The 112413-nt window shown below is 64.5% G+C and carries 109 protein-coding genes, 1 tRNA gene and 1 pseudogene (1 of these 111 only partly in view); 48 read left to right on the forward strand and 63 right to left on the reverse strand.

Annotated elements, in window-relative coordinates:
• Window positions 1-321: 321 nt before the first annotated feature.
• Complete coding sequence (msrQ, locus tag BW970_RS15215) at window positions 322-951, reverse strand: protein-methionine-sulfoxide reductase heme-binding subunit MsrQ (protein ID WP_229740537.1); 630 nt, start codon at window positions 949-951, stop codon at window positions 322-324.
• A complete protein-coding gene (msrP, locus tag BW970_RS15220) occupies window positions 951-1850 on the reverse strand; it encodes a protein-methionine-sulfoxide reductase catalytic subunit MsrP (protein ID WP_076533003.1) in 900 nt (299 codons plus the stop codon). Before msrP ends, msrQ begins: the two co-directional genes overlap by 1 nt.
• Window positions 1851-2014: 164 nt before the next feature.
• Between msrP and BW970_RS15225 the strand changes: the two genes are divergently transcribed.
• Window positions 2015-2449, forward strand: a complete 435-nt coding sequence (locus BW970_RS15225; protein ID WP_076533004.1) for a DUF302 domain-containing protein — start codon at window positions 2015-2017, stop codon at window positions 2447-2449.
• Between the two features lie 175 nt (window positions 2450-2624).
• Window positions 2625-3107 (forward strand): fasciclin domain-containing protein, encoded by a 483-nt coding sequence (locus tag BW970_RS15230; protein WP_076533006.1) that lies wholly within the window; start codon window positions 2625-2627, stop codon window positions 3105-3107.
• A 36-nt stretch (window positions 3108-3143) separates the two neighbouring features.
• On the opposite strand, the gene BW970_RS15235 is transcribed toward BW970_RS15230, so the two are convergent.
• Both BW970_RS15235 and dapB read right to left on the reverse strand, forming a co-directional pair.
• The gene (locus tag BW970_RS15235; protein ID WP_229740538.1) at window positions 3144-3365 is read right to left on the reverse strand and encodes a WGR domain-containing protein; all 222 of its coding nucleotides are present in this window, start codon (window positions 3363-3365) and stop codon (window positions 3144-3146) included.
• A 1-nt stretch (window position 3366) separates the two neighbouring features.
• On the reverse strand, window positions 3367-4176 hold the full coding sequence (gene dapB, locus BW970_RS15240; protein ID WP_076533010.1) for a 4-hydroxy-tetrahydrodipicolinate reductase: 810 nt from the start codon (window positions 4174-4176) through the stop codon (window positions 3367-3369).
• Between the two features lie 163 nt (window positions 4177-4339).
• Between dapB and rbfA the strand changes: the two genes are divergently transcribed.
• Together rbfA and BW970_RS15250 are read left to right on the forward strand one after the other, a co-directional pair.
• Window positions 4340-4759, forward strand: a complete 420-nt coding sequence (rbfA, locus tag BW970_RS15245; RefSeq protein ID WP_144038970.1) for a 30S ribosome-binding factor RbfA — start codon at window positions 4340-4342, stop codon at window positions 4757-4759.
• Window positions 4749-5471: a phosphodiester glycosidase family protein gene (locus BW970_RS15250; RefSeq protein ID WP_076533012.1), complete on the forward strand. Its 723-nt coding sequence runs from the start codon at window positions 4749-4751 to the stop codon at window positions 5469-5471. Before rbfA ends, BW970_RS15250 begins: the two co-directional genes overlap by 11 nt.
• A gap of 5 nt (window positions 5472-5476) precedes the next feature.
• Here the strand turns inward: BW970_RS15250 and dalA are convergent, their stop codons facing one another.
• A complete protein-coding gene (dalA, locus tag BW970_RS15255) occupies window positions 5477-5989 on the reverse strand; it encodes a divisome-associated lipoprotein DalA (protein ID WP_371870139.1) in 513 nt (170 codons plus the stop codon).
• A 235-nt stretch (window positions 5990-6224) separates the two neighbouring features.
• Between dalA and BW970_RS15260 the strand changes: the two genes are divergently transcribed.
• Together BW970_RS15260 and BW970_RS20940 are read left to right on the forward strand one after the other, a co-directional pair.
• Entirely contained in the window at window positions 6225-6830 is a 606-nt protein-coding gene (locus tag BW970_RS15260) for a L,D-transpeptidase (RefSeq protein ID WP_076533016.1), read from the forward strand.
• Between the two features lie 144 nt (window positions 6831-6974).
• Window positions 6975-7151: a hypothetical protein gene (locus BW970_RS20940; protein ID WP_188475570.1), complete on the forward strand. Its 177-nt coding sequence runs from the start codon at window positions 6975-6977 to the stop codon at window positions 7149-7151.
• A gap of 98 nt (window positions 7152-7249) precedes the next feature.
• On the opposite strand, the gene hemH is transcribed toward BW970_RS20940, so the two are convergent.
• Together hemH and BW970_RS15270 are read right to left on the reverse strand one after the other, a co-directional pair.
• Complete coding sequence (gene hemH / locus BW970_RS15265) at window positions 7250-8296, reverse strand: ferrochelatase (protein WP_076533018.1); 1047 nt, start codon at window positions 8294-8296, stop codon at window positions 7250-7252.
• A 63-nt stretch (window positions 8297-8359) separates the two neighbouring features.
• Window positions 8360-9184: a methyltransferase domain-containing protein gene (locus tag BW970_RS15270; protein WP_083701331.1), complete on the reverse strand. Its 825-nt coding sequence runs from the start codon at window positions 9182-9184 to the stop codon at window positions 8360-8362.
• Between the two features lie 25 nt (window positions 9185-9209).
• Here BW970_RS15270 and BW970_RS15275 point away from each other — a divergent pair, with 25 nt between their 5' ends.
• On the forward strand, window positions 9210-9932 hold the full coding sequence (locus BW970_RS15275) for a ComF family protein (protein ID WP_076533022.1): 723 nt from the start codon (window positions 9210-9212) through the stop codon (window positions 9930-9932).
• 10 nt (window positions 9933-9942) lie between these two features.
• On the opposite strand, the gene fmt is transcribed toward BW970_RS15275, so the two are convergent.
• The 4 genes from fmt to def (BW970_RS15295) form a co-directional block, all read right to left on the reverse strand.
• Window positions 9943-10845 carry a methionyl-tRNA formyltransferase gene (gene fmt, locus BW970_RS15280; protein ID WP_076533023.1) on the reverse strand — a complete coding sequence of 301 codons (903 nt, stop codon included), beginning with the start codon at window positions 10843-10845 and terminating at the stop codon, window positions 9943-9945.
• Window positions 10845-11342 carry a peptide deformylase gene (gene def / locus BW970_RS15285; RefSeq protein WP_076533025.1) on the reverse strand — a complete coding sequence of 166 codons (498 nt, stop codon included), beginning with the start codon at window positions 11340-11342 and terminating at the stop codon, window positions 10845-10847. Before def (BW970_RS15285) ends, fmt begins: the two co-directional genes overlap by 1 nt.
• Before the next feature lie 35 nt (window positions 11343-11377).
• Complete coding sequence (gene def, locus BW970_RS15290; RefSeq protein ID WP_076533027.1) at window positions 11378-11887, reverse strand: peptide deformylase; 510 nt, start codon at window positions 11885-11887, stop codon at window positions 11378-11380.
• A gap of 122 nt (window positions 11888-12009) precedes the next feature.
• A complete protein-coding gene (def, locus tag BW970_RS15295; RefSeq protein WP_076533029.1) occupies window positions 12010-12528 on the reverse strand; it encodes a peptide deformylase in 519 nt (172 codons plus the stop codon).
• Window positions 12529-12733: 205 nt separating this feature from the next.
• Between def (BW970_RS15295) and BW970_RS15300 the strand changes: the two genes are divergently transcribed.
• Window positions 12734-13906, forward strand: coding sequence for a MalY/PatB family protein (locus BW970_RS15300; protein WP_076533032.1), 1173 nt, complete (start codon window positions 12734-12736; stop codon window positions 13904-13906).
• 75 nt (window positions 13907-13981) lie between these two features.
• Here the strand turns inward: BW970_RS15300 and BW970_RS15305 are convergent, their stop codons facing one another.
• The 4 genes from BW970_RS15305 to BW970_RS15320 form a co-directional block, all read right to left on the reverse strand.
• Entirely contained in the window at window positions 13982-14899 is a 918-nt protein-coding gene (locus BW970_RS15305; RefSeq protein WP_076533035.1) for a glucokinase, read from the reverse strand.
• Window positions 14900-15032: 133 nt separating this feature from the next.
• Window positions 15033-16139: a site-specific DNA-methyltransferase gene (locus BW970_RS15310; protein WP_076533037.1), complete on the reverse strand. Its 1107-nt coding sequence runs from the start codon at window positions 16137-16139 to the stop codon at window positions 15033-15035.
• An 88-nt stretch (window positions 16140-16227) separates the two neighbouring features.
• Window positions 16228-16854, reverse strand: a complete 627-nt coding sequence (locus BW970_RS15315) for a ribonuclease HII (protein ID WP_076533040.1) — start codon at window positions 16852-16854, stop codon at window positions 16228-16230.
• Window positions 16855-16983: 129 nt separating this feature from the next.
• Window positions 16984-17394 carry a hypothetical protein gene (locus BW970_RS15320; RefSeq protein WP_076533042.1) on the reverse strand — a complete coding sequence of 137 codons (411 nt, stop codon included), beginning with the start codon at window positions 17392-17394 and terminating at the stop codon, window positions 16984-16986.
• A gap of 223 nt (window positions 17395-17617) precedes the next feature.
• Between BW970_RS15320 and BW970_RS15325 the strand changes: the two genes are divergently transcribed.
• From BW970_RS15325 to BW970_RS15335, 3 genes are read left to right on the forward strand one after another with little or no spacing between them, the layout of a single operon-like run.
• A complete protein-coding gene (locus BW970_RS15325; protein WP_076533052.1) occupies window positions 17618-17905 on the forward strand; it encodes a hypothetical protein in 288 nt (95 codons plus the stop codon).
• Window positions 17877-18581, forward strand: a complete 705-nt coding sequence (locus BW970_RS15330) for a winged helix-turn-helix domain-containing protein (RefSeq protein WP_076533054.1) — start codon at window positions 17877-17879, stop codon at window positions 18579-18581. Before BW970_RS15325 ends, BW970_RS15330 begins: the two co-directional genes overlap by 29 nt.
• Before the next feature lie 60 nt (window positions 18582-18641).
• Entirely contained in the window at window positions 18642-19700 is a 1059-nt protein-coding gene (locus BW970_RS15335) for a pyridoxal phosphate-dependent aminotransferase (RefSeq protein WP_076533056.1), read from the forward strand.
• Window positions 19701-19752: 52 nt separating this feature from the next.
• Here BW970_RS15335 and BW970_RS15340 read toward each other — a convergent pair whose 3' ends face one another.
• From BW970_RS15340 to BW970_RS15350, 3 genes are all read right to left on the reverse strand, one after another.
• Window positions 19753-20436, reverse strand: coding sequence for a fumarylacetoacetate hydrolase family protein (locus BW970_RS15340; RefSeq protein ID WP_076533059.1), 684 nt, complete (start codon window positions 20434-20436; stop codon window positions 19753-19755).
• A 10-nt stretch (window positions 20437-20446) separates the two neighbouring features.
• The gene (locus tag BW970_RS15345) at window positions 20447-22225 is read right to left on the reverse strand and encodes a D-alanyl-D-alanine carboxypeptidase family protein (protein WP_076533387.1); all 1779 of its coding nucleotides are present in this window, start codon (window positions 22223-22225) and stop codon (window positions 20447-20449) included.
• 283 nt (window positions 22226-22508) lie between these two features.
• The gene (locus tag BW970_RS15350) at window positions 22509-23204 is read right to left on the reverse strand and encodes an HAD family hydrolase (RefSeq protein WP_076533061.1); all 696 of its coding nucleotides are present in this window, start codon (window positions 23202-23204) and stop codon (window positions 22509-22511) included.
• A 113-nt stretch (window positions 23205-23317) separates the two neighbouring features.
• Here BW970_RS15350 and BW970_RS15355 point away from each other — a divergent pair, with 113 nt between their 5' ends.
• The 3 genes from BW970_RS15355 (at window position 23318) to BW970_RS15365 (ending at window position 26313) form a co-directional block, all read left to right on the forward strand.
• Window positions 23318-23758: a type 2 periplasmic-binding domain-containing protein gene (locus BW970_RS15355; RefSeq protein WP_076533063.1), complete on the forward strand. Its 441-nt coding sequence runs from the start codon at window positions 23318-23320 to the stop codon at window positions 23756-23758.
• A gap of 76 nt (window positions 23759-23834) precedes the next feature.
• A complete protein-coding gene (ttcA, locus tag BW970_RS15360) occupies window positions 23835-24719 on the forward strand; it encodes a tRNA 2-thiocytidine(32) synthetase TtcA (protein WP_076533065.1) in 885 nt (294 codons plus the stop codon).
• Window positions 24720-24786: 67 nt separating this feature from the next.
• Window positions 24787-26313 (forward strand): putative bifunctional diguanylate cyclase/phosphodiesterase, encoded by a 1527-nt coding sequence (locus BW970_RS15365; protein ID WP_076533067.1) that lies wholly within the window; start codon window positions 24787-24789, stop codon window positions 26311-26313.
• Between the two features lie 18 nt (window positions 26314-26331).
• Here BW970_RS15365 and BW970_RS15370 read toward each other — a convergent pair whose 3' ends face one another.
• Window positions 26332-27117: a tyrosine-protein phosphatase gene (locus BW970_RS15370; RefSeq protein ID WP_083701309.1), complete on the reverse strand. Its 786-nt coding sequence runs from the start codon at window positions 27115-27117 to the stop codon at window positions 26332-26334.
• 218 nt (window positions 27118-27335) lie between these two features.
• Between BW970_RS15370 and map the strand changes: the two genes are divergently transcribed.
• A complete protein-coding gene (gene map, locus BW970_RS15375) occupies window positions 27336-28175 on the forward strand; it encodes a type I methionyl aminopeptidase (RefSeq protein ID WP_076533069.1) in 840 nt (279 codons plus the stop codon).
• Here map and BW970_RS15380 read toward each other — a convergent pair.
• A complete protein-coding gene (locus BW970_RS15380) occupies window positions 28117-29049 on the reverse strand; it encodes a DMT family transporter (protein WP_076533070.1) in 933 nt (310 codons plus the stop codon). The genes map and BW970_RS15380 overlap by 59 nt on opposite strands.
• Entirely contained in the window at window positions 29046-29954 is a 909-nt protein-coding gene (locus BW970_RS15385; RefSeq protein ID WP_076533071.1) for a LysR family transcriptional regulator, read from the reverse strand. Before BW970_RS15385 ends, BW970_RS15380 begins: the two co-directional genes overlap by 4 nt.
• Before the next feature lie 125 nt (window positions 29955-30079).
• Here BW970_RS15385 and deoD point away from each other — a divergent pair, with 125 nt between their 5' ends.
• Together deoD and BW970_RS15395 are read left to right on the forward strand one after the other, a co-directional pair.
• Entirely contained in the window at window positions 30080-30784 is a 705-nt protein-coding gene (gene deoD, locus BW970_RS15390) for a purine-nucleoside phosphorylase (protein ID WP_076533072.1), read from the forward strand.
• A 236-nt stretch (window positions 30785-31020) separates the two neighbouring features.
• Window positions 31021-31096, forward strand: a tRNA-Thr gene (locus BW970_RS15395).
• Window positions 31097-31311: 215 nt separating this feature from the next.
• Here the strand turns inward: BW970_RS15395 and coaBC are convergent.
• On the reverse strand, window positions 31312-32514 hold the full coding sequence (gene coaBC / locus BW970_RS15400) for a bifunctional phosphopantothenoylcysteine decarboxylase/phosphopantothenate--cysteine ligase CoaBC (RefSeq protein ID WP_076533074.1): 1203 nt from the start codon (window positions 32512-32514) through the stop codon (window positions 31312-31314).
• Between the two features lie 89 nt (window positions 32515-32603).
• On the reverse strand, window positions 32604-33323 hold the full coding sequence (locus BW970_RS15405; RefSeq protein WP_371870138.1) for a lipase family alpha/beta hydrolase: 720 nt from the start codon (window positions 33321-33323) through the stop codon (window positions 32604-32606).
• Window positions 33324-33408: 85 nt separating this feature from the next.
• Here BW970_RS15405 and BW970_RS15410 point away from each other — a divergent pair, with 85 nt between their 5' ends.
• Window positions 33409-33855: an NUDIX domain-containing protein gene (locus BW970_RS15410; RefSeq protein ID WP_076533077.1), complete on the forward strand. Its 447-nt coding sequence runs from the start codon at window positions 33409-33411 to the stop codon at window positions 33853-33855.
• Window positions 33856-33940: 85 nt separating this feature from the next.
• Here the strand turns inward: BW970_RS15410 and truB are convergent, their stop codons facing one another.
• Entirely contained in the window at window positions 33941-34843 is a 903-nt protein-coding gene (gene truB, locus BW970_RS15415; RefSeq protein ID WP_076533078.1) for a tRNA pseudouridine(55) synthase TruB, read from the reverse strand.
• 304 nt (window positions 34844-35147) lie between these two features.
• Between truB and rplS the strand changes: the two genes are divergently transcribed.
• The gene (rplS, locus tag BW970_RS15420; RefSeq protein WP_076533080.1) at window positions 35148-35522 is read left to right on the forward strand and encodes a 50S ribosomal protein L19; all 375 of its coding nucleotides are present in this window, start codon (window positions 35148-35150) and stop codon (window positions 35520-35522) included.
• An 11-nt stretch (window positions 35523-35533) separates the two neighbouring features.
• Complete coding sequence (rpmE, locus tag BW970_RS15425; RefSeq protein WP_076533082.1) at window positions 35534-35755, forward strand: 50S ribosomal protein L31; 222 nt, start codon at window positions 35534-35536, stop codon at window positions 35753-35755.
• 156 nt (window positions 35756-35911) lie between these two features.
• On the opposite strand, the gene plsY is transcribed toward rpmE, so the two are convergent.
• The 5 genes from plsY to BW970_RS15450 form a co-directional block, all read right to left on the reverse strand.
• Window positions 35912-36517: a glycerol-3-phosphate 1-O-acyltransferase PlsY gene (gene plsY, locus BW970_RS15430; protein WP_076533084.1), complete on the reverse strand. Its 606-nt coding sequence runs from the start codon at window positions 36515-36517 to the stop codon at window positions 35912-35914.
• A complete protein-coding gene (gene pyrC, locus BW970_RS15435) occupies window positions 36510-37787 on the reverse strand; it encodes a dihydroorotase (RefSeq protein WP_076533086.1) in 1278 nt (425 codons plus the stop codon). The genes plsY and pyrC overlap by 8 nt, the downstream gene beginning before the upstream one ends.
• Window positions 37784-38314 (reverse strand): hypothetical protein, encoded by a 531-nt coding sequence (locus BW970_RS15440; protein ID WP_076533088.1) that lies wholly within the window; start codon window positions 38312-38314, stop codon window positions 37784-37786. The genes pyrC and BW970_RS15440 overlap by 4 nt, the downstream gene beginning before the upstream one ends.
• Complete coding sequence (locus tag BW970_RS15445; protein ID WP_076533090.1) at window positions 38311-38748, reverse strand: hypothetical protein; 438 nt, start codon at window positions 38746-38748, stop codon at window positions 38311-38313. Before BW970_RS15445 ends, BW970_RS15440 begins: the two co-directional genes overlap by 4 nt.
• A 105-nt stretch (window positions 38749-38853) precedes the next feature.
• A complete protein-coding gene (locus BW970_RS15450; protein ID WP_076533092.1) occupies window positions 38854-39819 on the reverse strand; it encodes an aspartate carbamoyltransferase catalytic subunit in 966 nt (321 codons plus the stop codon).
• A gap of 160 nt (window positions 39820-39979) precedes the next feature.
• Here BW970_RS15450 and BW970_RS15455 point away from each other — a divergent pair, with 160 nt between their 5' ends.
• From BW970_RS15455 to BW970_RS15470, 4 genes are all read left to right on the forward strand, one after another.
• On the forward strand, window positions 39980-40768 hold the full coding sequence (locus BW970_RS15455; RefSeq protein ID WP_076533391.1) for a uracil-DNA glycosylase: 789 nt from the start codon (window positions 39980-39982) through the stop codon (window positions 40766-40768).
• Complete coding sequence (gene moaB / locus BW970_RS15460; protein WP_076533094.1) at window positions 40765-41307, forward strand: molybdenum cofactor biosynthesis protein B; 543 nt, start codon at window positions 40765-40767, stop codon at window positions 41305-41307. Before BW970_RS15455 ends, moaB begins: the two co-directional genes overlap by 4 nt.
• A gap of 108 nt (window positions 41308-41415) precedes the next feature.
• A complete protein-coding gene (locus BW970_RS15465; protein WP_076533096.1) occupies window positions 41416-42906 on the forward strand; it encodes an efflux RND transporter periplasmic adaptor subunit in 1491 nt (496 codons plus the stop codon).
• A gap of 1 nt (window position 42907) precedes the next feature.
• Window positions 42908-46306 carry an efflux RND transporter permease subunit gene (locus BW970_RS15470; RefSeq protein ID WP_076533098.1) on the forward strand — a complete coding sequence of 1133 codons (3399 nt, stop codon included), beginning with the start codon at window positions 42908-42910 and terminating at the stop codon, window positions 46304-46306.
• Window positions 46307-46664: 358 nt separating this feature from the next.
• Here BW970_RS15470 and BW970_RS21250 read toward each other — a convergent pair.
• Window positions 46665-47129: pseudogene (locus tag BW970_RS21250) on the reverse strand (protein-disulfide reductase DsbD domain-containing protein); the annotation flags it as partial.
• 98 nt (window positions 47130-47227) lie between these two features.
• On the opposite strand from BW970_RS21250, the gene BW970_RS15480 reads away from it, so the two are divergent.
• Complete coding sequence (locus tag BW970_RS15480; RefSeq protein ID WP_076533102.1) at window positions 47228-47782, forward strand: YqgE/AlgH family protein; 555 nt, start codon at window positions 47228-47230, stop codon at window positions 47780-47782.
• A gap of 15 nt (window positions 47783-47797) precedes the next feature.
• Here the strand turns inward: BW970_RS15480 and BW970_RS15485 are convergent, their stop codons facing one another.
• The gene (locus tag BW970_RS15485) at window positions 47798-49198 is read right to left on the reverse strand and encodes an aldehyde dehydrogenase family protein (protein WP_076533103.1); all 1401 of its coding nucleotides are present in this window, start codon (window positions 49196-49198) and stop codon (window positions 47798-47800) included.
• Between the two features lie 111 nt (window positions 49199-49309).
• On the opposite strand from BW970_RS15485, the gene BW970_RS15490 reads away from it, so the two are divergent.
• Together BW970_RS15490 and BW970_RS15495 are read left to right on the forward strand one after the other, a co-directional pair.
• Window positions 49310-50557 (forward strand): aminopeptidase, encoded by a 1248-nt coding sequence (locus tag BW970_RS15490; RefSeq protein ID WP_076533104.1) that lies wholly within the window; start codon window positions 49310-49312, stop codon window positions 50555-50557.
• A 96-nt stretch (window positions 50558-50653) separates the two neighbouring features.
• The gene (locus BW970_RS15495; RefSeq protein WP_076533105.1) at window positions 50654-51892 is read left to right on the forward strand and encodes a Tm-1-like ATP-binding domain-containing protein; all 1239 of its coding nucleotides are present in this window, start codon (window positions 50654-50656) and stop codon (window positions 51890-51892) included.
• Between the two features lie 36 nt (window positions 51893-51928).
• On the opposite strand, the gene BW970_RS15500 is transcribed toward BW970_RS15495, so the two are convergent.
• The 13 genes from BW970_RS15500 to BW970_RS15560 all read right to left on the reverse strand — a co-directional run bounded on the left by BW970_RS15500 (window position 51929) and on the right by BW970_RS15560 (window position 66010).
• Complete coding sequence (locus BW970_RS15500; RefSeq protein ID WP_076533106.1) at window positions 51929-52675, reverse strand: HpcH/HpaI aldolase family protein; 747 nt, start codon at window positions 52673-52675, stop codon at window positions 51929-51931.
• A complete protein-coding gene (locus tag BW970_RS15505; protein ID WP_076533108.1) occupies window positions 52672-54051 on the reverse strand; it encodes an FAD-binding oxidoreductase in 1380 nt (459 codons plus the stop codon). The genes BW970_RS15500 and BW970_RS15505 overlap by 4 nt, the downstream gene beginning before the upstream one ends.
• Complete coding sequence (locus tag BW970_RS15510) at window positions 54048-55136, reverse strand: LLM class flavin-dependent oxidoreductase (protein ID WP_076533110.1); 1089 nt, start codon at window positions 55134-55136, stop codon at window positions 54048-54050. The genes BW970_RS15505 and BW970_RS15510 overlap by 4 nt, the downstream gene beginning before the upstream one ends.
• Window positions 55133-55828: a GntR family transcriptional regulator gene (locus tag BW970_RS15515; RefSeq protein WP_076533112.1), complete on the reverse strand. Its 696-nt coding sequence runs from the start codon at window positions 55826-55828 to the stop codon at window positions 55133-55135. Before BW970_RS15515 ends, BW970_RS15510 begins: the two co-directional genes overlap by 4 nt.
• A 27-nt stretch (window positions 55829-55855) precedes the next feature.
• A complete protein-coding gene (locus BW970_RS15520; protein WP_076533114.1) occupies window positions 55856-56554 on the reverse strand; it encodes a hypothetical protein in 699 nt (232 codons plus the stop codon).
• A gap of 2 nt (window positions 56555-56556) precedes the next feature.
• Window positions 56557-57873, reverse strand: a complete 1317-nt coding sequence (locus BW970_RS15525; protein WP_076533116.1) for a TRAP transporter large permease — start codon at window positions 57871-57873, stop codon at window positions 56557-56559.
• 3 nt (window positions 57874-57876) lie between these two features.
• Entirely contained in the window at window positions 57877-58389 is a 513-nt protein-coding gene (locus tag BW970_RS15530; RefSeq protein WP_076533118.1) for a TRAP transporter small permease, read from the reverse strand.
• 85 nt (window positions 58390-58474) lie between these two features.
• Complete coding sequence (dctP, locus tag BW970_RS15535) at window positions 58475-59449, reverse strand: TRAP transporter substrate-binding protein DctP (RefSeq protein ID WP_076533120.1); 975 nt, start codon at window positions 59447-59449, stop codon at window positions 58475-58477.
• 111 nt (window positions 59450-59560) lie between these two features.
• Entirely contained in the window at window positions 59561-61189 is a 1629-nt protein-coding gene (locus BW970_RS15540; protein WP_076533122.1) for an AMP-binding protein, read from the reverse strand.
• 40 nt (window positions 61190-61229) lie between these two features.
• Window positions 61230-62006: a cyclase family protein gene (locus BW970_RS15545; protein WP_076533124.1), complete on the reverse strand. Its 777-nt coding sequence runs from the start codon at window positions 62004-62006 to the stop codon at window positions 61230-61232.
• The gene (locus BW970_RS15550) at window positions 62006-63229 is read right to left on the reverse strand and encodes an SDR family oxidoreductase (RefSeq protein WP_076533127.1); all 1224 of its coding nucleotides are present in this window, start codon (window positions 63227-63229) and stop codon (window positions 62006-62008) included. Before BW970_RS15550 ends, BW970_RS15545 begins: the two co-directional genes overlap by 1 nt.
• Complete coding sequence (locus BW970_RS15555; RefSeq protein ID WP_076533129.1) at window positions 63229-64392, reverse strand: thiolase family protein; 1164 nt, start codon at window positions 64390-64392, stop codon at window positions 63229-63231. Before BW970_RS15555 ends, BW970_RS15550 begins: the two co-directional genes overlap by 1 nt.
• A 16-nt stretch (window positions 64393-64408) precedes the next feature.
• Complete coding sequence (locus BW970_RS15560; RefSeq protein ID WP_076533130.1) at window positions 64409-66010, reverse strand: AMP-binding protein; 1602 nt, start codon at window positions 66008-66010, stop codon at window positions 64409-64411.
• A 105-nt stretch (window positions 66011-66115) separates the two neighbouring features.
• Here BW970_RS15560 and BW970_RS15565 point away from each other — a divergent pair, with 105 nt between their 5' ends.
• Together BW970_RS15565 and BW970_RS15570 are read left to right on the forward strand one after the other, a co-directional pair.
• Window positions 66116-67018, forward strand: coding sequence for a LysR family transcriptional regulator (locus tag BW970_RS15565; RefSeq protein WP_076533131.1), 903 nt, complete (start codon window positions 66116-66118; stop codon window positions 67016-67018).
• Window positions 67019-67067: 49 nt separating this feature from the next.
• Window positions 67068-68009 (forward strand): NADP-dependent oxidoreductase, encoded by a 942-nt coding sequence (locus BW970_RS15570; protein ID WP_200799300.1) that lies wholly within the window; start codon window positions 67068-67070, stop codon window positions 68007-68009.
• Here the strand turns inward: BW970_RS15570 and BW970_RS15575 are convergent.
• The 5 genes from BW970_RS15575 to BW970_RS15595 all read right to left on the reverse strand — a co-directional run bounded on the left by BW970_RS15575 (window position 67978) and on the right by BW970_RS15595 (window position 72939).
• Window positions 67978-68691, reverse strand: a complete 714-nt coding sequence (locus BW970_RS15575; RefSeq protein ID WP_076533132.1) for a GntR family transcriptional regulator — start codon at window positions 68689-68691, stop codon at window positions 67978-67980. The two genes, BW970_RS15570 and BW970_RS15575, sit on opposite strands and share 32 nt — an antisense overlap.
• A 139-nt stretch (window positions 68692-68830) precedes the next feature.
• A complete protein-coding gene (locus BW970_RS15580; protein WP_076533133.1) occupies window positions 68831-69751 on the reverse strand; it encodes a glycosyltransferase family 2 protein in 921 nt (306 codons plus the stop codon).
• The gene (locus BW970_RS15585; protein WP_076533134.1) at window positions 69751-70914 is read right to left on the reverse strand and encodes a lytic murein transglycosylase; all 1164 of its coding nucleotides are present in this window, start codon (window positions 70912-70914) and stop codon (window positions 69751-69753) included. Before BW970_RS15585 ends, BW970_RS15580 begins: the two co-directional genes overlap by 1 nt.
• 57 nt (window positions 70915-70971) lie before the next feature.
• Window positions 70972-71892: an adenosylcobinamide-phosphate synthase CbiB gene (gene cbiB / locus BW970_RS15590; protein WP_076533135.1), complete on the reverse strand. Its 921-nt coding sequence runs from the start codon at window positions 71890-71892 to the stop codon at window positions 70972-70974.
• Between the two features lie 60 nt (window positions 71893-71952).
• The gene (locus BW970_RS15595) at window positions 71953-72939 is read right to left on the reverse strand and encodes a glutathione S-transferase family protein (RefSeq protein WP_076533137.1); all 987 of its coding nucleotides are present in this window, start codon (window positions 72937-72939) and stop codon (window positions 71953-71955) included.
• Window positions 72940-73152: 213 nt separating this feature from the next.
• Between BW970_RS15595 and BW970_RS15600 the strand changes: the two genes are divergently transcribed.
• Window positions 73153-73503 carry a hypothetical protein gene (locus tag BW970_RS15600; RefSeq protein ID WP_076533139.1) on the forward strand — a complete coding sequence of 117 codons (351 nt, stop codon included), beginning with the start codon at window positions 73153-73155 and terminating at the stop codon, window positions 73501-73503.
• A 71-nt stretch (window positions 73504-73574) separates the two neighbouring features.
• Here the strand turns inward: BW970_RS15600 and BW970_RS15605 are convergent, their stop codons facing one another.
• The gene (locus BW970_RS15605) at window positions 73575-74747 is read right to left on the reverse strand and encodes an amidohydrolase (RefSeq protein ID WP_076533141.1); all 1173 of its coding nucleotides are present in this window, start codon (window positions 74745-74747) and stop codon (window positions 73575-73577) included.
• A gap of 123 nt (window positions 74748-74870) precedes the next feature.
• Between BW970_RS15605 and BW970_RS15610 the strand changes: the two genes are divergently transcribed.
• A complete protein-coding gene (locus BW970_RS15610; RefSeq protein ID WP_076533143.1) occupies window positions 74871-77186 on the forward strand; it encodes a Tex family protein in 2316 nt (771 codons plus the stop codon).
• Window positions 77187-77293: 107 nt separating this feature from the next.
• Window positions 77294-78052 carry a DeoR/GlpR family DNA-binding transcription regulator gene (locus BW970_RS15615; RefSeq protein ID WP_076533145.1) on the forward strand — a complete coding sequence of 253 codons (759 nt, stop codon included), beginning with the start codon at window positions 77294-77296 and terminating at the stop codon, window positions 78050-78052.
• On the opposite strand, the gene BW970_RS21115 is transcribed toward BW970_RS15615, so the two are convergent.
• Complete coding sequence (locus BW970_RS21115) at window positions 77979-78311, reverse strand: DUF6525 family protein (protein WP_076533147.1); 333 nt, start codon at window positions 78309-78311, stop codon at window positions 77979-77981. The genes BW970_RS15615 and BW970_RS21115 overlap by 74 nt on opposite strands.
• Window positions 78312-78558: 247 nt before the next feature.
• Here BW970_RS21115 and BW970_RS15625 point away from each other — a divergent pair, with 247 nt between their 5' ends.
• Complete coding sequence (locus BW970_RS15625) at window positions 78559-79533, forward strand: quinone oxidoreductase family protein (RefSeq protein ID WP_076533149.1); 975 nt, start codon at window positions 78559-78561, stop codon at window positions 79531-79533.
• A 73-nt stretch (window positions 79534-79606) separates the two neighbouring features.
• On the opposite strand, the gene smc is transcribed toward BW970_RS15625, so the two are convergent.
• The gene (gene smc, locus BW970_RS15630) at window positions 79607-83062 is read right to left on the reverse strand and encodes a chromosome segregation protein SMC (RefSeq protein WP_076533150.1); all 3456 of its coding nucleotides are present in this window, start codon (window positions 83060-83062) and stop codon (window positions 79607-79609) included.
• Between the two features lie 260 nt (window positions 83063-83322).
• Here smc and BW970_RS15635 point away from each other — a divergent pair, with 260 nt between their 5' ends.
• Both BW970_RS15635 and BW970_RS15640 read left to right on the forward strand, forming a co-directional pair.
• Window positions 83323-83538, forward strand: a complete 216-nt coding sequence (locus BW970_RS15635) for a hypothetical protein (RefSeq protein WP_076533152.1) — start codon at window positions 83323-83325, stop codon at window positions 83536-83538.
• A gap of 456 nt (window positions 83539-83994) precedes the next feature.
• Window positions 83995-84693, forward strand: a complete 699-nt coding sequence (locus tag BW970_RS15640; protein ID WP_076533154.1) for a sugar transferase — start codon at window positions 83995-83997, stop codon at window positions 84691-84693.
• A gap of 4 nt (window positions 84694-84697) precedes the next feature.
• On the opposite strand, the gene BW970_RS15645 is transcribed toward BW970_RS15640, so the two are convergent.
• The 8 genes from BW970_RS15645 to BW970_RS15680 form a co-directional block, all read right to left on the reverse strand.
• Window positions 84698-85393 (reverse strand): ABC transporter ATP-binding protein, encoded by a 696-nt coding sequence (locus tag BW970_RS15645; protein ID WP_076533156.1) that lies wholly within the window; start codon window positions 85391-85393, stop codon window positions 84698-84700.
• Complete coding sequence (locus BW970_RS15650; RefSeq protein ID WP_083701310.1) at window positions 85394-86098, reverse strand: ABC transporter ATP-binding protein; 705 nt, start codon at window positions 86096-86098, stop codon at window positions 85394-85396.
• Window positions 86086-87021, reverse strand: coding sequence for a branched-chain amino acid ABC transporter permease (locus tag BW970_RS15655; protein ID WP_076533158.1), 936 nt, complete (start codon window positions 87019-87021; stop codon window positions 86086-86088). Before BW970_RS15655 ends, BW970_RS15650 begins: the two co-directional genes overlap by 13 nt.
• Window positions 87018-87896, reverse strand: a complete 879-nt coding sequence (locus BW970_RS15660) for a branched-chain amino acid ABC transporter permease (RefSeq protein ID WP_076533160.1) — start codon at window positions 87894-87896, stop codon at window positions 87018-87020. Before BW970_RS15660 ends, BW970_RS15655 begins: the two co-directional genes overlap by 4 nt.
• A 44-nt stretch (window positions 87897-87940) precedes the next feature.
• Window positions 87941-89230: an ABC transporter substrate-binding protein gene (locus BW970_RS15665; protein ID WP_076533161.1), complete on the reverse strand. Its 1290-nt coding sequence runs from the start codon at window positions 89228-89230 to the stop codon at window positions 87941-87943.
• 32 nt (window positions 89231-89262) lie between these two features.
• A complete protein-coding gene (locus tag BW970_RS15670) occupies window positions 89263-90651 on the reverse strand; it encodes a hypothetical protein (protein WP_083701311.1) in 1389 nt (462 codons plus the stop codon).
• Between the two features lie 77 nt (window positions 90652-90728).
• On the reverse strand, window positions 90729-94778 hold the full coding sequence (locus BW970_RS15675) for a PAS domain S-box protein (RefSeq protein WP_083701312.1): 4050 nt from the start codon (window positions 94776-94778) through the stop codon (window positions 90729-90731).
• Window positions 94779-94878: 100 nt separating this feature from the next.
• Window positions 94879-96237, reverse strand: a complete 1359-nt coding sequence (locus BW970_RS15680; protein ID WP_076533165.1) for an oligosaccharide flippase family protein — start codon at window positions 96235-96237, stop codon at window positions 94879-94881.
• Between the two features lie 495 nt (window positions 96238-96732).
• Here BW970_RS15680 and surE point away from each other — a divergent pair, with 495 nt between their 5' ends.
• The 3 genes from surE to BW970_RS15695 all read left to right on the forward strand — a co-directional run bounded on the left by surE (window position 96733) and on the right by BW970_RS15695 (window position 99539).
• Complete coding sequence (gene surE, locus BW970_RS15685; RefSeq protein ID WP_076533167.1) at window positions 96733-97521, forward strand: 5'/3'-nucleotidase SurE; 789 nt, start codon at window positions 96733-96735, stop codon at window positions 97519-97521.
• Entirely contained in the window at window positions 97518-98270 is a 753-nt protein-coding gene (locus BW970_RS15690) for a protein-L-isoaspartate O-methyltransferase family protein (protein ID WP_076533169.1), read from the forward strand. Before surE ends, BW970_RS15690 begins: the two co-directional genes overlap by 4 nt.
• Window positions 98271-98336: 66 nt before the next feature.
• Window positions 98337-99539 carry a M23 family metallopeptidase gene (locus tag BW970_RS15695; protein WP_083701313.1) on the forward strand — a complete coding sequence of 401 codons (1203 nt, stop codon included), beginning with the start codon at window positions 98337-98339 and terminating at the stop codon, window positions 99537-99539.
• An 18-nt stretch (window positions 99540-99557) separates the two neighbouring features.
• Here the strand turns inward: BW970_RS15695 and BW970_RS15700 are convergent, their stop codons facing one another.
• Complete coding sequence (locus tag BW970_RS15700) at window positions 99558-100349, reverse strand: glycerophosphodiester phosphodiesterase family protein (protein ID WP_308469330.1); 792 nt, start codon at window positions 100347-100349, stop codon at window positions 99558-99560.
• A 77-nt stretch (window positions 100350-100426) separates the two neighbouring features.
• Between BW970_RS15700 and BW970_RS15705 the strand changes: the two genes are divergently transcribed.
• Complete coding sequence (locus BW970_RS15705) at window positions 100427-101632, forward strand: glycosyltransferase (RefSeq protein WP_076533171.1); 1206 nt, start codon at window positions 100427-100429, stop codon at window positions 101630-101632.
• On the opposite strand, the gene BW970_RS15710 is transcribed toward BW970_RS15705, so the two are convergent.
• The gene (locus tag BW970_RS15710) at window positions 101629-102135 is read right to left on the reverse strand and encodes a helix-turn-helix domain-containing protein (protein ID WP_200799302.1); all 507 of its coding nucleotides are present in this window, start codon (window positions 102133-102135) and stop codon (window positions 101629-101631) included. The two genes, BW970_RS15705 and BW970_RS15710, sit on opposite strands and share 4 nt — an antisense overlap.
• 148 nt (window positions 102136-102283) lie before the next feature.
• Between BW970_RS15710 and BW970_RS15715 the strand changes: the two genes are divergently transcribed.
• Together BW970_RS15715 and BW970_RS15720 are read left to right on the forward strand one after the other, a co-directional pair.
• Window positions 102284-103447 (forward strand): acetyl-CoA acetyltransferase, encoded by a 1164-nt coding sequence (locus BW970_RS15715; protein WP_076533174.1) that lies wholly within the window; start codon window positions 102284-102286, stop codon window positions 103445-103447.
• Between the two features lie 9 nt (window positions 103448-103456).
• On the forward strand, window positions 103457-104941 hold the full coding sequence (locus BW970_RS15720) for a class I adenylate-forming enzyme family protein (protein WP_076533175.1): 1485 nt from the start codon (window positions 103457-103459) through the stop codon (window positions 104939-104941).
• A 5-nt stretch (window positions 104942-104946) separates the two neighbouring features.
• Here the strand turns inward: BW970_RS15720 and BW970_RS15725 are convergent, their stop codons facing one another.
• Window positions 104947-105732 (reverse strand): IclR family transcriptional regulator, encoded by a 786-nt coding sequence (locus BW970_RS15725; RefSeq protein WP_076533177.1) that lies wholly within the window; start codon window positions 105730-105732, stop codon window positions 104947-104949.
• Window positions 105733-106004: 272 nt separating this feature from the next.
• Between BW970_RS15725 and BW970_RS15730 the strand changes: the two genes are divergently transcribed.
• From BW970_RS15730 to BW970_RS15760, 7 genes are all read left to right on the forward strand, one after another.
• On the forward strand, window positions 106005-106571 hold the full coding sequence (locus tag BW970_RS15730; RefSeq protein ID WP_076533178.1) for a TRAP transporter small permease: 567 nt from the start codon (window positions 106005-106007) through the stop codon (window positions 106569-106571).
• The gene (locus BW970_RS15735) at window positions 106571-107857 is read left to right on the forward strand and encodes a TRAP transporter large permease (RefSeq protein WP_076533180.1); all 1287 of its coding nucleotides are present in this window, start codon (window positions 106571-106573) and stop codon (window positions 107855-107857) included. The genes BW970_RS15730 and BW970_RS15735 overlap by 1 nt, the downstream gene beginning before the upstream one ends.
• A 34-nt stretch (window positions 107858-107891) precedes the next feature.
• Window positions 107892-108905 (forward strand): TRAP transporter substrate-binding protein, encoded by a 1014-nt coding sequence (locus tag BW970_RS15740; RefSeq protein WP_076533403.1) that lies wholly within the window; start codon window positions 107892-107894, stop codon window positions 108903-108905.
• 50 nt (window positions 108906-108955) lie between these two features.
• A complete protein-coding gene (locus BW970_RS15745) occupies window positions 108956-109417 on the forward strand; it encodes a MaoC family dehydratase (protein WP_076533182.1) in 462 nt (153 codons plus the stop codon).
• A gap of 189 nt (window positions 109418-109606) precedes the next feature.
• Window positions 109607-110800 (forward strand): CaiB/BaiF CoA transferase family protein, encoded by a 1194-nt coding sequence (locus tag BW970_RS15750; protein WP_076533184.1) that lies wholly within the window; start codon window positions 109607-109609, stop codon window positions 110798-110800.
• A 22-nt stretch (window positions 110801-110822) separates the two neighbouring features.
• On the forward strand, window positions 110823-111989 hold the full coding sequence (locus tag BW970_RS15755) for an acyl-CoA dehydrogenase family protein (protein WP_076533186.1): 1167 nt from the start codon (window positions 110823-110825) through the stop codon (window positions 111987-111989).
• Window positions 111989-112413: the start of an acetyl-CoA hydrolase/transferase family protein gene (locus BW970_RS15760; RefSeq protein WP_076533188.1), read on the forward strand. The gene runs 829 nt beyond the window's last position; the window shows 425 of its 1254 coding nt (coding positions 1-425); its start codon is at window positions 111989-111991; its stop codon lies beyond the right edge, outside the window. Before BW970_RS15755 ends, BW970_RS15760 begins: the two co-directional genes overlap by 1 nt.

Below are 112413 nucleotides of genomic sequence, written 5' to 3' on the forward strand. Positions count from 1 at the left end.
CCATCAATGTCAAAGAGCACAACAATCCAGAACAAAAAACAACCGAACCGACCCAACTCTCACCGGGCCAACTCGACCATCCTTCCCAGATTGTCGACGTCCGCTTCCGCCTCAGCTTCCACTTCCGCCACCGTCGCTTCCCGTCTGGTCCGCTTCGGTGAGGCGGTATTTAGGGAGGTTCGCCGGGGGCTGCAAGAGGAAAATTTCGCAGAACCGTCGTTTTTCAAGAAAGACCGGGAAACACCCTCCCCGGCGGGCTGGTGGAGAAATTTCTGTTCAATTTGGCACCCTTGGAGCGCAAGGTTCGCAAAGGCCCGCAGATCAGGCCGGCGCTGAGCGGCGAATCCGTCCCAAACGCAGAACGACAAGGCCCAGGACAATACCCAGGTAGACGATGGGCTCCGGCGGCCAGGCCTTCACCACCATCAGGTAGTGCAAGGCCCCGGCGATTGTCGCCGGCCAGGCCAGCAGATGCAGTTGCCGCCAGGCGGCACCCCCCATCCGCCGGATGGCGCCATTGGTGCTGGTTGCCGCCAACGGCACCAGAAGCACGAACGCCAACATGCCGATGGTGATATAGGGGCGTTTTACCAGATCGCGCGCGATCTCGTCCCAGCGCAACTGGATGTCCAGCACCAGCCACACCATCAGATGCAGCGCGGCATACCCGAAACCCAGCACTCCGATGGCGCGGCGGAACCGGATCAGGTTCACCCCGGTGGCCCGCAAGAGTGGCGATACGCAGAGCGCCGCAATGAGGAAACGCAGCGACCAGATGCCCAACTCGTGCTCCAAGGGGCGCACAGGGTCGGGACCAAGACCGCCATTCGCAAGCAACCAGACCAACCAGAGTGCGGGAATCAGCCCGCCCAGCCAGACCGCTGCGGTCGGCACCCGGCGCAGCCCACGGTTCGCCCGGCTGGCAATCGGCATCAGGGCGACGGGTGGCATCAGTAGAAGCGCGCCAGATCCATGCCAGCGTATAATCCGGCGACTTCGTCTGCATACCCATTGAACATCAGCGTGTCGCGCCGCTTGGCAAACAACCCCTCACCGATCCGGCGTTCGCTGGCCTGGCTCCAGCGCGGATGATCGACCTGCGGGTTCACGTTCGCATAGAACCCGTACTCCTGCGGTTGCAGCATGTTCCAGGTGGTAGGCGGCTCGCGGTCCATCAGGCTGATGCGGACAATCGACTTGATCGACTTGAACCCATACTTCCACGGCACCACCAGCCGGATAGGTGCGCCATTCTGCTTCGGCATCGGCTCACCATAGAGGCCGGTGGCCATCAACGTCAGCGGATGCATCGCCTCATCAAGACGCAGACCTTCGACATAGGGATAGTCGAGGTTCATCTTGCGCACCCCCGGCATTTCTTCGGGTCGGGCAAGCGTCTCGAAGGCCACATATTTCGCCCCCGGCAGGACACCGACCCTGTTCAGCAGCCCCGACAGCTCGAACCCCATCCACGGCACAATCATCGACCATGCTTCCACGCAGCGAAAGCGATAGATGCGCTCCTCGATGGTCTGTCCCTTCGTGACATCGGCCAGATCATACGTTCCCGGCTTCTCGACCAGGCCGTCAATCTTTACCGACCACGGGTCTATTGTCATGGCACCGGCATGGCGCTTGGGGTCTTCCTTGCCAAAACCGAACTCGTAGAAATTGTTGTAGCTGGTGATGGCCTCAAGGCTGGTTGGCGCCTCGTCCACCGAATACCGCGCAAAGGCCGGACCGGCGACGGCGAACGCCCCGACCCCGGACAGCACGGCACGGCGCGACAGGAACAGGGATTTCGGCGTCACATCCGACCAGCGGGGATCATCGGAACGAAATCGGCGCATTGGAACCTCCAGCAGTGCTTTGACAGATTACGCAGCAATTCGCAGCACAGCGCAAAAGTAATACACCCCGTCACGCCATCGTGACACGTCAACGCCAGTAGACATATTCATATCTGCGCATCATTCTGTCGTCAGGCCAACCTGGCCAGACCGGAGGAGATCCCATGTTCCGCACGCTTGTCGCTGCCAGTTTGCTTGCAGCCGCCACTCCCGCCTCGGCAGAGTTCATCACCCGCACCGTGGAAGGCAGCTTCGACGACATCGCCTTTGCCGTTGAAAGCGCGATCGTCGGCAAGGGCCTTGTCATCGACTCCGTCAGCCATGTCGGGGAAATGCTCGAGCGGACGAAGGCAGATGTCGGCGGCGCGCGCACCGTGTTCGACCAGGCCGATGTCTACAGCTTCTGCTCGGCCAGCCTCTCGCGTAAAGTAATGGAAGCAGATCCTGAAAATATCCAGTTCTGCCCCTATGGAATCATCGTCTATGCCTTGCCGGATCAGCCTGGCAAAATATCCGTCGGCTATCGGAGCTTTCCCGACGGCCCCATGCAGGAGGTTCAAAACCTGCTGGAGGCGATCATCTCGGATGCGGTGGAGTGATCACGTGGATTCACGCCGCCTGACACCCGCGTGAGAAACGTCCGGTTTGCCGCGTCACGGTCCTTTCGATCCGATTTCAAGGGGGCCTGACGTGAATATGACAGTGATCTGTGGCCGCCCCCTTGCGTATTTCCTGCGATGCCAACGTCGGCATCGTCTGAATACGGAGTGACCGATGATCCGCAGAACTTTTCTGGCACTGACCGCATCGACGTTCCTGGCCGCACCGGCCCTTGCAGATGGGCATTCCAAGGACATCGTCGATACGGCGGTGGAGGCCGGCAGCTTTACCACACTCGTTGCCGCCGTACAGGCCGCCGGTCTGGTCGAGACGCTCAAGGGCGAAGGCCCGTTCACCGTCTTTGCGCCGACGGACGAAGCCTTTGCGAAACTTCCCGCAGGCACCGTCGACGACCTGTTGAAGCCCGAGAACAAGGACAAGCTGACGGCCGTCCTCACCTACCACGTTGTGCCGGGCAAGGTGATGTCCACCGACCTGTCGAACGGAATGACGGCCGCAACGGTCCAAGGGGCCGAAGTGACCATCATGACCGAAGGCGGAGTAAAGGTGAACGAGGCAAATGTCGTGACCGCAGACATCGCGGCCTCGAATGGCGTGATCCATGTCATCGACAGCGTGATCCTGCCGCCGATGTGAACCTTGTCGGGCCGGGGCAACCCGGCCCGCTTCATCTCAGGCGATACGAATCTTGCGGAACCCGCGTTTTTCTGCGCGACCGCACCATGACTCTGCGGCGACGACGGCGTCCCGAAGGTTGGAAAACCAGGAAACGATCGGACGCGACCGACACCCTGATGCGCCCCATTCCCGCAACACGGAATACTCGCCGAAGAGATTCTCCGTCACCTCGACGCGATAGAATCGGCCCGGCCGCGTGAACAGCAGCGCCAGCACCCTACAACCCCAGCACATCAAGCATGTCATATTCACCCGGCTTCTGGCCCTGCCCCCATAGCGCCGCCTTCAGCGCCCCACGGGCAAAGATGGCCCGGTCGGTGGCCAGATGGCGCAGAACAATACGCTCACCGTCGGCGGCGAAGATCACATCATGCTCGCCAACGACATCGCCGCCCCGAATCGCTGCAAAGCCGATCCGCCCGCGACCGCGCGCGCCGGTGATGCCATCGCGGCCCCGGTCCGCAACATCGTCCAGCACCACGCCGCGCCCCTCTGCGGCCGCCTCGCCCAGCATCAACGCGGTACCGGACGGCGCATCGACCTTCATACGGTGATGGGCCTCGACCACTTCGATATCCCAATCCGCGTCCAGCGCCGCTGCCACCTTGCGCGTCAACTGCACCAGCAGGTTGACGCCCAGACTCATGTTTCCGGCCCGCACAATCACCGCGTGGCGCGATGCCGCCGCAATCCTGCCCAGGTGCTCTGCCTCCAGCCCTGTGGTGCCGATGACATGCACCGCGCGCGCCTGCGCGGCGAGGGCGGCGAACTCCACCGTCGCGGCTGGCACGGTAAAGTCAATGACGGCCTGCGCGCGCGCAAAGGCCTCCAACGGATCGTCTGTCACCAGAACGCCGATATCGCCTCCGCCCATGCAGGCGCCGACATCGCGCCCGACCCAAGGATGACCTGTCCGTTCCACGCAGGCCACCAGCCGCGCCGCATCGCTGGCCATCACGGTATGGACCAGCATCTGCCCCATGCGGCCCGAAGCCCCAGTGATCACGATTCCCGGCAATTCGGCCATGCGCTTCCCCTGCTTTCGTCTTGCATCAGATATCCTCGGGGTGTCCGGGGCTCAGGCAACCCCCGGCGCCAGCCGCAGGGCATCCTTGCCTCCATACCGCACAGGAATCGCTCATGCAAAGCCGCCCGTTGCGGGAATGCGCCGAAACGCCTATCTGGGAGTGATGGCACAGAACAGTTTCTCCTCGGGCCCCGGCCCATCGCAACGTCAGCTTCGCGTCGGCGAACTCATCCGCCGCACGTTGTCCGACGTGTTGAACCGGGCCGACGTACATGACCCCGACCTCAACCGCATGTCGATCACGGTGGGCGAAGTCACCGTCTCGACCGACCTCAAGGTTGCAACTTGCTATGTCATGCCGCTTGGCGGCGCGGATCCGCAGGGGGCGATTGCGGCCCTGGCCCGCAACAAGGGCGAGCTGCGCCATCATATCGGCAAGGCGCTCACGTTGAAGTTCGCGCCGGATCTGCGGTTCCGCATCGACGAGACGTTTGATCGCCTGGACGAAACGCGGCGACTGTTCTCGGATGAACGCGTCCGCCGCGATATTTCGGGCCCCGACACCGAAGATGATGATCAGTAAGGCAATTATTGCCTTATTGGCCATGGCGGGCGCTGCCATGGCCTCGCCTTGCCGCCTCACCAGCTTCGAGGGCACCAGCTACACGCTTTGCGAGGTTCGGGCGGATCAGGATGTCCGGCTCTTCCTGAACGCACCTGATGGCAGCCTTCTGGGCAACTTTCCCGGAATCGATGCCATGCTTGCCCCCGGCAAACTGGGCTTTGCAATGAACGCCGGGATGTATCATCCGGATCGCACGCCGGTCGGGCTCTATATAGAGAATCACCGGGAGATCACCCCGCTCGTGACATCGCCGGGGCCGGGCAATTTCGGCCTGCTCCCGAATGGCGTGTTCTGCATCGCACCTGACGGCAGCTTCGCAATCACCGAATCGCGGGCATTCGGGCTATCAGGGCCGGACTGCCGGTTCGCCAGCCAATCGGGGCCGATGCTGGTGATTGATGGCGATCTGCACCCGCGATTCCTGCCCGACTCGACGTCGCGCTACGTGCGGAACGGTGTCGGTATCAGTCTCGACGGACAACAGGCGCTCTTTGCGATCTCGGGCAGCCGCGTGACGTTCCACGAATTTGCGCGCTTTTTCCGCGACGGACTTGGCCTGCGCAACGCGCTCTATTTCGACGGGAACATTTCGCGCATCTACGCGCCCAATCTCGGGCGCAGTGACTTTGGCTTCCCCATGGGGCCGGTGGTCGGGCTTGTGCGCGACTGACGGGCTCAGCTGCCCATCAACATCGTCCACCAGATCTTGCCATTCTTCTCCTGGAACAGCGAAAAGCCGAAATACCGCGCTTCCGGGTTGAGAACGATGGCGCGGGTGTCCGGGTCTTCCATCCAGGCGGCCAGAGTTTCCAGTTCCGTTTCATAGGTCTCGGAAATCAGCTCGCCCAGAACGGTTCCGGGATACCCCACCCGCTGCGCCCGCTGGATCGGCGACGAGCCGTCTGACCCGAAATGCCATGGCCGGTTCTGGACGGACATGTCGCGCGAATGAGTTGCCGCCGCCGCATTCAGTTCTGCGCTCATCTGCACCGGCACAAGACCGCGCGATTGGCGGATGGCGTTGACGGCATCAATCTGACGCAACTGGATGCGTCCGACATCGCCTTCGCGGATCTTGTAGACTTGCGGCAGGGGCTTGCCGTCGGGCCCCAGTTGACCGCCGATTCCCCCGGCACAGGCCGCCATGAACAGGGTCGCACCCAGCGCAAGCAGCACATTTCTACGCACCATAGGAAACCCACCTCGTTATCATCGTATTCTGCGCTGCCATACATGATAGACGGTCCGGGGGCAAACCCCGCCAATGACGCCTGCGTGATCGACGGCGATTGTGGCCATTCCCTGCCGATACCCGGCGCGGGGAACGGGGGTTTGAATTGCGCAGGCTTGGCTGGCCGCGTATGACACCCATATAACACTGTACATACTCTGATCAGAGCAGACCGACCGGAAGGACCGCCGCATGTCGCGCGACAGCCTGCACCGCATCAACCGCCGCCTCTTTCTTGGATCCGCCGCCATGGCGGCCACCGGCCTTTCGATGCCCGCCCTTGCCCAGACCACCGGCACAACCGAAATGGAATCTGCCGCAGGCGGGGCCGTTCGGCGCAACATCTCCAGCTTTCGCACGTTGCAATGGCAGCCCTATTTCGACAACCTCAGGAATGGGGCCATCCTGGTCGACCTGACCTCGCGCGCCTTGCACTACTGGTCCGAAGACCAGTCGGTCTACCGCCTCTATCCGACCTCGGTGCCATTGTCCGAAGATCTGACGCGGCGCGGCCGGACATCTGTTGTGCAAAAGGTCACAAATCCCCCATGGCGGCCGACGCCCTCGATGAAGGCGCGCAACCCCGAGTGGCCGGATATGGTTCCCGGTGGCTCGCCCGAAAACCCGCTTGGCGTGCGTGCGCTCTATCTATCGTGGACTTACTACCGAATCCACGGCACCCACGACACACGCAAGATCGGGCGGCGCTCATCCAACGGCTGTGTTGGTCTCTATAATGAACACATCCTCGAACTCTTTGATCTGTCCAAAGTGGGCACGCAGGTGTTGCTGATTTGACAACGTGGCCGTTGGGCCACATGACATCTGCTTTCCCCCGTTGCGTTTTCTCCGCGCCAGTGGTTAGGAATGGATTACGAGGCATCTTGTTCGCGCCTGTAGCTGCCCTCATTCCTTTGGCTACGGGTTTATCTGGAGGTTACCATGAAGAAAATCGCTCTCGCTGCCGCCCTGTCGCTGGCCGCTTCGACCGCGTTCGCCGGTGGCTTGGCCACCCCGATCGTCGAACCCCCGGTTGTCGAGGCCAAAACCTCGTCGTCCTCGGGCATCCTGATCCCGCTGCTGCTGCTGGTCATCGTTGCCGCTGCTGCATCGAAGTGATCTGACGCAAGTCAAACGAAAAGGGCGCCCCTTGCCGGGCGCCCTTTTTGTTTGGCTTGTGCTGCGGCAGACACGGACCACAGCCAAAGGGCTGGCTGTCAGACCCAGCCAGCCAGATTCTCCTCGATCACCGTGACCAGCGCGGAAATATGCGCAGCGTCGTCGTTCAGGCAGGGGATATAGGTGAATGTCTCCCCCCCCGCATGGACGAAGGCCTCCTGGATTTCGCCCTGAATCTCTTCGAGTGTCTCGATGCAATCGGCGGAAAACGCGGGTGCGATTACAGCGATGTTCTTCTTGCCCTGCCGCGCCAGGTCGGCCACATGCTCAACCGTGTAGGGGCGCAGCCATTCCTCACGTCCAAAGACGGATTGGAACGTGGTATCAATGCTGCCCTTTTCCCATCCCAGCCGTTCACGCAGCAGGCGAGAGGTTTTCTGGCATTTGCAGTGGTAGGGATCGCCCTCCATCAGGTAGCGCTTCGGCATCCCGTGATAGCTGGCCACCAGCACATCGGGCTTGCGCTCCAGCCCGGCATAGACCCGTTCCACCGACTGGGCCAGCGCCTCGATATAGGCAGGGTGCCCAAAGTACTCGGGCACGGTACGCGCCGCAGGCTGCGCCTTTTCCGCCATCAGCGCGCGAAAGAACTGGTCGTTGGCGGTCGCGGTGGTCGCACCTGCATATTGCGGATACAGCGGAAAGAACACGATCCTGTCGCAGCCCGCCTGCACCATCTCGCGCACCTTGGTGGCCGTGGCCGGGTTGCCGTATCGCATACAGAAATCGACCATGACCGCATCGCCATGACGCTCGCCGATCGCGGCGGCGATCTTTGCAGTCTGCACCTTGGTGATCGTCATCAGGGGGCTTTCGCCCTTGTCATGGTTCCAGATCAGCTTGTAGTTCGCGCCACTGGTGAACGGTCGCTTGGTCAGGATCACCAGTTGCAACAGCGGCTGCCACTTCCATGCCGGAAAGTCGATCACGCGCTTGTCTGACAGAAACTCGTTCAGATAGCGCCGCATCGACCAATAGTCATAATTGTCAGGCGTGCCGAGATTCGCCAGCAGAACCCCAACTTTGCGCGGCGGGACGGGCGGGTGGTCGGCGGGCAGCAGGGCGGTGGCCTTGGGTTCGGGCATCGGAGTTCCTCTGGCATCCGGGCTGGGACATGTCCCAGATAAGCGGATTTCTGGCAGGGTCAATCAGCCGCCCTGCGGCCAATCGCCATCTTCGGCATTCAGCGCATCGGCCAGCCGTTGTGCCGCCGATCCCGGCCGCAGGGGTTTTTGCTGGCTGTCGTGCGGCTTCCAGCCCGTCAGGAAGACAATCTCAAAGGTCGCACGCACCCGCGATTCGGCATCGGGATAGTGGTCGCCATACAAGGCCGCCGCTTGCAGGAAAACCTTGCGCCCGGTGAATCGCCGCAACCGCCCGGACAGCGCATTGCCTTCGCCCATCGCGCGCAGATCCTGCATCAGATGCAGCGCATCCCGGTAGCTGACAGTCTGTGTCAGGCTGTCTGCCACCGGCAGCGCCAGGCCAGCCCGTTGCAACAGGCCCCCAAGCTCCCGAATCTCGGCCATAGGTAGCACGCGGGGCGACAAGCCCCCCGTCACAGCCGCCTCGGCCTCGGCCAGGACGGTGCGCAATTCGGCCAGCGTCTGTCCTGCGAACAGGGCCGCGATGAACAGCCCGTCCGGGCGCAGGGCCCGTGCACACTGGATGATCTGCCCGACCGGATCGTTCGACCAATGCAGCGCCAGCGCATGAACCACCAGATCCTGCGATGCCGGGGCCAGATCCAGCACATCGGCCTCGGCCACCATCTGCGCGCCGTCCAGGCGCGACTGCCAGACCTGCGGAAAAGCGGTGACAACCGCCTTGTCCATAAACGCCCTGTTAACCTCGCTCAGGCGATCCTGAACTTCATCGGCCACGAGATGGTGCAGGAACAGCTCCGGCGCGGGTGCCGCGCGGGCGCGATTGCGCATAAGGGCGTCGGGGTCGGTCAACTGTGGCGCGGACATGCGCCGGACCATAGGGGGGGACAGAATGCAAATGCAAGCCCTGGTGCGGGCGCTGTACCCACCGCAATGCCTGTGCTGCGACACACCTGTTGAACAGGAGTTCGCCCTGTGTGGTTCCTGCTGGCGCGATACGCCGTTCCTCGCAGGCCTGGTCTGCGATTGTTGCGGCACACCCCTGCCAGGGACGGAGGACGAGGGGGCCCGCATATTGTGCGACGACTGCCTGCGACTGGACCGCCCCTGGAGTCGCGGCCGCGCGGCAGCCGCCTATGGCGGCAATGCCCGCCGCATGGTCTTGCAACTCAAACACGCCGATCGCCTTGATCTTGCGCGCCCGCTGGGCGACTGGATGGCCCGCGCCGCCGCGCCAATCCTGGAACCCGGCATGATCGTGGCGCCCGTCCCGCTGCATTGGATCCGCCTGCTGCGCCGCCGCGCAAATCAGTCGGCGCTGTTGTCAGCGCGTGTCGCCTGTGTCACCGGGTTGCGCCACATCCCCGACCTCTTGAGTCGCACCCGCCACACGCAAAGCCAGGAGGGCAAGGGACGAGACGCACGCTTTCGCAATCTTTCCGGCGCGTTGCGGCCAAATCCCCGGCAGATCCAACATGCTGCGGAGGGTCATGTGCTGCTGGTCGATGATGTGATGACTTCTGGCGCCACTCTTGCCGCAGCCACCGACGCCCTCAAGGCTGGCGGTGTGAAACAGGTTTCAATTCTGGTCCTTGCCCGTGTCACCCATCAGTGATCGCGCAACCTCAGCCCAGACGTTCGGGCAATGACAGGCCCCGCAACGCCTCGATCACCGGCAAGGCGCGCTTTCCCTCGCGCTGGACATGGGTAATGTCGACAGCTCCGGTGCCACAGGCCACACGCAGGCCCGAACCTGTCAGAATCTCGCCGGGCACGCCCGCACCATCGGCTGTCGTTGCGCGCAAAAGCTTCAGCCGCTCTTGTCCCATCTGGCACCAGGCTCCGGGGAATGGTGACAGGCCCCTGATCATCAGTGCAATCTGCGTTGCCGGCAATGTCCAGTCCACCCGCGCTTCGGCCTTGTCGATCTTCCTGGCGTATGTAACGCCAAGATCCGGCTGCGGTTCGGGAACAAGATCGGGCAGTCGCGCCAAGGCCCTGACAATCAGCCCGGCGCCTAGGACCGACAGCCGATCCTGCAAATCCGCCGTGGTTTCCGACTCGCTGATCGCAACAGCCTCGCGCAGCAAGACAGGGCCGGTGTCGAGCCCCGCCTCCATTTGCATGATGCAGACGCCCGTTTCGGAATCTCCCGCCATGATGGCCCGATGAATCGGCGCCGCCCCCCGCCAGCGTGGCAACAACGAGGCGTGGATGTTCAAACAACCGTGGCGCGGGGCATCAAGCACGACTTGGGGCAGGATCAGACCATACGCGACGACTACGGCGACATCTGCATTCAACGCCGCAAAATCCGCTTGCGCCTCTGGTGTCCGAAGCGATTTCGGATGGCGCACCGGAATACCAAGCGCCTCTGCCCGTGCCTGCACAGGCGAGGGGCGCAACTGCTGGCCGCGCCCGGCGGGGCGGGGGGGCTGGGTATAGGCCGCAACAACCTCGTGTTCTGCGGCCACGGCATTCAGCGCGGGCACAGAAAACTCCGGCGTCCCCATGAATACGACGCGCATCACCGCCCTCCCAGCTTGGCCGCACGCTTCAACAGCATCTGGCGCTTCAGCGGGCTGAGCCGGTCGAAATACATCCGGCCTTGCAGGTGATCAATCTGGTGCTGCACCGACGTCGCCCACAGATGAACAAAGTCACGGTCCTCCATCTGGCCATCCGCATTCAGGAATCGCACAGTCACCGCACGCGGGCGCGATATGGTGGCCGACACACCCGGAAGGTTTGGCGATGCCTCCTCGTGTTCGCGCATTTGCCCCGATGCATGGAGGATTTCGGGGTTTGCCATCAGCACGGCCTTGCCCCGGTCTTCCGAACAATCGACCACCGCAAGACACAGCATGACCCCGATCTGCGGCGCCGCCAGCCCATAGCCGGGCATCGCATCCATGGTTTCCACCATGTCGGCCCAGATCGCGCGGACATCGTCAGTGATGGCCGTCACCGGAGCGGCCGCCGTGCGAAGGCGCTTGTCAGGCCAGAAAACGAATGGGCGTTGCACGGGCGGCGGCTCCTATGGCTTGCAATCGCCCTGGATCAGGCGGGATTGCGCATGGCGGCAAGTACTGACGAGGCGGCGAAACGTACCGGCTCGTCCAGCAGATCAATGCACAGGCGCCCGTTCAGATGATCCAGTTCGTGCTGGGCGCAGGTCGCGGCGAAACCAGATAGCCGCTCTTGCAGCACCACACCATCAAGGGTGGTCCAACGCAGGGTGATTTCGGCGGGGCGAGCAACCGGACAGGCAACATCGGGAATCGACAGGCAGCCCTCTGTCCGCGTGACCACGTCCTCCGACGCATCGAGAACTTCGGGGTTGATGCAGACTTGGGGCGAGGGTGCGCCCTCTTTCCAGCCCACGTCCATGACGAACATGCGCAAAAGAACCCCGACTTGCGGACCGGCCAAACCACGGCCCTGCGCGGCGTACATGGTTTCCAGCATATCGGCGGCAAGCGCGCGCAGGCTGTCGTCTATACCTGTCACCGGCAGACAAAGGCGGCGCAGGCGCGAATCTGGAAACGTAAGGATCGGTAGAACAGCCATGTGTCTGCACCTAGCACCGGGGTTTTTCTGCGTCCATGGGGCCCTGGATCCACAGGTAAGGGAAGCACGAATTCCGTGGCCGCCCGCGACATGTGCAACAGCGGAATGGGCAATGGGACGGTTCAGCCCCGCGCGCGGTCGCGTTTGAGCTTCTCCATCTTCCGCGTGATCAGTTGGCGCTTGATTGGCCCGAGGTAGTCAATGAACAGCTTGCCGTCCAGATGGTCGATCTCGTGCTGGACACAGGTCGCCCACAGGCCATCAAACTGGTCTTCCTGCACCGCACCATCCAGATCATTCCAGCGAACCCTGACTTCGGCCGGACGGGTCACTTCGGCATATTGGTCGGGAATCGACAGGCACCCCTCCTCATAGGTGTTCTTTTCTTCCGACGACCAGAGGATCTCCGGGTTGATCAGCACCATCGGCCGCGGTGGTTCCGGCGCCTTCATGCAATCCATCACGATCACCCGCTTCATCACGCCGATCTGCGGCGCAGCAAGGCCGATACCGGGCGCCTCGTACATGGTCACCAGCATATCCTTGGCAAGCTCCTGAAGGTCACTGCCGAAATCGGTGACGGGGGTGCAGCGCTTCTTGAGCCGCGGGTCGGGATGGATGAGGATGGGGCACAGGGTCATGCCAGATGATCTAGAGAATGCCAGCCAATCGTGCAATGGTGCGGCAACGACCCGGAACACCACGATCGAATGAGGACAAAATCCGGGCGATCATCACAGGCATAGGTGCATTTTTCGTATAGCGCCGGATTATCGGGATGATTTCCCGATGATGGTGCAATATCTGGAACAATCAGACCCCGTACAGCACGCAGGACGACACAGTATGAACTTTGACGAGATCATCGAACGCCGTGGCACCCATTCGGCCAAATGGGACATGATGGACAAGCTCTACGCCGTACCCGGCGATACGGGCATCTCTATGTGGGTGGCCGACATGGATTTTCGTCCACCTGCCTGCGTACAGTCCGCCCTGCAAGGGATGCTGGATCACGGCATCTATGGCTATTTCGGTGACGACAGCGCCTATAAGGCCGCGATCCGCTGGTGGATGCAGACGAGGCACGACTGGGAGGTCGAGGATGATGCCATCCTGACGGCCCACGGTCTGGTGAACGGCACCGCGCTGTGTGTCCACACCTTCACCGCGCCGGGCGAGGGGGTGGCGGTGATGGCGCCGGTCTATCACGCATTTGGCAAGGTGGTGCGTGGTTCCGGGCGGCGGCTGGTCGAACTGCCGCTGACGTCAGAGAACGGGCGGCTTGAGATGGACCTGGCCACCTGGGACAGCATGATAGACCCCGGCACCAAAATGCTGATCCTGTGCTCCCCCCACAATCCGGGCGGGCGTGTCTGGTCCCAGGATGAGCTCAAGGAGGTGGCAGCCTTTTGCCAGCGGCATGACCTGATTCTGGTGTCGGATGAAATCCACCACGATCTGGTGTTCGCCGGATCGAAACACACCGTGATGGCCAAGGCCGCGCCCGACGCGCTGGACCGCATCGTCATGATGACCGCGACGACCAAGACCTTCAACATCGCGGGGGGACACACCGGCAATATCATCATCCCCGATCCGGCACTGCGCAAGCGGGTGGCGGATACGCTGTTCGGACTTGGCATCTCTGGCAACTCCTTTGGCTTGGTGATGGCGACGGCGGCCTATTCACCCGAAGGCGCGGCATGGGTCGATGCGCTGGTCGACTATCTGGATGGCAACCGCAAAGTGTTTGACGCTGGCGTGAACGCAATTCCCGGTGTGCAATCAATGGCGCTGGAGGCAACCTATCTGGCCTGGGTCGATTTTGCAGGGACCGGGATGGAGGTCGAGGAGTTCACCCGCCGCGTGGAACAGGAAGCAGGCATCGCGGCCAACCACGGCTCGACCTTCGGGGTCGGGGGGGAAAGCTGTCTGCGGTTCAATCTGGCAACGCCGCGTGCGCGGGTCATCGAGGCTGTGGAACGGCTGCAAAAAGCCTTCAGCGATTTGCAGTAGCGCATGTTCAGGGTGTGGCCTCATCGGGGCCCACCCTCCGCCACCCGGAATGTCTCGATCAGTCCCGCAAGCCGGTCACGCCTGACGAACAGCCGCGAGACATCCCGTCAGCGCGGCAAGGTCATCGGTGATCAGATGCATCGGAATGGCCCCTGTCGGCCCATTGTTGCTGTTGGGCGCGGCGAAAGCCTCGGCGATCACTGTAGCATACCCCGCACGGACCAGACCCTGCGCAACGCCGCCCGCAAGCCAGATTCCATTGCGCGGAAGGGTCAACAGGGCAATCTCCTGTAACCAGACCCCCAGAAGTTCGGCGTGAAGCGACAGCGTTTCCCCGGCCTCTGGCACCTCGGGATGCGATGTCAGCGCCAAAGATGGCACAGTGGCTCCGTGCAGGGCCGTGTGCAGCGCCGCAAGGCCCCTGCCGGAAAATATCGACTCGGCCGAATGGAACGCCGACATTCCGGCACCGATGCGGCCTTCCAAGCGGCGGGTGATCGAACCTGGCAAGCTCAGATGCCCGGCCTCTGCGGAAAGCACGGCGGGGGGCCGTTCGGCGCGGTGGATCACGGCGGCGATATTGGTCCCGGTCCCAAGACCAACGACAACGGACTGGCCGTTCGGATACCGCTGGGCCGGAGCATGAAGCGGAACTGTCGCAGCCGATGACAGATGCGGCAAGGCATGGCCCAATGCGACCAGATCGTTCACCAAGGTCACATCCACGCCAAGCCGCCCGGCCAGAACCGAAGCATCCAGCGACCAACCGCTGTTGGTAAGCTGGGCGCAGGCGCCAATGACCGGGCCCGCAACAGCAAGACAGGCGGATGTCAGAACCGGCTGCCCCTGACCCGCCAGATAGTGATCCAACGCCGCATCGAACCCGTGATGATCCTTCAGACGAAACCGTGCGACCGTATCAGGCAGCACAGTCTGCCGACCCAAGGCAAAGCGGCAGTTGGTGCCCCCGATATCAGCAATCAGGATGGTCATTCAGCCCCCGGAATCTGGCGCATCCTGCCTGCCCATCAAAGACCCGAAGGCCAAAAAGGCCGCGCCATTGCAGGCGCGGCAGGTGTGTTCCTGCGACGGGTGCCGCGGAACACCGGCGGAAGGCCGATTGTGCTTAGTGTTCGCCCAGTTCCGCGCGGATCTGCTGGCGCAGGAAGTCGATGGGAACCATCTTCCCTTCGCGCTTGAAATGCCAGTAGGTCCAGCCGTTGCAACTGGGGGCGCCCTCGTAATGCGCTCCGACCTGATGAATGGAGCCGGTCATCCGGTCCCCCACAAGCGTGCCGTCGGCGCGCACCTTGGCCGTAGACCCGCGCGGACCGACCAGAACCTCGCCCGGACGCAACATGCCCCGTTCGACCAACTGGCCAAAGGGCACGCGCGGCTCGGCACGCTTGGACCCGGAGGTCTCCAGCGCCGATGCGTCATAGGGCCGGACCCGCGCAATCCGCTGTGCTGCGGCCTCGCGGTAGGAGTCTTCCCGTTCGATACCGATGAACTGGCGACCCAGCATCTTGGCCACGGCGCCCGTCGTGCCGGTGCCGAAAAACGGATCAAGCACCACATCGCCCGGATTTGTCGAACCGACCAACACGCGGTGCAAGAGCGATTCAGGCTTCTGCGTCGGATGCGCCTTGTCGCCGTTCGCATCCTTCAGCCGCTCGTGCCCCGTACAGATCGGCAGCACCCAGTCGGACCGCATCTGAACACCTTCGTTCAGCGCCTTCAGCGCGTCATAGTTGAACGTGTATTTCGCAGCTTCGGACTTCGACGCCCAGATCATCGTTTCATGTGCGTTGGTCAGACGCTTGCCGCGAAAGTTCGGCATGGGATTCGACTTGCGCCAGACAACATCGTTCAGGATCCAGTAACCAGCATCCTGCAACGCCGACCCGACACGAAAGATGTTGTGATAGCTGCCGATCACCCAGATCGCCCCATTGGGCTTGAGCAGGCGTCGTGCCGCAGCAAGCCAGTCGCGGGTGAACTTGTCATAGGCCGCAAAGCTGGAAAACTGGTCCCAGTGATCGTCAACCGCATCTACACGCGAATTGTCAGGGCGATGCAATTCGCCCTTAAGCTGAAGATTGTAGGGCGGATCCGCAAAGATCAGATCCACCGATGCCTCGGGCAGCGACCGCATCACGTCGATGCAATCGCCGGCCAAAATCTGATTCAGCGGAAGCGCGGGCGCCTCCGGTAGCTTGGTTCTTACAGCCATCTTCTGCCTCTGGTACCCGCACGTTGGTCGCGCTGTTGTGAGGCTGAGTCTGATTCAAACCCGATTCGCGGTCAAATTGTTTTTTGAATCAAGAGGTTATGGTTTTGTCTTGATACAAGATATTGTGCACTGGCCGGAAGGAGCGTCTATGAACGGGCGTTACGCCTAAATCTAGGAGCGCCCGAAGGTGATCCTTGGTTGGATAGCCCGCGTTCCGCTCCCAACCATAGCCGGGATACTGTTGCGAAAGATCCACCATGATCGCGTCACGCGCGACTTTGGCCATGATCGAAGCGGCCGCGATGGACAGCGAAAGAGCATCGCCCTTCACCACAGTTTCGGCCGTACACGGCAGATCGGGCGGCAGGCGATTGCCGTCGATCAGGGCATGATCGGCGGCCAGCGACAATCCTTCCAGCGCGCGACGCATTGCCAGATGACTGGCCCGCAGGATGTTCAGGGCGTCTATTTCCTCGACCGTCGCATGGGCGACGCAAACCACGGCACTGGCGGCTATGTCTACGGCGATCTGAACACGGCGGCCCGGCGACAGGGTCTTGCTATCGGCCAGGCCTTGCGGGATGCGGGCGGGATCCAGGATCACCGCAGCGGCCGTGACCGGGCCGCAAAGCGGACCGCGCCCTACCTCGTCCACCCCGGCGATACGGGTGGCGCCACGGGCGATGGCCAAGGATTCGAAACTGAAATCAGGCATGGGTCAGGTGATGCCCCGCCCTAACGCCGCACGCAATGGAAAAGGCGGGGGGCCTTGCGCCCCCCAGCCGTCGGCAAACCGACGCCTTCCTGCCCGCTGGATCGTCGGACCAAGGCGAAGGGCTCCTGATCAGCGGCTGGGCCGGTAGGGGCGCGGGTCTTTCCAGCCATGCCGGGGCGGCTGCCCATGCCCGGCGCGCGCGCATCCATAGGGGCCACACGGATGGGGCCGGTACTGCACGACGGGCGGACGCGGCGGCTGCGGATGGTGCCAGCCATGGCGCGGCGGCGGCGCCGGACGCCAACCGGGATGGGGGCGCGGTGGTTCAGGCCGCATGACCGGCGCGGGCTGGCGATGGCGGTTGCTGTCGTTGAGCGCCGAGCCGATGATGGCGATGGCCGCGACACCGGCGATCACCTTCATGACATCGTCGGAATTCGCACGGGCCGGCAATGCCGTTGCAGTCATGGCCCCCATGGCAATCGCAGCCGCGCCAAGGGCGCTGACAATCTTGCGGGTGGCAGGGCGGAACAGGGTCATAGGTGTTTTCCTTTCGTCACGGCCCGCCGGGCGGAGTGCCCTGGCCGGGATAGGTCCACCCTGCGTCCGGTCGCATGGTCAGGCAAAATCACGGCGCGGTCATGGGATAACACGCACGCGGTTTATTGCTTGTCATGGGATAACAACCATCGTGTCGGGCAAGACATTGCATAACCGCGCACGGCTGCCCATCCTGACAGCATCGACCGGAAGGGAGACCCCGATGCACCGAACCTTTGCGCTTGCGGCCGTGTTGGCCGCCGGGTTTGCGCTGCCCGCGCAAGCCGCCTGCTATGCCGATTACAAGGCCAAGCAGGACAACCCCCTGCGCCTGCATTATGGCGTCATGCAGGTGTCTGACGGTGCCTGTTCGCCCGGCGCCGCCCGCGCGGAAATCGCGCCCCGCCTGAGCGCGCAGGGCTGGACACTGCTGAACGTGGTCAGCGTCTTCGGACCCGAAGGGCTGAACGAAAGGAAGGGCAATGCCGGCGCCTATTTCCTCCGCTATTGACGCGTTGCGGCGGGGCAGACGGACGGTTGCACTGGGTATGGCGACGGTGGTCGTCATTCTGCTGGCGGCGGCGGTGTTCTTGTTCCTGAACCTGCCCGATGCCAATGCCTTCAATGCACGGATCGAGCGGTTGTTCATGGAGAACGACCAACTGCGCGGCGCGACCGAAATCAAGCTGCTGGAAATCCTTGCGCAGTCGGGCACCACATTTTCCGAGGTGCTGATCAGCTATCGCATGGTGATCTTTGTCCTGCTGGTGTTTTCCACCGCATTGCTGGGGGCGGCCCTGGTGTTTCTGGTAACCATCGTCGCGCTGAACCGGCGTATCCGCGAGATGCGGCAGGCGGGCATCCAGGTTGCCTCGCTGAGTATCAGCCGGGCCGAGAATACCGTGACGCTGAACAGCATGGAGTTCCCGCTGACCGCCGCCGCCATCGAGACGCTGGCCGTGCTGGCCGAGGCGCGGATGGATGACGAGGTGCTGACCGGCGTGCAGATCGAGGCCATGATCTCCGGCAAATCCTCGGCTGATTGCGAGGAGGCGGCGGGCGCCACGCGAATCAAACGGTTGCGTGATGCGCTGGGAAACCAGTTGGTCAGCGAACTGTTGATCAAGACCATCGCGCGCAAGGGCTATGTGCTGGCCATCGACAAGGCGGCGATCCGCATGGATTAGGGCCTTGTCGGCCCGATGCCACCACGCTACCGGCAGTGCAGGCCAGCCCCGAGGTGTGACATGAGCCGATTCTGGAGCCCCCTTGTGCAGTCGCTCGTGCCCTATGTGCCCGGCGAGCAGCCAAAGGACCGTCCGTTCCTCAAGCTGAACACCAACGAGAATCCTCACGGCCCTTCGCCCCGCGCGCTGGAGGCGATCCGGGCGGCGACCGGCGACGGGCTGCGCCTGTATCCCGATCCGGTGGCGGGCGATCTGCGGGCGGCGGTGGCAGACAGGTTCGGACTGACCCCCGCGCATGTGTTTGCCGGGAATGGGTCAGACGAGGTGCTGGCACATGCATTCAACGCCTTTTTTGGCGGCGGTGGCGCGGTTCTGTTCGCCGATGTCACGTACAGCTTCTATCCCACCTATTGCAGGCTCTATGGCCTGGCACACCGGCTGATCCCGCTGAGCGAGGATTTCAGCTGTGATGTCACCATGTACCGCGGCCCATGTGCGGGAATCGTGATCGCCAATCCGAATGCCCCCACGGGGATTCCACTGAACCTTATGGCCATCGAGGCGGTTCTGCGCGCAAACCCCGATGTGGTCGTGATCGTGGACGAGGCCTATGTGGACTTTGGCGCCGAAACGGCCGCCAGTCTGATCCCGGCGCATGACAATCTGCTGGTGATCCATACTTTCTCGAAATCGCGCAGTCTGGCGGGGTTGCGGGTGGGGTTGGCCTTGGGCCAGCCACATCTGATCGAGGGGCTTGTGCGGGTAAAGGACAGTTTCAACTCCTATCCGCTGGGCCGCCTGGCGCTGGCTGGCGCATTGGCCGCCTGGCAGGACCGCGACTGGTTCGACAGCACCCGGAAACAGGTGATGGCGGATCGCGATGCCATGGCCAGCGGCCTGCGCGCGCAGGGCTTCGAGGTTCTGCCGTCGGCCGCAAACTTCCTGCTGGCCTCTCATCACCGTCTTCGCGCCGAAGCCATTCTGGCAGCTCTGCGCGAGCGCGGCATATTGGTGCGGCACTTCAGGCAGGACCGCATTCGGAACTGGCTTCGGATCTCGGTCGGAACAACCACGGAATGCGCCGCGCTTTTGGCTGCCACCGCAGAAATCCTGCGCTGATGCGACGCGCCTGGGATCGGACTTGCCCATCCCAGGCAGCTTTGCGGATGTATCAGCCGATACGGACCTCGACCGCGCCCAACCCCGCAATCTCGACCCGGCAGGATTCGCCGGGCAGCACCGGCCCCACCCCTGCGGGGGTTCCGGTGAAGATGAGATCGCCCTGCGCAAGTTCGACCAGACCGGACAGATGCGAAACGATATGCGGCACGTCCCATATCATATCGGCCACATCACCATCCTGCCGAATCTCTCCGGACACGGTACAGGTGATACGTCCCGAGACCATCGCACCGCTGACAGCCACGGGAACCAGCGTGCCGCAGGGGGCCGATTCGTCAAAACCCTTGGACATATCCCACGGACGGCGCATCGCCTTGGCCTCGGATTGCATGTCGCGGCGGGTGAGGTCGATGCCCGGCGCATACCCCCAGACCAGCGCAGCCGCCGCGTCGGGCGTCAGATCGCGGCCGGATTTGCCAATCGCCACGACAAGCTCGGCCTCGTGGTGTAGGTCCGACGTGGCCAGCGGCCAATCCAGAACCGCCCCATCCGCAACCAGCGCATCGGCGGGTTTGGTAAAAAAGAACGGCGGCTCGCGGGTGTCGGCCCCCATTTCCTTGGCGTGCTCGGCGTAGTTGCGCCCAACACAGAATATGCGACGCACAGGAAACCGCGCATCACTGCCCTGTACCGGCAAGGATGGAACCGGGGCGGGGGGGAAAACGTATTCCAAGTGAAGCTCCTCAGGGCCCGAGGGTGAAACAGCCGATGGCGCGGGCTTGCAGACGCCGACAGGCAAGATCCGCCTGATCCTGGGTCAAACCGGCAAATGTCGCTTCCCATGCGGCGCCGCGCTGTACAACCTTGCGCAAGGCTCCGTCAAGCGTGCGGGTTTCGGACAGGGCGGTTTGCAGCAACGCGCGTTCTGCCGTGCCGCGGTTGTTGAACTTGCCAAGCGTGATGGCCCAATGGCGCCCGCCCGACGTAGAGACACGGCTGACCACTTCGCCGGTTGCGGCCGCGACCGTACGCTCGATCTTTTGCGGGATCTCCGGGGTCTCGGCGACTGCTGCCATGGTCATCACAATCTCGCCAGGGCGCGCACGGGGGCGCCGCGTCGTGGTCGGGTCCAGCAAATCCGGGACAACCAACGCACCAGCGGTGCGGATGGTGCCGGGCAATGTGTCGACGTCTTCGGCCAAGGGCACATGCAGTTCGTCCGGCAGCTCTGCGTCCGCCAGATCCTCCGTCAACGGATCGCCCGGCAATGCCAGCGTTCCGCCAGCCGCATCGACAACCTGGAATGGCGTCACCTCTGGTGTCGGAGCGAGCGCGGCGAGTTCTACCTCCTCCGGCGCTTCAACCTCGACGGCTTCGGCCAGCAAGGCTTCGGGCCGGGGAGGCGGGGCCGCGATCAACGGCGCGGGGGTAGATTCTGGGGCAAGCGACTCGACGGCGGCTTCGGCAGCCGCCACCAAGGTTTCGGGCCGGGGCTGCGGCGGTGCGACACTGGCCAACACCGAACCTGCATCCGGTGAGGGCGCTGCCAGACCGGCCAGAACATCTGCCACACCGCTCGTCACCTGTGCCACCGCCTCGGGTGCGACCAGATCGGGGCGGCGCAATGGGCGCGGGGAACTGTCGCGCGCGGTCTTCAGCCGAATTGTCTTTCCCGCCCCGCCAGCCGTGGCCGGCGCCGCAACGGCCACCTGATCAAGCGCCACCGGAGGCGGCGGGCTGGTGCGAACCGTTGCCGGAGCATTACCAAACCCGATATCCAGAAGTTCCGCGACCCGCGCGTTGCGCTGTGCGGTGGATGTGCCTCCGAACACAGTGGCGATCAGGCGTTTGTTGCCGCGTTCGGCCGATGCGGTCAGGTTGAAGCCTGCCGCATTGGTGAAGCCGGTCTTGATCCCGTCGGCCCCGCGATACCCCTCCAGGAAACGGCGGTTGGTATTGGCAACCTTGGCGATTCCCGCATCTTCGGTCAGCCGCGAGAACAAGCCATAGTACTCGGGGAAATCGTAGAACAACCGCCGGCCAAGCAAGGTCATGTCCCGCGCCGTCGACAGATGGCCCTCTGCTGTCAGCCCGTTCGCATTGCGGAACGTCGATCGCGTCATACCCAGCGCCTTGGCGGTACGGTTCATCCGGGCGGCAAAGGCCGCCTCGGACCCCGAGATGTGATCACCGATAGCGCTCGCGGCGTCATTGCCGGATTTGATCGCCGCCGCCCGGATCAGATGTCGAAGGCTGATCTTCTGCCCGGTACGCAGTCCAAGTCGGGACGGGGGTTTTGCCGCTGCATTCGCAGAAACCGTGACCATGTCGTCCAGCGAAATCTCGCCACGCCGCACCGCATCAAAGGCGATATACAGCGTCAGCATCTTGGTCAGCGAGGCGGGATGCAGGCGCGTGTCGGCGTTCTGTTCCCATAACACCTTTCCGGTCCTGGCATCCATCACGATGCCAGCAAACGGCGCGGCCAAGGCCAGCGCAGGCGCCAGCAACATCACCATCATGAAGAATGCCGATACGGCAAGCCTGCGGGCGCGCTCGCCCGGACGCAAAGTCCCTGACCCGATCACGGTTCTTGTCCTTGTTCTGCCTCGACTCCGGTCTTTTTGCCGGATGACCTTCAAAAGGTAGCACAAGCGAATATTTCAGAAAACCCTCAAAGATCAGTGGCTTTTCCGCCAAAGCTACATTTCGCGCATCGCGGATTTCGTAGGCCGACAGCGGTGGACCACTAACACTGCCACACCGCCGCAGCATCGCCGCAAGAAGAACACATTTTCGCCGTAATCAACCCAATGCCGCAACCAGTGCGGGCAATCGGCCAAGGTCCGGCAATTCGCGGAACCGCGGATGGTCGGAAGGCGCCTCGGCATGTTCAAGCGCCCAGGTCTGGCCATGGGGCACATATACCCCCCAGCCCCCGGCCCGAATCGCGGGCACCACATCCGATTTCATGGAATTGCCCACCATCAGCGCCCGGTCTGATCCATCACCATGCCGCGCGAACACACGCGCATAGGTCTCGGGGGTCTTCTCCGAAACGATTTCCACCCCGTGAAACAGATCACCAAGCCCCGATTGCGCCAGCTTGCGCTCCTGGTGCAGCAAATCACCCTTGGTGATCAGCACGATGCAATGGCTGGACGAAAGCGCCTCGACCGCGTCGCGCGCGTGCGGAAGCAACTCCAGGGGGTGCGCCAGCAAATCGCGGCCCGCAGCCATGATCTCGGCGATCACCGACGCAGGCACCTGGCCATTGGTCACTTCGATCGCGGTTTCGATCAGCGAAAGTGTAAATCCTTTCACACCATAGCCATAATGGCCGATGTTCCGGCGTTCTGCGTCCAGCAGCCGGTCTTCAAGGTGATCGCGCGGCGCATGGTCGGCCAGCAGTCCCATCACATGGTCCTGTGTCAGACGATAGAAGGACTCGTTGTGCCAAAGCGTGTCGTCGGCATCAAAGCCGATGGTGGTGATCTGCATGGGCGCGCCTCCATCTCGGCTTGGTTTGGCTCAACTCTCCTGTATCCGCAAGGCACTGCTTGACCGCGCGACGCGGCTGGGTCAATTCGGGGAAGTTTGGGAAGGAGTGGCGCATGATCCGCTTGCTGGCTGTGCTGGGACTGGCTCTCGGACTTGTGACACAACAGGCCCAGGCCTCGGCCGCCACCGTGGCCGTGGATCCGGGATTTGCCCCGGTCGCATCGGCCTTGGCGCAGATGTTTTCTGCGCAAACCGGGCACGATCTGGTGCTGATGGTGGCGGCGGGCCCGGCCCTCGAAGGCACGGCAGCCGACGTTCTGCTCGCCCCCGACGCCGACCTGCCTGCCCGTCTGGCCGAAGATGGCCGGGCCGCGCCCGAATCCCTGATGACATATGCCATGGGCGCTGCGGGCGGCGACGGCGCGACCCGCCCGCGCGACGCGGTACTGCTGCGAGACGGCGCGCAAAACCCCGTGGCAAGATCCTTCATGGAATTCCTGATGACGCCCGAAGCCTGGGACGTGATCGTCTCGCATGGCTTCGGCGCACACTAGGCGACTGGCCGGATACGCCATCTAGGCACTGCCGCCGCTTTCTGGCATACCCCTCACGTTCCCCCACGAGGCTACGATGCTGGACCAAGCCGACGACATCCACCCCCTGTTCCACGGGGCACCCAAGTCCACCGAGTTCCGCAAGCTGCGCAAACGACTGGTGCAGGAGGTAAGGTTGGCGATCGAGACCTACGGCATGATCCAGCCCGGTGCGCGCTGGCTGGTCTGTTTGTCCGGCGGCAAGGACAGCTATACGATGCTGGCCGTTCTGCACGAGTTGAAATGGCGCGGCCTGCTGCCTGTCGATCTGCTGGCCTGCAATCTGGATCAGGGGCAACCGGGGTTTCCTGCAACTGTGCTGCCGGAATTCCTGACCCGCATGGGTGTGCCGCATCGCATCGAGTATCAGGACACCTATTCCATTGTCGTCGACAAGGTGCCGCAGGGCCGTACCTATTGCGCGCTGTGTTCACGCCTGCGGCGGGGCAACCTGTACCGAATCGCGCGCGAGGAGGGTTGCTCTGCCGTGGTGCTGGGCCATCACCGCGACGATATTCTGGAAACATTCTTCATGAACCTGTTTCACGGCGGTCGGCTGGCCACCATGCCACCCAAGCTGGTCAATGAAGAAGGCGACCTGTTCGTCTATCGTCCGCTGTCCTTTGTCGCCGAAGCGGATTGCGACCGCTTTGCCCGCGCGATGAACTACCCCGTCATTCCTTGCGATCTGTGCGGATCGCAGGACGGGTTGCAGCGTATGCAGGTCAAGGCGCTGCTTGATGAATGGGAACGGCGCACACCGGGCCGGCGCAACATCATGTTCCGTGCCCTGATGAACACGCGCCCGTCGCATCTTCCCGATCCAGGGCTGTTCGACTTTCTCGGGCTGGACCTGAACAGGGAACGGGCGGTGCAGCCGGATGAGGCCGTCGTGCCCCCGATCCTGAGGGATGCGCCTTAAGAAAGTGGTTAGGTTGTGGCGCTAGTCTGATCAGGCCGGATGGTCCGGCATCGACCGGAAAGCCGCCATGCCTCACCATCTGCGTGCCCATATCCGCCGCCTGCCCACGATGATGCGCTTTGCGCCCGGATTGATTCTGGCAGGGCCGCTGCTGTCGCTGGCCGCCTATCTGGTTGCAGGCGAACAAGGTCTGATCGTCGGCGTGCTGCTTCTGTCGCTGCTCGCCGTGGCGGCAAGTTCCGTCCTGATGCGACCAGCCGAGGGCACGGTCGCGGCCACATGTTCCCGTGCGCAGTTCCTTGCGGACCTTGATCGGTTTCTGATGGCCTCGGATGTCGGCGGGCAGGGTACCGGCTGCATCGTCCTGCAATTCGACGATACTGCGACCCTTCTGGATCGTCACGGCCGCGCGACGCAGACAGACGTGATCCGCCGCATCGCAGACCGGCTCTCGGGCGCGCTCCGGGCCGGGGATTCGATATTGCCGCTCGATGGCGGCGGCTATGCTGTGGCGCTGGCGCCCTCGCGGCGCATGGATCTGGAAACGGTGGTGCAGATCGCCTCGCGGCTACAGGCGAGCGCCGCAGAGCCCATCGCCATCGGCGAAAGACGGTTCCTTCTCAGCTGTTCTGCGGGGTTCTGCCTGGGGTCGCGCATCGGGCGCCCCACGGCGGCGGCGCTTCTGGATGCTGCGCAGGTCGCCGCGGATGAGGCGCGCCGCAACGGGCCGGGGGCGCTGCGCGCCTACGCCCCCGGAATGGCCAGAAAACACGCCGACCGGGATGCACACCGGGCCGAACTGGAAGTGGCGCTGGACGAAGGCCAGATCCGTGCCTGGTTCCAACCCCAGATTTCGGCAGACAGCGGCGAGATTACCGGGTTCGAAGCACTGGCCCGTTGGCATCACCCGGATCGCGGGCTCATGGCTCCTCAGGACTTCCTGCCCGGAATCGCCGAAGCGGGCCTCTCAGAGCGACTGTCAGAGGTGATGCTGTTCAACACCCTTGTGGCGATCGCACGCTGGGACAAGGCCGGGCTCAGGGTGCCGTCGGTCGGCGTGAACTTCTCGGCAGACGAATTGCGCAATCCCCGGCTGGCCGACAAGCTGAAATGGGAACTCGACCGCTTTGATCTGTCGCCTGATCGCTTGTCAATCGAAGTGCTGGAAACCGTCATGACGACAGGTGATGCCGATGTCGCCGTGCGCAACATAACTGCGCTGGCGCGGCTCGGGTGCCGAATCGACCTGGACGATTTCGGCACCGGCCACACGTCTATTGCGAACATCCGCCGCTTTACCGTGCATCGGCTGAAGATCGACCGTTCTTTCATCGCGCGCATCGACGAAGACCGCGAACAACAGCGCATCGTTGCGGCGGTTCTCTCGATGGCCGAACGGCTGGGCCTTGATACGCTGGCCGAAGGTGTGGAGACGAGCGGCGAATATGCCCTGTTGGCGCAGCTAGGCTGCGGCCATGTCCAAGGGTTTGGAATTGCCCGGCCGATGCCGTTCGAACAAACCATGGACTGGATCGTCGCCCACAACGCGCGGCAAAACGTACTCTGGCAGACAAGCGGTACTCACAAGGGGTGAAGCGCGCGGCCGATCTGGTCACGCCAGCCAGTTGGCGCGCAATTCGTCCACCGCGTCCTGCCCCAGGCCGAGTTCCGAGGTCAGATAGCCAACCTCCCCCCCGAAATCGACATCCAGCTGCGACCAGAACGCGCGCAGATAGTCGGGATCGGCCGCAAGCAGCGGGTCCAACAGCGCAGCCGGTGGCGCACCACGCCCAGGATTGCGCGCTGCCATGGCATCGAAGATGGCATCCCGCGCCGCATTGCTGACGACATAATCCGCCATGATCGTCTCGCGCGGGACACCCAGCGCGGCCAACAGCAGTGCAACAGCCACCCCGGTTCGATCCTTGCCGATCGCACATTGCACAAGCAGACCGCCGCGGCTGGCGAGGGCTGCCTCGAACACCCCGCGCAATGCGGTGGCAAAGCGATGCGGCATACCGGAATACACATCGAACATCGCAATGCGAACGTCCTGCGGCGTTGCCGAAGGATCCCCCACGACCCGCGTCGCCGCAGAGGGATCCGCCTCCGGTGGCTCCATCGCCAGCGGGATGCCAGCAGCGGGAAGCAGGGACGGGTGCCGTTGATGTTCGCCCGCACTGCGCAAATCGCAAACCGCGTTCAGCCCAAGAAGACGCAAGGTTTCCGCGCCAGCCGCGTCCAACTGGTGAAAATCCCCTGATCGGAACAAGCGCCCGGCCCGGATGCGGCGCCCGCCATCCCCCACAAGACCCGCGAGACTGCGAAAATTCAGGAACTGCGGCGCGACAACCGGCTGTGGCTGGATGGGACGCAGAATTTGTGCCGGGACGTTCATGGGGGGCTCCTGTCGCGGATCATCGGGATCAAGAACACAATCCCGCCATATTCTTAGCCCCTATTTCGCCATAATTCTATCCCGAATTGACCACAATTGACAGCGCGCACGCCTGACGTGCGGGCAGCAACAGGCATTTGAGGGGATGGGCGCTCGGGACTGGCCAACCCGGACAAGAGAGATTATCTAGGGCCAGCCAACATGAATGGAACCTGCATATGGACGACAAGCGCGGTCGGGTCACGCGCGACGGGATCCGAATCTACGATGCATCCGACTTTGCCGGCATGAGAGCGGCGGGACGGATTGCCGCCGAAATTCTGGATGAGGTCGGCCCGCTGGTGCAGCCGGGCGTGACAACCGAATCGCTTGACGCATTCATCGCGGATCGCGTCACAGCCAAAGGTGCAACCAGCGCAACCATCGGCTACACCCCGGCCGGACGCGATCCCTATCGTCATGCCTCGTGCATCTCGATCAACCATGTGGTGTGCCACGGCGTTCCAGGCCCGAAGGTTCTGGGCAATGGCGACATCCTGAATATCGACGTCACGGTGATCGTCGATGGCTGGTTCGGAGACAGCAGCCGCATGTATGTCGCTGGCAAGGTGCCGCTGAAGGCCCGCCGCCTGATCGAAGTAACCCACGACGGCCTGATGGCCGGCATTGCTGCTGTAAAACCCGGAAACACGTTCGGGGATATCGGGCACGCCATCCAAAGCCATGTCGAATCCCATCGCATGAGCGTGGTGCGCGATTTCTGTGGTCACGGGCTGGGCCGCGTTTTCCACGCCCCGCCGAATGTTCTGCACTATGGCCGTCCCGGCACCGGCCCCGAACTGCTTCCCGGCATGTTCTTCACGATCGAGCCCATGGTGAACCTGGGGCGTCCGGAAACCAAGGAACTCGCCGATGGCTGGACCGCTGTCACGCGCGACAAATCCCTGTCCGCCCAATACGAGCATTCGGTCGGCGTAACCGAAGACGGCGTCGAGATATTTACCCTTTCACCTGCCGGTCTGTTCCGCGCAGCGCTGGACCAGACGCTTCTTCCTTGAGCAGCAAGACCAGCGCCAGCACGGTCAGACCGACGCCAACCAACACCAGCGCAGGCGGCGGATCGCCGCCCAGCGCAAGCTCCCAGCCGATCACCCATGTGGGGACAAGGTAGGTGTAGGCCATCACCTTGGCGCCCGGTAGCCGCTGGCTGGCCCAGGCCAGCAGGAACGCCGTTGCCCCGGACGCGATCAGCGCAAGATAGGCCAATGTCACCCAGACCAGCGGTGGCAAGGCCAACCAATCGGTGGCAAGAACCGGGCCGACACCCCAGGGCAGCAATGCAACGAACCCGCCAACCAGCAACAGGGTGGTGGCGACCAGTTGCGGCTCGCCCCGGTTGGTCAGTTTCATCGCAGCGGGCAGGGCTGCATGAAAGATACACCCGACAAAATACACCGCCTCGCCGCGCCCGATATCGAACCGCAGCAAGGTGGCAAAGTCTGCACGAAAGATCACCCACAGCGCACCGGATGCCCCGACCGCAATCGCCAGCGCCATACGCGGCGTCGTGATCTGCCGCAACAACAGCCAGCCAAAGCCCGCAGAAAGCAGGGGCGACAGGGTAAAGACCGCTGCGGTTGCCACAGAGCTGGCGGTTTTCAATCCCTCCAGCATCAGAACGAAATAAATCGCGTAGATCCCGCCCAGCAGGGCCCAGCGCCAAGGCGCCCGGACATACGACCGACGGAAACCGGGGCCAAGCAGGGCCAGCGCCCCCATGCCCAGCGCCGCAAGCAGGAACCGCGCCTGAGTCAGCGCCGCAGGGTCAATCTGATTGGCCACCCGAGACCCAAGGCTGAACGATCCGGCGACCAATGCCGAGAAGGCCAGCATCGCCAGATGCCCCTGGACATGCGGCGCCAGTCCTTTCATGCCGAGGCGGCCAGAACCGAAGGGCCAGCCCCAGTCCAGCTACGGGCCTCCGCCTTCAGATGCGCCAGAAATGCCTGCACCTTGGGCGTGCGATGCAGATCGACATGCGTCACCAGCCACAATGGCGCGTTCCACTCGGACCGCGACGGCATCACCTGCACCAGATCGGTGCAGCCCGCCGCTTCGTGGAGGGACACAAACCCAATGCCCATTCCCGCCCGCACAGCCGCCAGCAAGGCCGCTGATTCCGTCCCGCGAAATGTCACTCTGTCGGGATCGACGTGCTGGGACATCCAGCGGTAGAACGGCGCGCGCGTGCCGTCACCTTCGATGCCGACAAAACGGTGGCGCGCAAAGCCCTCGGGCCCCTGAGGGAGCCCATGCGTTTCGGCATACTTGCGCGACGCGAACAAAGCGGCTTCGATCCCGCCGAAGGATTGCACCACATTGTCGGGATCCTCGGGGACCGAACCGGCGCGAATCGCCACATGCGCCTCGCCATATTCCAGACGAAAGACGCGGGCGTCGGTCAGAAACCGCACATTCACCTGGGCGTGACGCGCCTGAAAACTGGCCAGGACCGGCACAAGAAGATTTGACATGCCAACGATCGATGTCACGACCAGATCGCCCGCCACTTCGGCCCCCTGACCCCGGATCCGGCCGGCCAGTTGCCCGAACTGGTCCGCCGCCGACTCGGCAACCTTGAGCAGGTCGCGCCCCGCCTCGGTCGGGGTATATCCGCGGGAATGGCGCTGGAACAGCTTGGCGCCCAACCGTTTTTCCAAAGCGTCAATATGCCGGATCACTGTCGCATGGTGGACCCCAAGAACCTCTGCAGCCCCCGAGACCGTTCCCAGTCGCGCCACTTGCCACGCGGTACGCACTTCGTCCCAACTATCCAAATCGCTGCCCCCGTGACCCGAAACCTGAGGTCAAGCTTGGCGTGCTCTGGTGTCAGCCGCAAGGGGTGGGGTTTAACTCGGCAATCGCTTCGATTATTTTGACTGTTTGGTCAAGGAAAGACGCTATGACGATCCACATCGGGGCCCGGCCGGGCCAGATTGCAGAAACAGTACTTATGCCCGGCGATCCCTATCGGGCCCGCTGGGCGGCGCAAACCTATCTTCAGGATGCCGAACTGGTGAACGAGGTGCGCGGGATGCTGGGCTATACCGGCACTTGGCGCGGCCACAGGGTGACATTCCAGGCCCATGGCATGGGAATGCCGTCGATGTCGATTTATGCGAACGAACTGATCCGTGACTTCGGCGCCCAGCGCCTGATCCGCATTGGCAGCGCCGGCGCCCTGCAAGAAACGGTAGGGCTGCGCGATCTGGTTCTGGCGCAGGGATGCAGCACGCTGGGCAGCCCCTCGCGAAGCTTGTTCTGCGAGATGCAGTTTGCCCCGATCGCAGATTTCGGCCTGTTGTCTTCCGCCAATGCCGCCGCAGAGCGGCGGGGCCTGCCGGTACATGTCGGCGGCGTCTACTCCTCGGACACGTTCTATGACGAACGTCAGGATCTGTCGAACCAGCTGCGCCGCCACGGCACGCTCGCAATCGAGATGGAAACAGCAGAACTGTACACACTTGCCGCACGGCATGGGCGCAAGGCACTGGCGGTGCTGACAATCTCGGATCACATCCTCACGGGTCAGGAACTGTCCTCGGCAGAGCGGGAGAGCGGTTTTGGGGCGATGGTCGAGGTGGCCCTCGAGGCTGCCTTCGCATGACCCGTCTTTGCGTGCGACCCGCTGGGCCGCAACGCTCGCTCTCCCCGGAGCCCGCACATCAGAGTCAGGCCCTATCGGGTCGTGCGTGACAGTCTGCCAAGGCACTGCCCCATAGGGGCGCCTGCGGAACATCCGCGCGGCCGCCACTCGCAACGACCGATTCTCTTGCAACGTGCAATTCCTGCGACGGGGCACTGGACAAGACCAGCCGGCGCGTTTAAACGCTCCATCGGTCAGCCCCAATAGCTCAGCTGGTAGAGCATTTCATTCGTAATGAAGAGGTCGGCGGTTCGAGTCCGTCTTGGGGCACCATCATCACAGACCATAGAACCTCCGCGCTTTCGGATCGGCGGCAGAGTAGCGATTCCCTCCTGTCTGATAGATCCTTGGCATTTCAGCCCACGGTCGGCACGCCAGATCAGCGCATTTACCACAACCACCAGGCACGCGGCTCTGCTTCAGCCGAAGGGCCAAAGGAGATTGCGGCGTAGCCTACTTGCGTAGGCCACCGCCACGCTGCGGGCAGGTCATGCGCCGTCCAATGCCCCGGCAATCCGGTCTGCCAGGCGGCGGGCCACCTCGTCCTTGCCCATCATGGGCCAGCTTTCCTGTCCATCGGCCGAAATGATTGTGACCGCGTTGGACGAGCCACCCATGATTCCGGTATCGGGGCGGACGTCATTGGCGACGATCCAGTCGCATCCCTTGCGCAGCCTCTTGGCGGTGGCATGGGCAATCACCTCGTCCGTCTCGGCCGCAAATCCGACTACAAGGCCAGGACGGGCCGACGGATGCCTGGAAACGGTTGCCAGAATGTCCGGGTTCTCGGCGAATTCCAGCCCCGGCGCGCGGCCCGTGCCATCCTTCTTCATCTTGGACCCGGCGGCATTCGCCACGCGCCAGTCGGCGACCGCCGCCGCCATCACCGCCGCATCGGCGGGCAACGCGGCCTCTACGGCCTCCAGCATCTGGCGTGCCGTTTCCACCTTGATCACCTGCACCCCAGACGGCGGCGGCACACTGGCCGGCCCGGTAACAAAGATCACCTGCGCCCCCAGATCACGAAGCGCCGCCGCCAGGGCTGTGCCCTGCGCCCCCGAAGAGCGGTTTGCAATATAGCGCACCGGATCAATCGGTTCGTGCGTCGGGCCCGATGTGACCAGAACGCGCCGCCCGGCCAGGGGACCGGCAGCCAGTGCTGCCTCGATCCCGGCAAGGATGTCGGATGGCTCCACCATGCGGCCCGGCCCGAATTCGCCACAGGCCATGGGTCCGGCATCCGGTCCCAGAACCCGCACCCCATCTGCCACCAACGTGGCCAGGTTGCGGCGGGTCGCAGGGTGTTCCCACATCCGCACATTCATTGCAGGCGCGATCATCACCGGCTTGTCGGTCGCCAACAACAGGGTAGATGCCAGGTCATCGGCATGGCCACCCGCCATCTTGGCCATCAGATCCGCCGTCGCCGGCACCACGACCACCAGATCGGCGGCGCGCGACAACTGGATATGGCCCATCTCTGCCTCTTCGGTCAGATCGAACAGATCCTGATGCACCTTGTGCCCGGCCAGCGCGGACACCGTCAAAGGTGTCACGAACTGCGCGCCTGCGCGCGTCAGCACAGGCACGACCGATGCCCCTCGGTCCCGCAGGCGCCGAATCAAATCCAGCGCCTTGAACGCGGCGATGCCGCCTCCGATGATCAGAAGGATGCGCTTGCCCGCAATCATGCCGCCTCTCCCTGCCAGCCCGGCCCCTGCTTAGCACCCTTTCGCCTTTAACGGGAATGCCAAGCTGCATCGCAGCGCAAGAATCCCGCTCAGGGCGTCAGGCGCAACGCGGCATCGGGCAGGTCAAGCGAGGGATCGAACCGTCCATGCGCCAGAAATTCCAGCACCTGCGCGATCACCAGTGGCGAGTTCATCAGGAAGGTATGCGTCACCGGCAGAACGATATGGTCCGTCATTCCGGCCACCCGCGTGCTTTCGACCGACACCTTCCCATCGTCTGCGCCACGGATCATCGCCGAGGAAATCGGATTCATCGACCGATTCCCCGCAATGACGCCCAAGGGGAAATCCGCCTCCGGCAATCCGCGCGGCACCGATCTGCCATCCGTCCCGAGCTCCAGCCCCGCCGGGCCGTTCACCCATTCAAAGGCGCCAAGGCTCCCCAGCTTGTCCACCAGTTCCGACCCCTTGTTGGGCGGTGCCAGCATGACAACCCGCCCCATATGCGCAGGACGATGATGCGCCAGCCAGTCGCGCGCCAGTATGCCGCCCATGGAATGGGTCACGAAATGCACGGTCAGGTCAGGTCCGCATTCCGCAACCGACGCGCTGACATACTTTTCGGACAGATCATGCACCTTGCTTTCCGTCGAAGGATACCCCTGGTTGATCACCCGATAGCCCTTGGCCTCCAGGGCTGCCTGCATCAACAGGAACGAGGCCTCGGTGCGCGCCAGGCCATGCAGCAACACCACGCAATCGGCGCGGGCAAAAGCCGGTGTGACCAGCAGGACAAGGGCCAGCAACATTCGCATCCCCACAGGGTGGACCTCCTGCCACCGCGCGGCAAGAGCCCGCTGGACATTCCCCCACGTCGTGCCACAGGAATTGCACATGAAACACCGATCTCCCCGACTTGCGGCCCGTGCGCTGATCCTGCACGACGACCGTCTGCTAATGGTCAACGCCTACCCCGACGGGATGTCGGATCTCTGGTGCGCTCCGGGTGGCGGCGTCCATTCCGGCACCTCGCTGCCAGAGAACCTGCGACGCGAGGTGCATGAGGAATGCGGCCTTGACATCATGGTCGGGCCGCCCTGCCTGGTGAACGAATTCCATGATCCCGCCACCGGCTTTCACCAGGTCGATATCTATTTTCGCTGTCGTGTCGCAAGCGATCATCTGCCCGCTGGCTGGCGCGACCCTGCCGGGGTGGTCGCCCACCGCCGTTTCGTCACCCGACCCGAGCTTGCGACGTTGCGCCACAAGCCGGATAGCCTTGGTCAGGCCGCCTGGGGCCAGGGGATCCTTTACGATCCGCTCGAAATCATCCTGCGCTGAACCGGCCGCGCGCCCTGATCGACACATCCTCGGGGGGCAGACTGGCCGTCAGGCCAAGAGGGGGCAGACAGCCCCCCAGGCCCGCTCAGATGGCAAAGACCCGGCTCGGGTGCAACTCGCCGCCCATATAGCGCCCGACGGCAACCGCGCGCCCCTGATGGCTCGCCCAGCATTCGGTGCCATAGGGCAGGTTGCCGATCACCTGTCCGGGGTTGCCATTGCGCAACCGTACCGCGCCCTGATCGGTGGCCTGGACCTGCGGCAGATCCTGCAATCCCGCCTCGACCGGCAACAGGCGAGCCTCCAGATCCGGTGTGCGCGCCATCCGTTCGATCTCGTCCAGCGAAATCCCGGCATCGGCATGGAACGGGCCGGACCATTCGCGCCGCAGCCACGCCACATGGCCCAGGCACCCCAGGGCACGACCCAGATCGCGGGCGATGGACCGGACATACCCGCCCTTGCCGCAGACCATTTCCAGATCGGCATGGTCGGCGTCGGGGCGGCCCAGCAGTTCCAGCCGCTCGACCCACAGAGGGCGCGCGGCCAACTCCATCGCCTCGCCCTCCCGCGCGATGTCATAGGCGCGTTCACCGTCCACTTTCACAGCCGAAAACTGCGGCGGAACCTGCATGATGTCGCCGCGGAACGCCTCCAGTGCGGTCTCGATCTGTGCATCCGAAGGGCGGCCGTCACGGCTGTCGATGACATCGCCCTCAGCATCGTCGGTGGTGGTCGCTGCGCCGAATCTGATGCGGAACCGATAGCATTTCACCGCATCGGTGATGAAGGGCACCGTCTTGGTCGCCTCGCCCAGGGCAATGGCCAGAACGCCTGTTGCAGCCGGATCCAGCGTGCCCGCGTGACCCGCCTTCTGCGCATCCAGCGCCCAGCGCACCTTGCCCACCACCGAAGTCGAGGTCACGCCGGCCGGCTTGTCCACGACCAGCCAACCCGAAACCGCCTTGCCCTTGCGCCCGCGTGCCATATCTTCCCCGAATTGCTGTGAAGCCCCGCCCGATACCCGCGTGACCCGCCTGCGTCAACCGCCTGTGCTTGACCGGCCTGCCCCGACCCCCTATACCGCGCGAGTTCGTGGCCGGATTCGGCACCGGACCTTTGACTGTTGACCGCGTGTTCCGGGGGCTTCGCCGGAATTTGGTCACAGCAAGGCAAGCAACAACGCGGCCGTTCTCCGGCGGGCAGCAGGACTGACCCGATCGAAGACCAGGAGCTCTTGGCGCGGCAATCACTTCGCGGAAATACCGCGAGCAGGACAAGGACATTCGCGCATGAACCTCATCGCGCAGATCGAGGCGGAACAGATCGCCGCCCTGAACAAGAAGATCCCGGATTTCAAGGCTGGCGATACCGTTCGCGTCGGCTTCAAAGTGACCGAAGGCACCCGGTCGCGGATCCAGAACTACGAAGGCGTCTGCATCAGCCGCAAGGGCGGCAGCACCGTCGCCGCGTCGTTCACCGTGCGCAAGATCTCGTTCGGCGAAGGCGTCGAGCGTGTGTTCCCGCTGTACTCGACCAACATCGACTCGATCGAGGTTGTGCGTCGTGGCCGCGTGCGTCGCGCCAAACTGTACTACCTGCGGTCGCGCCGTGGCAAATCCGCCCGGATCGCCGAAGTCGTCAACACGAAACCCAAATCCGAATAAGGACCGGAGCCATGAAAGACGGAATCCACCCCGACTATCACATGATCACGGTCAAGATGACCGATGGCACCACCTATCAGGTCCGCAGCACCTGGGGCAAAGAGGGCGATACCTTGTCGCTCGACATCGACCCGCTGGCGCATCCGGCGTGGAACGGCGGTTCGTCCAAGCTGATGGATACCGGCGGTCGCGTGTCGAAGTTCAAGAACAAATACGCCGGTCTCGGCTTCTGAGCCCGTTGCGGCGGGGGCGCGTCATGCCCCCGCACAGATCAAGAATCAAAAGAGCCGCCAGCGCACTGGCGGCTCTTTCATTTTGCCAGGGCAGCCTGGCCTTGCAAACCGCTGCCCGCCCGGAACAGGGCCCGGCAGGTCAGGCGCGGTTCAGTATCATTTCTTGCCGATCCGGGGTTCCTGACCCGCCAGAATGCGCCCGATGTTCGCTCTGTGCCGTTCAAGGATGATCAGCGCCAGGGCAGCGGTCAGCACCAACAGGTCCGGGCGATCCATCCCCCAGGCAGCCAGCGGCGACAGCACCGCCGCGACAAGCGCGGAAAGCGACGAGATGCGCGTAGCCGCCGCCGTCAGCAACCACAGCCCGCAGGCGGCAATCCCGACCGGGAAAGACAGCGCCAGAAGCGTGCCCAGGAACGTCGCCACCCCCTTGCCCCCTTTGAAGCCCAGCCAGACCGGGAACAGATGGCCCAGAAACGCCGCCACCCCGGCCAGTTGCGCCGCATCCTCGGCCAGTGCCCAGCGGGCCAGCAGCACTGCGAGGCCGCCCTTGCCCGCGTCCAGGATCAGCGTCAGGAACGCCGCAAGTTTGTTCCCCGTGCGCAGCACGTTGGTGGCCCCGATGTTGCCGGACCCGATACGGCGCAGATCGCCCAGACCAAAAGCCCGCGCAATCACGATCCCGAACGGAATGGAGCCCAGCAGATACCCCAGCACCACCGTCAGGCCAAGCAAGGGCAGCGATGTGACGACCTCAGGCATCCGCGCCTCCGAAAACCTGCTGCCCGGCAACCCAGGTGCCCAATACCTTGCCCTGCATCCGGGCGCCGTCAAAGGGGGTGTTCTTGGATTTTGACCGCAGCTTGAAACGGTCGAGCACAAAGGGCGCATCCGGGTCGAACAGCACCAGATCTGCGGGGGCGCCGCTGGCCAGTCGTCCGCAGGGCAGGCCCAGCCGCCGCGCCGGGTTCAGCGCCATGGCGCGGAACAGGCCGGGCAAATCCATCGCGCCCGCATGGTACAACCGCAACGCGGCCGGCAGGAAGGTCTCCAGTGCAACCGCCCCGGCCGCCGCCTCCTCGAATGGCAGGCGCTTGGATTCCTCGTCGGCAGGGGTGTGCATGGAACACAGCACATCAATCAGCCCGCTGGCCAGCGCCTCGACCACGGCCAGCCGATCATCCTCTGACCGAAGGGGCGGGGTCAGCTTGAAGAAGGTCCGGTAATCTCCCACGTCGAATTCATTCAGGGTGACGTGATGCACGGAAACCCCGGCGGTCACGTCGAACCCGTTCGCCTTGGCCCGTTCCAGCGGCGGCAGGGCGCGGGCGGATGTGATCTGGTCCGCGTGATAGCGCACGCCTGTCATCTCGACCAGCGCCAGATCGCGGTCCAGCCCCATGCGTTCGGCCAGCGGCGATACGGCGGGCAACCCCCGCAAGGACGCAAACTTGCCGCTGGTTGCCGCCGCGCCTTTGGACAGCACGGGTTCCTGCGGATGGCTTACGACCAGCGCGCCCAGGCTGCGGGCATAGGTGAAGGCCCGCGACAGCACCTTGGCATCGGTCGTCACGTGATCGGCATCGGTAAAGGCGATGGCGCCCGCATCCATCAGAAAGCCGATCTCGGTCATCTCGCGCCCGTGCCGGCCCTTGGTCAGGGCGGCCATGTGGCGAATGTTCACCGGCGCGGACTCGCGTGCACGGCGGATGACGAATTCCAGCACCTCGGGCGTGTCGATGGGTGGCGCGGTATCGGGGCGGGCGATGATGGTCGTCACCCCACCCGCCGCCGCCGCAAGACCGGCAGAGCGAAAGGATTCGCGGTGCCGCTCGCCCGGCTCGCCAATCTTGACACCCCAGTCCACAATGCCGGGCGCAAGGCACTTGCCCCCGCAGTCTATGACCGTCGCCCCCACCGGCGCTGCGGCATCGCGCCCAAGGATGCGCCCCTCGGCCACAGTCAGCGTGCCGGGTTCATCGGTGCCGGATTCCGGGCAGATCAGCCGCGTATTGGTGAAATGAAGCGTCATTCCGCCCCCCTCTGGATGGCGCGCATCAGGCCGATGACCTTGCGCCCGTCGTGAATGCCCTCGAACCCGATCTTGCGGGTGGTGGTCCTGCCCTTGGCGGTGTGGTGCGTCTGGGCGGCGAACAGCACCGTCTGCGGATCGGTATCGACCAGTTCGACCGGCGAACCGGGGCCGATCTCCCAGGATTTCAGGGTGCGGCCCCGAAACGGAAAATCCGATGCGATGAAGGCCCGTTTGTTCGACAGCGAATAGAAGCTGTGCCGCCGCATCCACCACGATCCGATCGGCCGGGCCACCATGATACCGATACCGACCGAAAAATGGATCAGGCCGAACATCCAGAAAAACCCTCCCGCCGTGGACGCAAGCAGCATCCAGACGGCGGCGAACCCCGCAAAGATCAGGCCGAACACCCCGGCCACCAGATCGACCCACTCCAGCCGAAAGCCGGCATCGGGCTGGCCCTGCCAAAGGATATGCTCGTCCGCGTCAAGAATCCCGTGCCAACTGTTGGGCCGGTCTGTCATGCCGCACCCCTGGCCTGTTCGATGGCAGCGATCACGCGGGCGGGCTGGGGCTGATACTTGATCAGGTGCTTGTCGCCCTGGCGGGTGATCAGTTGCACATCCCCCAGAAAGGCGCGCACGGTCACGATGTCTTGCAGGCGAAAGGCGCGCGCGCCCGGCAGGATCAACCGCCGGTCGGTCAGTTGCCAACGAAGCGCCAGCACCTCGGACGCCAGATAGCTGCCCCGCACCGCCAGGGCCAGAACAGCCGCCACCGGCCCGACCCATGGCGCCGCATTGCCCAGCGCCAACAAGGCCACACCGGCCACCACCCCGCCCAGCGCCGCCATGATCAGATGCCCGCGCCAATACGCGGCACGGTCAGGGCGGAACTCGGCCAGCAGCCGTTCGCCCGGCTCGGGCTCCAGCCCGCCATGCAGGGCGGGGCCGGTCATCCGCCGACCCACACAAAGACGAAGGTCAGAACCGCAATCACCACCAGAACCGCCGTGGCAACCATGCCCGACATGGCAGCATCCGAGCGGCGTTTGCGGGGCGGTTCAGACATAGGTGCCTTCCACCGCCGCGCGGCCGCGTTCAGCACGCAGGTTGCGGGCCAGCAGATCCATGCAGGCCATGCGCACGGCAACGCCCATTTCCACCTGCTCCTGAATGACCGAACGGTTGATGTCATCGGCAATCTCGCCGTCGATCTCCACGCCGCGGTTCATCGGGCCGGGATGCATGACGATGGCATCGGGTTTGGCCACTGCCAGCTTTTCGGCATCCAGCCCATAGCGGTGATAATATTCACGCTCTGACGGGATGAAACCACCGTCCATGCGTTCCTTCTGCAAGCGCAACATCATCACGACGTCGGCACCTTCCAAGCCCTCGCGCATGTCGTCATAAACCTCGGCGCCCAGTTCGGCAAAGCCTGCGGGCATCAGCGTGGGCGGCCCGACCAGGCGCAGCCGGTTTTCCATCTTGCCCAGCAGGATCAGGTTCGACCGGGCCACGCGCGAATGGGCGACATCGCCGCAGATGGCGATGGTCAGGCGCTGAATCCGTCCCTTGGCCCTGCGGATCGTCAGCGCATCCAGCAGCGCCTGGGTCGGGTGTTCGTGCCGTCCGTCACCGGCATTCAGCACGGCGCAGTTGACCTTGGAGGCCAACAGGTTCACGGCGCCCGAATTCTGATGCCGCACGACCAGCAGATCGGGGTGCATGGCGTTCAGCGTCAGCGCCGTGTCGATCAGCGTTTCACCCTTTTTCACACTGGACTGGGCAACGGCCATGTTCATCACATCGGCGCCCAGCCGCTTGCCGGCCAGTTCGAAACTGGCCTGTGTGCGGGTCGAGTTTTCGAAGAACATGTTGATCTGCGTCAGGCCCGCCAACGCATCGGATTGCTTTACCGTGCGACGGTTCAGATCGACATAGCGGTCCGCCAGATCGAGGATCGTCACGATCTCCTGCGGGGACAGCGGCTCTATACCAAGAAGATGGCGCTGGCGGAACGACATCGGCAAGCCTCCGTGATCGGTCGCGCCGCTTATAGGCGGCTGCGCCGCAACGGGCAAGCCGCAGAGCGCCACGGCATCGCCGCATTGAATCGGCCGGGGCGGGGCGGCCAGGCGCTCTGCCCCGTTCCCCCCGGCCGCGGGTTGGCCTATGATCCGGGGCATGAGTCTTGGGACCGACCCCCGTGTGATCGCGGCAATGCTGGACTGGCAGGCCGAGCTTGGCGCCGATGAATGGATCGGCGACCAGCCTGTGGACCGATTCGCGGTGGCCCAGGCAGCGCGGGCCGCGCCGGCAATCGCGGCGCGACCGATGGCACCGGCACCCCCACCCGAACCGGCACGGGCCGATCCCGTGGCAGAGGCACGGCAGATGGCCGCGCAGGCCATGTCGCTGGAGCAACTGGCAGACCTGCAAGCGTCTTACGCCTATTGCGACCTGAAAAAAGGCGCGCGGAATTTCGTGTTCTGCGATGGGCGACCCGGCGCGCGCGTGATGCTGGTGGGCGAGGCGCCGGGCGCCGATGAGGACCGGCAGGGCAAGCCCTTTGTCGGGCGGGCGGGTCAGTTGCTGGACCGGATGCTGGGCGCCATCGGCCTGGACCGCCACGCGCAGGACATGTCCCGTGCGGTCTATATCACCAACGTCCTGCCGTGGCGCCCCCCCGGCAACCGCGACCCCGAGCCCGCCGAACTGGCCATGATGCTGCCGTTTGTGCGGCGCCATATCGAGCTGGCGGCGCCAGAGGTGCTGGTGCTGATCGGCAACCACTCTTGCCAGGCTTTGCTGGGTCAGCGCGGAATCACCAAGCTGCGCGGCAGGTGGACCGAAACCCTCGGTCGCCCGGTCCTGCCGATGCTGCACCCCGCCTATTTGCTGCGCAATCCCTATGCCAAACGTGACAGCTGGGCCGATCTGCTGATGTTGCAAGCCAGACTGAGGGGCCAATGAGCCGCATCGACGAAAACCGCGACTTCATCCCGGTCCGCATTGCGGTGCTGACGGTGTCCGACACGCGCACGCCGGAGGATGACAGGTCCGGCGACACGCTGGTCGAACGGCTGGAGGCCGCCGGTCACAGGCTGGCCGCGCGGGCGATCTGCCCGGATGATCGCGCGACCATTGCAGCGCAGTTGCGCGACTGGATCGCGGCGCCAGAGGTGGATGTGATCCTGTCCACGGGTGGAACGGGCCTGACAGGGCGCGACGTAACCGTCGAGGCCCACCGCGACGTCTACGAGAAAGAGATCGAGGCGTTCGGCACCGTCTTTACCATTGTCTCGATGCAAAAGATCGGCACCTCTGCGGTGCAAAGCCGCGCAACGGGCGGTGTCGCTGGCGGTACATATCTGTTTGCCCTGCCCGGCAGCCCTGGCGCCTGCCGTGATGCCTGGGATGAAATCCTGCGCTGGCAACTGGACTACCGGCACCGCCCCTGCAATTTTGTCGAGATTTTTCCCCGGCTTGACGAACACCGCCGCCGAAAATAGCGACGGAACATCGCGCCCCTTGCGTTGAACCCCCGACGCTCCGGCTTTCGGCTTGGAGCATGGTCCGGCGCGCGGTAGCCTTGGACCACGCAAGGAAAGGGCCACCCAATGCGCTTTGTCATGCGCTCCATGGTAGCGATGTGTCTTCTGGCGGTGACGCTGGCCGTGCTCGCATTGGCTGCGCACAGCATCTACAGCGGCTTGCAGGCCCGTTGGGCCGAGAAATCCGTGCCACGTGTTGCGCGCGAACGCATCTATGCAGCACCGGTTATCTCCGTGGCATCCGGCACGGTCGTGCCCGAGATGGAGGTCTATGGCGAAATCCGGTCCCGCCGGACACTTGAGGTGCGCGCGCCGCGCGCGGGCCGGATCATCTGGCTGGCAGACGGCTTCGAGGATGGCGCCGAAGTTTCCGAAGGGCAGACCTTGCTGCGGCTGGATCCCTCTGATGCGCAAGCGGCGTTGAACCTTGCGCTGTCCGACCGCAGGCGTGCCGAAGCCGATGCAAGGGATGCCGCACGCGGGCGCGATCTGGCGCTGGATGAACTGGCCTCGGCACAAGGCCAGGCAGAACTGCGCCGGGCGGCAGCCGACCGGCAACGTACGCTGCGCGACCGCGGCGTCGGATCGGACGCTGCCGTCGAAACCGCAGAACTGGCCGCACAGCAGGCCGAGCAGGCCGTCCTGTCCCGCCGTCAGGCCGTGGCCTCTGCCGAAGCGCAGGTTGATCAGGCCGCTGTCGCGCTGGGTCGCCTGGACATCACCATCGCCGAAGCCGAGCGGGCCTTGGCGGAAACCGAAGTGATGGCAAAGTTTACCGGGCGCCTGTCGGATGTGGCCGTTGTGCAGGGCGGGCTGGTCGGACAGAATGAAAAGCTGGGTCAGATCGTCGATCCCCACGCGCTTGAGGTTTCCGCCCGCATTTCCACCGCACAATTCGCACGGCTGGTCGGCCCGGATGGGACATTGCGCCCGACCACCATAGTGGCAGAGCTGGATTTGCCCGGTGTACAGATGACGGCACAGGGGCAACTTGCCCGCAGCGGTGCCGTTGTGGGAACTGGGCAGGCTGGCCGCGTGATCTATGCCACGCTGGATATTGCGCCAGGGTTTCAGCCCGGCGATTTCGTGACACTTCGCATCCCCGAACGCCCGTTGAATGACGTGGTGGCCTTGCCATCGACCGCGCTTGGCAATGACGGCACCGTTCTGGCGCTTGGCCCCGATGAGCGGCTGGAAAGCGTGGTGGTCGCACTGGAGCGGCGCCAGGGTGACACGGTCATCGTGCGCGCGCCCATTCTCGAAGGACGCGACGTCGTGGCCGAACGGACCGCCCTGCTTGGCGCCGGGGTGCGCGTGCGCCCGATCCGACAAGGGGATCAACGCGCGACCGCCACGCCCGAAGGTTCTGGCCCGGCCACGGCGCAAGCGGCTGAAACCGTCGAACTGACGCCAGAACGCCGGGCGGCGCTGATCTCGATCGTGGAAGAGAACGCCCGGATGCCCAAAGAAGCCAAGGCCCGGATCATCGCGCAGCTTTCGCAGGACAAGGTGCCTGTCCAGATGGTCGAGCGGCTTGAATCCCGGATTGGAGGATAGCATGGCACGGGCTGTTGCCTCTCGCGCACGGGGGATCCTGTCGCATTTCACCCGGCACCGGACCCTGGCCAACCTGTTGCTGGTGCTGATGGTGCTGGCCGGTGTCGTGGCCGGAACGCGGATCCGCAGCCAGTTCTTTCCGGACAATGTCGTCGGGACCGTCACGATCAGCGTGGCCTGGTCCGGCGCTGGCCCCGAAGAGGTGGACCGCGCCATCGTACAGGCGCTGGAACCTGCGCTTCTGGCGGTCGAAGGGGTGGAAAGCACCGCCTCGCGGTCACGCGAAGGATCGGCGAACATCACCGTCACCTTTGAACCCGGCTGGGAAATGGGCCGCGCCAGCGACGATGTGCAGGCGGCGGTTGACAGCATCCGCACCCTGCCCGCCGAGGCAGATCCCCCCACAGTGCGCCGCGGCAACTGGCGCGACAGGGTGACGGATGTGGTCATCTCCGGGCCGTTGCCCCCCGCGCAACTGGCCCAGTTGACCGATGAACTGACGGCGCGGCTGTTTGCCGCCGGAATTACCCGGACGACCATTCAGGGCATAGCGGCCCCGCGCACCATGGTGCGTGTCCCGACGGCTGCGCTGATGCGGCACGGGCTGACCATGCGCGAGATCGCCGACGCCATAGGGGCCGAGGTCCAGTCCTCTCCGGCCGGGGATGTGGCAGGGGGGGCGGCGCGCGTCCGCACAGGCACCGAGCGCCGCAGTGCCGACCAGATCGCCGGCATTGTCCTGCGCCGGGGCAGCGACGGCACCAGCCTGACCATCGGCGATGTCGCCGGGATCGAGGTGCTGGGGGCTGATCGCAACGTCGCCTTTCTGATCGGCGACGATCCTGCGATGCAAATCCGGGTGGACCGCACGGAAACCGGCGACGCCATCAAGATGCAGGCCCAGGTTCAGGCCGTGGCGGATGCGATGCAACTGACCGTACCGCAAGGGGTGACGGTAGAGCTGATCCGCACACGGGCCGAGGGTATCACCGACCGGCTGAACCTGTTGCTGGAAAACGGCCTGATGGGGCTTGGCCTCGTGCTGTTGCTGCTGTTCCTGTTCCTGAACGCACGGACAGCCATCTGGGTGGCTGCGGGAATTCCCGTGGCAATGGCGGCAGCTATCGCGGTGATGTACGGCTTTGGCCTGACGATCAACATGATGTCGCTGTTCGCGTTGATCATCACGCTTGGCGTAGTGGTGGATGATGCCATCGTTGTGGGCGAACACGCAGATCACCGCGCGCGCCATCTGGGTGAAAGCCCCTATGAGGCGGCCGAGAATGCGGCCATGCGGATGTCATCGCCGGTTTTCGCCTCGACCTTGACTACGGTGATCGCCTTTTCCGGGCTGTTCGTGATCCAGGGCACCTTTGGCAACATGATTGCTGACATCCCCTTTACCGTGGTTGCAGTGCTGATCGCGTCGCTGGTCGAATGCTTTCTGATCCTGCCCAACCATATGGCCCATGCGCTGGCCAGTCAGGCAAGGGATCGCTGGTACGACTGGCCCTCGCGCCAGTTCAACCGCGGCTTCGACCGGGTACGCGCGCGGCTGTTCCGCCCCTTCATGGCGCTGGTCGTGCGGGCGCGTTATCCCGTGCTCGCGCTGGTCATTCTTGCCCTGGCAAGCCAGGCGGCCCTGTTCCTGCGCGGTGACATCTCCTGGCGGTTCTTCAACTCGCCCGAACAAGGGTCGATCAGCGGCAACTTTTCCATGCTTCCGGGGGCGGCCCGGACCGATACCATGGCAATGGTCGCGGAACTGCAACGCGCCACCCGTGTGGTGGCCGAACGCTACGCGGATCAGCACGGAGCCAATCCGATCAGCCATGTCATGGGCCAGATCGGTGGAAACGCCGGGCGCGGATTGCCTGGGTCAGAGGTGAAGGACGCGGATCTGCTTGGCTCGATCTCGATCGAATTGATCGACCCCGATCTGCGCCCCTATTCCTCGTTCGAATTCCTCTCGGCGGTCGAACAGGAAGTGCGCCCGCAACCGAAGGTGGAGGAACTGAGCTTTCGCGGTGCCCGGTTCGGGCCAGGAGGGGATGCGCTGTCGGTGCAGTTGACAGGTGCGGATGCCCCAACGCTGAAGGCCGCAGCCGAGGCGCTGAAACGCGCGCTTGCCCCCTTCCCCGCCGTATCGGCACTGGAAGACAACCTGAGCTATGACAAGGACGAATTGATCCTGACCCTGACCCCACAGGGGGAGGCGCTGGGATTCACCGTCGATACGCTTGGCCGCCTGCTGCGCGAACGGCTGAACGGGATAGAGGCCGCGACCTTCCCCGACGGCCCGAGATCCGCAGAGATCCGCGTCGAACTGCCAGACGACGAACTGACCGCCGATTTTCTTGACCGGACGCGGTTGCGGGCGCCGGGTGGTGCCTGGTTGCCGCTGGCCGATGTCGTGCGGGTCGAGATGCGCAGCGGCTTTTCGACGGTGCGGCGGGAAAACGGGCTGCGGGTGGTCACTGTCACTGGCGACATTTCCGAAGATGACCCTGCCGCATCGGCAGAGGCCCGGCGCCAACTGACAACCGAAATCCTGCCACGCATCGCCGAAGACCACGGCATCGGCTGGAGCCAGACCGGCCTTGCCGAGCAGGAAAGCGACTTTCTGTCCGATGCCATGTTGGGACTGCTGCTGTGTCTGACCGGGATCTATCTGGTGCTGAGCTGGATCTTTGCCAGTTGGTCGCGCCCGGTCGTGGTGATGTCGGTCATTCCCTTCGGGCTGGTCGGTGCCATCTGGGGGCATTACGTCTGGGATATGCCGCTGTCGATGTTCTCGGTGGTTGGCCTTCTGGGCATGGCAGGGATCATCATCAACGACTCCATCGTGCTTGTGGATGCGGTTGATGAACACGCTGCCACCCGCCCCCTGCACAATGCGATCATCGACGGCGCGGCGGACCGCTTGCGCGCCGTGACCCTGACCACAACGACCACGGTCGCGGGGCTTGCGCCCCTTTTGTACGAATCCTCGTCGCAGGCACTGTTTCTGAAACCCACCGTCATCACGCTTGTCTATGGGTTGGGCTTCGGGATGGTTCTGGTGCTGGTCGTGGTGCCGTCGCTGATCGCGGTGCAGGCCGATGTAGGCCGGGCGTTCCGGTCGCTGCGCCGGTCGCTGCGCGCGCCGCGCCGCGCCCGTGGCGCAGGCCTCGCCATGGCGGGTGCGCTGCTGGCCATGCTGGCGCTGTTCGCGGCGACGCTTGGCTGGACCGTGATTACCGGCGCGCTTCCGACACCGCTGGCGCCGATACTGCCTGGGATATCCCCGGTCCTTGCGGCGAGCCTGCTGTTTCTGGCGGGGACGCTGGCACTTGCAGGGCTAGGGGCCGGGGTTGCAGCGCTGTCGACGCGGGCAAGGCGGGTGCCGGACACCCCCTGAGTTCTACCGCGCGATTGCCCGCCAGAATGGTGATCGTCAAGCCGGACCGATCCAGCGCAACGGGCCTGCGGTCGGCCGAGAACAGCCGGGTCTCCGCCACCAGCAGCCCGCCATCCCGGCGCGTCTCGGCCTCTGCGACCCAGATCGCGGGATCCGAAGTTTCGATTACGACCACCTCATCGGGGCCAAGCCGCGGCATATCCAGCGTGGCGCGCAACGTCAGACCCTTGCGTGCCGGTTCGATCTCGCAGGTCGCGGACCGTAGCCCTGCGGACTTTGCGCTACCCGGCTGGGCCTTCAGCGCCGCACGTATCGCGGGATCTGCGACCCCCGAGGGCGTCAGCACACCCTCCAGCCGCACATTCGCCGGCACACAGATATCACGGCAAACACCCAGATCGACCGACGTTTCCAGCTTGACCGGCTGTCCCGGCACTTGGGGCACGATCTCTATCGGCAGGACCAGTTCGCGTGCATATCCGATCGTCTGCATCCCGTTGAAGTGGAACACCTGCGGAACCGGCCAGTGCAGGTGCACCGACTGGATGTTCTGCGAGCCCTCCCAATCGAAATCAGGCGGGATCCCCGCATCACCGGGGCTGCGCCAATAGGTCTTCCACTCTGGCGCGAGTGTCAGCCGGAGCGCCGCCATATGGGTTCCCGACGACGTGCGCCACCCCGGCAACAACTCGGCCGACACTATGTCGCCAAGCGATTGCGCGGCAACGGATGCGGGGCCGGACAGGGCCATGGCGGCGGCAAGAGCAAGCGGTCGTGCAAGGGTTCTGAGCATGACGTTGCTTTTCCTGCCTGCGCACGGCATTTCAAAGTCACAATCCGGCGATGCCTCTGCGAGGGTGGCTTGCGTGCAACGCTTTCACCAGCCACCCTTGCGCAACTGCCACGCAAAGGGAGAGCACCATGGACCTCAGCGGCAAGTTCCTGATCGCCATGCCCGCGATGGGTGATCCGCGTTTCGAACGCAGCGTGGTGCTGATCTGTAGCCATACAGAAGAGGGATCGATGGGGTTGATCGTCAACAAGCCCATGCCAGACCTGAATTTTTCACGCCTTCTCGATCAGATAGGGATTGCGCATGGCGATGCTGTGCCCAGCGTCCCGATCCAGTATGGCGGGCCGGTAGAACCCGGACGGGGCTTTGTGCTGCATGGCGACAGCTGGATCTCTGCCACCGGCACAATGCAGTTGGCGGACGGCATGGCCATGACCGCCACGCAAGATGTGCTGGAGGCTTTGGCCACCGGCGTTGGCCCGGCCAGGGCCTTTCTGGCACTTGGCTATGCAGGCTGGGGGCCAGGGCAGCTCGAATCAGAGATTCTGCGCAATGACTGGCTGACAGCCGATGCCGCCCCGGATCTGATTTTTGACGCCGACCAGGCCGGTAAATGGGCCGCCGCGCTCGCCACGCTCCGTATCGACCCGCTGACACTGTCCTCAACGGCCGGGCGGGCATGAGCCTGCTGGCGCGGTTCAGCCCAGCATCCGCCGCGCCAGCCGCGCCAACCCTTTCACCCTTGCGGTATAGGGCGGAAAGATCATCGTCAGCCCGGAAAAGCGGTTGGCAAGAATCGCCCGCTCATGGCTGAAGGCACGAAAGCCGAACTCCCCATGCGCCGCCCCGATGCCAGAGGTGTTGACCCCGCCAAACGGCAAACCGTGATGGGTATAGTGCAAGAGCGTCAGGTTCACCCCCACCCCTCCCGAACTGGTCGCCGCGATGATCCGGTCTGAAAAGGCGCTGTCCTTGTCGAAGACATACAAGGCCAGCGGCTTTGGGCGTTCGTTGATGCGGGCGATCACGCGATCCAGATCGGCATAGGGAATGACCGGCAGCACAGGGCCAAAGATCTCTTCCTGATCCAGCCGCATCTCTGGGGTGATGGCCTCGACCAGCGTCGGCGGCATGTACCGGCCTTCGCCCTCGCCGCCCAGTACGATCTGCGCGCCCCTGGCCTGTGCATCCGCCAGCAATCCGCGCAGCCGCCCGGCATGGCGGTCGTTGACGATATGCGACAGATGCGGCGATGGGCCCTGACCGTAGGCCTTGGCAATCCTGGCGCGAAGGGCGTCCAGGAACGCCTCGCGCACGTCCTCGTGCACATAGACATGATCCGGCGCGATGCAGGTCTGCCCGGCATTGGCAAACTTGCCAAAGGCGATCCAGGCAGCGGCCTGTCTGACATCGGCCCCAGGCCCCACCACGGTCGGCGACTTGCCCCCCAGTTCCAGCGTGACGGAACTCAGGTTCCGCGCCGCTGCCGCCATCACGATCTTGCCCACCTCGGGACTGCCGGTAAAGAAGATGTGATCGAATGGCAGCGCGAGCAACGCCTGCGACGCTTCGATCCCCCCTTCGATCACCGTCACCAGATCGGGGGTGAACGCCTCCGACACGATAGAGGCGATCAACCCCGATGTCGCAGGCGTCAGTTCCGACGGTTTCACAATCGCACTGTTGCCCGCCGCCAGACACGATACCAACGGCCCCAATGCCAGAGTCAGCGGGTAGTTCCACGGCGCAATGATCAGGCAGACCCCCCGTGGCTCCGGCCGGATCCGCGCAGCGGTACCAAAGGTCGCCAGCGTCGGCCTCACCCGCCGGGGCCGCATCCAACGCCCCAGCTTGCGCAAGGCCAGCGCAATGTCCTGCCGGACCGGCAGGATCTCTGTCAGCAGGGTCTCGGTTTCCGGCTTGCCGAAATCCGCCGCCAGCGCCGCGATGATCTCTGGCTCGCGCCGCGTCAGCACGTCGCGCAGGCGGACAAGCGCGGCCCTGCGCTCGGCCAGACCAAAAGCGGTGCGGCGCGCAACAGTTCCGGCGGATTGTGCGGCAAAGGCCGCAGCAATGCTGTCTGGTGTCTGGTCGGTCATGCTGTCCCTCTCGCCCCGATCCTGCCCCGGCCACCGCCCTTTGACCAGAGCGGCTTGCAAGCCTGGCCCAAGATCGCCAGTCTGTGATGAAATCTGACGCAAAGGCCCAGCATGTCCCCGACCAAATCCGCTATCCTAGATCCCAAACGCCTTGATCGACTGGCCCGCGTGGCCGTGAAGGTCGGGCTGAACCTGCAACCAGGGCAGGATCTTGTGCTGACCGCCCCCATCGCCGCAGCGCCCCTCGTGCGCCGGATCGCAGCCCAAGCCTACAAGGCCGGCGCCGGACTTGTCACGCCGATCTACGCGGACGAAGGTGTCACCATGGCCCGCTATCGCCACGCGCGGGACCGCAGCTTCGACCGGGCTCCCGACTGGCTCTACAAGGGCATGGCCGATGCCTATGGCGCCAATGCGGCGCGGCTGGCCGTGGTGGGCGACAATCCCATGCTGCTGGCCGACCAGGATCCGGCCAAGGTTGCCCGCGCCAGCCGCGCCAATGCCATGGCCTATCGACCGGCACTGGAAAAGATCTCGGGCTTCGACATCAACTGGACCCTGCTGGCCTGGCCCGGCGCCGCCTGGGCGCAACTGGTCTTTCCCGAACTGGACAAGAACACCGCGCAAAAACGGCTGGCCGATGCCATCTTCGCAGCCAGCCGGATCGACGGCGAGGATCCGGTCGCGGATTGGGCGGCCCATTCGGCCCGTCTGGCCGAACGCTCCGGCTGGCTGAACGGGCACCGCTTCGCCGCGCTGCATTTCTCCGGCCCCGGCACCGACCTGACCGTCGGGCTTGCCGACGGCCATGAATGGCACGGCGGCGCCTCCACGGCCAGGAACGGCATTTCCTGCAACCCCAACATCCCCACGGAAGAGGTGTTCACAACCCCGCACGCCCTGCGCGTCGAGGGTCATGTCGCAGCAACCAAACCCCTGTCGCATCAGGGCAGCCTCATCGACGGCATCCGCGTGCGCTTCGAGGCGGGACGCATCACCGAAGCCCATGCCAGCAAGGGCCAGGATGTGCTTCAAAAACTGATCGACAGCGATGACGGCGCGCGGCGACTTGGAGAAGTGGCCCTGGTGCCCCATTCCTCGCCGATCTCGCAATCCGGGCTTCTGTTCTACAACACCCTGTTCGACGAGAATGCCGCCAGCCACATCGCCCTTGGTCAATGCTATTCCAAGTGCTTCGCCGGTGGTGCGGATCTCAGCCCCGAACAGATCGCGGCGCAAGGGGGCAACAGCTCGATCATCCATGTGGACTGGATGATCGGCTCGGGCCATGTCGATGTCGACGGGATCACGGCCGATGGCACCCGCACCCCCGTGATGCGCAAGGGCGAATGGGCCTGAAGGGTCTTCCGCCTTTTCATCTTGCTGCAAATACCCCGCGGGGGTCCGGGGGCGCGAAGCCCCCGGCGCCGGCCGCCCCAGCAGAACGGAGACCAGATGGACAAGCGGATTCTGATCGTCGGCACCTATGACACCAAGTCTGACGAGTTGTCCTATATCGCAGACGTGATCCGGGCACAGGGCGGCGTGGCGCTCTCGATGGATGTGTCCGTTCTGGGTCAGGCGCCGCATCCCACCGACTGGTCCAAGCACGATGTGGCCCTGGCAGGCGGGGGCACCATCGCGCAGGCAATCGCCTCCGGGGACGAGAATTTTGCGATGCAGCTCATGGCAAGGGGCGCGGCACTGCTGGGCAGCCGCCTTCATGCCGAGGGGCGGTTCGACGGCGTTCTGGTGCTGGGCGGTTCGATGGGAACGGATCTCGCACTCGATCTATGCGCGGCGCTGCCGGTGGGGGTGCCGAAATATATCGTCTCGACGGTCAGCTTTTCCCCGATGATCCCGCCGGAACGGCTGGCGGCGGATGTGCAGATGATCCTGTGGGCCGGTGGGCTGTATGGCCTCAACCCGATCTGCAAGGCATCGCTGTCGCAGGCCGCAGGGGCCGTGCTTGGCGCCGCCCGCGCGGTCGAGCCACCACAGAGCCGCCGCCCGATGATCGGCATGACCAGCTTTGGCAAGACGGTGCTGCGCTACATGGTCACGCTGAAGCCGGAACTGGAACGGCGCGGCTACGATCTGGCCGTGTTCCATGCCACCGGCATGGGCGGTCGGGCGTTCGAGACTCTCGCCGAACAGGGCGCCTTTGTCGCGGTGATGGATTTCGCGCCTCAAGAGGTGTCGAACCACCTGTTCGGCTCTGCCATCAGCGCGGGCCCGAACCGGATGATCAGCGCAGGCCGCGCGGGCGTGCCACAGATGGTTGCGCCCGGCTGCTATGATCTGGTCGATGTCGTCGGCTGGCACCCGGCCCCCGAAGCCTTCCGGGATGCGCCTAGCCATGCGCACAACCGCCTGCTGTCGTCCTTCGTGCTGAATGCGGACCAACGCCGTCAGGTCGCGCGCGAAATTGCCGCCAAGCTGGCGCAGGCCGCCGCGCCCGTCACCATCTTCCTACCCGAGCACGGCTGCAATGAATGGGATCGCGCCGCGGGGCCGCTTTCCGACCCCGAGGCGCTGGCGGCCTTCTGCGACGAGATGCGGGCCGTGACCCCGCCTAACGCCAGGTTGATCTCGCTTGACGCCCATATCAACGACGACGCCTTTGCCGCCGCCGTTCTGGCGCAGTTCGACCAATGGGTCGCCAGCGGGGTGGTTCCACCGGGCCACCGCTGACGCATCCCACCTGATGGTCGCTCTGGCCGCACAGGCTCAGGCGAATGCGGCGTTGAACCCGGCCACGAGGATCGTTGCATCCGACCCCACGATCCCGAGGGCGATCCGGCGCTTGTGCGCGGCCAGTCCGTCGAGCGTCATGGCAAAGATGCCTGCCGGTCGATCTGCAGCGGCGCAGGCGGCAAGAATGGTGTCAACCGCTTCGGCCACCGTTGTGCTGCGGCCCGACACCTCCAGACCCACGCCCAGATCCCCCGGCCCGATGAACAGCAGATCCACTCCGGGCACTGCCGCGATCTCGGACACGCGATCCAGCGCCTCGACCGTCTCGATCTGCAAGGCCACGACGGTTTCGGCCCGAGCGCGCGCCATCGCCTCGGGGATCGCCCGGCCATAGCCCGATGCCCGCCCCGGACCGGCCCCACGCGACCCATGCGGCGGGTAGCGCGCGGCATCCACCGCGCGGCGCGCTTCGTCGGCTGTGTTCACGCGCGGAACAAGCACACCCTCGGCGCCCCAATCCAGGGCTTGCCCGATGGCGGCCGGGTCAATCCCCGGCACCCGCACCAGCGTGGACACCCGGTGAACGGCCGCCGCCCGCACCATGTTTTCCGCCGATTCCGGCGATACGGCCCCATGTTCCATGTCGATGCAGACGAAATCGGGAAATGACCCGCAGGCAATTTCCGTCACCACGGGCGAGGGTACCGCAAGGAATGGTCCACGCAGCACGGGCAAGTGACCGTGATGGGCGGCGGAAATCCGATGGCGCAGGGAAATCATGCAAAAGCCTTGCCGGGGTTGAGAATGCCGCGCGGATCCAGCGCAGCCTTGACGGCACGCATCGCGGCCAGTTCTTCGGGCGACCGGCTGTAGCCGATCACGTCACGCTTGATCAGGCCGATCCCGTGTTCCGCCGATACCGTACCCGCATAGTCGCGGGTCAGGCCATAGACGAGCGCCTTGATCTCTTTCGTGGGTTGCGCGCTACCGGCAGAGGGCACGTTGACGACAAGATGCAGGTTGCTGTCGCCCATATGACCATAGCTCAGCGCCTGCGCATCGGGCCAGCGTGCCTTGATCGCGGTCTCCAGCGTTGCCACGGCCTCGGCCATGCGGTCCAGCGGAATGCCGATATCAAAGGGCGTCAGCTTGCCGATGATCCGCGGGTATTCCGAGACGGATTCCCGCACGGCCCACAGGGCACGCTCCTCGCGCAGGTTTCCGGCGATCACAGCATCCTCGACGAGACCGGCCTCCATGGCATCCGCGAGACAAAGCTCCAATCGTTCGCGCATGGTGGGATCAAAGCCGCCCGTCTCGATCACGATATAGACTCCATGCGACCCGGCCAGCGGATGGGCCGCGCCGATTCCGGCGCGCATGATGTCGTAAAAGCTGGGCCACATCACCTCGAAGGAAATCAGCGCCGGTCCCAGCGCCTTGCGCGCCTGCGCCAGCAGCGCCAGCATCGCAACCGAATCTGCAACACCGACAAAGGCAGTCGCGCCATGGGTCGGACGCGGTTGCAAACGGAATACGGCCTGCGTGACCACGCCCATGGTGCCCTCGGTCCCGATGAACATCTGCTTGAGGTCAAGACCGACATTGTTCTTCAGCAGCCGGTTCATCGCGGGCAGAACCGTTCCATCGGCCAGCACCGCCTCGACCCCCAGAACGTGATCCCGAGCCATCCCATAGCGCAACACCTGATTGCCGCCCGCATTTGTGGAAATCACCCCACCCAGCGTGCAACTGCCCCGCGCGCCCAGATCGACGGCCAACATCATGCCCTGATCCGCCGCCGCTTGCTGGGCCACCTGCAACACGCAGCCGGCCTCGGCGGTCAGGGTGGCCTGCGCCACATCGACCGACAGCACGCGGTTCATGCGTTCCAGTGACAACGCGACCCCGCGTTCCAGCGGATGCGCGCCGCCGCACAGGCCCGACAGCCCGCCCTGCGTGACCAGCGGTGTCGCGGACTCGTGGCAGATGCGCAGCGCGGCCGATACATCCGCCGTGGTGCGCGGTCGCACCAGCGCCAACGGCATCACAGCGGGCAGACCCGACCAATCGGCGCGGTTGCGCTCGGGGATCCGGTCGCCGATGGTTACGACATCGGGCCCCAGCGCCTCCAGCAGGCATTCGGCAACGGTCATTCGCGCAGCTCCGCTTTTTGCAGCAATGGCAGGACGCCATCGCAAAAGAATGGCAGTTCCTCGGCAAAGTTCACGAAACTGACCGTGGTGCCGGCGAACCCGGCCCGCGACATCTCGACCATCTGCGCGGCGATATCGTCCGGTGTGCCGATCAATGGGTAGGTGCCCGCGCCACCCGCAAACCACTTGCGATGCAGACGATAGGTGTCGGGATCGTGGTTGGAGGCATTTGCCGCCTGCTTTCCCATCATGTAGTCGATGGCCGCAGTGTCGGCCATGGTGACAGCATAGTGGTCATAGTAGTCTTCGGCCTCGGCACGGCTGGGACGGCAGACGACATGCGTCGTCGTATAGACCCCCACAGCGCGGCCCGTTTCGGCAGACCGCTGTGCGACATCCTCGATGGTCGCGCGACCCGCCTCGATGCTTTTGAAGGTGGTGAACAGGAAATCGGCATGTTTCGCCGCAAAGTCGCGGCCAGCGGGCGAGAAGGCGGCGTTCAGCACCGGCGGGCGGGCGCCTCGTACCGGCCTTGGCAATATTGCGGCGCCAGTCAGCGAATAGTATTTGCCTGCATGGTCAAAGGGGCTGGATTCCGTATACAGCCGCGAAATGACGTCGATCCATTCCGCTGCCTGTTCATAGGGTGCGTCCACACGCTCCAGCCCGAACATGGCAAATTCATCCGGGTTCCATCCGGCGACGATGTTCAGCCCCGCCCGCCCATTCGACGCATGGTCGACTGTCGCCCATGCCTTGGCGGCAAAGACAGGGTGCACCATCGGGACATGCACGGTCGAGAACAGACCGATACGTTCTGTCACACCGGCCAAGGCCGCGGCGAAGGTGAAGGTCTCGTAAGAGTGCTGGCGGCTGTTCATTTCGCCGCCGAAGCCTTTCCATCGCGCGATGGGCAGGAAGAACTCGATCCCGGCCCGATCAGCGATTTGCGCGGCCCTGACCACGTCAGGCCAACTGGCGGTCCATCGCTCCGGCACCTTGGTAACGGTCAGGCCGCCATCGGCATTGGCCGAAAATACGCCCAGTTTGAACCTGTTGGGCCCATGCATGGGATGCGGGATCATGGCGTGTCCTCTGACTGGATCGCGGGGTGTACGGGGTTGGCGGTCGCGACTGCGCTGCGGAAATGCGCATAGGCGGTGTCGATGAACGCCTCCATTGTCTGGCGGGCCGCCACGGGATCGCGGGCCGCGAACGCCTCGACCAAGCGGACAACGCCGCGTGCGGCATCGGCGCGCGACTGCGCAGACCGCAATGTCGCGTGCCGGACCAGAACGACCTGATCGTCAAAACGCATCAGCACATCCTGCATACGCTGGTTCGGAATGCGCCCCAGCCACAACCCGCGAAAGGCAATGTTGGCCTGAACCGCCGCCTGTTCGGTGTCGGCCGCCTGCACCCGGTTGCGCCCGGCGATATAGGCGGCAAGATCGCTGTCGGTTGTTGCCGCAGCCACGTCGGCGACGCCCTGCGGTTCAAGCAGGCGGCGTATCTGAAAGATTTCCTCGACATCCTGCACCGTCAGTCGTGGCACATGGAAGCCGCCATCGCGCTGTTCCAGCATTCCGTTCTGCTCCAACCGGAACAACGCCTCGCGCACCGGGGTACGCGATACGGCAAGGCGGCGGGCCAGATCTTCCTCGACCATGCGCTCGCCCGGTTCGAACACCTGGGCCTGCATCATGGTGCGCAGGGTTTCAAAGACCTGGGCGGCCAGTGGCGGTTGACGACGAATGCGGAAATCGGACGAAGACACGGGGAAACTCCGGTACAAGACAGGCAATCACGGGCGCAACGTCTCTGTCCACATGGCAAAATGCTTGTTGCCCCCATCATAGGCAGGGAAGGTGTGATAGTCTGCCCGCAATTCGTGGCGCACCGGGGATTGCAGCGCCGCGGTCAGCGCATCGCTGCTGTCGAACAGGATGCGGTTGCGTTGCAGGTGCCGCACCTTGGTATGCGGCAGGAATGAAACCCAGTCCACCGGTGTCAGAATCTCGATCCAGCGAATGCCGGGAAACCTTGCGAACAGCGGGGGATGACCGGCCATGTAATGCGCGTGCCAGGCATTGTCGTCCTGCGCGGGACCGGGATAGTGCACGACAAACGAGCAGGGCAACGCACCCGCCGGTGTGCATATCTGCGGATCGGGCACATCCCAGGTGCGGCGCCAGAAGGCCTGCGCCGTCGCATCGGTCCCTGCAAGCGAGGGAAGCCGTGACCCAAGCTGTTGCAAGGGCCCGTCCGGAGCGCAGGCCGCCTCCAGCAGTTCCAGCCGGGGAAAGTGCAGTTGCAACCCCAGCGGGGGCGAGGCGCCATCATCCGTGTACTGGTCCCGCGCGGTCGCGGGCGTAAAGATCAGCGCCTCGGTCATTCCGGGCACGGTGGACAGCAGATCTCTCAGCGCAGCCAGCTCTTCTGCCGGCACCACAGGTGTGGTGCCGGGAGCCGCCTCGTGAAACAGCATCAGCGCAAAGGTCATGGCTATCTTCCCATCAATCCGGGCAGCCACAGCGCCAATGGCGGGAAGGCGACCACGATCACGATCAGCAGCAACGTCAAACCGACATAGGGCGCGGCGGACACTGCCATTGTCCGCAACGTCGTTCCGCGCGGCGCAGAACCAAGCGCCACGTAAAGCAGCATCCCGAAGGGCGGCGTTGTAAAGCCGATCTCATAGGCCAGCAGAAGGATCAGGCCGAACCAGACCGGATCAAAGCCAAAGGAATTGGCGATAGGCATGAACAGCGGAATGGTGATCAGCATCATCGACACCTGATCCATGAACATGCCCAGCACCAGAACAACGCAGACCATCATCAGCAGGGCGCCATATGGCCCGAGGTCAAATCCCGTCACGGCGCTGATGAACCCGTTCGACGCGCCCGAGAATGCAAAGATCTGGCTGAAGGTCGTCGAGGCAGTGATGATCAGGAACGTCATGCCCGTCACCTTCATGGCGTCGTCCAGCGATTGCCAGATCACCGACCAGCGGAACTTGCGGTAGACCAGCAGCAGGGCAATGACCCCCATGCAGCCCAGACCCGCGCTTTCGGTCGGCGTGGCGATGCCCATGATGATCGTGCCGACCACACAGAAGATCAGGAAACCCATCGGTAGGATGTTCGCCGCCACGGCCCGCGCCTTGGCCCAGCCACTGGCCTTTGGGACCGGATATTGCGGGGCCGCTTCGGGATCTACGGTTGTCTGCACCCAGATCAGCAGGCAGAACATCGACACAAGCACGAGGCCAGGCAGCAGTCCGGCAATCAGCAATGCACCGACGTCGATCTGCGCCAGCGATCCCAGCAGAACCCCCAGCGTCGAAGGCGGGATGATCACCGCCAGCGATCCCGCGCCCAGGATCGGGCCATAGGCCATGTGCGGCTTGTAGTTGCGCTTGAGCATCTCGGGCGCCATCAGCGTGCCCATCATCCCGGCATTGGCCAGGCTGGACCCCGACAGGGCCGCAAAGATCGAGCCGGATCCCAGGGTGACATAGCTCAAACGGCCCCGAAGGTTGCCGATGGCCAGATCCAGCGCATGGATCACCCTGTCGCCCAGGCCGGAACGAAAGAACAGGCTGCCCATCACCAGGAACATCGGCAATGGCGCCAGCGCATAGGTTGTCACGGCCTCGGAAAAGTTCGCCACCATCTGGGTCACGCCACGCGCGCCGCCAAAAAACAGGAACAGGCCCATGATATTGGTAGCAAAGAAGGCAAAGGCCACCGGCAACCCCAGCCCCATCAGCACCAGAATCGACGAGATCAGGATGGCAAAGGAATAGAACCAGTCCATGGGTCAGTGCCCCCCTACTTCGAGCAGGTCACGATCATAGAAATCATCGTATCCCATCAGATAGCGCAGCCATTCCAGCGCCGAGAGCGCAAAGGCCGTGACCATCGGCAGAAAGACCACCCATTTCGGAATGTCGAACGTGCGCATTTCATAGGTGCCGCGCTGAATGGCCAAGGCCAGCGAGTTGAACGCAACCCATGCCAGATACAGGCACAGGACGATGCAGCCCAGATAGACCAGCCGCGCCAGTACCGCCTTGGCCCGTTCCGGCAAGGCGATGCGCAGGAATTCAACGAACACATGGCCCTTGCGCCGCACCAGCCAGGGCATCGACAGGAAGGTGATGTAAAGCAGGAAGAATTCCGAAGTGTTCACCGCCCAGGCCAGCGGGCGCAGGCCGGCGTTGCGCACGGCGACATCCGCCACCACCAGCAGGACCAGCGCGCCGATCAGCAGGCGGGCGAAAACAGCCAGCAGCCAGCTCAGGCGGCCGGAGAGGTCGAACAGAAGTTTCATGTCGGGGATTCCGTCGGCAGGGGGCCTGGGGCCGGATCTGGCAGGCAGCGGAAAGGCCGGGGGGTTGCCCCCCGGCCAGATCCGTTTACTGGAACAGCTCTTTCAGCTTGGCGATATGGGTCGGATCGCGCGACTCCATCCGCTGCCACGAGGCGTCGGCGGCCATCTGAAGGAACTTGTCCTTGCCCGCGCCGGTCATGCTGACGGCGGTCTGCCCCTTGTCCAGCATTTCCTGTGCCAGCTTCGCGGCCAGCGAGGCCGTTTCGTCATAGGACTTCTGTTCGTATTCGGCGGCAACCTCGGTCACGATCTTCTGTGCCTCGGGCGACAGGGCCTCGAAGGAATCCTTGTTCATCGAAATCAGCACGTCCATGCGGAAGTAGCTGGGATCCACGCGATATTTGGTGAACTTGTCCCAGCCGAAGGACGCATAACCCAGCACCGGATAGGCGTTGGCATTGATCACGCCACGCTCCAGCGAGGTATAGACCTCGGGGGCGGGCTGGATGATCATGGTGGCGCCCAGATTGTCGAACAGTTGCTTGTACAACGGCGAGGCGCGGATGGTGATGGTCGAGAAATCAAGCATCCCGTCTTCGGTCAGCTTGGGTTCGTTCACCGTCCAGATGTGAAAGCCCGCCGAGGCATTCATATGGGCCAGCAGCTTGGCATTGCCCTTTTGCTGGTAGATGCTGTCGATCAGATCCCAGGCACCGTTCTTGCGCGCCTCTGCCGGCGGCAGGGTGGCGGCCGACAGAACCTCGCCTTCGGGCACCAGCTCCAGATACAGGCCAGCCGGGGTGTGGATCATGTCGATCAGCCCGTTCTGCTGCGCGGTGCCCAGCTGCGGGTTCGGGATAACCTCGGGGCCACCCCGGACATCAATACGCACCACACCCTTGCCGCGTTCGTTCACCGCCTCGACAAAGCGCAGGAATTCCTGGGTAAAGTCGCTGGGGCCTGGTGCAAAATGCACGGCATTGATCACATCTTCGGCGGTCGCGGCAGTGCCGGTCATTGCCATGAGGGCGGCAAAGGCCACCGACTTCAGCTTGTTCATTGGGTTCTCCGAGTTGGCATGTTGGATCCCGCGTCACTGCGGGTTGGACGACTGGTCAGCGGCAAGCTGCCAAGTTTCTTGTGTTCTGTATACAGTATTTTGAGCCTTTCTTCAATGACTAGTTTCCGACCGAACCTTCCGCAGCGCCTGCTTTTCAGCACGCAGATCATGGCAGCGCGGGTCGGCCAGGGGATTTTCCGTCAACCCGCCCAGATCGGCCTTGCGCACCTTCTGGGTCGATGTGACGGGCAGCGCATCGCGGAACACGACAAACCCCGGCACCTTGTAATAGGCCAGCCGTCCGGCCGCGTGATCCACCAGCGCACGGGCCACTGCGGCCTCGTCAACGCCCGGCTTTGGGACGACAACCGCCATCACCTCTTCGCCGCGCAAGGGATCATCGGCGGCGACAACCGCCACCTGCGCCACCTGCGGATGGGTGTTCAGGATCCCCTCGACCTCCAGCGCGGCGATATTCTCTCCAGACCGGCGGATGATGTTCTTCTTGCGGTCCATGAAATGCAGCGCACCGTCGGGGCCCTGACGCATGATGTCGCCGGTGTGCAGCCAGCCGCCCTGCCAGATGGCGTCGGTCGCGGCAGGATCGTTCAGATACCCGGAAAAGAGGCCGCGCCGGGGGTCATCCCCCCAAGCGCGGACCACCAGTTCGCCAGGGATGCCGGGGGAAACATCCAGCCCCTGGTCGTCGATCAATCTGTAGTCCATCGCGGGGCCCGGCCGGTCGGGGCGGCCAAGGCAACGGGTGCCCACGTTGCGCGGTTCTGCCACCGCGCTCAGGATGCAGGCGCCGCCGGTCTCGGTCATCGCCCAGCCTTCCAGCAGCGGGACGCCGAACCGATCCTCGAAGGCAGCGTGATGGTCGGCGTGGACCCCGCCCCCCAAGCCAAAGCGCAATGCATGGTCACGGTCGCCGGAACCGGGCGGAATCGCCAGCAGGATCGCCGGCATCACACCCAGATAGTGGAAACAGGTGGCGCCGGTCTCGCGCGCCATGTCCCACCAGCTACGCGGGTGAAACCGGTCGATGATCACCTGTGCGCCGCCGGTTGCCAACATGCCCATGAAGCTGTTGCCCATGGCATTGACGTGAAAGGCAGGCAGCGGGGTCATCAGCCGCTCGGCGCCTTCACGCAAGGCGATCGGGGCGGGCTGCGCGGCGTACCAGGCCCCCCACTGCATGAAATACAGGTCCGACAGAATGCAGCCTTTGGGCTTGCCGGTGGTGCCGGACGTATAGATCAGCGCACATTCGCCGGTGCCCGGTTCCGGCATCGTTCCAGCCGGGCCGGGTGCGGCAGGCGGCGCCGCGTCGTCGGTGATCGCAGGCACGCCGTGCCCCTGCATCTGCGCCAGCCGCGACGGCAGCGCCACGGCCAGAACCGCCCCCGAATGCCCGATGAGATAGGCAATCTCGTCCGGCGTCGCGTCGGGATTGATCGGAACGATCGCCACCCCCAAACCGTTCAACGCCAGCCAATGGAAGAAATGCTCCGGGCGGTTCTCCAGCAGCAGCGCGACACGATGGCCTGGCCCATAGCCTGCGGCAGCATAGGACATGCGCAGCCGCAGAACCTCGGCCAGCGCCTCGGCATAGGTCCAGTGCGTGCGGCCCGCCCCCCACAGATCGGCGACCGCCTGCGGCAGGATGAACAGCGGATGCTCCGCGAACCGCGCTGCCTGAACGGCAAGTTGCAGCGAGGGGGTGGCAGCAAGCGTCATGGCAAGATCACCTTTGCGGAATGGCGGGACGGACAGCGCATCAGGAAGCATCGGGAACAAGCGCCAGCACCCGCAAGGGGCTGCCAGAGCCTTCGTGTACCTTCAGAGGTGCCGCGAACAGCACCGCCCCCTTGGCGGGCAACAAATGCAGGTTGGTCAGGCATTGCAGGCCATAGCGGCCGGCCCCGTGCAGATAGTGGTGGGCCGGGTAGGGCGGCTGGAAATCCCCGCCCTGCCCGGCATCTGTACCAATGGTTTCCGTGCCAAAGCCCAGGATACCCCGATCCTGCACCAGCCAGCGCATCGCCTCGGCATCAGGCCCCGGCGTATGGGCCCCATCGGCGCGCAGGTTGGCATAGGCGGCGCCCTTGCGCAGGGACCAGCCGGTACGCATCAGAACCCAGGCGCCCGCAGGAATGCGGCCATGCGCTGTCTCCCACACCTCAAGCGCGGCGCGGGTCAGCAGATGGTCGTCATCGGCGGCGCTCTCGGCGGAACAGTCGATCACCACGGCAGGCGCAATCATGTGTTCCGGCGGCAGCGTATCCACCGTGCCGCGCGGCATGTCGCGCCCGGTGAACCAGTGGGCCGGTGCATCGAAATGCGTGCCGGTATGCTCGCCAAAGGACAGGTTGTTCCAGTACCACGCGGGGCCAGCCGCATCATAGCGGCTGATCCGTTCAATCCGCACCGGGGCCGACGGCGCAAATTCGGGCGGAAGCACGATGGTGGGGAAATCCTCGGTCAAGGTCTGGGTCAGGTCCACCACACGGACAGCGCCAGTCGCCAAGGCAGAGGTCAGCGTTTCCAGGATCATCAGAACCTCCCCTGTGCAAGCTCGCGCTCCAGCGCCTTGGGGTTTTCGGCCAGCCGGTCCAGCAGATCACGCGCCAGATCGCCGACGACCACCTCCTCCAGCCCCTTCATCAGACCCATGACGATGGCATCGGCCAGCGCCTTGCCGCCCACCTTGGGCTGGACAAAGGTCTGGAACCAGTCATCTTCGGTCGGCCCCGACAGAACCGTCAGCAGCCGCACACCGCCCTGCGCCAAATCGGCGCGCAGAGCCTGGCCAAAGGCCAGGGCTGCGGCATGGGCCGCAGCATAGCCCGCCAGGACGGGCGGATGCGCCCGGCCAAAGACCGACCCTACATTGACCCAGGCGACGGCACCCCCGTCCCCATCGGCGCCACGTCCGGCCATGGCCGGCCCGAACACCCGTGCCAGCCGCATCAACCCAAAGGCGACCACTTCCATCGCCTGTCGGGCATCTGCGGCAGCCGTAGGGGCGCCAAGGCCGCCGGGCCGCGGCCAATCGGCAGTGTTGATCAGGATTTCCACCTTGCCGCCAATGTCGCGGGCCAGATCCTCGACCGAACGATCACTGACCAGATCCAGCGGCAGCAGCGTCACGCCGGGAATGGTGGCAAACTCTGCCCGCGCAGGCAGCGGCTTCCAATCCTCGGGCACGCCAACGACCACTGTCTGGGCACCTGCCTTGACGAGTGCGCGGGCCAGCGGCAGGGCGGCAACGTGGCGCGCATCGGTGATCAGGACGCGGCGATCACGGGGGTTCGCGGTCATCTCGTGCCATTGCGGATCAGCGGTCATATCCTGCCCCTTCTTGGCGGCGAACAGCACCGCCTGCCCGGCGCGGTCCAGCATCAGGTTCAGCGCCACCTTGTCGCCCGGCGCGCAATCGGGGCCCAGATGCACCACCGCCTGTGGCCCGCAGTCCATTTGAACCAGCCCCACCCGCCAGGGTGCGCGCTCGCGGAAGTAAGCGTCGGCAGGAACTTCGGCCGTGGTGGCAGAGATCACACGACCCGCAGCAGGCGCGGGTTGCAGCGCCACTTCGGACAGGCAGGCCGGGCACAGTTCCGGCATCGGCCAGGCGAAGCGACCGCAGGCCGTGCAGCAGGGCAGCTCGAACCGCCCCTGTCCGGCCGCGGCCGCCAGCAGATGCGCAGCCCGCGACCGGGCGCCGGGTGGCAACAGCGGGCGGCGGGTGCGCAGCAGCGGGTTCTTCCTGGCACGCATCACGCTGCCTCCAGCACAACGGCGCCAGACCCAAGGCCCCGGTCGAAATTGATCATGCCGAACCCCATCGCCAGGGCGCGCTGTGCCCCCGGAACCTGTCGCGCCCCTGCGGCGCCGGTCAACTGCCGGATGTTTTCCACCAGCCCGATATGCCCACCTGCACAGCCCGCCTGCCCGGCCGACAACTGCCCGCCGCTGGTATTGTGCGGCAGATCGCCGGTGACGGTAAAATCATGGGCGTTCAAGAATTCCGGCAGGCCCTTGGGTGTGCAAAAACCAAGGTCGGCAAACTGCATCGCGCTGATCACCGGGTAATCGTCATAGGTCTGCACCAGATCCACCGCGCCCGGCGCCACGCCCGCCATCGCCCACAGATCGGCAACGTCGCGCTGCCAGCCGCCGCGCAACATGACCGGATCGTCGGGATAGCCATTGTGCCGTTCGATCGCCGCAGTCAGCCGGACAAAGCGCAGGCCCTGAGCGCGCGCAGTGTCCTCGCGCATCACAAGAAATCCTTCGGCCCCGGCACAGGGCATCACGCAGTCGAACAGATGGATCGGCGGCGCAATGGGACGGGAGTTCAGGTAATCGTCCAGGCTGAGCGGCTTTTTCATCAGCGCCGCCGGATTCTTCAGCGCATTGGCCCGCTGCGCCACGGCCAGCCGCCCTATATCGGCACGGGTCAGGCCGGTTTCGGCCATATAGGCTTGGGCGATCAGGGCGAACGACACATTCGGCCCGCCCGCGCCATAGGGATAGACGGCATCCTGCGAAAAGCGCGAGAAATTCTCCAGCCCCTGACGGAAACTCTGGGGGGCATTGGTATCGGCGGCGATACAGGCAACCACATCGGCATCGCCTGCCTGCACCAGCCGTGCGGCCCGGCGCAGGCCCGCCACCCCCGCCACCCCGCCCAGCGGCAGGAAATCCAGAAACCGCGGCGACAGGCCGAAATGCTGGGTCAGGCCGATGGCACTGTCCGGCGCCATGGAAAAGCTGGCCAGCGAGAAGCCGTCGAAATCACGGTGTGACAGGCCAGAGGCCTGCGCAAGCGCCGCAAGGGCCTTGCCTGCCCACCATTGGGCCGGACGGGTGGAAAACCGGGCATAGGGCACCGTCACCGGCGCCGCCAGAACCACCCCGTCATAGCCCTTGCGCGCCATCGCCCCCACCCTCTTGCTAGTGCGCCTTGCGCAGCGCACCCTTGGTGCGCCGCAGGTCCAGCGCGCGCCCGTCAGAGACCGCTGCCTCGGCATCGGACTTGATCTGACCGCGTTGCAGCTTTTGCGTCGAACTGACCGGAAGCGCCTCGGCATACAGCACGTAGCCCGGCAGCTTGTGATAGGACAGCCGATCGGCGACCCGTTCCAGCAGGGCAGCCGCATCGGGGCTTTCGTCTGCGGGCACGATAAAGGCAAACACTTCCTCGTCGCGCACGGGATCGGACACGGGCGTCACGGCCACGGCCTTGACTGCGGGATCTGCGGCCAGCGCCGCCTCGACCTCCAGCGCCGAGATATTTTCGCCCGAGCGACGGATGATGCTTTTCTTGCGGTCCACGAAATACAGCAGCCCGGCCGCGTCGGCGGCAACGATGTCGCCGGTATGGAACCAGCCCCCGCGCCATGCCTCCTCTGTCGCCTCGGGGTTGCCCAGATAGCCCGAAAAGAAGCCGCGTCGCGGATCGGCCCCCGCCGACCGAACCAGAAGCTCTCCGGCCTGACCAAGGGGCAGATCCTCGTCGGCATCGTTCACGATGCGCCATTCCATCCCGGCACGCGGCCGACCGATGCAACGCCGACCCGGTTCGTAGGAGACGCCCGCCGTATCGGTCACGCCTGACCCGCCGGTTTCGGTCATCGCCCAACCCTCGATGATCGGCAGATTGAACCGCGCCTCGAAGTCGATCTTGTGCTGGGCATCGACGCCGGGGCCAAAGGTGAACCGCGCCCGGTGCCGGGTGTCGTCGGGCGTCGCCGGGCGCTGCAACAGGATCGCGGGGATGACGCCAAGCGAATGCACGATGGTCGCGCCGCTGTCGGCAATGGTTGCCCACCAGCGATCCGGGTGGAAACGGTCCAGCGGCACGATGGCCCCGCCGATCAGCATCATCCCGACCGCCGTGCAGCCCAGTGCATTCATGTGAAAGAACGGCAGCGGGGTCAGCGAAACCTCGGCATCTGGCGTCATGGCGCCCAGACCGGGCATAGAGACATACCATTCCGCCACATTCAGGAAGTAATGGTTCGACAGGATGCAGGCCTTGGGCATACCTGTGCTGCCCGATGTGAACAACAGCGCGGCTTCGTCCTCAGGATGGCCGCCATCCGGCACCCGGATGGCACGGGCGGCAGGCGGCGGCGCGTCGGGGCTGGCCACCGGAATACCCTCGGGCACACCCGCAAGCAGGGTATCAAAGCCCGGAACCGCAATCACGGCCTCGGCGACCGAGACCGTCATCTGGTGGCGCAACTCGTCCGGGCGCATATCGCTGTTCAGCGGCACGATGGACGCGCCGATGGCATTCAGCGCCAGCCAATGCAGCAAGAACTCGGGGCGGTTCTGCATCAGCAGCGCCAGCCGTGACCCACGGCCATAGCCCGCCGCCACATAGGCCGCCCGCAAGGCCGCCACATCGGCAGCCGCCTCGCCATAGCTGATACGAAAGCCTTCGGGCGCCCAGGGCAACCGGGCCGAAGCGGGCGCCAGCGCAAAGGTCAGATCGGGGCGGCGGGCCGCCGTACGGGCGAACGCCTGATACGGTGATGAAACCTGTGCCATTGCGACCGCCCCCTGATGCTTTCGTAAGGTCAGGCTACGCGCCGCCCGGCAGTGTTTCCAATTCAAAACGTTTGCAGGATTGATACCGATTTGTTATCAAACTCCATGGAGCTAAGACAGATCCAGTATTTCATCGCCATTGCCGAGGCCGAGCACTTTGGCCGCGCTGCCCAGCGTCTGCGCATTGCCCAGCCCGCGCTGAGCCGGCAGATGAAGCTGCTGGAGACCGAACTGGGAATAGATCTGTTCGAGCGCCTGCCGCGCGGGGTTCGCCTGACACCGGCAGGCCGCACCTTCCTGAACGAAATCAGGGGATTGAACGGGCTGATCGCCCGCGCCATCAGCGCCGCGCGCGCATCGGCGGCCGGGCAGTTTGGCACCTTGCGGCTAAGCTTCATCGAAGCGGCCGCCTGGCAGGGGCTGCTGCCCGATGCGATCCGCAGATTCCGCGCCGAATATCCGGGGATCGAACTGGCCTTGCTTGCGATGTCCACGTCCGAGCAACTCGCCGCGCTGCGCCAACGCCAGACCGACGCCGCGCTGGTCTACAACCCCGAACCTGCGGACGATCTGGCAGCGACACCGCTGGTTCATCATCCGGCCATACTGGCCGTGCCGGTCGAATCGCCCCTTGCCGCGCGCGCGACGGTATCCATCGCGGACCTGGCGGGTGAGCGGCTGATCGGCTTTCAACGCCGGGGCAGCCCCAAGTTCTTTGACGATATTCAAGCCGCGTTCCGCCGCGCGGGGGTAGCGCCGCGCTATGTGGTGGAACTGATGGCGGAAACCGAGATTCTGGCACTGGTCAGCGCTGGCGCCGGCTGCGCGCTCGCCAATTCGCAGCAGGTGTGGCGCCCGCCGCATGGTGTGCGGTTTGTCGAGATCCGGGATCTCGATGTCAGCCTGCAACTGTCGCTTGTGCACCGGCGCGGCGATGCCCCGCCTGCCTTGGTCCACTTCACCGCAATTCTGACCGAACTCGCAGCAAGCCAGACTCTTCAGGCTTGAAACATCCCGGTGACGCGCGCACCTTGCCAAGACAAGAACGGAGAGTTCCATGGCCACGATGATGCGCGCAGCCCGGTATGTCCAACACGGCGGGCCCGAGGTGATTTCGGTTGATCAGATCCCTGTGCCGGAACCTGCCAAGGGTCAGGTGCTGGTGGAAATGGTCGCGGCCAGCGTGGCCCCGCTGGACTGGAAGATGCGGGCCGGTCTGCTGCAACAGCACTTCACCCTGAGCTTTCCCAAGACTCCCGGCCGCGATGGCGCCGGGCGGGTCGTGGCATGTGGACCGGGCATTTCGCGGCTGGCGCCCGGCGACCGGGTCGCCGTCATGGCGCCGCCCGCCGGTCAGGCCGGAACCCATGCGGAATTCGTCCTGGCCGATGCGGATCTGGTGGTTCCGCTGCCGGACGAACTGGACTTTGATGCCGCTGCCGCGCTGGTCAATGCCGGGCTGTCCGCCTGGATCGCCGTGATGCGCACGGCACAGGTGCGGTCAGGTCAGCGTGTTCTGGTGCAATCGGGCGCGGGGGCGGTTGGCGGGCTGATCGTACAAATGTGCGCGCATCTGGGCGCCGAGGTCACAGCGACCTGTCGCGCCGCGAATGCAGACTATGTGCGCGGGCTCGGGGCCGCGCATGTGATCGCCTATGACGGACCTGCCAGTGCCGATGTGCCGCCGCAGGATGTGGTCTTTGACCTCATGGGGGGGGCAGTCCATGATGCCTGCTATGCAATGCTGACGCCGGGTGGGCATCTGGTGTGGCTGACCGCCGCAACGATCACCGACCGAAGCACCGAATTCGGCGTGCGCGTCACACGCGCGATGATCACCGACGATGCCGATGTGGTGTCAGAGGTGATGTCACTTGCCGCACGCGGCGTGCTGCGGGCCCAGATCGCCGACATCCTGCCATTGGATCAGGCCGCCGAAGCGCAGCGCCGCCTTGCCGCAGGCGAAGTCACACGGGGGCGGCTGATCCTTCGGACGTGAGAGCGGGTTTCGACCGCCTGCGGGGGCGGGGCGGGCCCTCGGGCGGGGGCAGACGCGCCGCCAGCTCGGTCTCGGTGCGGCGGTAATGCGCTGTCAGCAGATCCACCGCGCGCGTGGCATCACGGGCCAGCACAGCCTCGGCAATCGCCCGATGTTCAGCCGCCAGATCGCGTGTCCCGTCGCGTGCCTCGACCGTCAGGGCATGAAAGCGGAACCTCTCTGATTCCGAATAGAGTTTCTCGAACAGATCCAGCAGCCAGCGCGACCCGCTGGCTGCCACAAGCGCGTGATGAAAACGGTGGTGCAATCGTTCCAGCCGGTCGGCATCGGGTCGCGCGGCCCCCTCCAGCAGATCCTGCAAGGCGGTTCGCACCGCGTCTGCCCAATCCTCGTCGCCCCGCGCAATGGAACGGACCAGCGCCTGTGTCTCGATGAGGATACGGGTATCGGTGGTGTCGGTCAGTTCGTCCACAGTCAGCGGCGCCACAAAGAACCCGCGCAACGAGATGGCCGTGACAAGGCGTTCGGATTGCAGCCGGTTCAACGCCTCTCGCAGCGGCGACATGCCCATGCCGTACCGATCACACAGAAACGCCATGCGCAGCGGCATTCCCGGTGCCAGTGCGCCCGAGATGATATCGCGCCGCAAGGCGGCATGAGCGGAATCTGCAAGCGTTTTCATTGGCGATATCTGAAATCCTGTTGCCGTCGCGCCACTGTGCCAAAGACGGTGGCCGGATGCAAAGCCCCTGCCGCAGCGCATCTGGTGGCGTCGGATGCCTCCGGCGGGGGTATTTGGGGCAAGATGAACGACGCCGGGGTCATGCGGGGATCAGCGAGGGAAAGCGCGCGGCGACCTTGGCGCGCAACCCGAGATCCGCCTCGCGCAGCAGACCATGCCCGGCAAGGGCGAGGACAAGATCCGGGCGGGCCTGCTGAACCCGGTCATAGAACAGATCAATTCCCGCATCATTGGCGCCTTGCAGCCACGCCTGCATGGCCGGGCGGTACTGATACGCGCCCTTGGACAAGCGATAGGGCAGGCGCGCCTTCCACAATTCTGCATCCTGGGCATGGAAGTGCAACAGCGCAAGGTCGGGATGGAACCGGCCGCCGAACACCCAGTCGCCATCCTTCATCCGCGCGCCGTGAATTCGGGGCACCATGCCCTTGACCCCTGTGCGGAAAAAGCACTTGCCGACGATATGGCTGAGCATTCCCCTGTCCAGAAGCTGACCCAAGGGCCCGTAGAGCCGTGCCGCCAGGGCCTCGGAGTCCTCGGGCAACTGCCGGCGAAAGGCGCGCGCGGTGAAGATGTCATCGGCCAGGGCGGGGTCGTGCAGGGCCTCCCACGGTTCGGCACGCAGGATCAAGCGGTCAGCCGGCTGATCTGCAAGGACATCGGCCACGGGGACATCGGCCAGAAGGAATTCGTCCACGTCAATATGCGCGATCCAGTCCACGCGGGCCTTGCGCAGAATACGGCCAATGTTCTTGACCTGCCGGACCTGATGGGTGTCGGGGCGCTCGCCCGCAAGATCGCGCCAGTATCCGTCATCGCAGCGGATGACGGTCACGCGGTGCTGCCCGGTCAGCAGATCGGCCGCCGGATCGGCCGGGTCATCGAAATGCAGCCAGATGCGCTGCGCGCCAAGGTCTAGGTGATGCGCGGCAAAGGCCAGAACCTGCTCGACCGGAGCCTTGACGGTCGCCGCGACCCCCCAGCGGGGAAGGCGGGCCATCACAACTGCCCCAGCAGGGCAACCGTCGGCCAGGCATCGGCGGGCAGGCCCAGGCGGCTCTGTTCCTTCTGGACCGCGATCCGGGTCATTGCGCCCAGAATCCCGTCAACCCCACCGACATCATGCCCGCGCGCCTGCAATCTGCGCTGCAAGGTCTGCATCTGCTCGGTGGACAGCGCCGCGTCCGGCGTTCCAGGGCGAAACACCGGCGCGCCTTCGATGCGGGTGGCGAAATAGGCCGCCGTCGTGACGTAAACGAAGCTCTGGTTCCATTCGAACAGGGTCTGGAAATTCGGATAGGCCATGAACGCCGGCCCTTTGCGCCCTTGTGGCAGCAGGACCGATCCGGGGAGCCCCAGGGCCAATTCTCCTGTACGCGCCCGAACGCCCATGGCGGCCCATTGCGCGGTGGGCAGGGCCTTGTCCACGCCCGTCTGCGCCCAATCCAGAGTCTCGGGCACGGTGATCTCCTGCAACCACGGCTCGCCTGAGCGCCAACCGTGATGGCGCAGCATGTTCGCACCCGACAGGATCGCATCGGGGACCGAGGTTTTCAGCGACACCTTTCCATCGCCATCGCCATCGACGCCCCGTTCGAGAATATCGACCGGCAGCATCTGGACCATACCGATCTCGCCCGCCCAGGCGCCGGTCGTCGTTGCCGGATCCATCCCGCCCTGTTCCCAAAGCCGCAGCGCCGCCAGCGTCTGCGGTCGGAACAGCGCCGGGCGCCGGCAATCATGCGACAGGGTGACCAGGGCGTTCAGCGTGTTGAAATTTCCCTGATACCCGCCAAAATCGGTTTCAAAGGCCCAGAATGCCAGCAGGATGCCACGCGGAATGCCATATTCGGCCTCGGCCCGGTCGAACAGCGCCTTGTGCTCGCGGCCCTTGGCGGCGGCGGTATCGGCCCGGTTCTGGCTGATCAAGTTGCGGGAAAACTCGGTAAAGGTCCTGCGGAACACCCCTTGCGCACGATCGGCCGCCAGAACCCTGGGATCCGGTACGGCAGAGCGGAAGAACCGATCGACCTGCGCGGGGGAATGGCCATTCGCAATGGCTTCGGCCTTCACGCCATCAAGCCAGGGACCGAACGCCCCACCGCAAGGCACCTCGGCCAGAGCCGGGCTGGCGGCAAGCATCAGGGCAAGGATCAGGCGCATGGGCGTCTCCGCGAAGGTCGGGGCAGCATAGCCGGTCAGCCGCAGGGGAAAAGGGCATTATCCCGCCAAAGCTGCGGCGATCATGGCAATCCCGACCAGCAACAGCGCCCAGACCCGCCATAGCAACCGCACAGCAGCGTCAATATCGTCCGGCCCGGCATCGCGGCGCCCTTCGGGATGAACATAGGGCTGATCGGTCATTACCCCGTGGTAGCTGCGCGGCCCCGAAACGGCGATCCCCAGCACAACCGCCATCGCCGCCTCGGGCCAGCCTGCATTGGGCGAACGATGGCGCGGCGCATCCCGCAACACCACCCTGCCCGCGTCGGGCCGCCATCCGGCAAGCGCCAGAAGCACCGCCGTCAGCCGTGCCGGAATCAGGTTCAGCACATCGTCCAGCCGCGCCGCTGCCCAGCCAAACTGTTCGTGCCTGGGTGTCCGATGGCCGATCATGCTGTCGGCGGTGTTCACCACCTTGTAGACCAAGATCCCCGGCAACCCTCCGATCAGGAACCACAGGGCGGGTGCGACCACACCATCCGACAGGTTCTCGGCGGCGCTTTCAACGGCCGCCCGTGCGGCGGCCGGTTCGTCCATGGCGGCCGTGTCACGCCCCACGATCCGGCCGACCATGCGCCGCCCCTCGGCCAGCGACAGGCGCAGCCCGTCGCCCACCGCCTGGACATGATCGGCCAGCGACCGCTGCGCCATCAGGATCGCCGCGCCAAGAATTTCCCACATCCAGCCGAAGGGCAGACTTGCAATCCCACGACCCAGGGCGCCTGCCCCGAGCACCAGAACCGCCACGGCCACGGCCCCCCGCATCTTGCGGCGGGCGCCCCGGTTCAGCGCCCCGTCCAGCGCCGCAACGGCCCGGCCCATCAGCACTGCCGGATGCGGCCAGCGGCCCCATACCCAGCGTGGCTCGCCCAGCCAGCCATCCAGCAGCATCGCGGGAATCAACAGCAGGGCGTGCATCGGGCCTCCGGCATGGCGCGCGGTCGTTATCGTGCAGCGCCGTGCGCCCGTCCAGTCCCGTCAGAGCCGGGGATTGCCCCGATCATGCGGCGCCAGGAAGTCGAGCCTCGGATTGATCGGGATGATCCGGCTGGGATTTATCGTGTCATGGCTATAGTGATAGTGCCGCACGATATGATCCATCCGCACCGTATCCGCCACACCCGGCACCTGATAGAGCGCCCGTGTATACGCCCACAGATTCGGAAAATCGACCAGCCGGTTGCGGTTGCACTTGAAGTGCAGATGATACACCGGATCGAACCGTACCAGCGTGGTGAACAGCCGCCAATCCGCCTCGGTCACCCGTCCGCCGACCAGAAACGGCTCTTGCGACAGATGGGTCTCCAGCCAGTCCATCGTCTCGAACACCTCGCGCACAGCCTCGTCATAGGCAGATTGCGACGTGGCAAAGCCCGCGCGGTAAACCCCGTTGTTGAAGCCTCTGTAGACGCGGCGGTTCACCTCCTCGATGTCCGCACGCAGGGCCTCGGGCCAGAAATCCAGATCATTCCCGGTCAATCCATCAAAGGCCGAATTGAACATGCGGATGATCTCGGCGCTCTCGTTCGACACGATACGCCCGCTCTGCTTGTCCCACAGCACCGGCACGGTGACGCGCCCGGACACATCCGACACCGCGCGGGTATAGATGTCGCGCAGGAACGGCGCGTCGAACTGACGGTCACCCGTGGCACCGGGAAATCCTGTGTCAAAGGTCCAGCCATCCTCCAACATGTCAGGGTGCACGGCCGAAACGTCGATCAACCCATCCAGCCCTTTCAGCGCACGGAAGATCAGCGTGCGATGCGCCCAGGGGCAGGCATAGGACACATAGAGATGATAGCGCCCCGCCTCGGCCCTGAAGCCACCGTCCCCCGATGCACCCGGCGCACCGTCCGGCGTGATCCAGTTGCGGAATTTCGTCACCGTGCGCTCGAAGCGGCCTCCGGTGCTGGCCGTGTCATACCAGGCGGGATCCCAGACCCCATTCACAAGTTGTCCCATGCAAACTTCCTTTTCTGTTGGAACGAACGTAAGGGGCCGGAACCTCCATGGAAACCTTGTCGCAGGGCGCAGAAGGGGCTGCGCAGACGCACAATGGGCACGCCACAGTCGTGATGGCGTTGCAACGCCGCTTCATAACTGCATCGAACGGCCTGGAATCGCTTGAATTCGCGTCAGGCTGCGTCACTCTGTGACACAGGGAAGGAAACTGCGATGCTGGAATTTCTGCCTGCCGATGTCCGCGAAGGATTGGAACGCGCCCGTCGCCGCGCCCCGGCGCGACGCCGCAAACTCGCGCTGCACCTGGGGGATGCGGTCTTTCCCATTCTGCGCCTCTGGGACGACGGCTTCGCGGTCGAGGCCAGCCGCCTGAACCGTCTGCGCGGATTTGTCGAGATCCACGAAGGGTCGCGCCCGCTGCTGTCATGCCTGATCGTGGCAAGCGACGTGACCGATGCAGAACTGATCTGCACCTTCAAACGCGCCACACCGATCCTGACCCGCGCGGCCCTGGATTACGAACTGCCAGAGGATCTTCCCGTGACCCTTCTGCCACGGAACTGATCCCGACCCCATTCATCTTGCCACAAATACCCCACGGGGGTGCGGGGGTGTGAAACCCCCGCCTCGACCTCTCAGCCCGCGGCCAACGGCAGGCGCCGCTCGACCAGCCGCGCCATGATGGAGGCGCCCACCGGCAGCACCTCGGTATCCAGCACAAAGCCTGGGTTGTGCAGCCCCACGGTGCCCGCATGGCCCACCCGGCAATAGGCGCCGGGCACCAGCCGCAGCATGTCGGCGAAATCCTCGGATCCGGTTGCAGGTTCCTCGGTATCGCTGACCTTGTCCTCACCCACGATATCGCGCGCCGCCTCCAGATAGGCGTCCGACAGATCGGCGTCATTGACCAGCACATCAAAGGCATTGCGCAATTCGGCCTCGATCCGGACGCCATGGGCCTGGGCGAAACCGGCACAGATCTCCTGCATCCGGCGGGCCGCCATCTCATAGACCTCGTCCTTGAAATACCGGATCGTGCCTGCAAGGGTCGCGGTCTCGGGCACGACATTGTAGGCGGTGCCGGCATGAAGCTGCGTCACCGACAGCACCAGCATATCCAGCGGATGCAGGTTGCGGCTGTGGATCGTCTGCAACTCGCTGGCCAGCGAGGCGGCGATCAGCAGCGAATCCTTGCCGTTGTGCGGCTGGGCGGCATGGGCCCCCTTGCCGGTGATGCGAATGTCGAAGAAGGCGGCGCCCGCCATGGCCGCGCCCCTGGTAATCCCGAATGTGCCCGGCTTGCCATTGGGGGAATTGTGCATCCCGTAGATCTCGTCACAGGGAAAGCGGTCGAACAGCCCTTCGGCGATCATGCGGCGCGCGCCGCCCATGCCTTCTTCGGCGGGTTGAAAGATCAACACGACGGTGCCGTCGAAATCGCGGTTTTCGGCAAGATATTTGGCGGTGCCCAGCAACATGGTCGTATGGGCATCATGCCCGCAGGCGTGCATCTTGCCCGGCACGGTCGATGCATAGGGCAGCCCGGTGGTTTCCGTCACCGGCAGGGCATCCATATCGGCCCGCAGGCCAATACGGCGGTTTCCCCGGCCCTTGCCCTTGACGATGCCGACAACGCCGGTGCCGCCCACGCCTTCATGCACCTCGTCCACCCCCCAGGCGCGCAGCTTTTCCGCCACGATCCCAGCGGTGCGCACCTCTTCAAAGCCCAGTTCGGGATGAGCGTGCAGATCGCGGTAAATCTCGGTCAGTTCGGCGGCGTGGTCGGCGATGGGCGACAGAATGGCCATGGGGCGCTCCTTGATGAGTTGATCACATGCTGGCGCGCGGGCGCGGCGGCTGCAACCCCGGACTTGCGGGCTGGGGGTCATTGCGGTTACCTGCCCCTCCGGTCCCAGACGAAAGGTTGCGCCATGGCCCCCTCGCCCGATCCTGCCCGCCAGATCGCCCAGATCATTGCCGCCGAGATCAGCGCGCGGCCAGATCAGGTCGCTTCGGCCGTGCAACTGCTGGATGGTGGCGCGACGGTGCCGTTCATTGCACGCTACCGCAAGGAAGTGACGGGCGGGCTGGACGACACCCAGTTGCGCAATCTGGCCGAACGGCTGGTCTATCTGCGCGAGTTGCAGGCCCGGCGCGAGGCAGTGATCGGCGCGATCACCGAACAGGGCAAGATGACCGACGATCTGGCAGGCAAGATCGCCGGGGCCGTCACCAAGGCAGAGCTGGAAGATTTGTATCTGCCCTACAAGCAAAAGCGCCGCACCAAAGCGATGATCGCGCGCGAAAACGGGCTGGGGCCGCTGGCCGATGCCATACTGGCCGACCGCGCCGCCGATCCCGCCGTGCTGGCCGCAGGCTACATCACCGAGGCGGTGACGGATACCAAGGCCGCGCTGGACGGTGCGCGCGACATCATCGCCGAAGGTCTGGCCGAGAATGCCGATCTCAAGACCCGCCTGCGCGACCTGTTGCGCCGCGATGCGCGCCTGAGTTCGCACGTGCTGGACGGCAAAGAGGCGGCGGGCGCCAAGTTTTCTGATTATTTCGCACATTCCGAACCCTTTGGCACCTGCGCCGGGCACCGCGCGCTGGCCATGTTCCGCGGCCGGAACGAGGGCTTCCTGAGCCTCGATCTGGAGATCGACCCGGATGCCGCTCCGGGCATGGGCCGGGCCGAAAGCATGGTAAAGGGCGCGCTGTCCGTGGCGCGCGGCGGCAAGGGGGATGACTGGCTGGCCACCGTCGCAGGCTGGTGCTGGCGGGTGAAGCTGCGCCCCTCGCTGACGGTCGATCTGATGATGGAACTGCGCGAGCGGGCCGAGGACGAGGCGATCCGGGTCTTTGGCCGCAACCTCAAGGATCTGCTGCTGGCGGCGCCAGCGGGGGGGCGTGCGACCATGGGGCTGGATCCCGGCATCCGCACCGGGGTCAAGGTGGCGGTGGTGGATGCCACCGGCAAGGTGGTGGAAACCGCCACAGTCTATCCGTTCCAGCCCAAGAACGACCTGCGGGGGGCGCAGGCCACGCTGGGCGCACTGATCGTGAAACATGGCGTCGATCTGATCGCCATCGGCAACGGCACCGCCAGCCGCGAGACGGAAAAGATGGTGGCCGATCTGCTGGCCCTGCTGCCAGGCAGCCGCAAGCCCACCAAGGTCGTGGTCTCCGAAGCTGGCGCCTCGGTCTATTCCGCATCGGAACTGGCGGCGCAGGAATTCCCCGATCTGGACGTGTCCTTGCGAGGTGCCGTTTCGATTGCCCGGCGTTTGCAGGATCCGCTGGCCGAACTGGTGAAGATCGAGCCAAAATCCATCGGCGTGGGCCAATATCAGCACGATGTGGACCAGTATAGGCTGGGCCGTGCGCTGGATGCCGTGGTCGAGGATGCCGTGAACGCCGTGGGGGTGGATCTGAACACTGCCTCGGCGCCGTTGCTGGCGCGGGTCGCGGGGATCGGGCCGGGGTTGGCAGACACCATTGTCAGCCATCGCAATACCCATGGCCCGTTTGCCACCCGGCGCGATCTGCTGAAAGTCAGCCGTCTGGGCCCCAAGGCGTTTGAACAATGCGCGGGCTTTCTGCGCATTCCGGGCGGCAAGGAGCCGCTGGATGCCTCGTCCGTCCACCCCGAAGCCTATGACGTGGCCCGCAAGATCGTGGCCGCCTGCGGCCGTGACCTGCGCGCCTTGATGGCCGACCCCACCCCCCTGCGCCGTCTGGAACCGCGCGACTTTGCCGACGAGCGGTTCGGGGTGCCCACGGTCAAGGACATTCTGGCCGAACTGGAAAAACCCGGCCGCGACCCCCGGCCTGCCTTCAAGACCGCCACCTTCACCGATGGGGTCGAGGAGATCACCGATTTGCGGGTGGGAATGCTGCTGGAAGGCACCGTGACCAACGTGGCGGCCTTTGGCGCCTTTGTGGATATCGGCGTGCATCAGGACGGGCTGGTCCATGTCAGCCAACTGGCCGACCGTTTCGTGAAAGACCCGCATGAGGTGGTGAAGGCTGGCGATGTGGTGAAGGTGCGCGTGGTCGAGGTGGATGTGCCAAGGAAACGCATCGCGCTGACCATGCGCAAGGATGGTGCCGGACGCGACGATGCGCCGAAACGCGGTGCCTCACCGGCCAAGGGCGGGCGCGGACCAATGTCGTCCGGGCCAAAGGGCAGCGACGCACCGGGCGGGTTCGGCGCGGCCTTGCTGGATGCAATGCGCAAGCGTTGACCTGACCGGACCATTGCGCCAGTGGTGAAACGGGGATCGGGGGCTTGCCCCCCATACCCCGAGGCTGACGGGATCGCAGCGAAGGGGCCGCAGATCTGGAGGGGCGGATGGCACTGAGTTTCCGACAAGGCGAGATTCTGGATATTGCGCGCAGCGAGGGCCGCGTGGTGGTCGAGGATCTGGCCGAGCGATTTTCAGTCACCTTGCAGACCATCCGGCGCGATCTGGGCGAATTGGCGGATGCCGGATTGCTGGACCGGGTGCATGGTGGCGCGGTGGTGCGCCCCGGTGTGGCGAATACCGCCTGGTCGGAACGTCGCGGTGTCAATGCCGAGGCCAAGGCCGCCATCGCGGCGGCCTGTGCGGCATTGATCCCGGACAATTCCAGTCTGATCCTGAACATCGGCACCACGACCGAAGCCGTGGCGCAGGCCCTGCTGGGGCACCGCAATCTGACTGTGGTGACGAACAACCTGAACGTGGCCAATATTCTGGCGGCCAATGAAAGTTGCGAGGTCATGGTGGCCGGTGGTGCGTTGCGCCGGGCAGACGGCGGCTTGATCGGAGAATTGACCACCCAGTTCTTCGAGCAATTCAAGGTTGACCGTGCGGTGATCGGCTGTTCGGCGCTGGACGGTGACGGCGACCTGCTGGATTTCGATCTTGCCGAAGTGCGGGTGGCCCGCACAATCCTGCGGCAGGCACGGCAAAGGCTGGTGGTGGCGGATGCGTCCAAACTGACACGACAGGCGCCGGTGCGCCTGGCATCGCTGGCCGATCTGGATGGGCTCGTTACCGATCTGCCGTTGCCGGACCCTCTGGCACGGGCCTGTGAGGAATGGGGAACGACGATATATCTGGCGTGAGCGCAGGATGGGCCGGACCCCAGATCCGCGCTGCATCGCGGGCGATGAGGCGCGCTTCCATCGCGGACAGCCGGGCGCGCGCCGTCGTTTCGCATCCGCAATCCCGCAAGGCCCGTTGCCATGCACGCAGCGCCGAGGCCGCGGACCAGGGCAGGACCGCCTGATGCAACCAGTTGCGCAACCCGGAAGGCAGGCGGTCGAACGCCGACATCGGCGCCGCTTTACGACGCGGCAGGCGGGTGGACAGATTTCGCCTCATGTCTGCGCCCCCGCGTGGCAGTCCGAGCCCCGGTCGCAACGGGCCGGTGCAGAACGGGGGTGAAAGCAGGGGCGAGGGCGAGGGCGGCCGTGGGTCTGGATCATGTCGGTCTCGATTGCTGCGCGCATGGGTTAGTATGTTATATCGTAACAATCAATCCTGAAAGCCGACCTTGCGCTGGCAGCCTTGCGCGATACGATGTCGGCAGATCCGCAGTGCGATGCGGAGCATCAGCCAGGGGTGGAGCATGGCAAGAACCGTAGTGATCAAGGCATTCGGCGGACCCGAGGCGATGGAGCTGGAGGACCGGCCCGTCGGCGAACCGGGGCCAGGGCAAGTGCGCATTCGCCACCACTCGGTGGGGCTGAACTTCATTGATGTCTATCAGCGCAGCGGGGTCTATCCGCTTCAACTGCCCTGCGCCTTGGGCATGGAGGCCGCCGGTGTGATCGAGGCGGTTGGCGAGGGTGTGACCCACCTGAAAGCCGGAGACCGAGCCGCCTATGCATCGCAACCGCCGGGCGCCTATACCGAGGCTCGGGTGATGCCCGCGGCGCAGGTCTGCCCGCTGCCGGACGCCATTTCCTTTGAGGAAGGGGCGGCGATGATGCTCAAGGGGCTGACGGTGCAGTATCTGTTTCACCGCACGGTCCCGCTGAAAGCCGGGGATACCGTGTTGTTTCATGCCGCAGCCGGGGGCGTGGGCCTGATTGCCTGCCAATGGGCCAGGTCAGAGGGGATCCGGTTGATTGCCACCGCGGGATCGGACGAAAAATGCCAGCTGGCGCTGGATCATGGCGCGTCGGAGGCCATCAATTACCGCGACGGCGCCTTTGCCCCGAAAGTGCGGGATCTGACAGGCGGACGTGGCGTCGATGTGGTGATGGATTCGGTCGGGGCCGCGACCTTTGAAGGATCGCTGGACTGTCTGCGGCCGGTGGGCATGATGATCTCGTTCGGCAATGCCTCGGGTGTGGCGCCGCCAGTGGATTTGCTCAAGCTCGGGGCCAAGGGCGCGTTGCAGATCACCCGGCCCAGCGTCTTTGTGCATATCGCAAAGCATGAGGACTGCCAGGCGATGGCGCAACATCTGTTTGGCAAAGTCATCTCGGGGGCCGTGAAGATCCGCATCGACCAGAGATTTCCGCTGGACCGGGTGGCAGATGCACACAGGGCGCTGGAGTCGCGGGCGACAACCGGGGCGACGATTCTGGTGCCGTAGGGAGTGGCCCGACCTGCGGGCCGGGGCGCCGCCCCGGACCCCGGGGTATTTCGGGCAAGATGAAACAGATACGTCAGGCGACCAGGGCCTCGGCGCGTTTCAGATCGACACTGACCAGTTGGCTGACGCCCTGTTCCTGCATCGTCACACCGAACAGTCGATCCATGCGCGACATGGTGACGGCATGATGGGTAATGATCAGGAACCGCGTTTCGGTGCGCCGGGTCATCTCGTCCAGCAAGTCGCAGAACCGGGTGACATTGGCGTCATCCAGCGGGGCGTCCACCTCGTCGAGCACACAGATCGGAGCAGGATTGGCCAGGAAGACCGCAAAGATCAGCGCCAGAGCGGTGAGGGTTTGTTCGCCGCCCGACAGAAGCGAGAGCGTCGAGAGCTTTTTCCCCGGTGGCTGGCACATGATTTCCAGCCCCGCCTCCAGAGGATCGTCGGATTCGACCAGCACCAGCCGCGCCTCGCCACCATCGAACAGATGGGTGAACAGCGTGGAAAAGCTGGCATTGACCTGATCAAAGGCCGCAAGCAGGCGTTCGCGGCCTTCACGGTTCAGGCTGGCAATGCCGGCGCGCAGTTTGCGGATGGCTTCTTCAAGATCGTCTTTCTCGGCGCGCAATGTGTCGTGTTCGGTTTGCACGGCCTTTGCGTCATCCTCTGCCCGCAGGTTCACTGCGCCAAGTGCATCGCGCGCACGGCGCAGGCGCTGGGTTTCCAGATCCAGTTGGTCCGATGGCGGGATGGCCTCGGGGTCGATCTTGAGCGTCTCGAGCAGAGCCGCAGGCGTACCGTCGGTTTCCTCGGCAATGCGTTCGGCGGCAAGGGTGGCGGTTTCCCTGGCGGCCTCGGCGCGCGCCTCGGCGCGGGCGCGGGTTTCGCGGGCCTCGCCTGCCGTGCGTTCGGCGGCGCGTTCGGCGCCTTGTGCGTCGCGCAGCGCGCCTTCGGCGGCCGCCAGCGCATCCTGTGCCGCCGTGCGCCGTGTCTCGGCCGTGTTGATCGCCTCCAACAGGTCTTCGCGCCGCGCCGCGATGTCAGAGGGCACGGCGCTGGCCTCGGCCAGTTCCTCCTCTGCCGCCTCGCGGCGCTCCTGCAATTCGGCGGCGCGTTTCTCGGCGGTGTCCAGCCGTAGGCGCCAGCCCGAGAGCTCTTTGGTCACTTCCTGGCGGCGGCGGGTGCGGGCCTCGCCCTCGCGGCGCGCCTCGTCATGGGCAGAGCGGCGGGCGATCATGGCGAGACGGGCGGCCTCGACCGTGGATTTCAGCGCCTCGACCGTGGCGCGGACGTCCGGCAAATCGGGAAGGTCTGCAAGGGTCTCATGGGCCTCGGACAGCCGTTCGGCAGCTTCGTCCGCATCGGACTGATAGCGGGTCTGGGCAAGCCGGGCCGATTCCAGCTTGCCTGCCGCGATGGACCTTTCGGCTTCGGCCCGCGACAAGGCACGGTTGGTCTCGGTCACGTGGGTCTCTGCCATGCGCCGCGCCTCGCGGGCCAGTTGATCGGCGCGGGACAGGTCCGCAAGCCGCCCTGTCAGCACCTCATGCGCGGCACGAGCCCCGTCGGCGCGGGCTGATACCTCTTCAAGATCCCGCTTCAACTGGACAAGCTGGTTCAACTGACGCAGGCGCAGCGCGGCCGCCGAAGGTGCGTCGGCCGCAGCCGCCCGGAACCCGTCCCAGCGCCATAGATCACCGTCGAGGCTGACCAGACGCTGACCGGGGCGCAGGGCGGTCTGCAGCCGGGGTCCGTCGGCGGCCTCCACCAGCCCGACATGCGACAGACGCCGGGCAAGCACCGGCGGGGCGCCGACATGCGCCGCCAGCGGGCTGGCCCCCTGAGGCAGCGGAACGGTTTCGTCATAGTCTGGCAGAAGCGCCCAGCCAGACACACCATCATCGAGGATTTCCGGCGCGCGCAGGTCATCGGCGATGGCGGCGCCAAGCGCGGCCTCGTATCCCGGTTCCACCACCAGACGGTCGAGCAGCTGGCTGCCGGCCTGGGATTCCCTGTCCACCAACCTGGCCAGGGCGGCGACCTCGGCGCGCAGGGCGTTGGCCTCGCCTTCGGCGGACGAGCGCGCAGCGCGGGCCTCGGCCTCGCGCGACTGGGCCTCGGCACGCGCGAGTTCGGTCCCGGCCAGCGCGGCTTCAGCATCTTCGACCATTGTGGCCGCCTCGGCCTGTGCCTCTTCGGCGATGGCCTGATCTTCGGCGGCGCGGTGCAGACCCTCCGACGCGGCCTCGGCCGCAGAGACGGCGCGGGCCACCTCGGCGCGCGCCTTCTCCAGCGCCGCCGTCGCCTCTTGCACCAGGCGCTGCGCCGATTGATGGCGGGCCGACAGGCGGGCGGCATCTTCGGTTGCCTCGGCAAGATCGCTTTCACGCGACGCCAGAACGGATGCCGCCTCGCGGGCCGCGTCGGACAGTTCGGCAAGCCGATCCGGCTCGCCCTCTTGCGCGCGAGCCAGTTGATCGAGCTCCCACTCCAGCCGGGCGAGGGTCTCGCCGGCGTCGCGGTTCAGGCCCGCCTCTCGTTCGGCATCGCGCTGCAACTGGGCGATCCGCGCGCGCAGCGCCTCCACCGCTTCGCGCGCGCGCGATTCCTGATCTGACAAGGCGTCGCGCTGCACCAGCAGACGTTGCAGGACGGCCCCAGCGATCGCCTCTTCCTCGCGCAGGGGCGGCAGGCTGTCTTCGGCGTTCTGACGGTCGGTGGCCGCCTTGCGCGCCGCGGCTTCTGCGGCAGAAGCCAGATGGATCGCCTCGGACAATTGCCGCAACGCCGACATGCGGGCTGTATCGGCCTCGTGCCAGCGGCGGAACAGCAACATTCCTTCGGCGCGGCGCAGATCGACCCCGATTTCGCGGTATCGTGCGGCCTGACGGGCCTGGCGGGCCAATGTCGCCAGTTGCTGGGCCAACTGCTCCAGCACATCATCGACACGGGTCAGGTTGGTTTCAGCCGCGGTCAGGCGCAATTCCGCCTCGTGTCGTCGCTGATAGAGGCCCGAGATTCCCGCCGCCTCTTCCAGCACGCGGCGGCGGCTGCGGGGCTTGGCGTTGATCAGTTCAGAGATTTGCCCCTGCCGCACCAATGCAGGCGAATGGGCCCCGGTCGAGGCATCGAGGAACAGCATCTGGACGTCCTTGGCGCGCACCTCCTTGCCATTGGCGCGATAGGCGGACCCAGCGTCACGGGTGATCCGGCGGCTGACTTCCAGAACATCCGCATCGTTGAACCCCGACGGGGCCAGCCGGTCGGAATTGTCGATGCTCAGCGCAACCTCGGCGAAATGGCGGGCGCCACGGGTTGCGGCGCCGGCGAAAATCACATCTTCCATCTCGCCGCCACGCATGGCCGTGGGGCGGTTTTCGCCCATGACCCAGCGCAATGCCTCCAGCAGATTGGATTTTCCGCAGCCGTTCGGACCGACCACCCCGGTCAGGCCGTCGGCAATAAGAAGTTCCGTCGGATCGACGAAACTCTTGAAGCCATTCAGGCGCAGGCGGGTGAATCGCAAGGGGCACTCCGGTCTATCGGGCATGCATCGTCTCGGGCGCGCGCGCGCGAGTCAAGCTGATACGCCAGATTTCGGCTCCGCGCACACCGCAAATACCAGATAGGGCAGGCATTGCCCGGACCCGGCCCGCGGCAGCCCTGCGGATCCCTCAGGCAGCGGACCGAACCGGGCCAGCGCGCCACGGGATTGCACGACCTTTGCCCTGATTTCGCCTCATTGTGTCGGCAGCTTGGTTTCAAGGCGAAATACGGAGTCGGCAAATGATCATGGCATCCATCCTTGTTGGCATCGTGGCGGGTTCTGTGTCCTTCATTGCCGGACTTGTGACCGGGCAGGGCCTGATGTCGTCGGTCGGCCTCTATGTGGCAGGGGGCATGGTGGGGATGTTCGCGGCAATAGCGATGGCCGGTCTGCGCCAGCTTGCCCGCAGCCAGCATTCCGCTGAACAGGCCGGGCTGAGCACCGCGCAGGGCTGAGGCGCGATTTCCACCATTCCAGAAACAATGGCACAAGCCATGCCGGGCCTTGCGGCCCGGCGTTTGCGCGTGTGCCTGCCGCCGATACCTCCCCACATCTTGATCATGCTCCCCGACCAAGCGGGCGAATCAGCGGGATGACGCGCTGCCGTGGCTTGGCCGCGAATATACCCATGGTTGTGCGCGCAGACATTGTGGCGTGATTGCGGCAGAGAAACGGCAGGACGGCGGCGCCTGCGGTTGCGGATCTGACCCGCAAAACGCCAATTTCCCATTCGCATCATGACCCCAAATCGGTAAAATGAAGGGGTAAAGGTAAATGATTGCGAGTGTTTGGAAAGCTGCCGCAATTCCAAGTTTTGGACAGAACAGGAAGCGTGCGTTTCGCGCGAACCGCTTTCTTGTGCCCGGAAGTGTGTTGCGAGTACCTCGCCGACTGTTGCAGAGAGAGCCACAATGACCCTGACCTACGGACGCTTCGAAACCGATGCCGATCTGCCGGGCGGCATCAATGCGCACCAGCCAGCCGATACAGGGTACCGACAGCGCGGGGTCTATCGCCATGGTCTGAAACGCTTGCTGGATGTCGTGATCGTCGTTCTGGCTGCCCCGTTCGTGGTGCCGCTGATCATGATGCTTGCCTTGGCGGTGATGCGGGATGGTGGGCGCCCGTTCTATGCGCAGGACCGGGTTGGAAAGGGCGGCCGCACCTTCCGGATGTGGAAACTGCGCAGCATGGTGACCGATGCCGATGAACGGATGATCGCGCATCTGGCCAGCGACCCCGCAGCGCGGCGCGAATGGGACGAAACGCAAAAGCTTCAGGATGACCCCCGGATTACATCCTTTGGCCGTTTCTTGCGCAAATCATCGCTGGATGAACTGCCCCAACTGTTCAATGTTCTGATCGGCGACATGAGCCTTGTCGGCCCGCGCCCGATGATGGTGAGCCAAAAGGTGCTGTACCCGTCGACCGCCTATTACGAACTGCGTCCCGGCATCACCGGATATTGGCAGACCGCCGGCCGCAACAAGACAACCTTTGCCGCGCGGGCGCATTTCGACAGCGAGTACGAGCGGGAGTTGTCGTTCCGGACCGATGCGGAAATTCTGGTCCGCACCGTGGGCGTCGTTGTCAAAGGAACCGGGTGCTGAACCGTCAGACCCCGACATAGCGTTCGAATTGGGGGCTTTCGCTGGTCAAGGCGCTGATCGGCAGGGTCTCTGCAACCCGCCCGCCGCTGACAAAGGCCACATGATCTGCGACGGACAGCACGGCATCGACCCGCTGTTCTACCAGCACAACCGCCACACCGGCGGCTTTCAAGGACAGGATGGTTTCGCGGATAAGCGTGATCATCGAGGGCTGGAGCCCCTCTGTCGGCTCGTCCAGCAGCAGAACTGCGGGCTCCAGGCACAACGCGCGGGCAATCGCCAGCATCTGCTGTTCCCCCCCCGACAAGGTTGAAGCCGTCTGGCCAAGACGCTCGCGCAGGCGCGGAAACAGATTCAGCACATGTTCGCGGGTTGCAGCGCCCTTTCGGCGCGTCATCAGGCCCACTTCGATATTCTCGGCCACGGTCAGCGGGCCGAACAGGCGACGGCCCTGCGGCACATAGCCGATCCCCCGACCCGGCACCTCATGCGCGGGTAGATGGTGGATCGGCTGTCCATCCAGGACAATCCGCCCTGCCGTCACCCGAACCTGCCCCATGATCGCCAGCAGCATGGTTGTCTTGCCTGCGCCGTTGCGCCCCATGACGCAGGTGATCTGGCCCGCCTTGGCGCTCAGACCGAGGCCGCGCAGAACCTGCACCGCGCCATACCCGCCATCGACCTCTGCCAGTTCCAGCATTCAGCCCCCCAGATAGGCGGCCTGAACCGCCGGATTGGCCCGGATCTGCGCAGGTGTACCCGTGGCGAGGACCTGGCCGGAATTCAGCACGGTGATGTTCTGGGCAAGATCCATCACAACGTCCATGTTGTGCTCTATCAGCAGAACAGTGGCGGCGGGAACCAGCCCCCGGACCAGTGTCTTGAAAGTGGCAATTTCCGCATCGGCAAGACCTTGCGTCGGCTCGTCCAGAATAAGCAGCCGCGGCCGGAGCGCCAAGCCCATGGCGATTTCCAGCAAACGCTGATGACCATAGGCCAGCGTCCCGGCGCGTTGGTCCGCCAGATGATCCAGCCCCACACGCGCCAGCGCGGCCAGAGTTCCGGCCCGCAGATCGCCCGAATGGCGCTGCACCGCAAGCGCGACATTGTCGAACACCGAAAGCCGCGCATAGATCGAGGTGATCTGGAACGTATAGGCAATGCCCCGCGCCACCCGCGCATGGGCGGGCAAGCGGGAAATATCCTCGCCGCCCAGGATGATCGTGCCGGCCTGCATGGCGATACGGCCCGACAGCAGGCCGACCAGCGTGGTCTTGCCCGCCCCGTTCGGCCCGATCAGGGCGTGAATCTCGCCATGGTGCAGATCGAGGTCAACGCCATCAACCGCCTTGACCCCGCCGAAATGCCGGGTCAGCCTGCGCGCCGACAGGATCACGGCAGCCATCTGACCCACCTTTCACGCACCGCACCCAGCACACCGCGCGGCGCGAACAGAACCAGCACCAGCAGCGCCCCCCCGATCACCGCAAGATGGGCTGTGGTATAGCTGGACGCGATGTCGATCAGATAGAACATCAGCGCCACACCCAGGACCGGCCCCAGCGTGGTGCCAGCGCCACCCAGCAACACCCAGAGCAGCGGCAGGATGGAAAACTGCGTCGCCACGAAACTTGCCCCGACATAGCCGAACATGACGCCATAGGCCGCCCCGGCCGTTCCCGCGTAAACCCCCGAAAGCACCAGCGCCGCAAGTTTGACCCGGAACGGATCATATCCCAGCATCCTGCTGCGGTCCTCGTTCTCACGCATTGCGACCATGACCCGCCCCAGGCGCGACCGCACAAGAACCAGTTGCCCCAGCAACGCAGCGCCGAAGATCGCCAGCGCGACGGCATAGCGGGTTGAATCCTGCGACAGGTCAAGTGGCCCGATGACACGCGATGCCCGTGCAAGGTTGAACCCCTCTTCGCCGCGCGTGTAGCTGGTGAAATACATCACCGTCAGATAGCCGGCCTGCGCGAACATCAGCGTCACGATCATGAAGCTGACGCCCGCAGTGCGCAGCGCCAGCAAGCCGATCGCCAGCGCCAGCGCACCACCGGCCAAAAGCCCCATGGGCAGCGCCGCAAGCGCCGACCAGCCGCCGTGGTGCGTCAGCAACCCCGTGGCATACATGCCCGCACCAAAGAACAGCGCATGGCCAAGGCTCAGCAAGCCCGTATAGCCAAAGGCGATGTTGTACCCCATGGCATAGACCGCCAACAGCAGGATGCGGGCGGTATTGGTGTGGTGATAGGGCGGCAGAACCATGCTGAGCCCGGCAAGCGCCAGGATCACCGCCAGATGCAGGGCCAGATCGCGCGTCATGTCCGCTCTCCGAACAGGCCCTGCGGGCGGAACACCAGAACCAGCGCGACGAAAAGTGTCGCCAGGATCTTGGCCAGCGTGGGCGACCAGAAGAACGAGATCACCCCATCCGACAGCCCGATCACCAAAGCGGCGATCAGCGTACCGCGGATCGAGCCCAGCCCGCCAATGATGACCACGATGAAGGACAGCAACAGCGGATCGTGCCCCATCAGATAATGCGCCTGCTGGATCGGGACCAGAAGAACCGCCGCCAACGCCGCCAGCCCCGCCCCAAGCGCAAAGACCATCGCATACACGCGGTCCACATTGATGCCAAAGGCCCGCGCCGTATCCCTGTCGATCTGGGTGGCCCGCATGACAAGACCGGCGCGGCTGCGGTTCATCAACACCCAGACCGCAACCAGTACAGCCACCGCTGCCACGACCACGACAATCTTGTACCCCGAATACCCGAACCACGGAAACTGGATGCGCCAGACGAACGGCGCCTCGATCGGTCGGGCATCGGGGCCGAAAAAGCTGAGCGCAGCCTGTTGCAGGATGTAGGACAGGCCGATGGTGGCCACGATGGTGGCCTCTGGCTCATATCCCAGCCGCTTGAGCACCGCCCAGTCCGCCAGCGCCGCCATGGCCGCGACGATCAGCGGCGCAAGGACAAGGGCCGCCAGAAAGGCCACCCAGGCGGGCCCCGGAACCGCCTGCGCAACAAACCACGCCAGCACAGCGCCCAGCATGAAGAATTCGCCATGGGCGACATTCACCACCCGCATGACGCCGAACACCAGGCTGAGCCCGACCGCCGTCAGCGCAAGGACAGCGGCCATGACCGTGCCCTCCATCAGGGCCAGCAACAGGAAGGGGCCGGAAATCATGGGCAGTCCCTTGTCGGGGCCGGCGCCTGGCCGGCCCTCATGTGTCAGAAGGAGTGCGTTGTATAATCCACCGCATCGGGGTACATGCCATCCTCGATGGAGGTGCGATGCACGCGGATCAGCTTGCCGCTCTCGACCTTCGAGATATTCTGGTGGCCAAAGACCTGGTGGGTCTTGCCGTGGAACATCTTGTCGCCTTGCGGGTGCTCGATGCCCTCGGCCATCGTCGTCATGGCCTCCATCGCCTCGACGAACTTCTGCCGTTCGGCCGGACCCTGATACCCGGCCTCTTCCATGCCCCGCTTGATCAGGAACAGGGTTTCCCAGCAACTGAACATATGGGCGTAGGTCGAGATATCGCGCGCATCCGAGACCGAGGCGCCGTTGTCATCCACGCCAACCGCTGCGCGATAGGCGCGCTCCGCCTCGGTCGCATCCGGCTGGATATTGCGGCAATGGCCCTCCCAGAAATGGGTGCCTTCCAGAAATTCCAGACCAGGCGCGGCCATGTCGACCGCCTCCAGGCTGTCGATGAAGCCAAAAATCTCTGGCCGCGCACCACGGCCATAGAACTCTCCCAGCTCTTTGCAAAATGTCAGAACGGCCGGACCGATCATCACATGGTACAGAACCTCGGTCTCCTTGGGGATGCGCGGGAAATACCGGGTAAAGCTGGTTTCGGTCGGCGGAATAGCAACATGGGCGATCACCTCGCCGCCCTGCGCCTTGACCGCCTCGGTAAAGAAATCGCGGTGATCGTGGCCAAAGGCATAGTCGGGGAAGATCATCGTGACCTTCTTGCCCAGGTTCTGCGTCACCCAGGGCGCCATCGACGACACCTGCGACCGCACATCCGTGATACCCGGTTGCAGCGTCCAGCGGTTCAACATGCCGCTGGCAACATGGAACCCCTCGGAGCAGACCAGATATGGCACCCGCAACTCTGCGGCACGCGGCGCCGATCCGATCACCACATGGGAAAACAGCGGGCCGAAAATCAGGTCGCAATTCGCCTGGCGGGTCAGCTTCTCGACCACCTCGGCCCCGCGTTTGGGATCGGTGCCATCATCTTCAAACACGATCTCGACCGGGCGGCCATTGATGCCGCCCTGATCGTTCAGCAGCTTCAGGGCTGCCTGCGTCGTGCGTTCGTACCAACGCCCATAGGCGGCCCCGATGCCGGTGCGGTGCAACTGGAACCCCAGCTTGATGGGCGCCGCGCTTTGCGCATGGGCAAAACGGCCCGGCAGCGCCAGGGCGGCCCCGCCCGCCGCCAGCCCGGCCAGAACCGACCTGCGCGTCGATCTGCCTTTGAAACTTGGGTGAATGGTCATGGTGCGCCCTCCCAGTGAATGGCGTGCAAGGTTCAGGCGCCCGTTGGCGACGCCAGTAACCAGAGGCCCAGAATTGTGTAGCCGACCATCAACACGGTCAGCGGCAGATGCGCAAGCCCGCGAGCCCGCTGTTCAGACAGTTGCAGCGCCAGAACCACCGCAAGCACATGCGCGCCCAGAATGGCGACGAACTGAACGTTCCAGATCGCCGTCATCATTCCCCGGTCGGTCAGGAATCCCATCGACACATAGAAGGGCGGCAGTCCCAGCAATGCGTCGCCCTGAAACAGCGGGTCGTTCAATGCGGCAAGTGTGTATTGCCCGGCTGTCAGCAGTGTCAGCAGGTAATGCGCGCCATGGTATCCCGCGGCGATGGCAAGAAAGCTCAGCATCACCGGCCCCGTTGGCATCGACGCGCCCGAGATCCGGCGCCCCAGCGCCAGCGCGCCCAGAATGCTGATCACCGTCAGCCCCCAGGCCGCCGCAAGCCCCATTGTGTTCTCGACCATCACCGCCGAACGGCCCGAAAACTCCAGCGGATTCTCTCCGATCAGGGCCAGCCACCAGAAGGTTTCGCGCAGGCCGTCGAAGGTGAGTGCGGCCAAGGCCAGAGTGACGAATGCGACCTGCGACGCGCCAAGCGGGGCCATGCCCAGAACCTGAGTACCCGGCCAGCCCGCCATGATGCGCAGGCGCGCCCCGTCAGACTCGGCCCAGACCGGCGCGATGCGCGACAGATAGCCGACATAGACCGTCAGAAACTCGCCCTTGTCCAACCATTCCTCGCCCTCGGCCACGGCAAGCACAAAAATCACCAGCCAATAGGCACTGATGGCCATGGCAAGCACCAAGGGATCATCCGGTGACAGCGACACGATCTGAAACCAGCTGAACGCCATAAGCCCCAGCACCGCAGGGAGCTCGCCCAGTCGCGCCAGACCGATGTGCCCTTGCCATCCGATCAACAGGCGCACGGCACGCACCGGCCCCGTCCAGGGGTTCAAGCCACGCCACAGGTTGCCGCAAACCATCGACGCCAGCGGCAGCGCCACCCAGACCACCGTCCAGAAGACCAGAGTCAGCAGATTGTGCATCGGGTCGCGCGGCCCGAGGACGCCCACAGCCACCAGCACCAGCGCCAGAAGAAAGCCAATTCCACTGGCAACGCACTCGGGCACCAGAACCGGGCGATGGCCGACCGTGATGGCGCGCATCTCGGGCAAGCGCCGTGCCACCGCCGCCAGCACACCCGTCAGGGCGACGGCCAGCGCGGCGCCCAGCATGTAGCGGCCGGTTGGCAGTGTCATCACGATCGAGGGCGGCAAGGCGCAAGCCAGCGCCGGAGCCGGGCCAAGCCCAAGGCCGACGCCCGCAATGCGACCACCCTGACGTAGCCGATAGTGATCCCGACCTGCGACCATCCGTCTCCCGATCCGATACCGAGCGGGAGTGAACACTTTGCACACGCAGCATGCAAGGCCGTTGATCGGCCCTGCGCCTATTTCCTGGGTACGAGCTTGGCCAGAACGCGGGCCAAATCCTCGCGGCGGAAAGGTTTTCCGACATATCCGTCAAATCCCGCCGCGTAATAGCCATCCACCTGGTGCTTCATGGCATTGGCCGTCACGGCAATGGCGGGAACATGACCGGCACCCTGTTCGCCCGCAAGCCGGCGAATTTCCTGAAGCGCGGCGATGCCGTCCATCTCGGGCATCGAGATATCCAGCAGCAGCACGTCAAATTCGTCGGGTTTCCAGGCGGCCACGGCCTTCAGCCCATCCTCGACGACGGTGACGCTGACACCCAGTGCACCAAGCATCGCCTTTAGAATCAGGCGGTTGGTTGCATTGTCGTCGGCGACCAGCGCGCGCAGCCCGGCAACCGACGGCGCCGTTGCCGCAACACTTTCCTGCTGCAACGGATCGTCACGCTTGGCGAGCGGCAAAGGCAGTTCCAGCCGCACCACCGTGCCCGTGCCCAGTGTGCTGGACACCTGGATCCGCCCGCCCATCAATTCCACCAGACGGCGCGAAATCGACAGTCCAAGCCCCGTGCCGCCATACCGGCGCGTCACCGCGCCGTCGGCCTGCTCGAAATCCTCGAAGGCACGCGCCTGTTGTTCGGGTGACATGCCGATTCCGGTATCCGCCACCTCGATGACCAGCGGCTCGCTGCCACGGGTGTTCAGCGTCACCCTGATCTGGCCTTCATGCGTGAACTTGATCGCGTTGTTCAGCAGGTTGTGCAACACCTGCAAGGTGCGGTGCGGATCGCCCATGCGTGGCTGGTTGCATCCCACATCACACATGACAGAGAACGACAGGCCCCGTTCCTGCGCCCGCAGCGAATACATCGCCTCGACCTTGGCCGCCAGATCGCGAGGGACAAAGGCAACCGTCTCCAGCTCGATCTTGCCAGCCTCGACCTTGGCCAGATCGAGGATGTCATTCAGCACATTCAAGAGGCCCTGGCCGGATTCGCGGATCGTCTCGATCATCTGGCGATGGATCGGGTCTGTCAGCGCATCCGACATCAGTTCGGCCATACCAAGCACGCCATTCAGGGGCGTGCGTATCTCATGGCTCATATTGGCCAGGAATTGCGATTTGGCCCGGTTTGCCGCCTCTGCCCGTTCCTTTGCAGTGTAGAGCAGGGTGATATCCGACGACACGCCCCGATACCCCAGATAGGTGCCATCGGCGGCGATGAAGGGCAGCCCGCTCATCCGGATCCACATATCGCGGGAGCCGTTTGCCCGCTCGGGAATCAGGAAAACGAAATCGCTGAACGGTTCGCGCGCGGCAAAGCGGGCACGTAGCCAGTCCCAGTCGGCACTTTCGCGGGTTTCAACAAACTGTTCGGGGCAGCTCCAGCCCGAGACACCCAGCATATGTTCCGGCGGATGGCCCGTGTTACGTTCGTAGCCTTCGGACAGGAACGTGTAACAATCGTTGGTATCCGTTTCCCAGAACCAGTCCGACGATACGGCCGCAATATCCTGAAACCGGCGCTGAGCGGTATCGCGGGCATCCAGGGCGGCCAGCAACCGCTCGTTCGTCGCCTGCATTTCCGCCTCACGGGCCTTCGCCTCGGATATGTCGATGTGGATGCCCGACACAACCTCGATCGCGCCACTGTCGCTGCGCCGGGCGACCTGCCCGCGTGTCAGCACCCATACCCAGTGGCCATCACGGTGACGCATACGTATTTCGGCCTCGAACACGTCCTGATCGAGTTGCCTGAGGCTGGCGTGGCGGCGCGACATCTCTGCAATATCGTCGGGATGGACCATGGACTCCCACTGCTCGTAGGGCATGTCCTGCAACTCGGCATGGGTATACCCCAGCATTTCTGCCCAGAGATCATTGACGATGTTGCGCCCGGTAATGCGGTTGTATTCCCATGTGCCGACCGAAGCGCCGCGGATGATCTGCTCCATCCGCTGCTGGGCCTGTTTCATCGCGGTGACGTCGATATGCGCGCCCACCATCCGCAGTGCGCGGCCATCCAGATCACGCAGGCCAACACGCGCCCGCGACAGGATGTTCACCCAATGCCCCTCCTTGTGGCGCATACGGAATTCGGTTTCGAACTGATCGACCTCGCCTTCGACGACGCGCGCGATCTGGGCCGAGACACGATCCGCATCGTTTGGATGCAATAGCCGCTGCCACAGATCGGGGGTGTTTGGCTCCATCTCTGCACGGGTATATCCCAGCATCTCTGCCCAGCGGTCATTGATGCGGGTGATGCCGCGCTCCAGATCGGATTCGAATGTTCCTGCGTCGGCGGCCGCGATGATGTCCTGCAAACGCTGTTCGGCGCTCTTGAGGTCGGTGACGTCGATGCGCATCCCCACCGAGCCGCCATCGGGCATCGCCTTTTCCACAGACCAGAGCCAGCGCCCGTCGGACAGCTGGATTTCCGTATCGTTGCGGCGATCCCGGTGACTTGCCATCACCTGGGCGAACCACTCGTCTTCGCAGCCAAGCGCATCGCGGTAGATGCCGCGGTCGATCCCTGCGCGCAGCAGATCGGCATAATGGGCGCCCGGTGTGATCAGGTCGGCGATAGGCTTGAAGTACTCGACATAGCGCCGGTTGAACAGCGACAGGCGGTCGTCTGCATCAAAGATGGCAAAGGCATCGGGCAACGCCTCGATCGCGGCTTCAAGCTGTTGGCGTGCCGTGACAGCGGCGCGTGCAAGTTCCTCCAGCCGCTGTTCCTGACGTTTGCGTTCGGTGATGTCGGTTTCCACCGACACAAACCCTGTCGGCTGCCCATCAGCCCCCTTCATCGGGTGGATGTTCAGGTCAATCCAGTATGTCGTGCCGAAACGGTCACGGTTCAGCATTTCAGCGCGCACGGGCTCGCATTTTTCAAGCGAGCGGGAAATCCGTTCGATCGTCGCCCTGTCCGACCCTTCGAAGCGCGTGAACTCGCCGGGATTGCGCCCGACAATCTCGGCCAGCGCATAGCCGGACCGCATTTCGAACGCCGGGTTGGCCCATGTCACCTTTTGGTCGTTGTCGGTGATGACAACGAAATTGGTCATATGCTGGGCAACCTGCCCGAGGCGCACCAGTTCTTCGCGCCGGGTCTGGTCGGCGGTGACATCGCGGATCACAAACACAAAGCCGGGGGCATCGCCGGGCACATCGGCGGCACGCAGGGCTGCGGATGCCTCGAACCAACGCAACTGGCCGGCCGTCTGCAAGGAATAGCGGAACCCTGCGCTGCGCCCGTTCAGCAACGCGGCCTGCATCGCCATGCGCGTGATCGCCGCGGTTTCCGCCGGCAGGACTTCTTCAAGCCGACGCCCCATCATGCGGCTGGGTGTGTCGAACAGAAGTTCCGGGGCGCCCGTGTGGTACCCGATGTAGCGCCCGTCTGAGTCAAGCTCCAGGATCAGGTCGGGCAATGCCTGCATCGTGGCGGCAAGCCGGTTGCGCGCCTGTTCCAGTTCCGACTGGGTCCGGCGCATTGCCTTGTCCGCCGCGACCCGCGCAAGGATTGTCCCGATGGCGCCCGACATGGCCCCGAGGATCGAGATATCGTCCTTGGAATAGTTCCGCTGCGCGCGGACGGAATCATAGCCCACAAACCCGCCAAAGGCGCCATCCAGCCGGATCGGAACAAAGACCGCACTAAGAATGCCCTGCATCTCCAGCGCTTCTTTCACCGGGGAATCCGGCGGCAGATCGGTGACGGAGCCGACATGCACAATCTCGCCCGCCTCGAACCCTTCGCGCCAGGGGGCGATCATCTCGGTCGGCTGGTCCTGTAGTTCCGCCAGCATGGGAACGATGCCGGTGGCGCACCACTCGTAGGTATTGTCCAGCACTTCGTTGTCGCGCAACTGAAAAACATAGGCGCGATCCGCATTCGCATAGGCGCCCATTTCAGACAGGATAAGATCAATCGCCTCCCCGGCCTGAGCGACAGGCGCAGAGAGGGCGCGGGCCAGAACATCGACAACGCGGGCGGAAACTGCAGAGTCGGATGCGCTAGCAGAGCCTGGCCGAAGCGGTGCTGTATCTGGTGCCATCTTACTTCCCTGGCGATCACGCCCCTGGCATCGCCGCAGGCCCCCATTCGCAGGTTGTGCCCACAGCAATGTTAATCAATCGTAAATACACGAAGCTTAATCATAATCCGTGCAGATCGGCCAGTGAATAGGAAGAATTCCACAAGGCCGCCATCGCTATTCCGCCAGAAATCAGGGCGAAAACCGTGTCGTGAAGCGGGTCATGCACACCATGGCGCCGGGCCAGCCACATGCTTGCAGGTGCGGACAGCACCGCCGCGATCGCCTGCCCGGCCAAGGCGCCGGTCAGGCCCGCCAGTTCCGCCCCGATCAGAAACAGCGCAGTCTGACTGGTCGCGCGAAACGCCGCAACCAGAAAGAAGCCCCGTGAATCCCCTGCCGCCAAGGCCGCCTGATCATAGGTTGCGATCAACATCTGCGGTAGCTGCACGCAGGCCAGCACAACGACGACAGCCCCTGCAACGGCATAGCGCGGATCATACAGCAGGTGCACAAGCGGCACGCCGCCGAACGCCATGGCTGCCAGCAAGGACAGAACCGTTGCGGTCATGCCCAACCGCATCCGGCGCAATCTGCGGCGCATCGCGTCAGACCCGTCCAATGCCACATTGCGGTAGATCGGGATGAACACACGCCCCACCACGGCAGCCGCCAGCAGCATGGGAAAGCTGGCCAGAAAATAGCCGATATTATAGATGCCAAGGCTTTCAAGGCTGAGATAGCGCCCCAGAATGGCCTTGTCGCCCTGCATCAGCACAAACCCACAGGCCGTGGACAGAAAGATCCAGCCTCCATACCGGATGAGTTCCTGCGCGGCGTCGGACTCCCAGCCAAATCGGTTCCGATGACCGGGCAGACAGGCCCAGGTCAGCCCCAACTTGACCAAGGCCCCCAGAAGATTGCCCCAGACCAGGGCCCAGACCGACTGCATGGCGAGCGACAGCGCGATCATGGCGACGATTCCCACCAGTTGCGAGGCCAGATCCAGCAACGTGACGCGCCCCAACGCCAGATGCCGGTTCGCGGTCTCGATCCGCGTGGGATTGAACCCCGCAATCAGCAGGGTCAGGCCCGCCACCGGCAGAATCTGCGCCAGATCGGGCGCACGGTAAAACTGCGCCAGGGGCCAGGCCAGTGCACAGGTCACCAGCCATAAAAGCGCACCCCGGATCGCCTGCACCGACCAGGCGGTATCCAGGAACCTCGGCTCGTCCCCACGCCGACTGGACAGGATCGACGGTCCGATCCCGACATCCGAGAACATCGTAAGGCCGATCATCACCATCGTGACCAGCGACATCAGCCCGAATGCTTCGGGAAACAGCAATCGTGTCAGGATCAGGTTGGATACCAGCCGCATCCCCTGACCTCCGACATAGCCAAGGGCGATGATCGCCGATCCGCGCATGGCGCGGGCGAACAGGCCGGAACCGGCGATCTTGCCTGAAAATGACGACATGAGGCAGCCTTGTACTCTTGCCGCAGGCTATGCGGTGGATGACCTGGGTGAAAGCCCCATCTTCTGCCCCGCCCGCACCCGGATCGAACCTGAAGCACCCGCGCAACCGCCACGTGGTGGGAAGATGCCGTATGAAACGGGTGCCCGTCGAGAAGGTTGCGAGTGGCCTGCACGTCATGGGCATGACTCGTCAGGGGGCCGCGAAAGCCGCCCCGAGCCTGCGCCCCGCAACATCCGCCAAGCCCGAAGTTCCCGCAATCACAAGAGCCGGACTGGTCTATGCATTCACCGGCGCTGCCCAGATGCGGGGGCCACGCCGGGCGCTACGTGATATCCATGGCATCGCACCCATCCCACATGCTCCGGCCGGGATCGCACTGGCGGCTGCGTTGCAAAAGGGTGGCCCTGCCCCCGCACGCGATACGGCACCCATGGCGGATTCCCTTTTGCCGCAATCCGCGCTAAGCAAGGGCGCAACAACGGCAAGGCGGACCCATGCGCATTCTTCTGACGAACGACGATGGCATCAACGCTCCGGGGCTGGAGGTGCTGACGGCCATCGCCAACGACATCGCCGGACCGACCGGCGAAGTCTGGACAGTCGCCCCCGCCTTCGAGCAATCGGGCGTTGGCCACTGCATCAGCTATACCCGGCCCATGATGATCGCCAAACTGGGTCATCGCCGTTATGCCGCCGAAGGCAGCCCGGCGGATTGCGTGCTGGCAGGTCTTTATGACGTATTGCAAGGCGCGCGCCCCGATCTGGTGCTGTCGGGGGTCAACCGCGGCAACAATGCCGCCGAAAACACGCTCTATTCCGGCACGATCGGCGGCGCGATGGAGGCGGCGCTGCAAGGCTTGCCAGCCATCGCATTGTCGCAATACCTCGGCCCTGAAACCATGGAGCTGGACGACGAGTTCCAGGCGGCGCGCGCACATGGCACCGCCGTGGTCCGCAATCTTCTGGACAAGGGGCTGTGGGACGACGGAAATGACTACCGCATGTTCTACAACGTGAACTTCCCGCCGGTCGCTGCCGCCGGGGTCAAGGGCGTCAAGGTCAGTGCCCAGGGCTATCGCCGCGATGCGTTCTTCGGGGTAGAGCCCCATCGCTCGCCCTCGGGGCGCAAGTTCCTGTGGATCAAGGGCGGACCGCAGCATATGCCGACCGCACCCGGCACCGATGCCGCCGCAAACCTCGAAGGGTTCATTTCGGTCACACCGATGCGCTGCGACCTGACCGCCCATGACGCGCTGGCCGATCTCGAGGCCCGCCTCGCATGACAGGGGACGAGGGAGAGGACACGTCCGACACCCTCGCAGAGCGCAAGATGCGGTTTCTTTTTGCCCTGCGGTCGCGCGGGGTCACGGACAAGCGGGTGCTGGAGGCAATGGAGCGGGTGGATCGCGGCGCCTTCGTGCGCGGCCATTTCGCCGACCGCGCCTATGACGACATGCCCCTTCCCATCGCCTGTGGCCAGACGATCAGCCAGCCCTCGGTCGTGGGGCTGATGACCCAGGCGCTGGAGGTCGGGCCGCGCGATATCGTGCTGGAGGTGGGCACGGGTTCCGGCTATCAGGCGGCGGTTCTCAGCCTTCTGGCACGGCGGGTCTATACCGTGGATCGCCATCGCCGCCTGGTCCGCGAATCCCAGGAGGTGTTCACCACCCTTGGATTGCACAACATCGTGGCACGGACCGGCGATGGCTGCCTTGGCCCAAGACCCCCCGGCACGGGCCGGGACGCGACGGGCCTGCCCATTCCGCGCGGGCGCGATCCGGTGGCCACCGCACAGGCCCCGTTTGGCGAACAGGCCCCGTTCGACCGCATAATCGTGACAGCCGCCGCCGAAGATCCGCCGCCCACCCTCTTGGACCAGTTGCGCATAGGGGGTATCATGGTCTTGCCGGTCGGGCAGTCCGATGCCGTGCAACAACTTGTGCGGGTGCGCAAGCTGGCGCATGGGTTCGACTACGAAGACCTCCGCCCCGTGCGGTTCGTGCCGCTCGTCGAAGGGGTGGCCCCAGACTGACCGCCCGCTGCTGGCCGGGCGACAACCAGCGCCGGAACCAGCCGGCCAAGAGTACGAGGCAGAGCGATGCAAACGGTATCTTCATTCCTGCGTGACCACCGGCCGGGGCGCCCTGTCGTTGCGGTCGCGCTGGCGCTGGCGCTGGCGGGTTGCACCGGACAGGGCGACGGGTTCGACTGGGACATGCGCGCGCCGCTGGCTGGCAACACCGCCGATGCCGCCCGCAACCCGACTGCACCACGCCCCCGCGCCGATGATCGCGGGGTCATATCCTATCCCGGATATCAGGTCGCCATCGCGCGCCGCAACGATACCGTTGTCTCGATCGCCTCCCGACTGGGCATCGACGCAGGAGAACTGGGCCGCACCAACGCCATTCAACCCGACCTGCCCCTGCATGGCGGTGAGGTTCTGGTTCTGCCGCGTCGCGTGGCCGAGGCCGGTGCGGGCGCCCCGCTGCCGGCGACTCCCGGCAGGGTCGATGTCGGCACCATCGCCACCACGGCGCTGGACCGTGTCTCTCCCACGACCACCCCGCCCGCGCCCTCCACACAACCGGCAGCGCCCCGGCCCGCAGCCCAGTCCGGGGCAGAGCCGATACGCCACAAGGTCACACGCGGCGAAACCGCCTATATCGTCGCACGTCGCTACAACGTGACCCCGCGCGCGCTGGCCGAGTGGAACGGTCTGGGTGCTGATCTGGCGCTGCGCGAAGGGCAGACCCTGCTGATCCCGCCAACCAGCGGCAGCCCCCCCCCCTTTGCACGAGAGGCCGCATCGCCGCCACCGCCCGGCGCCGGTTCGACCACACCGCAGCCCCCATCGGCGACCAAGCCACTGCCCAACGAAAACCCGGCCCGTGCCGGTGGCGGCAACGTAGAGAATGCCCCCCCCTCGCCCAGCCTGCCGACAACCAGCGCGTCCAGACTGGCAATGCCTGCGGATGGCACCATCATTCGCGCCTACCAGAAGGGCCGCTACGACGGGATAGGCATCGGCGCCGCCACCGGAAGTCCGGTCAGGGCGGCTGGCGATGGCACCGTCGCCGCGATCACCCGCGATACGGGACAAGTGCCGATCGTGGTCATCCGCCACGAAGGCAACCTGTTGACGGTCTACGCCAATGTAGACGGAATCTCGGTCGCCAAGGATGCCAAGGTCAAGCGCGGCCAGCAGATCGGAACCGTGCGCGCCGGCAGCCCCTCTTTCCTGCATTTCGAGGTGCGGCGCGGGTCTGAAAGCGTCGATCCGATGTCGATGCTCCAGTAGCCCGGCCCCGGCGCGGGCTCAGCCCGCGCCCGACCACTGACCGCGCTGTTCCAGCACCTGTCGCAGCAATGTGGGGCGGTCGGTCATCAGCCCGTCGACCCCCATGTCCAGCAACGCCGACATCTGCGCGGACTCGTTCACGGTCCAGACCTGAACCTGAATGCCGCGCCGATGCGCCGCGCGGACAAAGCGGGGCGTGACAACCCGGATGCCCTTCCATTTCAGCGGCACCTGGACAACCGGAAAGCTGGCAGGCAGTGGCAGGCCCCATCCCCGCGCCCACAGGCGTGCAACGCCCCAATGCGCAGGCGACCAGCACAGTCCGGGGCCAAGCGCCGCCCGCAGCGCGGCGGTCCGGCCAGGATCGAACGCCCCCACACCCACCCGGCCCAGGGCATCCGCCCGCCGGATCACCTCGGCCAGCGGGGCGGCCACCGCATCCGCCTTGGCCTCGATATTCACCTTCAGGCGGGGAAAGCTGTGCAACACCTCGTCCAGCAGGGGCACCGTCGCGCCACCCCGGCTGCGGATCGTGGCCAGATCGGCCATGGTCACGTCCGCCACCGCGCGATCGACACCGAACATCCGCGTCAAGGTCGGGTCGTGATGCACCACCACTTTGCCATCGGCTGTCAGATGGACATCCAGTTCGACATGGCCATAGCCCAGCGCCACCGCATGGGCAAAGGCGGGCATGGTGTTCTCCTCGCATTCAAGGCTTCCGCCGCGATGGGCGAAGGCCGTGGGCAGCGGGCCATCAAGAAAGGGGTGCGGGTGCGCCATGACCACATGATGCCCAATGCCCGCCATCTGTCGAGGGGCAAAGCTGGCGCTTGGCAGCAAAGCCCCCGCGCGGCTATGGTCGCCACTGACCAAGCGGAGCGGCCATGAAGATCGCCTATGTCGTGAATACCTATCCCCGGCCCTCGCACAGCTTCATCCGGCGCGAGATCCGCGCGCTGGAGGCGCAGGGCCATCAGGTGATCCGCCTCGCGATGCGCGCCGATACCGCGCCGCTTGTCGATGCCGACGACCGGACCGAGGCAGCCGCCACGCATCGCGTGCTGGATCAGGGTGCCGTTGCCCTGCTGGGGGCCTGCCTGGCCGCCCCCTTCGCGCGGATGATACGGGCGGCAAAGCTCGCCGTGGCTTGTGGCCGCCGGGGGCGCGGTGGGGTGCCAGGCACCGGCGGGGTGGCGCGGCATCTGGTCTATCTGGCCGAGGCCGCCTATGTCGCCCGACATTGCCAGCAGCGTGGCGTGGATCATATCCATGCCCATTTCGGAACGAACTCCGCCACGGTCGCCATGCTGGCGCATGTTCTGTCCGGCATCCCCTACAGTTTCACCGTGCACGGGCCCGAGGAGTTCGACGCCCCGCGCGCCCTGTCGCTGGGCGAAAAGATGCGCCATGCCGCGTTCACCGTGGCCATCTCCAGCTTTGGCCGCAGTCAACTGATGCGATGGGCCGATTTCGCCGACTGGCCACGGATCCAGGTGGTGCACTGCGGTATCGACCCCAACCGCTTTGCGGACCCGGTTCCGATGCCGTCAGGCGCGGGCCATATGGTCGCTGTCGGTCGGTTGTCGGAACAAAAGGGCCAGATGTTGCTGATAGAGGCGCTGGCGCTGGCGGTTCAACAGGCGCCGGATCTGCGCCTGACACTGGTCGGAGACGGCGAGTTGCGCGCCCCGATCGAGGCCGCAATCGCCGCGCGCGGTCTGGCCCGCCACGTGCGGCTGACCGGCTGGCTGGACGAGGCAGGCGTGCGCGCCGAACTGGCCGACGCCCATGTGCTGGTCCTGCCCAGCTTTGCCGAGGGCCTGCCGATGGTGGTGATGGAGGCGATGGCCGCGGCACGCCCGGTTCTGGCCACGTCGATTGCGGGGGTGCCGGAACTGGTGGTGCCGGGCGAAACGGGCTGGCTGGTCCCTGCGGGTGACGCCATCACGCTGGCCGAGGCGATGGTCACGCTCGCTCGAACGCCCAATGACCGGCTGATGACGATGGGTCAGGCAGGCCGCGCCCGCGTGCTGGACCGGCACGATATTGCCCGCGAGGCGGCCAAACTGGCAAGCCTGATCGTCCGCTAACCTCGGCCGGTCAGTCGCGCCACCAGCTCTGCCACCTTTGCAACACCCAGTTTGCGCATGATGGCCGACCGATGCACCTCGACCGTCCGGGGGGAGATGCCCAGCGCAATGCCGATTTCCTTGCTGGAATGACCGTTGACGACATATCCCGCCACCTCGCGTTCCCGCAGGGTCAGCGGATCGGTCCCGGTGATCCGGTCGGGCAACGGATCAAAGGCCCAGAGAGTCAGACGGAACGGCTCGTCCGGTGTCAGGGTGCGGCCGCGCGCGCGCATCCACAATGTGGCACCCGACCGGCAGCGCATGAAGCGTTCATCCTCGTGCCGCTGCTGCCCCGCCAGACGGCGGGCCCAGCGGCTGCCGGTCTTTTCATAATCTATGCTGGAGGGGTACAGCAGGCGCACCGACTGCCCCTCGATCTCAGGCTGGGGCCAGCCGAACAGCGTTTCGAATTCGGCATTCACCTGCTGGATGTGCCTGTTGGACAGGATCATCAGCGCCACGGGCGCCTCCTGAAAGCCAAGCTGTGAGAGATCGGAGGGTGTCATGCAAAGCGATGGATACGGGTTTTCTACGTGTCTTTCTACAGGTTTTTACGTATATCACCAAGCCCCCGTTCTGCGCGAAGCTGAAGGTCAGGGAGGATTGGTCATGCAGGACATCCACATCATCGGCAGCGGTCATACCCGCTTTGGCCGTCTGAGCGAGACACTGGAAGAGTTGATCGTTGCCGCCGCACAAGAGGCGCTTGCCGAATCCGGGCTGGACCCCGCCGATATTGACGCGGTGTTTCTGGGTCACTTCAACTCGGGTCTGGTCAGTGACGGGTTTGCCGCATCGCTGATACATCAGGCGCATCCGGCGCTGCGGTTCAAACCTGCGGCGCGGTGCGAGAATGCCTGCGCCTCTGGCGCGGCGGCCATTCATGCCGGGATCAACCAGATCCTCTCGGGCAAGGCGCGGCATGTCCTGGTGGTCGGCGCAGAAAAGATGACCCACCGCAGCACTCCCGATGTAACGGCGGCACTGGCCGGTGCCGGCTACCAGAACGACCCGGCCGAAGCGGCGCTGAGCTTTCCGCAGGTCTTTGCCATTGCGGCGCAGACCTATGCCGATCGCTATAACGACCCGATGGATGCCATGGCCCGCATCGCCGCCAAGAACCATGCCAATGCGATGAAGAATCCGCTGGCGCAGATGCACAAGCCCTTTACCTACGACTTCTGCCGCCAGGTCAGCGACAAGAACCCGCTGATCGCGCCCCCGCTCCGGCTGTCCGATTGCTCGCTGGTGACGGATGGGGCGGCGGCCATCGTGCTGTCGGGCGATGCAGGCGATGCCCCGCGCCGGGTGCGGATCGCAGCGGCAGAACATGTGTCGGACTACCTGCCGATGTCGCGGCGCGATTTCGTCGCCTTCGAAGGGCCGGAGCGTGCCATCCGTGCCGCCTATGCCAAAGCCGGAATCGGGGTGGACGATCTGGATTTCGCCGAGGTGCATGATTGCTTCACCTCGGCAGAACTGCTGACATACGAGGCGATGGGCCTTACCCCCAAGGGCCAGGGCGCCCGCGCGATCGAGGATGGCCGCGTGCTGGCCGATGGCAAGACCCCGGTGAACCTGTCGGGCGGGCTGAAGGCCAAGGGGCACCCGGTCGGCGCGACGGGGGTATCCATGCACGCCATCGCGTTCCGCCAGTTGACCGGACAGGCCGGCGAGATGCAGCAACCGGGCGCCGAATGGGGCCTGACATTCAACATGGGCGGGGCGGCGGTGGCAAACTATGCCACCATCCTTCAGGCCGACCGCGCCTGAGGCCCGGCGATGAACATTGCAACCTGGCTATACCAGACCGCAAGGGCCTGGCCATTGCGCCCGGCCGTTATTGATGGCGGGGCACTGAAACACGACTATGCGGGGCTGTTGCAGGCTGTCTGCGACCGCGCCGCCGATCTGACAGCGCGGGGGATCGGGCCCGGCGACCGGGTGGCGATCTTTGCCAGGAATGCGCCGGAGTATATCGAGGCGCTGCATTCTGTCTGGTGGGTTGGCGCGGTTGTTGTGCCGGTCAACCACAAGCTGCACCCGCGCGAGGCAGAATGGATTGTGGACCATTCCGGCGCGCGGCTGGTGTTGACCGATGGCGGCGACGTATTCGATGGCCGCGCAGAACTGGCACTGGCGGCCCCCGTGGCACGCGGGGCACCGATCACACCCCCGGCGGTGCAAGGCGCCGCCGATCTGGGCTGGCTGTTCTATACCTCGGGCACCACGGGACGGCCCAAGGGGGTCATGCTGACCCATGACAACCTGATCCAGATGTCGCTGTCCTATGCCACCGATGTAGACCGGCCCCAGCGGGGCGACCACATGCTGTATGCCGCGCCGATGTCGCACGGCGCGGGGCTGTACATGTTCGCCCAGATCCGCGCGGCGGGCGCGCATGTCGTGCCGCTGTCGCGCGGCTTTGACAGTGCCGAGATCCATGATCTGGCGGGGCGGCTTGGCGGGCTGGTGATGTTTGCAGCCCCCACCATGGTCAAGCGGCTGATCACGCTGGCGCGCGAGACGGGCTGGGATGGCACCGGCGTGCGGACGATCATCTATGGCGGCGGCCCGATGTATGCCGCCGACATAGACGAGGCGCTGGCACAGTTTGGCCCAAGATTTGTCCAGATATATGGACAGGGCGAAAGCCCGATGACGATCTCTTACCTGTCGCGCGATCTGGTGGCCGATACCACGCATCCGCGCTGGCGTGACCGGCGCGCCTCGGTCGGGGTGGCGCAGGGCGCGTGCGAACTGGCCATTCTGGGACCGGATGATGCACCGCTGCCTGCCGGCGAAACCGGCGAGATCTGCGTGCAGGCCCCTACCGTGATGAAGGGATATTGGCAAAACCCGCAAGCCAGCGCCGAAACACTGCGCGGCGGCTGGCTGCATACGGGCGATCTGGGGCATATGGATGCCGACGGGTTCCTGTACCTGACCGACCGCAGCAAGGATGTGATCATCTCGGGCGGCACCAACATCTACCCCCGCGAGGTCGAGGAGGTTCTGTTGCGCCACCCGGCAGTGTTCGAAGTGGCCGTGGTGGGCGAGCCCGATCCCGACTGGGGGGAGCAGGTGGTCGCCTTCGTTGTCTTTGCCCCTGGCAAGGCGGCAGATCAGGCGACATTGGACCGCTGGTGCAAGGACAACATTGCAGGCTTCAAACGGCCAAAGCGCTACGAGATTGCGGACGCCTTGCCAAAGAACAGCTATGGCAAGGTCTTGAAAACCGAACTGCGCATCTGGCTGAAACGATGACCCGATCAGACCGTATCGCGCGGCGGTACGGTCAGGCCCTGGATCTGCGTCGCAAGGTAATCAGGCCCGAAATGGCGCCCGATCGCCTCGTGCGACTGGCGCGCGATATCGGGCATGATTGCCTCCATGCGATTCAACGGCCCCGCGACCGTGACGCAATAGATCCGCCCTTCTATTGCGATGGGCAGCGACACGCCGCCAAGATCAACACTGTAGTTCGATGCACTGCGGAACCACCCGCGATGCAGACCGGCGCGGATCTGGTCTTCGACGGCCTCAACGCTTAGCGGGGTGCCGACGCCATAGCGTTCGAACACCACCTTGCGCAGCAACGCCGCCCGCTGCGCCTCGGGCCACTGACTGATGATCGACTGCCCCGAGGCCGTTGCATGGATAGGGATCCGCTGGCCGACTTCTGCCGCATAGCGGACGCGGGCCGAGGATTGAATCACCTCCAGAAACACCACGCTGGTGCCCGCTGCAGCGCCGATGCAGACGGTTTCGCCGGTGCGTTCGCCAAGGTCACGGGCAAGGCGCAGCAGCGATTCGGGCAATGGCTCTGCCGCGACGATGGCCTGTGCCAACGACAGCCAGCGCGGGGTAGGATAAAAGCGCCCCCGCACCTCTGGCTCGAACAGGAAGCCCCGCGCGCTCAGGGTGGACAACAGATTGAATGTCGATGATCGCGGCCAGCCAAAGTGCTGCGACACCTCGGCCAGGCTGGCGGGTTTGCCTCGGTCCGCGAAAAACTCCAGCAGATCAAGAACATTGGCGACCTGTCTGACAAGCATGATGGGCCCTTTCGCTGCCGGCACAGAAGATCATCCGCCGAAGATGCGGCCTGAGTTGTCTATATATAAGAACAACAGATGCAGCCGCAACTGCCTTGTTCACGCTTCCGGGAACAAGGCCGGATTCTATCGCGCAAAAGATTGCCAATTCCTTCACTGTGACTGTTGACACAATCACCCAACTCCATTTCATTCACATATACGGACCAAATGTATAAATAACGGAACACTGTCTGTAGCGGCCTCCGCCGCCGCCACAGGAGGGGAGGACAATGCAAGCAACGGAAACACCCCCGGCCTCTGGCTGGTTGGGGCGGCTGGAAGCCATATTCATGTCCGTCTCTGCGCTGGCCATGATGGCAATCATGCTGATTGTCGTCGCTGATGTGTTTGGACGCTATGCGCTCTCCTCTCCGCTGTCATGGTCCTACGACATGATCGGCCTGTATATGATGGTCGCCGTGTTCTTTCTGGCCTTGCCCGACACGCTGACCCATCACAGCCATATCGCGGTGGACGTATTCCAGCCGATGTTGCCCGCGCGCCTCAAGCATCTGTCGCTGTCCCTTGGATACGCCGCAGCGGCGTGTGTGGTCGCGCTGATCGGCTGGGGCGGCTGGCTGCGGTTCTCCTCGGCCTGGGCGAATGATGACCGCATCGCCTCGACCGTCGCGCTGCCCACTTGGGTTCCTTATGCCATGGTGACGATCGGATCTGCGGTGATGACCCTGCGCTGTCTGGTGCGGGTCTGGGGTCATGGCACGGCGCTGATCACCGGCACGGTCACGCCGGGGCTGGAGCCTGCACCGCCACGCGCAGACGAAGACGGAGGCGTCTGATGCTGGTAACCGTTGTTCTTGTCCTGCTGGTGGTGCTGCTGGTCGTGGGCCTGCCCGTCGCGCTGGCGATGGCGATCTCGGGCGCGTTGGGTCTGTATTTCTATGGCGGATTTCCGATCCTGATGGGGATCCTGGGAACAACACCGCTGTCCACCGCCAACTCTTATGAACTCATCACCATTCCGATGTTCATCCTGATGGCAGAGTTCGTCATCATTTCCGGCATCGCATCGGATCTGTTTCGCTCGGCAACGATCTGGGTGGGCCGGCTGCGTGGCGGGGTGGCGATGGCCACGGCGATTGCGGGCGCGGGGTTCGGGGCGATCTCCGGCTCCAGCACCGCGGCGGCGGCGACCCTGGCCTCGACCTCGTTACCGGAAATGATGCGGCAGGGCTACGAGCCCAAGCTGGCAGGGGGTGTCGTGGCGATTTCCGGCACGCTGGCCATGCTGATACCGCCGTCTGTCGCGCTGATCTTGTATGGCATCCTTGCGGATGTCTCGATCTCTCGCCTGATGATCGCCGGGGTGATCCCCGGCCTGATTGTCACCATGACCATCATCCTGACGGTCGCCCTGCTTGTCGCCATCTGGCCCCATTCGGCCCCGCCGGGGCAGCGCTACAGTTTTGGGGATAAGGTGCGGTCCCTGCGGCGGGTCTGGCCCATGCTGGTGCTGTTCCTGTCGGTGACAGGCACGATCTATACCGGCATCGCCACCCCGACCGAGGCGGCCGGGATTGCGGCATTTGCAGCAATGCTGCTGGCCATGATGGAACGGAAACTGACGTTTCCGGCCCTGTGGGGCGCCCTGCGTCGCGCCACGCATACCACCTGCATGATCCTGTTCATCATCCTTGGCGCGCATGTCTTTGGCTATTTCTTCACCATCACCAGGGTGACGAACGACCTGGCGAACTGGGTCGGCGCACTGCCGATGACCCCGCTGGCCATCATGGGCGTCATCCTGCTGGGCTACATCATCCTCGGCTTCTTCATGGATCAGATCGCCATTCTGATCCTGACCGTGCCGGTTGTGCTGCCCATCGTGCTGCAACTGGGGTTCGATCCGATCTGGTTCGGGGTCATCGTGGTGGTGACGGCAGAGATCGGCATGGTGACGCCGCCGCTTGGCATGAATGTCTTTGTCGTCGCACGCTATACCCGCCGCCCCTTGGGCGAGTTGTTCCGCGGCGTGATGCCCCATGTCTGGGCGCATCTTCTGGTGATCGCGGCCCTGACGCTGTTTCCGGCGCTGGTCCTGTGGCTGCCGTCGCAAATGAACTGACGAAACCGATCAGCATCCAGTGGAGGAGATGGAAATGATCAAGGCAACAGCAGGCGCGGCACTTGCCGCCCTTATGACCACCGCAGCACTGCCGGCAATGGCAGAAACGATCCGGGTGGGCGACAGCTTCCCCGTTGGCCACTACATCGCCGAAAACATGACCAAGTACTGGATGGAACTGGTCACCAAGAACACGAACGGCGCCGTCACCTTTGAATATTTCCCTGCCGAACAGATGGGCAAGGCCAAGGATCTGCTGCAACTGACGCAAAGCGGCGTGCTGGACGTCGGATATGTCGGCGCGTCTTATGTGGCCGACAAGCTGCCGCTGTCGTCGGTCGGTGAACTGCCCGAGGCATTCACCACATCCTGCGCCGGAACCAAGGCATTCTGGCAGATCGCCAAACCGGGCGGCGCACTGGACAAGGCCGAATTTGCGCCCAACGGCGTGCGCGTCCTGATGGTGATGGTGTTGCCACCCTATCAGATCTTTACCAAGTCGAAGGAAATCACCGGGATTGACAGCTTCAAGGGGCTCAAGCTGCGCTCGACCGGCGCATCAAAGGAGATCGCAACCCGGTTGGTCGGCGCCGTTCCGGTCAGCATTCCCGCCCCGGAATCGCGCGAGGCCATTTCGCGTGGCACCCTGGATGGCATCCTGTTCCCGCATTCCTCGGTCTTGCCGTACGAGATTCATCCCCATCTGAAATATGCCACCCAGAACACGAACTTCGGGTCGTTCGTCGTCACCTACACGATCAGCCAGACGCGCTGGGACAAGCTGGCCCCCGAAGTGCAGACCGCATTGGCGGACGCCGGCGAGACCGCAACGATGCACGGCTGCGAGATTGCGGACGAGCTCGACGGAAAGGACAAGCAGACCATCGCCGATGCGGGCGTCACCTTCGTGGACCTGCCGCCAGCCGATGCCGCGAAGGTGGCAGAGATGATGGCCACGGTCGGTGACGAATGGGCCGACACGCTGGAGGGCCGCGGACGGCCTGCGCGCGCCATCCTCGCCGCCTTCCGCGACGCGCTGGAACAGTAGTGGCCGCTCCGGGCGCCAATAGCGCCCGGACACCCGCCGGGAGGACCACCATGAAACTAGTCGGCCAAGGCTACTACTGGACCGAGCTGCCCGTCGGTGCCCGCTTTCGCACCTTTGGCCGGACGATCACCGAAACCGATATCGTCAATTTCGTTTCGGTGGCCGGGATGCTGGAGTCGCTGTTTGTGGATGCCGAGTTCCGCGCCGGTCATTCGGCGATTCCCGGTCGCCCCGCGCCCGCCGCGCTGGTCCTGTCGCTATGCGAAGGTCTGGTTCTGAACGCCACCGGCCAGGGCACCGGGCTGGCCTTTCTCGGGATGGAACTGACCGTCAAGGCGCCAGTTGTGCAGGGGGACACCATTCACGTCGAGATCGAAGTGACAGAGCAGCGCGCTGCACAGAAAAACGGGCGCGGACTGGTCCGCACCCGCAACGAGGTGGTCAACCAGCGCGGCGAGGTCGTCATGGTGTACACCCCCTTGCGGCTTATGGCGGGTCCACCGGCGGAATAGCCTGCAAGATTCGTTCACTATTCTGAACAGATTTGGGGGGGCGCCTTCGGGCGCCCTCAAATATTTGCGCAAAAAGATCTATTTTTTCAGGAATCTGCGCCGAACCACTTGCGAAAGTGCGCCTGACATGATCCAAAATTATGCATGATCCGTCTACATACCGGAACCAAGACAAGGAACATTGCAGCCATGGGACCGCTGGCCGGGCTAAAGGTAATCGACCTGACATCGGTGGTAATGGGGCCGTATGCGACCCAGTTTCTGGGGGATTTCGGCGCCGATGTGATCAAGGTCGAGGCCCCTGTCGGCGACCTCGTGCGATCCATCGGATCGGGCCGGCACCCCGACATGGGGCCGATGTTCCTGAACTCCAACCGCTCGAAACGGTCCATTTCGATCAACCTCAAATCTCCCGAAGGCAAGGCGCTACTGCTGCGGCTGTGCAAGGATGCCGATGTTCTGGTCTACAATGTCCGGCCTGCCGCCATGGCGCGGCTCGGCCTGTCGTACGAGGATGTGGCGGCAGCCAACCCCGGCATCATCTATGCCGGCCTCTACGGCTATGGTCAGGACGGCCCCTATGCGGCACGCCCGGCCTATGACGACCTGATCCAGGGCGGCGCCACGGTTGCGCATCTGTTTCAGGCCTCGGGCAGCACCGAGCCGCGCTATATCCCCTCGGCGGTGGCCGACCGGGTGGTCGGGCTGATGGCGCTCTCGGCGATACTTGCCGCCGTCGTGGCGCGGAATTCCACTGGCAAAGGTCAGCGGGTGGATGTGCCCATGTTCGAAACCATGGTGGGATTCATCCTGGCCGATCACATGGGCGGGCTGACCTATGATCCGCCGCTTGATCGAGGGGGCTATGCCCGGCAGCTTGCGCCGAACCGGCGACCGCTCAAGACCGCCAATGGCCATGTCTGCGCCCTGATTTACACCGACGACCACTGGCGGCGGTTCCTGAAGGCCATAGGCGAGCCCGAACGGATGGACGACCCCCGCTTTGGCAGCTTTCGCGGGCGGAACGGCAACTATGACGTGGTCTACGCCTGGCTGCTGGAGAAATTCGAGACCCGCACCTCCGAGGACTGGATCAGCCTGCTGGACGAGATCGACGTGCCGGTGATGGCGATGCACACGTTCGAAAGCGTCCTGAAGGATCCGCACTTGCAAGCCGTGAACTTCTTTCAGCCAGCAGAGCATCCGACCGAGGGCCAGATCGTCACCATGGCGAACCCCGTCCGCATGTCGGGAACGCCGGTAGAACCGCCGCGGCTGGCGCCGAATTTCGCCGAACACACGCTGGAAGTGCTGCGCGAAGCAGGGCTGAGCCAGCCGGAAATCGACGCGCTGGTGCGCGACAAGGTTGTGACGGCGCGCTGACGCCGCGCCAACGGAGGATGACATGGATTTCGCACTGACCCCAGACCAGGAAGCCATCCGCGATGCCATTGCGCGCATCTGCGAGAAATTCGACGATGCCTACTGGCTCAAACGCGACCGGGACGGCGGTTTTCCGCAGGATTTCTACGATGCCCTGGCCCGTGAAGGCTGGCTGGGTATCTGCACTGCCGAAGCGCAGGGCGGCGCCGGACTCGGGATCACCGAAGCCGCGATCATGATGCGCACCATCGCCGAATCCGGCGCCGGCCTGTCCGGGGCATCAGCGGTCCATATCAACATCTTCGGACTGAAGCCGGTGGATGTGTTCGGCACGCAGGAGCAGAAAGACCGCATGATCCGCCCCATGGCCGAGGGGCGCGAGAAATCCTGTTTTGCCGTGACAGAGCCGAACACCGGGCTCAACACCACCCAACTCAAGCTCCGCGCGGTGCGCAAGGGCGACACCTATCATGTCGACGGGCAAAAGGTCTGGATCTCTACCGCGCAGGTGGCCGACCGCATCCTGCTGCTGGCCCGCACCACCCCGCTGGACGAGGTCAAGAAACCCACCCACGGCCTGAGCCTGTTCTACACGAAATTCGATCGCGACCGCATCAAGGTGCGCGAGATCGAGAAGATGGGTCGCAAATGCGTCGACTCGAACGAGCTGTTCTTCGAGGATTTCCAGATCCCCGCCGAAGATCTGATCGGCGAAGAGGGGCGCGGGTTTGAATACATCCTCCAGGGAATGAACCCCGAGCGGATCCTGATTGCGGCCGAAGCCGTCGGGCTGGGCATGGCGGCGCTGCGCAAGGCGACCCAATATGCCAAGGAGCGCGTCGTTTTCAATCGTCCCATCGGCCAGAACCAGGGCATCCAGCACCCACTTGCCACGAACTGGTGCGAGCTGGAAGCGGCATGGATGATGGTGATGAAAGCAGCCTGGCTCTATGACAGCGGGCAACCCTGCGGCGCCGAGGCGAATGCAGCCAAATATCTGGCGGGCGAAGCCGGGTTCAACGCCTGCCAACAGGCGGTAATGACCCATGGCGGCTTTGGCTATGCCAAGGAATATCACGTGGAACGCTACCTGCGCGAAGTGATGATCCCGCGCATCGCCCCGATCAGCCCGCAACTGGTGCTGTCCTTCATTGCCGAGCGGGTTCTGGGCCTGCCGAAGTCATACTGATGCAGGCGGTCGCGGCAGACAGGCTGGACTATGGCGCCCTGCTTCGGTCGGGCGGCCGTGTCCTGGTCGGGCAAGGCACGGCAGAGCCGGTATCGCTGACGCGGCGGCTGGTGGCGGCGCCCCCCACGGCAGAGGTTCCGGTTTTCCTGGGCCCGATGTGGTCGGATGTCTGGATCGGCGATCTGCCGGAGGTGCTGAAGCTGGAGTGCTATGGCGCCTTTGGGGCCGGGGCGCGGCTGGCGCGTGACGGACGGTTGGCAATCTATCCCCTGCATGTCTCTGCCTTGGCAGCGACGATGGGCAGCCAGCGGATGCCGGTGGATGCGGTCCTGCTGCAACTGCGCCCGTCGGCCAGCGGCAAGGGCTGGAACCTTGGCCTCAGCCGGGACTTCGTCGCGCGCGTTGCCCGCACGGCACGGGTCGT

This window comes from Gemmobacter megaterium, assembly GCF_900156815.1.
Lineage (GTDB): Bacteria > Pseudomonadota > Alphaproteobacteria > Rhodobacterales > Rhodobacteraceae > Wagnerdoeblera > Wagnerdoeblera megaterium.

Excerpts from the sequence above, each read along its gene's own strand:
- def (WP_076533027.1), bottom strand. The coding sequence starts at position 11,887 with ATGGCTGTTCTACCGATCCTTACGTTTCCAGATTCGCGCCTGCGCCGC.
- truB (WP_076533078.1), bottom strand. The coding sequence starts at position 34,843 with ATGGCACGCGGGCGCAAGGGCAAGGCGGTTTCGGGTTGGCTGGTCGTG.
- BW970_RS15495 (WP_076533105.1), top strand. The coding sequence starts at position 50,654 with ATGGACAAGCGGATTCTGATCGTCGGCACCTATGACACCAAGTCTGAC.
- BW970_RS15380 (WP_076533070.1), bottom strand. The coding sequence starts at position 29,049 with ATGAAAGGACTGGCGCCGCATGTCCAGGGGCATCTGGCGATGCTGGCC.
- deoD (WP_076533072.1), top strand. The coding sequence starts at position 30,080 with ATGACGATCCACATCGGGGCCCGGCCGGGCCAGATTGCAGAAACAGTA.
- BW970_RS15725 (WP_076533177.1), bottom strand. The coding sequence starts at position 105,732 with ATGCTTGTCAGACAGGTCGCCAATGTTCTTGATCTGCTGGAGTTTTTC.
- BW970_RS15410 (WP_076533077.1), top strand. The coding sequence starts at position 33,409 with ATGAAACACCGATCTCCCCGACTTGCGGCCCGTGCGCTGATCCTGCAC.
- BW970_RS15540 (WP_076533122.1), bottom strand. The coding sequence starts at position 61,189 with ATGACGCTTGCTGCCACCCCCTCGCTGCAACTTGCCGTTCAGGCAGCG.
- BW970_RS15480 (WP_076533102.1), top strand. The coding sequence starts at position 47,228 with ATGGACCTCAGCGGCAAGTTCCTGATCGCCATGCCCGCGATGGGTGAT.
- BW970_RS15600 (WP_076533139.1), top strand. The coding sequence starts at position 73,153 with ATGCTGGAATTTCTGCCTGCCGATGTCCGCGAAGGATTGGAACGCGCC.
- rpmE (WP_076533082.1), top strand. The coding sequence starts at position 35,534 with ATGAAAGACGGAATCCACCCCGACTATCACATGATCACGGTCAAGATG.
- BW970_RS15270 (WP_083701331.1), bottom strand. The coding sequence starts at position 9,184 with ATGTCCGCGCCACAGTTGACCGACCCCGACGCCCTTATGCGCAATCGC.
- moaB (WP_076533094.1), top strand. The coding sequence starts at position 40,765 with ATGAGCCGCATCGACGAAAACCGCGACTTCATCCCGGTCCGCATTGCG.
- BW970_RS15695 (WP_083701313.1), top strand. The coding sequence starts at position 98,337 with ATGCAAACGGTATCTTCATTCCTGCGTGACCACCGGCCGGGGCGCCCT.
- BW970_RS15625 (WP_076533149.1), top strand. The coding sequence starts at position 78,559 with ATGGCAAGAACCGTAGTGATCAAGGCATTCGGCGGACCCGAGGCGATG.
- BW970_RS15355 (WP_076533063.1), top strand. The coding sequence starts at position 23,318 with ATGATCCGCTTGCTGGCTGTGCTGGGACTGGCTCTCGGACTTGTGACA.
- BW970_RS15325 (WP_076533052.1), top strand. The coding sequence starts at position 17,618 with ATGCACCGAACCTTTGCGCTTGCGGCCGTGTTGGCCGCCGGGTTTGCG.
- BW970_RS15670 (WP_083701311.1), bottom strand. The coding sequence starts at position 90,651 with ATGGTCGCAGGTCGGGATCACTATCGGCTACGTCAGGGTGGTCGCATT.
- BW970_RS15365 (WP_076533067.1), top strand. The coding sequence starts at position 24,787 with ATGCCTCACCATCTGCGTGCCCATATCCGCCGCCTGCCCACGATGATG.
- plsY (WP_076533084.1), bottom strand. The coding sequence starts at position 36,517 with ATGCCTGAGGTCGTCACATCGCTGCCCTTGCTTGGCCTGACGGTGGTG.
- BW970_RS15700 (WP_308469330.1), bottom strand. The coding sequence starts at position 100,349 with ATGGCGGGCATTGGGCATCATGTGGTCATGGCGCACCCGCACCCCTTT.
- rbfA (WP_144038970.1), top strand. The coding sequence starts at position 4,340 with ATGGCACAGAACAGTTTCTCCTCGGGCCCCGGCCCATCGCAACGTCAG.
- BW970_RS15740 (WP_076533403.1), top strand. The coding sequence starts at position 107,892 with ATGATCAAGGCAACAGCAGGCGCGGCACTTGCCGCCCTTATGACCACC.
- BW970_RS15580 (WP_076533133.1), bottom strand. The coding sequence starts at position 69,751 with ATGGCCCGCCTTCCCCGCTGGGGGGTCGCGGCGACCGTCAAGGCTCCG.
- BW970_RS15610 (WP_076533143.1), top strand. The coding sequence starts at position 74,871 with ATGGCCCCCTCGCCCGATCCTGCCCGCCAGATCGCCCAGATCATTGCC.
- ttcA (WP_076533065.1), top strand. The coding sequence starts at position 23,835 with ATGCTGGACCAAGCCGACGACATCCACCCCCTGTTCCACGGGGCACCC.
- BW970_RS15445 (WP_076533090.1), bottom strand. The coding sequence starts at position 38,748 with ATGACCGGCCCCGCCCTGCATGGCGGGCTGGAGCCCGAGCCGGGCGAA.
- BW970_RS15510 (WP_076533110.1), bottom strand. The coding sequence starts at position 55,136 with ATGATCCCGCATCCCATGCATGGGCCCAACAGGTTCAAACTGGGCGTA.
- BW970_RS15530 (WP_076533118.1), bottom strand. The coding sequence starts at position 58,389 with ATGAAACTTCTGTTCGACCTCTCCGGCCGCCTGAGCTGGCTGCTGGCT.
- BW970_RS15745 (WP_076533182.1), top strand. The coding sequence starts at position 108,956 with ATGAAACTAGTCGGCCAAGGCTACTACTGGACCGAGCTGCCCGTCGGT.
- BW970_RS15500 (WP_076533106.1), bottom strand. The coding sequence starts at position 52,675 with ATGATTTCCCTGCGCCATCGGATTTCCGCCGCCCATCACGGTCACTTG.
- BW970_RS15230 (WP_076533006.1), top strand. The coding sequence starts at position 2,625 with ATGATCCGCAGAACTTTTCTGGCACTGACCGCATCGACGTTCCTGGCC.
- BW970_RS15720 (WP_076533175.1), top strand. The coding sequence starts at position 103,457 with ATGAACATTGCAACCTGGCTATACCAGACCGCAAGGGCCTGGCCATTG.
- BW970_RS15605 (WP_076533141.1), bottom strand. The coding sequence starts at position 74,747 with ATGGCCATTCTGTCGCCCATCGCCGACCACGCCGCCGAACTGACCGAG.
- def (WP_076533029.1), bottom strand. The coding sequence starts at position 12,528 with ATGACCCTGTGCCCCATCCTCATCCATCCCGACCCGCGGCTCAAGAAG.
- BW970_RS15585 (WP_076533134.1), bottom strand. The coding sequence starts at position 70,914 with ATGCGCCTGATCCTTGCCCTGATGCTTGCCGCCAGCCCGGCTCTGGCC.
- BW970_RS15455 (WP_076533391.1), top strand. The coding sequence starts at position 39,980 with ATGAGTCTTGGGACCGACCCCCGTGTGATCGCGGCAATGCTGGACTGG.
- BW970_RS15730 (WP_076533178.1), top strand. The coding sequence starts at position 106,005 with ATGCAAGCAACGGAAACACCCCCGGCCTCTGGCTGGTTGGGGCGGCTG.
- BW970_RS15300 (WP_076533032.1), top strand. The coding sequence starts at position 12,734 with ATGAACTTTGACGAGATCATCGAACGCCGTGGCACCCATTCGGCCAAA.
- map (WP_076533069.1), top strand. The coding sequence starts at position 27,336 with ATGGACGACAAGCGCGGTCGGGTCACGCGCGACGGGATCCGAATCTAC.
- BW970_RS15345 (WP_076533387.1), bottom strand. The coding sequence starts at position 22,225 with ATGATGGTGATGTTGCTGGCGCCTGCGCTGGCCTTGGCCGCGCCGTTT.
- BW970_RS20940 (WP_188475570.1), top strand. The coding sequence starts at position 6,975 with ATGAAGAAAATCGCTCTCGCTGCCGCCCTGTCGCTGGCCGCTTCGACC.
- BW970_RS15615 (WP_076533145.1), top strand. The coding sequence starts at position 77,294 with ATGGCACTGAGTTTCCGACAAGGCGAGATTCTGGATATTGCGCGCAGC.
- coaBC (WP_076533074.1), bottom strand. The coding sequence starts at position 32,514 with ATGATTGCGGGCAAGCGCATCCTTCTGATCATCGGAGGCGGCATCGCC.
- BW970_RS15490 (WP_076533104.1), top strand. The coding sequence starts at position 49,310 with ATGTCCCCGACCAAATCCGCTATCCTAGATCCCAAACGCCTTGATCGA.
- msrP (WP_076533003.1), bottom strand. The coding sequence starts at position 1,850 with ATGCGCCGATTTCGTTCCGATGATCCCCGCTGGTCGGATGTGACGCCG.
- BW970_RS15640 (WP_076533154.1), top strand. The coding sequence starts at position 83,995 with ATGACCCTGACCTACGGACGCTTCGAAACCGATGCCGATCTGCCGGGC.
- pyrC (WP_076533086.1), bottom strand. The coding sequence starts at position 37,787 with ATGACGCTTCATTTCACCAATACGCGGCTGATCTGCCCGGAATCCGGC.
- BW970_RS15305 (WP_076533035.1), bottom strand. The coding sequence starts at position 14,899 with ATGACCATCCTGATTGCTGATATCGGGGGCACCAACTGCCGCTTTGCC.
- BW970_RS15370 (WP_083701309.1), bottom strand. The coding sequence starts at position 27,117 with ATGAACGTCCCGGCACAAATTCTGCGTCCCATCCAGCCACAGCCGGTT.
- BW970_RS15595 (WP_076533137.1), bottom strand. The coding sequence starts at position 72,939 with ATGGGACAACTTGTGAATGGGGTCTGGGATCCCGCCTGGTATGACACG.
- BW970_RS15260 (WP_076533016.1), top strand. The coding sequence starts at position 6,225 with ATGTCGCGCGACAGCCTGCACCGCATCAACCGCCGCCTCTTTCTTGGA.
- BW970_RS15650 (WP_083701310.1), bottom strand. The coding sequence starts at position 86,098 with ATGGCTGCCGTGATCCTGTCGGCGCGCAGGCTGACCCGGCATTTCGGC.
- BW970_RS15570 (WP_200799300.1), top strand. The coding sequence starts at position 67,068 with ATGGCCACGATGATGCGCGCAGCCCGGTATGTCCAACACGGCGGGCCC.
- BW970_RS15645 (WP_076533156.1), bottom strand. The coding sequence starts at position 85,393 with ATGCTGGAACTGGCAGAGGTCGATGGCGGGTATGGCGCGGTGCAGGTT.
- BW970_RS15350 (WP_076533061.1), bottom strand. The coding sequence starts at position 23,204 with ATGCAGATCACCACCATCGGCTTTGATGCCGACGACACGCTTTGGCAC.
- BW970_RS15465 (WP_076533096.1), top strand. The coding sequence starts at position 41,416 with ATGCGCTTTGTCATGCGCTCCATGGTAGCGATGTGTCTTCTGGCGGTG.
- rplS (WP_076533080.1), top strand. The coding sequence starts at position 35,148 with ATGAACCTCATCGCGCAGATCGAGGCGGAACAGATCGCCGCCCTGAAC.
- fmt (WP_076533023.1), bottom strand. The coding sequence starts at position 10,845 with ATGCGCGTCGTATTCATGGGGACGCCGGAGTTTTCTGTGCCCGCGCTG.
- BW970_RS15335 (WP_076533056.1), top strand. The coding sequence starts at position 18,642 with ATGAGCCGATTCTGGAGCCCCCTTGTGCAGTCGCTCGTGCCCTATGTG.
- dapB (WP_076533010.1), bottom strand. The coding sequence starts at position 4,176 with ATGGCCGAATTGCCGGGAATCGTGATCACTGGGGCTTCGGGCCGCATG.
- BW970_RS15485 (WP_076533103.1), bottom strand. The coding sequence starts at position 49,198 with ATGACCGACCAGACACCAGACAGCATTGCTGCGGCCTTTGCCGCACAA.
- surE (WP_076533167.1), top strand. The coding sequence starts at position 96,733 with ATGCGCATTCTTCTGACGAACGACGATGGCATCAACGCTCCGGGGCTG.
- BW970_RS15690 (WP_076533169.1), top strand. The coding sequence starts at position 97,518 with ATGACAGGGGACGAGGGAGAGGACACGTCCGACACCCTCGCAGAGCGC.
- msrQ (WP_229740537.1), bottom strand. The coding sequence starts at position 951 with ATGCCACCCGTCGCCCTGATGCCGATTGCCAGCCGGGCGAACCGTGGG.
- BW970_RS15715 (WP_076533174.1), top strand. The coding sequence starts at position 102,284 with ATGCAGGACATCCACATCATCGGCAGCGGTCATACCCGCTTTGGCCGT.
- BW970_RS15655 (WP_076533158.1), bottom strand. The coding sequence starts at position 87,021 with ATGACGCGCGATCTGGCCCTGCATCTGGCGGTGATCCTGGCGCTTGCC.
- BW970_RS15330 (WP_076533054.1), top strand. The coding sequence starts at position 17,877 with ATGCCGGCGCCTATTTCCTCCGCTATTGACGCGTTGCGGCGGGGCAGA.
- BW970_RS15735 (WP_076533180.1), top strand. The coding sequence starts at position 106,571 with ATGCTGGTAACCGTTGTTCTTGTCCTGCTGGTGGTGCTGCTGGTCGTG.
- BW970_RS15560 (WP_076533130.1), bottom strand. The coding sequence starts at position 66,010 with ATGGCACAGGTTTCATCACCGTATCAGGCGTTCGCCCGTACGGCGGCC.
- BW970_RS15450 (WP_076533092.1), bottom strand. The coding sequence starts at position 39,819 with ATGTCGTTCCGCCAGCGCCATCTTCTTGGTATAGAGCCGCTGTCCCCG.
- BW970_RS15320 (WP_076533042.1), bottom strand. The coding sequence starts at position 17,394 with ATGACCCTGTTCCGCCCTGCCACCCGCAAGATTGTCAGCGCCCTTGGC.
- BW970_RS15755 (WP_076533186.1), top strand. The coding sequence starts at position 110,823 with ATGGATTTCGCACTGACCCCAGACCAGGAAGCCATCCGCGATGCCATT.
- BW970_RS15565 (WP_076533131.1), top strand. The coding sequence starts at position 66,116 with ATGGAGCTAAGACAGATCCAGTATTTCATCGCCATTGCCGAGGCCGAG.
- BW970_RS15750 (WP_076533184.1), top strand. The coding sequence starts at position 109,607 with ATGGGACCGCTGGCCGGGCTAAAGGTAATCGACCTGACATCGGTGGTA.
- BW970_RS15635 (WP_076533152.1), top strand. The coding sequence starts at position 83,323 with ATGATCATGGCATCCATCCTTGTTGGCATCGTGGCGGGTTCTGTGTCC.
- BW970_RS15555 (WP_076533129.1), bottom strand. The coding sequence starts at position 64,392 with ATGGCGCGCAAGGGCTATGACGGGGTGGTTCTGGCGGCGCCGGTGACG.
- BW970_RS15575 (WP_076533132.1), bottom strand. The coding sequence starts at position 68,691 with ATGAAAACGCTTGCAGATTCCGCTCATGCCGCCTTGCGGCGCGATATC.
- BW970_RS15505 (WP_076533108.1), bottom strand. The coding sequence starts at position 54,051 with ATGACCGTTGCCGAATGCCTGCTGGAGGCGCTGGGGCCCGATGTCGTA.
- hemH (WP_076533018.1), bottom strand. The coding sequence starts at position 8,296 with ATGCCCGAACCCAAGGCCACCGCCCTGCTGCCCGCCGACCACCCGCCC.
- BW970_RS15315 (WP_076533040.1), bottom strand. The coding sequence starts at position 16,854 with ATGCCTGATTTCAGTTTCGAATCCTTGGCCATCGCCCGTGGCGCCACC.
- BW970_RS21115 (WP_076533147.1), bottom strand. The coding sequence starts at position 78,311 with ATGAGGCGAAATCTGTCCACCCGCCTGCCGCGTCGTAAAGCGGCGCCG.
- BW970_RS15405 (WP_371870138.1), bottom strand. The coding sequence starts at position 33,323 with ATGTTGCTGGCCCTTGTCCTGCTGGTCACACCGGCTTTTGCCCGCGCC.
- BW970_RS15250 (WP_076533012.1), top strand. The coding sequence starts at position 4,749 with ATGATCAGTAAGGCAATTATTGCCTTATTGGCCATGGCGGGCGCTGCC.
- BW970_RS15680 (WP_076533165.1), bottom strand. The coding sequence starts at position 96,237 with ATGTCGTCATTTTCAGGCAAGATCGCCGGTTCCGGCCTGTTCGCCCGC.
- BW970_RS15525 (WP_076533116.1), bottom strand. The coding sequence starts at position 57,873 with ATGGACTGGTTCTATTCCTTTGCCATCCTGATCTCGTCGATTCTGGTG.
- dctP (WP_076533120.1), bottom strand. The coding sequence starts at position 59,449 with ATGAACAAGCTGAAGTCGGTGGCCTTTGCCGCCCTCATGGCAATGACC.
- BW970_RS15665 (WP_076533161.1), bottom strand. The coding sequence starts at position 89,230 with ATGACCATTCACCCAAGTTTCAAAGGCAGATCGACGCGCAGGTCGGTT.
- BW970_RS15520 (WP_076533114.1), bottom strand. The coding sequence starts at position 56,554 with ATGACCTTTGCGCTGATGCTGTTTCACGAGGCGGCTCCCGGCACCACA.
- BW970_RS15545 (WP_076533124.1), bottom strand. The coding sequence starts at position 62,006 with ATGATCCTGGAAACGCTGACCTCTGCCTTGGCGACTGGCGCTGTCCGT.
- BW970_RS15660 (WP_076533160.1), bottom strand. The coding sequence starts at position 87,896 with ATGATTTCCGGCCCCTTCCTGTTGCTGGCCCTGATGGAGGGCACGGTC.
- BW970_RS15225 (WP_076533004.1), top strand. The coding sequence starts at position 2,015 with ATGTTCCGCACGCTTGTCGCTGCCAGTTTGCTTGCAGCCGCCACTCCC.
- BW970_RS15470 (WP_076533098.1), top strand. The coding sequence starts at position 42,908 with ATGGCACGGGCTGTTGCCTCTCGCGCACGGGGGATCCTGTCGCATTTC.
- BW970_RS15440 (WP_076533088.1), bottom strand. The coding sequence starts at position 38,314 with ATGACAGACCGGCCCAACAGTTGGCACGGGATTCTTGACGCGGACGAG.
- BW970_RS15275 (WP_076533022.1), top strand. The coding sequence starts at position 9,210 with ATGCAAATGCAAGCCCTGGTGCGGGCGCTGTACCCACCGCAATGCCTG.
- BW970_RS15675 (WP_083701312.1), bottom strand. The coding sequence starts at position 94,778 with ATGGCACCAGATACAGCACCGCTTCGGCCAGGCTCTGCTAGCGCATCC.
- cbiB (WP_076533135.1), bottom strand. The coding sequence starts at position 71,892 with ATGCACGCCCTGCTGTTGATTCCCGCGATGCTGCTGGATGGCTGGCTG.
- BW970_RS15705 (WP_076533171.1), top strand. The coding sequence starts at position 100,427 with ATGAAGATCGCCTATGTCGTGAATACCTATCCCCGGCCCTCGCACAGC.
- BW970_RS15310 (WP_076533037.1), bottom strand. The coding sequence starts at position 16,139 with ATGGCTGTAAGAACCAAGCTACCGGAGGCGCCCGCGCTTCCGCTGAAT.
- BW970_RS15550 (WP_076533127.1), bottom strand. The coding sequence starts at position 63,229 with ATGCGTGCCAGGAAGAACCCGCTGCTGCGCACCCGCCGCCCGCTGTTG.